The 113,734-nt window shown below is 63.3% G+C and carries 114 protein-coding genes and 2 pseudogenes (1 of these 116 running past the window's edge); 90 read left to right on the top strand and 26 right to left on the bottom strand.

Annotated elements, in window-relative coordinates; genetic code table 11:
- Positions 1-321: 321 nt before the first annotated feature.
- The 18 genes from WDS16_RS03290 to WDS16_RS03205 all read left to right on the top strand — a co-directional run bounded on the left by WDS16_RS03290 (position 322) and on the right by WDS16_RS03205 (position 14,769).
- Positions 322-666, top strand: coding sequence for a hypothetical protein (locus WDS16_RS03290; RefSeq protein ID WP_338890468.1), 345 nt, complete (start codon positions 322-324; stop codon positions 664-666).
- A 141-nt stretch (positions 667-807) separates the two neighbouring features.
- Positions 808-1,638, top strand: a complete 831-nt coding sequence (locus tag WDS16_RS03285) for an adenylate/guanylate cyclase domain-containing protein (protein WP_422395807.1) — start codon at positions 808-810, stop codon at positions 1,636-1,638.
- A 71-nt stretch (positions 1,639-1,709) separates the two neighbouring features.
- A complete protein-coding gene (locus tag WDS16_RS03280) occupies positions 1,710-2,240 on the top strand; it encodes a MarR family transcriptional regulator (RefSeq protein ID WP_338890466.1) in 531 nt (176 codons plus the stop codon).
- Positions 2,241-2,443: 203 nt separating this feature from the next.
- Positions 2,444-3,958: an aldehyde dehydrogenase gene (locus WDS16_RS03275; protein ID WP_338890465.1), complete on the top strand. Its 1,515-nt coding sequence runs from the start codon at positions 2,444-2,446 to the stop codon at positions 3,956-3,958.
- 33 nt (positions 3,959-3,991) lie between these two features.
- A complete protein-coding gene (locus tag WDS16_RS03270) occupies positions 3,992-4,354 on the top strand; it encodes a RidA family protein (RefSeq protein ID WP_338890463.1) in 363 nt (120 codons plus the stop codon).
- Positions 4,355-4,387: 33 nt separating this feature from the next.
- Positions 4,388-4,906 (top strand): cupin domain-containing protein, encoded by a 519-nt coding sequence (locus WDS16_RS03265; protein ID WP_338890462.1) that lies wholly within the window; start codon positions 4,388-4,390, stop codon positions 4,904-4,906.
- Positions 4,907-4,950: 44 nt separating this feature from the next.
- Positions 4,951-5,901 (top strand): PDR/VanB family oxidoreductase, encoded by a 951-nt coding sequence (locus tag WDS16_RS03260; RefSeq protein ID WP_338890460.1) that lies wholly within the window; start codon positions 4,951-4,953, stop codon positions 5,899-5,901.
- An 11-nt stretch (positions 5,902-5,912) separates the two neighbouring features.
- On the top strand, positions 5,913-6,917 hold the full coding sequence (locus tag WDS16_RS03255) for a VOC family protein (RefSeq protein WP_338890458.1): 1,005 nt from the start codon (positions 5,913-5,915) through the stop codon (positions 6,915-6,917).
- A gap of 11 nt (positions 6,918-6,928) precedes the next feature.
- Positions 6,929-7,729, top strand: a complete 801-nt coding sequence (locus WDS16_RS03250; RefSeq protein ID WP_338890456.1) for an alpha/beta hydrolase — start codon at positions 6,929-6,931, stop codon at positions 7,727-7,729.
- Positions 7,726-8,460: an SDR family oxidoreductase gene (locus WDS16_RS03245; protein WP_338890455.1), complete on the top strand. Its 735-nt coding sequence runs from the start codon at positions 7,726-7,728 to the stop codon at positions 8,458-8,460. The genes WDS16_RS03250 and WDS16_RS03245 overlap by 4 nt, the downstream gene beginning before the upstream one ends.
- Before the next feature lie 12 nt (positions 8,461-8,472).
- Positions 8,473-9,255 (top strand): SDR family oxidoreductase, encoded by a 783-nt coding sequence (locus WDS16_RS03240; protein WP_338890453.1) that lies wholly within the window; start codon positions 8,473-8,475, stop codon positions 9,253-9,255.
- 28 nt (positions 9,256-9,283) lie between these two features.
- A complete protein-coding gene (locus WDS16_RS03235) occupies positions 9,284-10,951 on the top strand; it encodes a thiamine pyrophosphate-binding protein (protein WP_338890451.1) in 1,668 nt (555 codons plus the stop codon).
- The gene (locus WDS16_RS03230; RefSeq protein ID WP_338890449.1) at positions 10,948-11,409 is read left to right on the top strand and encodes an alpha/beta hydrolase; all 462 of its coding nucleotides are present in this window, start codon (positions 10,948-10,950) and stop codon (positions 11,407-11,409) included. The genes WDS16_RS03235 and WDS16_RS03230 overlap by 4 nt, the downstream gene beginning before the upstream one ends.
- Positions 11,406-11,639: a recombinase-like helix-turn-helix domain-containing protein gene (locus WDS16_RS03225; RefSeq protein WP_338890447.1), complete on the top strand. Its 234-nt coding sequence runs from the start codon at positions 11,406-11,408 to the stop codon at positions 11,637-11,639. Before WDS16_RS03230 ends, WDS16_RS03225 begins: the two co-directional genes overlap by 4 nt.
- A gap of 1 nt (position 11,640) precedes the next feature.
- Complete coding sequence (locus WDS16_RS03220; protein WP_338890445.1) at positions 11,641-12,723, top strand: Rieske 2Fe-2S domain-containing protein; 1,083 nt, start codon at positions 11,641-11,643, stop codon at positions 12,721-12,723.
- Complete coding sequence (locus tag WDS16_RS03215; RefSeq protein ID WP_338890443.1) at positions 12,720-13,052, top strand: hypothetical protein; 333 nt, start codon at positions 12,720-12,722, stop codon at positions 13,050-13,052. Before WDS16_RS03220 ends, WDS16_RS03215 begins: the two co-directional genes overlap by 4 nt.
- On the top strand, positions 13,049-13,462 hold the full coding sequence (locus WDS16_RS03210; RefSeq protein WP_338890441.1) for a RidA family protein: 414 nt from the start codon (positions 13,049-13,051) through the stop codon (positions 13,460-13,462). Before WDS16_RS03215 ends, WDS16_RS03210 begins: the two co-directional genes overlap by 4 nt.
- 41 nt (positions 13,463-13,503) lie before the next feature.
- The gene (locus tag WDS16_RS03205; protein ID WP_338890439.1) at positions 13,504-14,769 is read left to right on the top strand and encodes an MFS transporter; all 1,266 of its coding nucleotides are present in this window, start codon (positions 13,504-13,506) and stop codon (positions 14,767-14,769) included.
- Between the two features lie 255 nt (positions 14,770-15,024).
- Here WDS16_RS03205 and WDS16_RS03200 read toward each other — a convergent pair whose 3' ends face one another.
- The gene (locus WDS16_RS03200; protein ID WP_338890437.1) at positions 15,025-16,185 is read right to left on the bottom strand and encodes a hypothetical protein; all 1,161 of its coding nucleotides are present in this window, start codon (positions 16,183-16,185) and stop codon (positions 15,025-15,027) included.
- Complete coding sequence (locus WDS16_RS03195) at positions 16,185-17,126, bottom strand: metal-dependent hydrolase (RefSeq protein WP_338890436.1); 942 nt, start codon at positions 17,124-17,126, stop codon at positions 16,185-16,187. Before WDS16_RS03195 ends, WDS16_RS03200 begins: the two co-directional genes overlap by 1 nt.
- 238 nt (positions 17,127-17,364) lie before the next feature.
- Between WDS16_RS03195 and WDS16_RS03190 the strand changes: the two genes are divergently transcribed.
- Positions 17,365-17,988: a TetR/AcrR family transcriptional regulator gene (locus tag WDS16_RS03190; protein ID WP_338890435.1), complete on the top strand. Its 624-nt coding sequence runs from the start codon at positions 17,365-17,367 to the stop codon at positions 17,986-17,988.
- 242 nt (positions 17,989-18,230) lie between these two features.
- Here WDS16_RS03190 and WDS16_RS03185 read toward each other — a convergent pair whose 3' ends face one another.
- Both WDS16_RS03185 and WDS16_RS03180 read right to left on the bottom strand, forming a co-directional pair.
- Positions 18,231-20,468, bottom strand: coding sequence for an NADP-dependent isocitrate dehydrogenase (locus WDS16_RS03185; RefSeq protein WP_338890434.1), 2,238 nt, complete (start codon positions 20,466-20,468; stop codon positions 18,231-18,233).
- 208 nt (positions 20,469-20,676) lie between these two features.
- Positions 20,677-22,119 carry a serine hydrolase domain-containing protein gene (locus tag WDS16_RS03180; RefSeq protein ID WP_338890433.1) on the bottom strand — a complete coding sequence of 481 codons (1,443 nt, stop codon included), beginning with the start codon at positions 22,117-22,119 and terminating at the stop codon, positions 20,677-20,679.
- Between the two features lie 138 nt (positions 22,120-22,257).
- Between WDS16_RS03180 and WDS16_RS03175 the strand changes: the two genes are divergently transcribed.
- The 4 genes from WDS16_RS03175 to WDS16_RS03160 all read left to right on the top strand — a co-directional run bounded on the left by WDS16_RS03175 (position 22,258) and on the right by WDS16_RS03160 (position 25,470).
- Positions 22,258-23,307, top strand: a complete 1,050-nt coding sequence (locus WDS16_RS03175; protein WP_338890432.1) for a sensor histidine kinase — start codon at positions 22,258-22,260, stop codon at positions 23,305-23,307.
- Positions 23,301-23,939: a response regulator transcription factor gene (locus WDS16_RS03170; RefSeq protein WP_338890430.1), complete on the top strand. Its 639-nt coding sequence runs from the start codon at positions 23,301-23,303 to the stop codon at positions 23,937-23,939. Before WDS16_RS03175 ends, WDS16_RS03170 begins: the two co-directional genes overlap by 7 nt.
- 49 nt (positions 23,940-23,988) lie before the next feature.
- A complete protein-coding gene (locus WDS16_RS03165) occupies positions 23,989-24,666 on the top strand; it encodes a hypothetical protein (protein ID WP_338890428.1) in 678 nt (225 codons plus the stop codon).
- Positions 24,667-24,753: 87 nt separating this feature from the next.
- Complete coding sequence (locus tag WDS16_RS03160) at positions 24,754-25,470, top strand: tellurium resistance protein (RefSeq protein ID WP_338890426.1); 717 nt, start codon at positions 24,754-24,756, stop codon at positions 25,468-25,470.
- Positions 25,471-25,480: 10 nt separating this feature from the next.
- Here the strand turns inward: WDS16_RS03160 and WDS16_RS03155 are convergent, their stop codons facing one another.
- The gene (locus tag WDS16_RS03155) at positions 25,481-26,014 is read right to left on the bottom strand and encodes a DUF2231 domain-containing protein (protein ID WP_338890424.1); all 534 of its coding nucleotides are present in this window, start codon (positions 26,012-26,014) and stop codon (positions 25,481-25,483) included.
- Between the two features lie 84 nt (positions 26,015-26,098).
- Between WDS16_RS03155 and WDS16_RS03150 the strand changes: the two genes are divergently transcribed.
- Positions 26,099-28,366: an excinuclease ABC subunit UvrA gene (locus WDS16_RS03150; RefSeq protein ID WP_338890422.1), complete on the top strand. Its 2,268-nt coding sequence runs from the start codon at positions 26,099-26,101 to the stop codon at positions 28,364-28,366.
- A 9-nt stretch (positions 28,367-28,375) separates the two neighbouring features.
- Here WDS16_RS03150 and WDS16_RS03145 read toward each other — a convergent pair whose 3' ends face one another.
- Positions 28,376-29,239: a hypothetical protein gene (locus WDS16_RS03145; RefSeq protein WP_338890420.1), complete on the bottom strand. Its 864-nt coding sequence runs from the start codon at positions 29,237-29,239 to the stop codon at positions 28,376-28,378.
- A gap of 114 nt (positions 29,240-29,353) precedes the next feature.
- On the opposite strand from WDS16_RS03145, the gene WDS16_RS03140 reads away from it, so the two are divergent.
- Together WDS16_RS03140 and WDS16_RS03135 are read left to right on the top strand one after the other, a co-directional pair.
- Positions 29,354-30,232 carry an SCO6745 family protein gene (locus tag WDS16_RS03140; RefSeq protein WP_338890418.1) on the top strand — a complete coding sequence of 293 codons (879 nt, stop codon included), beginning with the start codon at positions 29,354-29,356 and terminating at the stop codon, positions 30,230-30,232.
- A gap of 39 nt (positions 30,233-30,271) precedes the next feature.
- A complete protein-coding gene (locus WDS16_RS03135; RefSeq protein WP_338890416.1) occupies positions 30,272-30,580 on the top strand; it encodes an antibiotic biosynthesis monooxygenase in 309 nt (102 codons plus the stop codon).
- 35 nt (positions 30,581-30,615) lie between these two features.
- Here the strand turns inward: WDS16_RS03135 and WDS16_RS03130 are convergent, their stop codons facing one another.
- Positions 30,616-31,680, bottom strand: coding sequence for an IS630 family transposase (locus WDS16_RS03130; RefSeq protein ID WP_338885902.1), 1,065 nt, complete (start codon positions 31,678-31,680; stop codon positions 30,616-30,618).
- A 233-nt stretch (positions 31,681-31,913) separates the two neighbouring features.
- On the opposite strand from WDS16_RS03130, the gene WDS16_RS03125 reads away from it, so the two are divergent.
- The 6 genes from WDS16_RS03125 (at position 31,914) to WDS16_RS03100 (ending at position 37,825) form a co-directional block, all read left to right on the top strand.
- A complete protein-coding gene (locus WDS16_RS03125; protein ID WP_338890414.1) occupies positions 31,914-32,957 on the top strand; it encodes an ABC transporter substrate-binding protein in 1,044 nt (347 codons plus the stop codon).
- Positions 32,954-33,775, top strand: coding sequence for an ABC transporter ATP-binding protein (locus WDS16_RS03120; protein ID WP_338890411.1), 822 nt, complete (start codon positions 32,954-32,956; stop codon positions 33,773-33,775). Before WDS16_RS03125 ends, WDS16_RS03120 begins: the two co-directional genes overlap by 4 nt.
- Positions 33,768-34,592 carry an ABC transporter permease gene (locus WDS16_RS03115; protein WP_338890409.1) on the top strand — a complete coding sequence of 275 codons (825 nt, stop codon included), beginning with the start codon at positions 33,768-33,770 and terminating at the stop codon, positions 34,590-34,592. Before WDS16_RS03120 ends, WDS16_RS03115 begins: the two co-directional genes overlap by 8 nt.
- Before the next feature lie 8 nt (positions 34,593-34,600).
- Entirely contained in the window at positions 34,601-35,929 is a 1,329-nt protein-coding gene (locus WDS16_RS03110) for an LLM class flavin-dependent oxidoreductase (RefSeq protein WP_338890407.1), read from the top strand.
- 2 nt (positions 35,930-35,931) lie between these two features.
- Positions 35,932-36,852, top strand: a complete 921-nt coding sequence (locus WDS16_RS03105) for a TauD/TfdA family dioxygenase (protein WP_338890405.1) — start codon at positions 35,932-35,934, stop codon at positions 36,850-36,852.
- Positions 36,853-36,958: 106 nt separating this feature from the next.
- Positions 36,959-37,825 (top strand): alpha/beta hydrolase, encoded by an 867-nt coding sequence (locus WDS16_RS03100; protein ID WP_338890403.1) that lies wholly within the window; start codon positions 36,959-36,961, stop codon positions 37,823-37,825.
- Here WDS16_RS03100 and WDS16_RS03095 read toward each other — a convergent pair.
- Positions 37,818-39,170 (bottom strand): cytochrome P450, encoded by a 1,353-nt coding sequence (locus WDS16_RS03095; protein WP_338890401.1) that lies wholly within the window; start codon positions 39,168-39,170, stop codon positions 37,818-37,820. The two genes, WDS16_RS03100 and WDS16_RS03095, sit on opposite strands and share 8 nt — an antisense overlap.
- A gap of 84 nt (positions 39,171-39,254) precedes the next feature.
- On the opposite strand from WDS16_RS03095, the gene WDS16_RS03090 reads away from it, so the two are divergent.
- From WDS16_RS03090 to WDS16_RS03080, 3 genes and pseudogenes are all read left to right on the top strand, one after another.
- Positions 39,255-39,872, top strand: coding sequence for a TetR/AcrR family transcriptional regulator (locus WDS16_RS03090; RefSeq protein WP_338890400.1), 618 nt, complete (start codon positions 39,255-39,257; stop codon positions 39,870-39,872).
- 11 nt (positions 39,873-39,883) lie between these two features.
- Positions 39,884-40,021 (top strand): annotated as a pseudogene (locus WDS16_RS03085) (DUF2256 domain-containing protein); the annotation flags it as partial.
- Between the two features lie 15 nt (positions 40,022-40,036).
- Positions 40,037-40,288, top strand: coding sequence for a DUF3253 domain-containing protein (locus WDS16_RS03080; RefSeq protein ID WP_338893235.1), 252 nt, complete (start codon positions 40,037-40,039; stop codon positions 40,286-40,288).
- Between the two features lie 25 nt (positions 40,289-40,313).
- On the opposite strand, the gene WDS16_RS03075 is transcribed toward WDS16_RS03080, so the two are convergent.
- Complete coding sequence (locus WDS16_RS03075; protein ID WP_338890398.1) at positions 40,314-41,921, bottom strand: MFS transporter; 1,608 nt, start codon at positions 41,919-41,921, stop codon at positions 40,314-40,316.
- A gap of 253 nt (positions 41,922-42,174) precedes the next feature.
- Here WDS16_RS03075 and WDS16_RS03070 point away from each other — a divergent pair, with 253 nt between their 5' ends.
- Positions 42,175-43,266 carry an IS110 family transposase gene (locus WDS16_RS03070; RefSeq protein ID WP_338887872.1) on the top strand — a complete coding sequence of 364 codons (1,092 nt, stop codon included), beginning with the start codon at positions 42,175-42,177 and terminating at the stop codon, positions 43,264-43,266.
- 375 nt (positions 43,267-43,641) lie between these two features.
- Here the strand turns inward: WDS16_RS03070 and WDS16_RS03065 are convergent, their stop codons facing one another.
- Complete coding sequence (locus tag WDS16_RS03065) at positions 43,642-44,589, bottom strand: sugar-binding transcriptional regulator (RefSeq protein ID WP_338890396.1); 948 nt, start codon at positions 44,587-44,589, stop codon at positions 43,642-43,644.
- A gap of 129 nt (positions 44,590-44,718) precedes the next feature.
- Between WDS16_RS03065 and WDS16_RS03060 the strand changes: the two genes are divergently transcribed.
- The 10 genes from WDS16_RS03060 (at position 44,719) to WDS16_RS03015 (ending at position 54,834) form a co-directional block, all read left to right on the top strand.
- On the top strand, positions 44,719-45,360 hold the full coding sequence (locus WDS16_RS03060; protein WP_338890394.1) for an SIS domain-containing protein: 642 nt from the start codon (positions 44,719-44,721) through the stop codon (positions 45,358-45,360).
- Entirely contained in the window at positions 45,357-46,841 is a 1,485-nt protein-coding gene (gene xylB / locus WDS16_RS03055; RefSeq protein ID WP_338890393.1) for a xylulokinase, read from the top strand. The genes WDS16_RS03060 and xylB overlap by 4 nt, the downstream gene beginning before the upstream one ends.
- Positions 46,838-47,476 (top strand): hypothetical protein, encoded by a 639-nt coding sequence (locus tag WDS16_RS03050; RefSeq protein WP_338890391.1) that lies wholly within the window; start codon positions 46,838-46,840, stop codon positions 47,474-47,476. The genes xylB and WDS16_RS03050 overlap by 4 nt, the downstream gene beginning before the upstream one ends.
- On the top strand, positions 47,473-48,507 hold the full coding sequence (locus WDS16_RS03045; protein ID WP_338890389.1) for an NAD(P)-dependent alcohol dehydrogenase: 1,035 nt from the start codon (positions 47,473-47,475) through the stop codon (positions 48,505-48,507). Before WDS16_RS03050 ends, WDS16_RS03045 begins: the two co-directional genes overlap by 4 nt.
- Entirely contained in the window at positions 48,504-49,268 is a 765-nt protein-coding gene (locus WDS16_RS03040; RefSeq protein WP_338890387.1) for a glucose 1-dehydrogenase, read from the top strand. The genes WDS16_RS03045 and WDS16_RS03040 overlap by 4 nt, the downstream gene beginning before the upstream one ends.
- Positions 49,262-50,311 carry a zinc-dependent alcohol dehydrogenase gene (locus tag WDS16_RS03035; protein WP_338890385.1) on the top strand — a complete coding sequence of 350 codons (1,050 nt, stop codon included), beginning with the start codon at positions 49,262-49,264 and terminating at the stop codon, positions 50,309-50,311. Before WDS16_RS03040 ends, WDS16_RS03035 begins: the two co-directional genes overlap by 7 nt.
- Positions 50,308-51,876 (top strand): sugar ABC transporter ATP-binding protein, encoded by a 1,569-nt coding sequence (locus WDS16_RS03030; RefSeq protein WP_338890381.1) that lies wholly within the window; start codon positions 50,308-50,310, stop codon positions 51,874-51,876. Before WDS16_RS03035 ends, WDS16_RS03030 begins: the two co-directional genes overlap by 4 nt.
- On the top strand, positions 51,873-52,892 hold the full coding sequence (locus WDS16_RS03025; RefSeq protein ID WP_338890379.1) for an ABC transporter permease: 1,020 nt from the start codon (positions 51,873-51,875) through the stop codon (positions 52,890-52,892). Before WDS16_RS03030 ends, WDS16_RS03025 begins: the two co-directional genes overlap by 4 nt.
- A 51-nt stretch (positions 52,893-52,943) precedes the next feature.
- A complete protein-coding gene (locus tag WDS16_RS03020; RefSeq protein WP_338890377.1) occupies positions 52,944-53,984 on the top strand; it encodes a substrate-binding domain-containing protein in 1,041 nt (346 codons plus the stop codon).
- A 91-nt stretch (positions 53,985-54,075) separates the two neighbouring features.
- Positions 54,076-54,834 (top strand): GolD/DthD family dehydrogenase, encoded by a 759-nt coding sequence (locus tag WDS16_RS03015; protein WP_338890375.1) that lies wholly within the window; start codon positions 54,076-54,078, stop codon positions 54,832-54,834.
- A gap of 129 nt (positions 54,835-54,963) precedes the next feature.
- Here WDS16_RS03015 and WDS16_RS03010 read toward each other — a convergent pair whose 3' ends face one another.
- Positions 54,964-56,214 carry a DUF4185 domain-containing protein gene (locus WDS16_RS03010; RefSeq protein ID WP_338890373.1) on the bottom strand — a complete coding sequence of 417 codons (1,251 nt, stop codon included), beginning with the start codon at positions 56,212-56,214 and terminating at the stop codon, positions 54,964-54,966.
- Between the two features lie 247 nt (positions 56,215-56,461).
- On the opposite strand from WDS16_RS03010, the gene WDS16_RS03005 reads away from it, so the two are divergent.
- The gene (locus WDS16_RS03005; RefSeq protein WP_338890372.1) at positions 56,462-57,838 is read left to right on the top strand and encodes an NAD-dependent succinate-semialdehyde dehydrogenase; all 1,377 of its coding nucleotides are present in this window, start codon (positions 56,462-56,464) and stop codon (positions 57,836-57,838) included.
- A 68-nt stretch (positions 57,839-57,906) separates the two neighbouring features.
- Here the strand turns inward: WDS16_RS03005 and WDS16_RS03000 are convergent, their stop codons facing one another.
- A complete protein-coding gene (locus WDS16_RS03000) occupies positions 57,907-59,184 on the bottom strand; it encodes an Nramp family divalent metal transporter (protein WP_338890371.1) in 1,278 nt (425 codons plus the stop codon).
- A gap of 121 nt (positions 59,185-59,305) precedes the next feature.
- Between WDS16_RS03000 and WDS16_RS02995 the strand changes: the two genes are divergently transcribed.
- The 8 genes from WDS16_RS02995 (at position 59,306) to WDS16_RS02960 (ending at position 69,383) form a co-directional block, all read left to right on the top strand.
- Complete coding sequence (locus WDS16_RS02995) at positions 59,306-59,944, top strand: hypothetical protein (RefSeq protein ID WP_338890369.1); 639 nt, start codon at positions 59,306-59,308, stop codon at positions 59,942-59,944.
- A gap of 25 nt (positions 59,945-59,969) precedes the next feature.
- Positions 59,970-60,824 (top strand): helical backbone metal receptor, encoded by an 855-nt coding sequence (locus tag WDS16_RS02990; protein ID WP_338890367.1) that lies wholly within the window; start codon positions 59,970-59,972, stop codon positions 60,822-60,824.
- Between the two features lie 101 nt (positions 60,825-60,925).
- Positions 60,926-62,083, top strand: coding sequence for an acyl-CoA dehydrogenase family protein (locus WDS16_RS02985; RefSeq protein WP_338890365.1), 1,158 nt, complete (start codon positions 60,926-60,928; stop codon positions 62,081-62,083).
- Between the two features lie 37 nt (positions 62,084-62,120).
- On the top strand, positions 62,121-63,329 hold the full coding sequence (locus WDS16_RS02980; protein ID WP_338890363.1) for an acetyl-CoA C-acetyltransferase: 1,209 nt from the start codon (positions 62,121-62,123) through the stop codon (positions 63,327-63,329).
- Positions 63,330-63,364: 35 nt separating this feature from the next.
- Positions 63,365-65,542, top strand: coding sequence for a 3-hydroxyacyl-CoA dehydrogenase NAD-binding domain-containing protein (locus WDS16_RS02975; RefSeq protein ID WP_338890361.1), 2,178 nt, complete (start codon positions 63,365-63,367; stop codon positions 65,540-65,542).
- A 29-nt stretch (positions 65,543-65,571) separates the two neighbouring features.
- Positions 65,572-66,210 carry a helix-turn-helix domain-containing protein gene (locus WDS16_RS02970; protein WP_338890359.1) on the top strand — a complete coding sequence of 213 codons (639 nt, stop codon included), beginning with the start codon at positions 65,572-65,574 and terminating at the stop codon, positions 66,208-66,210.
- A gap of 135 nt (positions 66,211-66,345) precedes the next feature.
- Positions 66,346-67,893, top strand: coding sequence for a long-chain-fatty-acid--CoA ligase (locus WDS16_RS02965; protein ID WP_338890357.1), 1,548 nt, complete (start codon positions 66,346-66,348; stop codon positions 67,891-67,893).
- Entirely contained in the window at positions 67,890-69,383 is a 1,494-nt protein-coding gene (locus WDS16_RS02960) for an aldehyde dehydrogenase family protein (RefSeq protein ID WP_338890355.1), read from the top strand. Before WDS16_RS02965 ends, WDS16_RS02960 begins: the two co-directional genes overlap by 4 nt.
- 7 nt (positions 69,384-69,390) lie before the next feature.
- Here the strand turns inward: WDS16_RS02960 and WDS16_RS02955 are convergent, their stop codons facing one another.
- The 3 genes from WDS16_RS02955 to WDS16_RS02945 form a co-directional block, all read right to left on the bottom strand.
- Positions 69,391-70,278: a siderophore-interacting protein gene (locus tag WDS16_RS02955; RefSeq protein ID WP_338890354.1), complete on the bottom strand. Its 888-nt coding sequence runs from the start codon at positions 70,276-70,278 to the stop codon at positions 69,391-69,393.
- Positions 70,279-70,288: 10 nt separating this feature from the next.
- Positions 70,289-71,308 carry an ABC transporter substrate-binding protein gene (locus WDS16_RS02950; protein ID WP_338890353.1) on the bottom strand — a complete coding sequence of 340 codons (1,020 nt, stop codon included), beginning with the start codon at positions 71,306-71,308 and terminating at the stop codon, positions 70,289-70,291.
- A gap of 97 nt (positions 71,309-71,405) precedes the next feature.
- Entirely contained in the window at positions 71,406-71,978 is a 573-nt protein-coding gene (locus WDS16_RS02945; protein ID WP_338890352.1) for a helix-turn-helix domain-containing protein, read from the bottom strand.
- Positions 71,979-72,086: 108 nt separating this feature from the next.
- Between WDS16_RS02945 and WDS16_RS02940 the strand changes: the two genes are divergently transcribed.
- The 4 genes from WDS16_RS02940 to WDS16_RS02925 are packed head-to-tail and all read left to right on the top strand — an operon-like array spanning position 72,087 to position 76,507.
- Entirely contained in the window at positions 72,087-73,001 is a 915-nt protein-coding gene (locus WDS16_RS02940) for a metal-dependent hydrolase (protein WP_338890350.1), read from the top strand.
- Entirely contained in the window at positions 72,998-74,095 is a 1,098-nt protein-coding gene (locus tag WDS16_RS02935) for a PDR/VanB family oxidoreductase (RefSeq protein ID WP_338890348.1), read from the top strand. Before WDS16_RS02940 ends, WDS16_RS02935 begins: the two co-directional genes overlap by 4 nt.
- Before the next feature lie 49 nt (positions 74,096-74,144).
- Complete coding sequence (locus tag WDS16_RS02930; RefSeq protein ID WP_338890346.1) at positions 74,145-75,683, top strand: NAD(P)/FAD-dependent oxidoreductase; 1,539 nt, start codon at positions 74,145-74,147, stop codon at positions 75,681-75,683.
- Positions 75,680-76,507, top strand: a complete 828-nt coding sequence (locus tag WDS16_RS02925) for an SDR family NAD(P)-dependent oxidoreductase (protein WP_338890344.1) — start codon at positions 75,680-75,682, stop codon at positions 76,505-76,507. Before WDS16_RS02930 ends, WDS16_RS02925 begins: the two co-directional genes overlap by 4 nt.
- Before the next feature lie 19 nt (positions 76,508-76,526).
- On the opposite strand, the gene WDS16_RS02920 is transcribed toward WDS16_RS02925, so the two are convergent.
- Positions 76,527-77,174, bottom strand: coding sequence for a TetR/AcrR family transcriptional regulator (locus tag WDS16_RS02920; protein WP_338890342.1), 648 nt, complete (start codon positions 77,172-77,174; stop codon positions 76,527-76,529).
- 168 nt (positions 77,175-77,342) lie between these two features.
- Between WDS16_RS02920 and WDS16_RS02915 the strand changes: the two genes are divergently transcribed.
- From WDS16_RS02915 to WDS16_RS02890, 6 genes are read left to right on the top strand one after another with little or no spacing between them, the layout of a single operon-like run.
- The gene (locus tag WDS16_RS02915) at positions 77,343-78,446 is read left to right on the top strand and encodes a VOC family protein (RefSeq protein ID WP_338893234.1); all 1,104 of its coding nucleotides are present in this window, start codon (positions 77,343-77,345) and stop codon (positions 78,444-78,446) included.
- On the top strand, positions 78,443-79,378 hold the full coding sequence (locus WDS16_RS02910; protein ID WP_338890340.1) for a fumarylacetoacetate hydrolase family protein: 936 nt from the start codon (positions 78,443-78,445) through the stop codon (positions 79,376-79,378). The genes WDS16_RS02915 and WDS16_RS02910 overlap by 4 nt, the downstream gene beginning before the upstream one ends.
- Complete coding sequence (locus tag WDS16_RS02905; RefSeq protein ID WP_338890338.1) at positions 79,375-81,030, top strand: bifunctional 3-(3-hydroxy-phenyl)propionate/3-hydroxycinnamic acid hydroxylase; 1,656 nt, start codon at positions 79,375-79,377, stop codon at positions 81,028-81,030. The genes WDS16_RS02910 and WDS16_RS02905 overlap by 4 nt, the downstream gene beginning before the upstream one ends.
- The gene (locus WDS16_RS02900; RefSeq protein ID WP_338890337.1) at positions 81,027-81,842 is read left to right on the top strand and encodes an SDR family oxidoreductase; all 816 of its coding nucleotides are present in this window, start codon (positions 81,027-81,029) and stop codon (positions 81,840-81,842) included. The genes WDS16_RS02905 and WDS16_RS02900 overlap by 4 nt, the downstream gene beginning before the upstream one ends.
- A 48-nt stretch (positions 81,843-81,890) precedes the next feature.
- On the top strand, positions 81,891-82,814 hold the full coding sequence (locus WDS16_RS02895) for a metal-dependent hydrolase (protein ID WP_338890336.1): 924 nt from the start codon (positions 81,891-81,893) through the stop codon (positions 82,812-82,814).
- Positions 82,814-83,953, top strand: coding sequence for a PDR/VanB family oxidoreductase (locus tag WDS16_RS02890; RefSeq protein ID WP_422395806.1), 1,140 nt, complete (start codon positions 82,814-82,816; stop codon positions 83,951-83,953). The genes WDS16_RS02895 and WDS16_RS02890 overlap by 1 nt, the downstream gene beginning before the upstream one ends.
- 27 nt (positions 83,954-83,980) lie before the next feature.
- On the opposite strand, the gene WDS16_RS02885 is transcribed toward WDS16_RS02890, so the two are convergent.
- Positions 83,981-85,078, bottom strand: a complete 1,098-nt coding sequence (locus WDS16_RS02885) for a galactokinase (protein WP_422395805.1) — start codon at positions 85,076-85,078, stop codon at positions 83,981-83,983.
- Positions 85,079-85,181: 103 nt separating this feature from the next.
- Positions 85,182-85,529, bottom strand: a complete 348-nt coding sequence (locus tag WDS16_RS02880; RefSeq protein ID WP_338890237.1) for a hypothetical protein — start codon at positions 85,527-85,529, stop codon at positions 85,182-85,184.
- Positions 85,530-85,629: 100 nt separating this feature from the next.
- Here WDS16_RS02880 and WDS16_RS02875 point away from each other — a divergent pair, with 100 nt between their 5' ends.
- Positions 85,630-86,772: an IS630 family transposase gene (locus tag WDS16_RS02875; RefSeq protein WP_338890234.1), complete on the top strand. Its 1,143-nt coding sequence runs from the start codon at positions 85,630-85,632 to the stop codon at positions 86,770-86,772.
- A gap of 44 nt (positions 86,773-86,816) precedes the next feature.
- On the opposite strand, the gene WDS16_RS02870 is transcribed toward WDS16_RS02875, so the two are convergent.
- On the bottom strand, positions 86,817-87,164 hold the full coding sequence (locus tag WDS16_RS02870; RefSeq protein ID WP_338890235.1) for a hypothetical protein: 348 nt from the start codon (positions 87,162-87,164) through the stop codon (positions 86,817-86,819).
- A 100-nt stretch (positions 87,165-87,264) separates the two neighbouring features.
- Between WDS16_RS02870 and WDS16_RS02865 the strand changes: the two genes are divergently transcribed.
- Positions 87,265-88,407 carry an IS630 family transposase gene (locus tag WDS16_RS02865; RefSeq protein ID WP_338890234.1) on the top strand — a complete coding sequence of 381 codons (1,143 nt, stop codon included), beginning with the start codon at positions 87,265-87,267 and terminating at the stop codon, positions 88,405-88,407.
- Here the strand turns inward: WDS16_RS02865 and galT are convergent.
- Both galT and WDS16_RS02855 read right to left on the bottom strand, forming a co-directional pair.
- Positions 88,390-89,430: a galactose-1-phosphate uridylyltransferase gene (galT, locus tag WDS16_RS02860; RefSeq protein ID WP_338890331.1), complete on the bottom strand. Its 1,041-nt coding sequence runs from the start codon at positions 89,428-89,430 to the stop codon at positions 88,390-88,392. The two genes, WDS16_RS02865 and galT, sit on opposite strands and share 18 nt — an antisense overlap.
- A complete protein-coding gene (locus WDS16_RS02855; protein WP_338890330.1) occupies positions 89,427-90,209 on the bottom strand; it encodes a DeoR/GlpR family DNA-binding transcription regulator in 783 nt (260 codons plus the stop codon). Before WDS16_RS02855 ends, galT begins: the two co-directional genes overlap by 4 nt.
- A gap of 168 nt (positions 90,210-90,377) precedes the next feature.
- Between WDS16_RS02855 and WDS16_RS02850 the strand changes: the two genes are divergently transcribed.
- Entirely contained in the window at positions 90,378-92,084 is a 1,707-nt protein-coding gene (locus tag WDS16_RS02850) for a sodium:solute symporter family protein (RefSeq protein WP_338890329.1), read from the top strand.
- Between the two features lie 13 nt (positions 92,085-92,097).
- Entirely contained in the window at positions 92,098-92,406 is a 309-nt protein-coding gene (locus tag WDS16_RS02845; RefSeq protein WP_338890327.1) for a hypothetical protein, read from the top strand.
- An 8-nt stretch (positions 92,407-92,414) separates the two neighbouring features.
- On the opposite strand, the gene WDS16_RS02840 is transcribed toward WDS16_RS02845, so the two are convergent.
- From WDS16_RS02840 to WDS16_RS02825, 4 genes are all read right to left on the bottom strand, one after another.
- Positions 92,415-93,482 (bottom strand): hypothetical protein, encoded by a 1,068-nt coding sequence (locus WDS16_RS02840; RefSeq protein WP_338890325.1) that lies wholly within the window; start codon positions 93,480-93,482, stop codon positions 92,415-92,417.
- Positions 93,482-93,766 carry a hypothetical protein gene (locus WDS16_RS02835; RefSeq protein ID WP_338890324.1) on the bottom strand — a complete coding sequence of 95 codons (285 nt, stop codon included), beginning with the start codon at positions 93,764-93,766 and terminating at the stop codon, positions 93,482-93,484. The genes WDS16_RS02840 and WDS16_RS02835 overlap by 1 nt, the downstream gene beginning before the upstream one ends.
- An 86-nt stretch (positions 93,767-93,852) precedes the next feature.
- A complete protein-coding gene (locus WDS16_RS02830) occupies positions 93,853-94,551 on the bottom strand; it encodes an IclR family transcriptional regulator (RefSeq protein ID WP_338890323.1) in 699 nt (232 codons plus the stop codon).
- A gap of 101 nt (positions 94,552-94,652) precedes the next feature.
- Positions 94,653-96,152: an APC family permease gene (locus WDS16_RS02825; RefSeq protein ID WP_338890321.1), complete on the bottom strand. Its 1,500-nt coding sequence runs from the start codon at positions 96,150-96,152 to the stop codon at positions 94,653-94,655.
- Positions 96,153-96,475: 323 nt separating this feature from the next.
- Here WDS16_RS02825 and WDS16_RS02820 point away from each other — a divergent pair, with 323 nt between their 5' ends.
- The 20 genes and pseudogenes from WDS16_RS02820 (at position 96,476) to WDS16_RS02725 (ending at position 113,145) form a co-directional block, all read left to right on the top strand.
- Positions 96,476-97,057 (top strand): MauE/DoxX family redox-associated membrane protein, encoded by a 582-nt coding sequence (locus tag WDS16_RS02820; protein WP_338890319.1) that lies wholly within the window; start codon positions 96,476-96,478, stop codon positions 97,055-97,057.
- Positions 97,058-97,087: 30 nt separating this feature from the next.
- Positions 97,088-97,699: a redoxin domain-containing protein gene (locus tag WDS16_RS02815; protein WP_338890317.1), complete on the top strand. Its 612-nt coding sequence runs from the start codon at positions 97,088-97,090 to the stop codon at positions 97,697-97,699.
- A gap of 34 nt (positions 97,700-97,733) precedes the next feature.
- Positions 97,734-98,423 (top strand): methylamine dehydrogenase light chain, encoded by a 690-nt coding sequence (locus tag WDS16_RS02810; RefSeq protein WP_338890315.1) that lies wholly within the window; start codon positions 97,734-97,736, stop codon positions 98,421-98,423.
- A complete protein-coding gene (locus WDS16_RS02805; RefSeq protein WP_338890314.1) occupies positions 98,420-99,733 on the top strand; it encodes a hypothetical protein in 1,314 nt (437 codons plus the stop codon). Before WDS16_RS02810 ends, WDS16_RS02805 begins: the two co-directional genes overlap by 4 nt.
- A gap of 20 nt (positions 99,734-99,753) precedes the next feature.
- On the top strand, positions 99,754-101,319 hold the full coding sequence (locus WDS16_RS02800; protein ID WP_338893233.1) for a multicopper oxidase family protein: 1,566 nt from the start codon (positions 99,754-99,756) through the stop codon (positions 101,317-101,319).
- A 10-nt stretch (positions 101,320-101,329) separates the two neighbouring features.
- Complete coding sequence (locus WDS16_RS02795; protein ID WP_338890313.1) at positions 101,330-101,668, top strand: plastocyanin/azurin family copper-binding protein; 339 nt, start codon at positions 101,330-101,332, stop codon at positions 101,666-101,668.
- On the top strand, positions 101,665-101,973 hold the full coding sequence (locus tag WDS16_RS02790) for a biphenyl 2,3-dioxygenase (protein WP_338890311.1): 309 nt from the start codon (positions 101,665-101,667) through the stop codon (positions 101,971-101,973). The genes WDS16_RS02795 and WDS16_RS02790 overlap by 4 nt, the downstream gene beginning before the upstream one ends.
- Before the next feature lie 28 nt (positions 101,974-102,001).
- Positions 102,002-102,838: a methylamine utilization protein gene (locus WDS16_RS02785; protein ID WP_338890310.1), complete on the top strand. Its 837-nt coding sequence runs from the start codon at positions 102,002-102,004 to the stop codon at positions 102,836-102,838.
- Positions 102,839-102,976: 138 nt separating this feature from the next.
- Positions 102,977-103,156: pseudogene (locus tag WDS16_RS02780) on the top strand (BatC protein); the annotation flags it as partial.
- The gene (locus tag WDS16_RS02775) at positions 103,156-104,445 is read left to right on the top strand and encodes a cupin domain-containing protein (RefSeq protein ID WP_422395749.1); all 1,290 of its coding nucleotides are present in this window, start codon (positions 103,156-103,158) and stop codon (positions 104,443-104,445) included. The pseudogene WDS16_RS02780 and the gene WDS16_RS02775, both read left to right, overlap by 1 nt.
- A 101-nt stretch (positions 104,446-104,546) precedes the next feature.
- On the top strand, positions 104,547-104,963 hold the full coding sequence (locus WDS16_RS02770) for a VOC family protein (protein ID WP_338893231.1): 417 nt from the start codon (positions 104,547-104,549) through the stop codon (positions 104,961-104,963).
- Between the two features lie 177 nt (positions 104,964-105,140).
- Entirely contained in the window at positions 105,141-106,202 is a 1,062-nt protein-coding gene (locus WDS16_RS02765; protein WP_422395804.1) for a YbfB/YjiJ family MFS transporter, read from the top strand.
- Between the two features lie 135 nt (positions 106,203-106,337).
- Positions 106,338-107,327 carry a tripartite tricarboxylate transporter substrate binding protein gene (locus WDS16_RS02760; protein WP_338890308.1) on the top strand — a complete coding sequence of 330 codons (990 nt, stop codon included), beginning with the start codon at positions 106,338-106,340 and terminating at the stop codon, positions 107,325-107,327.
- Complete coding sequence (locus WDS16_RS02755; RefSeq protein WP_338890307.1) at positions 107,324-107,833, top strand: tripartite tricarboxylate transporter TctB family protein; 510 nt, start codon at positions 107,324-107,326, stop codon at positions 107,831-107,833. The genes WDS16_RS02760 and WDS16_RS02755 overlap by 4 nt, the downstream gene beginning before the upstream one ends.
- Entirely contained in the window at positions 107,794-109,335 is a 1,542-nt protein-coding gene (locus tag WDS16_RS02750; RefSeq protein ID WP_338890306.1) for a tripartite tricarboxylate transporter permease, read from the top strand. Before WDS16_RS02755 ends, WDS16_RS02750 begins: the two co-directional genes overlap by 40 nt.
- On the top strand, positions 109,328-110,239 hold the full coding sequence (locus WDS16_RS02745) for a sugar kinase (RefSeq protein ID WP_338890304.1): 912 nt from the start codon (positions 109,328-109,330) through the stop codon (positions 110,237-110,239). Before WDS16_RS02750 ends, WDS16_RS02745 begins: the two co-directional genes overlap by 8 nt.
- A gap of 33 nt (positions 110,240-110,272) precedes the next feature.
- Positions 110,273-111,016 (top strand): IclR family transcriptional regulator, encoded by a 744-nt coding sequence (locus tag WDS16_RS02740; protein ID WP_338890302.1) that lies wholly within the window; start codon positions 110,273-110,275, stop codon positions 111,014-111,016.
- On the top strand, positions 111,004-111,615 hold the full coding sequence (locus WDS16_RS02735; protein WP_338890301.1) for a bifunctional 4-hydroxy-2-oxoglutarate aldolase/2-dehydro-3-deoxy-phosphogluconate aldolase: 612 nt from the start codon (positions 111,004-111,006) through the stop codon (positions 111,613-111,615). Before WDS16_RS02740 ends, WDS16_RS02735 begins: the two co-directional genes overlap by 13 nt.
- A gap of 13 nt (positions 111,616-111,628) precedes the next feature.
- Positions 111,629-112,681 carry an L-glyceraldehyde 3-phosphate reductase gene (gene mgrA, locus WDS16_RS02730; RefSeq protein ID WP_338890300.1) on the top strand — a complete coding sequence of 351 codons (1,053 nt, stop codon included), beginning with the start codon at positions 111,629-111,631 and terminating at the stop codon, positions 112,679-112,681.
- On the top strand, positions 112,678-113,145 hold the full coding sequence (locus WDS16_RS02725) for a heme-binding protein (RefSeq protein WP_338890299.1): 468 nt from the start codon (positions 112,678-112,680) through the stop codon (positions 113,143-113,145). Before mgrA ends, WDS16_RS02725 begins: the two co-directional genes overlap by 4 nt.
- Before the next feature lie 18 nt (positions 113,146-113,163).
- On the opposite strand, the gene WDS16_RS02720 is transcribed toward WDS16_RS02725, so the two are convergent.
- Positions 113,164-113,451, bottom strand: coding sequence for a hypothetical protein (locus tag WDS16_RS02720; protein WP_338890298.1), 288 nt, complete (start codon positions 113,449-113,451; stop codon positions 113,164-113,166).
- 116 nt (positions 113,452-113,567) lie between these two features.
- Between WDS16_RS02720 and WDS16_RS02715 the strand changes: the two genes are divergently transcribed.
- Positions 113,568-113,734: the beginning of a hypothetical protein gene (locus tag WDS16_RS02715; protein ID WP_338890296.1), read on the top strand. It continues 235 nt past the right edge of the window; the window shows 167 of its 402 coding nt (coding positions 1-167); the start codon lies at positions 113,568-113,570; the stop codon falls past the right edge of the window.

Raw genomic sequence — 113,734 nt, 5'->3', positions numbered from 1 at the left:
GTCGAACATCCTGCGTTGCACTAGATACCGGACAATGTATCCGAGATGAGATCAACGGATCTATCGGTCACGATTTCGTAGCCGGACGACTATCGGACCGCCGATCTTGTTGTTATTGCGTAGAATCCAGCGCATGCTCGTTTCGAGGCCAACGCCTGAGACGTCGACCAACGGCGTTGCCATGAGCCAGTATCCGACCACGATCGGACCATGAACGAAACAACTGGAGAGCTGCGTCTGTGAGCCGGCCCCACACAAATCCTGCTCGAATCAAGGGCACTCACACCTCGGTCGCTTCAGAGCTACAGGAGGGATCCAGCAATGTCGAGCATTACCGTGCGCCAACTAGTGGCGCGACTATTGGTGGCCGGATCGCTGGCCGTGTTGCCGGTCGGACTCGTCACCGTTCCTGCCGCCGCCGACCCGATCACGCCGGCGGCGCAGAGGGGACACCACGACTGCGATCGCAGTGGTCCGTGGCAGTGGCAACAGAACCGCGGGCAGTGGCAGTGGGGCAATTGCGACACCAGAAGTGGCCACTGGGTGTGGGTATGGGACGACCATCGCCACCACGGAGACTGGCAGTGGTACCACCACTGGTCCCGCAGCGCTCCACCACCGCCACCACGTACACCGTTCGGGGTTCCGTTCTTCGGGAGCTCGTAAGAAACGTGCAGACGCGTTCGGATTTGTCAGGTGCGCAGCTGATTGCTAGCAATTCGGCGCGCACCTGGCTATTCGGCGCGCAGCTGTAACCCTGGGGCGCGAACCGACCCAGATTCCTCGCGTCCCGCCGCTCGGACGATGATGAACGCCGTGACCCTGTGGATAATTGCAGCCGGAGTCGAGCTTGCCGCGATCATCGCGCTCGGCGTTCTACTTGTCGTCTCCCGCAGGCAGCTGACGGGAACGCGGCGCGAACTCGAACGCGTCCTTGCCGACAAAGGCCGCCGTCGTCGACGACGCGGGGTCGCCCCGTTCGCGATCAGAACTGCCTTTCAGACGGCGGATTCACTGATCAACAAAGGGATCGGCGCAACCGTCCGAAACTCCGTCGAAGATCTTGCGGGCTGGGCGAAGGTCGAGCGCCCCGACCTCGCCAGAATGACGGCTGACGGAGATATCGTCGTCGTGTTCTCCGACATCGAGGGATCCACCGCGCGCAACGAGGAGTTGGGCGACCGCGGCTGGATGAAGCTGCTCGAACGGCACAACAGGCTGATCACCAAGCAGGTCGAAATCCATAGCGGCCACGTCGTCAAGAATCAGGGCGACGGTTTCATGATCGCGTTCTCCGACGCCGGCCAAGCAATCCGGTGCGGCATCCGAGTGCAGGAGGCTCTGAGTGAGAACCCGGATCGGTGGAACCAGATTCGCGTGCGCATGGGCGTTCACGTGGGCAGCTCGGTGCGCCGAGGCGACGACCTCTTCGGGCTGAACGTAGCTATGGCAGCGCGGGTGGCAGGGCAGGCCGAAGGTGGCGAGATCCTGGTCAGCGAACCGGTTCGCGACGCCCTCGGCGAGGCATACGACATATCGCTGGGCACTCCGCGCGAAGTTGCGCTCAAAGGAATGAGCGGCAGCCACCAGCTGTATCCAGTCGAGCTGGCAACGACACAAGCTATCCAACCAGGATGACATCGCGACGCGCCGGCCGGCGCCGTCCCACCGTCGACCACAACGCGATCGCTCCCAGGTAGCTTGAGCGCATGGATGGAGTCGATGTCATCGTGTCGCACTGGGCTGTTGCGCGCCCCGAGCTCGATGTGTCGGGTCTGAAAGTCTTCGGCCGACTACATCGCAGCTTCCTGGTCTACAAGAATCGAATTGCCGAGACTTTCGACAAGTACGACATCACAGACTCCGGCTTCGACGTTCTTGCCTGCCTGCGGCGTGCAGTACCCGACCATCGGTTGACTGCGGGCGAACTCGCCGAGCAAACGTTGGTCACGACAGGCGGCCTGTCTCTGAGAGTCAAGCGGCTGGAGGAGTCAGGGCTGGTGACGCGCTCCAAGGACGCCGTCGATGCCCGCGTCGTCTATGTCGAGTTGACGCCGAAGGGCTCAGCGTTGGTCGACGCGATCGCCGACGAGCACTTCCCGAAATTGACAGCGATGCTCGGCGACATGACCGAGAGTGACATCTCCACCCTCGCGTCCCTTCTCACCCATCTGGAGCACTCGGCGCGCAGCGTCGACGGGCCCAGTCCCCTGGAAACAGCGACCGACGCGTCCGCCTGACCAGAATATTTTTTTCACGCGAAGTGACAGCCGCCACAGGTGCTGTGACCTGCATCTCTTCTGTTTCCGACTCGTAAATCTGACGTAAACGCTGCTCCGGGCGCCCCTCCCTGCATTGACGTCTTAGCGCTAAGGGATTACAAATGTCTTAGCGCAAAGATAGTTTGCAGATTCGAACACAGCCTCAGTCGAACGGACACACGATGACACTCGCAGCTCATTTCGTCTCACCGACGTCGCTCACCGCCGATCTGGTCGACAGCATCTACGTCGGCGGCCGTTGGGTTCTCGGAACCGGCGATGAAATCGAGACAGTCGACCCCGCCACCAGCACCGTGTTCGCCACCCTCCACAGCGCAGGCGTCGAGGATGTCGATACCGCCGTCCAAGGCGGCATCGATGCCGCACACCGAAGCGGCTGGGCAACGATGCTCCATCACGAGCGCGCCGCCGTTCTTCACCGCATCGGCAACTCGATCGAATACAACGCCGACCGGATAGCAGCGCTCCAGACGCTCGACACCGGGAAGACACTCACCGAGACGCGGGCACTTGCACTCAGTGCTGCCAACACATTTCGCTACATGGCCGCCGCACTGGAAACGATGGACGGAGTCCTGACCACACCTCGCGGCCCGTGGATGACGATGTCCACGCACGAACCGATGGGAGTCATCGGCGCCATCACTCCCTGGAACTCCCCCATCGCTTCCGACGCTCAAAAGATCGCTCCTGCATTGGCAGCCGGAAACGCAGTCGTCGCCAAACCGCCCGTGTGGGCCCCGTGGGTGACACTGCTTCTCGCCCGCCTGTGCGACGAGGCAGGCCTCCCAGCCGGCTTGTTGTCCGTCATTCCCGGCCCGGGCCGAACCGTCGGAGAAGCGTTGGTACGTCACCCCGACGTCGCGAAGGTCACCTTCACCGGCGGCACCAGCACCGGCCGCCACCTCGCACACGTCGCCGCGGACAAGCTGATGCCGATCACGCTGGAACTCGGAGGGAAATCGCCGACGATCGTCTTCGACGACGCCGACGTCGAACGCGCGCTGCAAGGTGTCTTGTACGGCATCTTCTCCTCGAGCGGTCAGAGTTGCATCGCCGGATCGCGTATCTTCGTTCAGCGCAGCCTGTTCGAGCACTTCACGAACGAATTGGTCGCGCGCGCCGGACGCCTCCGTCTCGGCCCGGGAACCGACCCGAGCACCGATGTCGCACCCATGATCACACTCGCACATCGTGATTCGGTAGCGCGAATGGTGGACAACGCCGTGCTGGCCGGTGCACGAACGCTCTGCGGTGGCGCGGTTCCGGTCGAGGGACGGCTTGCCGACGGCGCCTACTACCCGCCTACCGTGTTGACAGACGTCACCAACACCGATGCGATCTGTCAGGAGGAGATCTTCGGCCCGGTCGCCGTCATCATGCCGTTCGACGACGAACTCGACCTCGTCGAGCAGGCCAACGACACCGCCTACGGTCTCGCCTGCGGCATCTGGAGCCAGGACTACCGACGTGCACTGCGCATCGCCAAGGCGATCGACGCCGGAACAGTCTGGGTCAACACCTACAAGCAATTCTCGATTTCCACACCCTTCACCGGCCTACGCGACAGCGGGCTCGGTACCGAGAAGGGTCGCGACGCAGTTCGCCACTACTCCAACCAGAAAAGCATCTACCTCGATACCTCCGAATCCCCGATCGCCTGGGGTCGGAACTGACGATCGATCGGCACCAAGAATGGAAAGGCAACCATGACAGAGACACTCACCAACCAGACCGCGCACCCCTACAGCCCCGCCTACACGGTGGCCGGGTTCGGATTCGTCTCGGGCGCACTGTCGGTGGATTCCCAGGGTATAGCAGTCGACGGGGTCGAACCCGCTCTCGACGCTGCCGTGGCCCGCATGACCGAGCGTCTCGCGACGATCGACATGACGCTGGCAGACGTCGTCAAGACCACCTACTTCGTCACCGACGTCGCCACACGTGATGCCGCAAATCGTCACTACCAAGTCATCTTCGAAGAACCGCGCCCGGCGCGATCGTTCGTCGAAGTGGCCGCACTCCCCTACGGCGCAACCATCGAAATCGAAGCCATCGCCTACCGCGCCTGACGCTCCACAACCACCACCCGAAAGGACAAGATCATGACTGCTCCAGAGAAGACCACGACCGGACTCGAGAACCTGATCGACTCGTGCATCGCCAGCGCAGAAACACGCTACGAGGACTGGGACACACTCGGTTTTCAGGCAGCGAAAGGTGGCGACCGCTTCAAGCGCGCCCAGATTCGATACATCGGTTCGGGCGCTACCGGCAACCACGACGGTGACTCACGCTCGCTCCCCTCCGAGCACTTCACCTTCTCCAACATGCGGTTGCCCGCTGGTGCCGTCGGCCCCGAACACACTCACCACGACGTCGAAGAGGTCTTCTACGTCCTCGAAGGCGAACTGGAAGTTGCCGTCCACGACGTAGAGGACGGCACCAAGAAAGCCGTCAGGCGCCTTGGCTACCGCGACCTGATCCGCGTCCCGGCCGGCGTTCCCCGCAGCCTGGCCAACGTCGGCGAGACCGATGCGCTGTTCTGTGTCGTCATCGGCGCACCGAAGCCCCAGCTGCCCACTTACCCACCGAGCTCGGAGATGTACGGCGTCACGCGCTGACCCACCTCGGTCACCTGCGACGACCTACACGGAAGGAACGTCCGATGCACGACAACACCGCGATTCTGCTGCGCGTTCAGCAGAAGAACTACGAGGCCGACGGCGTCACCAGTATCACTCTGGTGGACCCGACCGGCGCTCCGCTACCGACGTGGGAACCCGGCGCCCACGTCGCTCTCCACCTGCCTGGCGGCCTGGTTCGCGAATACTCGTTGTGCTCGGATCCGTCGGACCGGACAAAGTGGACCGTCGCTGTTCTCCGCGCCGAAAAGTCACGCGGCGGCAGCATTCTGGTTCATGACGCCCTGTCCGTGGGGGCGGAGATCGAGGTGGCAGGGCCTCGAAACGCGTTCGCCCTCGACGAGGACGCAATCGAACATGTCCTCGTCGCGGGCGGCGTCGGTATCACACCGATCGTGGCCATGATGCGCCGTCTCGATCACACCGGCCGAAACTGGAAGATGTTGTACGCCGGACGCTCTCGTGCATCGATGGCGTTCGTCGACGAGATATCTCGAGCGGCCAATGCCGTCGTCCACGCCGATGACGAGCAGGGTGGGCTGCCCGACCTCGCCGCCCTGCTCGGCGACCTGACTGCCGGCTCCGTCGTCTACTGCTGCGGCCCGGCGCCTCTGCTCGACGCGGTGGCCGCCGCAATGCCGCCCGAGGTGGTGTTGCGCACCGAACGATTCTCCGCACCGGAGGTGATCGCGCCCGAAGGCGGTGACACAGCGTTCGACCTTGTGCTCGAACGCAGCGGTCGCCGCGTACCGGTGGCCCCGGACCAGTCGGTCCTCGACGCACTGTTGGACGCGGGACTCGACGTGCCGAGTTCGTGCACGGAGGGCATCTGCGGAACGTGCGAAATCGGGGTCGTGAAGGGCGATGTGGACCATCGCGATTTCCTGCTCGGCGAATCCGAACACGCAGCGAACAAGACCATGTTTCCGTGCGTATCCCGTTGTCGCTCGGCCGAACTAGTTCTCGACCTCTAAGGAATCAGATCATGCGAGTGCCCACCCACCGCCAACCGGTGCTCACCGATCGACCCGTCTGCACACTTCGCAGCCTTCGATCGGCCGCTCTGACCGTGCCCGACCCTCGCGCATCGCGCGACTTCTACCACGAGGTCTGGGGCCTGACGACCGTCGAAGAAGACGGCGACCGCTTCTGGCTGCGAGCCACAGGCACCGATCACCACGTTCTCGACCTGCAGCGAGGCGACTCGAATGCGTTGGCAAGGATCAGTTTTGCGGTAGGGACTCCCCGGGAAGTCGACGACGCCGCGCGTGCTCTGCACCGCATCGGAGTCCCCGTCCTACGTGAGCCAGGGATGCTCGATCACGCCGGTGGCGGCTACGGCCTGCGCCTGGTAGATCCAGAGGGGCGCATCGTCGAACTCTCCGCCGATTCTCATGCAGTCCCGGCCCAGGATCCCACTGGTCGGCGTGCTATCCCGCGCAAGATCGCGCACATCGTTCTCAACACCGTGGACATCGAACGAACCGCCGCGTTCTACACCCAGGTCCTCGGCATGCGGATTTCGGACTGGTCGGAGCGCCAGATGACGTTTCTGAGGTGCAATTCCGACCACCACGTCATCGCACTGAACCAAGCGCCCTGGACCTCGATCAACCACATCGCCTACGAAATGCCGTCCATCGATCACTTCATGCGCGGCATCGGCAGCCTACGTTCGCACGGCATCGCGCCACAGTGGGGCCCTGGCCGTCACGGACCGGGTGACAACACGTTCTCCTACTTCACCGACCCGGCCGGGCTCGTCTGCGAATACACCTCCGAGGTCGAACAGGTGGACGAGGACGCCTGGCTCTGCCGGACGTGGCGTCGTACGCCCGAACTGTCGGACCAGTGGGGCACCGCAGGACCACCGACCGCGAACGTCCGCTCCGCCATGGCAGGTGTTCCCGACCTCGGCGCGCGAGCGATGTTCGAGTCGGACCACGGAGACTTCTTCATTCCTGTACCCGAACTGGTGGATGCATCGTGATGGACACGTCGATGGCACGCTCTACGTTCGTCGGCGAGCTGCACCTCTACGAGTACCGTCCCGTCGAGGCGGATCCGTCCACGCCGACCGTCCTGCTTCTGCATGGAATCGGTGGCTCCGCGCGCTCGTGCACGCCTCTGGCAGAACAGTTGGCCGAGCTCGGTATTCACGCCCTGTGCCTCGACGCCAGCGGCTACGGCGAGTCCTCCGATCCCACGAGCACGTCCCACGACTTCGTCGCCGACGTAATCCAGGTCGCCGATGCCTTCTCCCCCGAGGCACCGATCACACTGCTCGGTACCTCGTGGGGCGGGGTAATCGCCCTCGCCACCGCTCTCTCTCACCCGGACAGAGTGGCCGGGCTCGTCCTGGCCGACAGCACCCGAGGGAGCGGCACGTCACCGGAGAAGTCCGCCGGAATGAGAGAGCGCGCCCAAGAGATGGCCACACGCGGTGCGGCCGCCATCGCAGCCGAACGTGCGCCCCGGCTCGTTGCGCCCGGCGCCGAACCTGCGGTCGTCGAGTCGGTTCGTACCTCGATGGCGTCTGTGCGACGTGCAGGATTCGGCGCAGCTGCGAAGTTCATGGAGTCGACCGATCATGGGCCTCGACTGTCCGACATCGCCTGCCCGACGCTTGTTCTCGTCGGCGAATCCGACGAGATCACCGGAGTGGCGGAATCTCGCCTGCTCGCCGAGCGCATACCCGACGCGCGATTTCACGAGATCGCGGGCGCCGGCCACGTGGCGATACAAGAGCAGCCAGCAGTCGTGGCCGCACTCGTCGGAGACTTCGTGGAGGGCCTGTCATGACCGGCACCGTCGTCGTCACCGGCGCCGGTCGCGGACTCGGGCGCTCCATCGCGGAACGACTGTGCAGCGAGGGCAATCGGGTGATCATCGCCGAGCGCAACTCCGACACCGGCCACGCCGCAGCAGCATCCCTGCGTGACAACGGGTACGACGCCGAAGCTGTGGTCACCGACATCGGCGACACCGACTCTGTTCGCGCTCTCGCCGCGAAGGTGCAATCGGAGCGGCTCATCGGCCTCGTCAACAACGCGGCCATCGCCGACGGCGTCGGCGGCAAGACGTTCTTCGAACTCGAAGAAGCCGAATTCGACCGAGTCACATCCGTCAATATTCGCGGCACCTGGGCGATGACGAAGTACCTGTGGCCCGCCATAGCGGAGTCGAAGGGGTCCATCGTCAACATCGCCTCGGACGTCGCGATGTACGGGTCCCCGCGACTCGTCCACTACGTCAGTTCCAAAGCCGCGGTCATCGGCATGACACGATCGATGGCCAGAGATGCCGGACCGCACGGTGTACGAGTCAATGCCGTTGCGCCAGGCCTGATTCGCGTCGAAGCAACAGAATCGGTGCCCGACGCGCGATACCGAACCTACACCGACGGTAGGGCGCTCGACCGTGAACAGACGCCCGAGGACGTAGCCGGAGTCGTGCGGTTCCTGCTATCGGAGGACGCCGCGTTCGTCACCGGCCAGACCATCGTCGTCGACGGCGGCTTCATCTTTCGCTGAGGAGAACACCGAATGGACCTGCATTTGCACGGACGTCGAATACTGATCACGGGCGCCAGCTCGGGCATCGGTCTCGCCACGGCGACAATGCTCGCCGGCGAGGGCGCACGGCTGGCTCTGTGCGCTCGCGACGAGCCGCGCTTGCGAGCGGCAACAGCGCATTTGGCGAAGATCACCGACGTGGTCACTGCGTCGTGCGACGTCACCCACAAGCCCTCGGTCGAGCGCTTCGTCTCCGATGCCGTCGACCGTCTCGGCGGCCTCGATTCAGTGGTGTGCAACGCCGGGCGCTCGCTGATGAGCACGCTAGACGAGACGTCCGACGACGAGATCCGTGCCGAGTTCGACCTCAAAATCTTCGGCGCACTCAATGTCGTGCGCGCCACGAGAAAGGCGCTGTCATCGTCCGATTCGGGTTCGATCGTGATCGTCAACGCGATACTCTCACGCCAACCCGAGTCGCGTCTGGCGATCACCGCTGCCGCACGAGCCGGCCTGCTCAACCTCTCCCGGTCTCTGGCAAGCGACCTTGCTGCAGAACATATTCGAGTGAACTCGGTACTGCTGGGACTGATCGACACCGGGCAGTGGCAACGGCGCTACGGCGACAGTGACACCGAGCTCGACTTCGAGGAGTGGAGTGCCGACATCGCCGCCGATCGAGGAATCAGCCTCGGCCGATTCGGTACAGCAGAGGAATTGGCCTTCCCCATCACCACGATGCTGTCTCCACTCAGCAGCTACATCACCGGCGCATCACTCGACGTCGGCGGCGGCGTCCACCGCTATGTCTGAACGTCCCTTCCGAGCTCAGGAGCAACCTATGGAACACCCACCACGCGCACGCCAAACTGGCGGTGACGTACTGGTCGAGGCCATGAAACGCCACGGCATCACCACTGCGTTCGGCGTCATCAGCATCCACAACCTACCGCTCGTCGAGGCCGTCGACCGTGACCTCGATTTCGTCGAGATGCGACACGAAGCTGCAGCTGTCAATGCTGCCGACGCCTACGCCCGCACGACCGGACGCATCGGCGTTGCCTTGACCAGCACCGGCACCGGCGCGGGGAACGCTGCCGGTTCGATGGTCGAGGCCCTGACCGCCGGCAGCCGAGTACTGCACATCACCGGTCAGATCGACAGCGAATTTCTGACCCCGGACCGACCGTCACCGAGCCGCGGCGTCATCCACGAATTCCCCAAGCAACCGCAACTCCTCGACGCCATCTCGGTGCACAGCGCTACCATCGCCGACGTCAAAGACGTTGCCGTAGAGCTCGAAACTGCGATTCACCGGATCTGCACTGCTCCGAACGGTCCAGCCAGCGTCGAATGGCCCTCCGATCTGCAGTATATTGCGTCGCCGGATAATCAGCGCCCGTTCGCGATTGCCGACACCGCCGTTGCTTCGCCGGATCCCGATGCGCTCGCCCGTGCTGCGACGTTGATCCGTGACGCGAAGAGACCGCTGTTCTGGCTCGGTGGCGGCGCGGCCGGTGCAGGTGCACAACTGGCCGAATTGGCACACAAGCTCGGTGCCGGGATCATCACCAGCAATTCGGGTCGGGGCATAGTTCCCGAAACCGACCCGCTCGTCGTCGGTAACTTCGCGACCACACCGCAGGCACGGGCTCTGCTCGCCGACAGTGATCTCCTCATCGCGATCGGAACTCACTTCCGTTCGAACGAAACGGCGTCCTACAGTCTGCGGCTGCCGGACCGCATGATTCAGATCGATATCGAGCCATCGACGATCGGGCGCGTCTTTCCGGCCGAGGTCGGCATCGTCGGCGATGCCCGCACCATTGTGTCCGCGCTCTCAGGCCAGGTCCTCGAACAAGCAGGCTGGGCCGACCGTGTCAGGGAGGTGCGCGAGCTGGTGCGCTCGGATCTCACCGAGTACATCGGTGGCTACGCAGACATCTGCGCCGCGATGCGCGCCATCCTGCCTGATCGTTCGCCCATCGTTCGCGACGTCACGATCCCGTCGAGCCAGTGGGGAAATCGACTGCTCCCCATCCTCGAACGTGAGACCAACATCTTTCCGCTGGGTGGCGGTATCGGACAGGGCCTCGCGATGGGGATCGGTGCAGCCCACGGGCGAACCGACGTACCCACCTTGATATTCGTCGGCGACGGCGGGCTTGCCGTTCACCTGGGCGAGCTGGCCTCACTGGCGGGGTCGAACGCACACGCCATCGTCGTCGTGTTCAACGACGGAGGCTACGGTGTTCTTCGGAACATGCAGGAGAAGAACGGCTTTCGCCGCGCTGGAGTCGATCTGCACACCCCGCGTTTCGATCTGCTCTCGGCGTCGATGGACCTGCCGTATCACCTGATTCAGCGGGCGGACGCGTTCGCCGACGCCCTCGCCGAGGCAGTCGAACGCACAGGGCCGAGCGTCATCGAGGTGGACGTCGCCTCGATCGAGCCGACACCCGGCGCTTTCGTTCCACCGGTACACATCCCACAGGAGACAAGCCGATGACCACGATCGCAGGCATTCGGTGGTGGGACGACGACGCGCAGATGGCGGTCGCCGCATCGATTCCGACACACGTGTTCGCCTCGAATACCGACTCGGCTGCGGCGATCGAACTCGCCGCACGGAACCCCGAGACGGTGTTGAGCTTGATCCTTGCCGATCCGATCCTCGACGTCGACACACACACGGATCTACTTGCCCAGGTGACTGTTCCGACGTTGGTCGTCGCGTCTGCACTCGATACGACCACCGATCTGACCGTCGCGCAACGCCTCGCCGGGGGTATCGACAACGCGGTGTTCGTCGTCATCGATGGCTGCACCCATCCGGTCCACACCGGCAACCGAGAATCGTTCCACGAGTGGACGTCATCCTTCGTCACCATCGCCGAGGGATTGGCACTGCGCTCGGGAACTGCACTGACCCCGCCCACTCCACTCGTCGAAGGAGCATTCGGATGACAACTCGTACAGCCCACGAGCCATATCTGGAAACACACCAAACTCATCCCGGCCCGATCACGCCCTACGAGCGCAAGCTCGCCGGGTCGCTCACCGAAATCTACTCCGGCGGAGTGGACACCCTGGACGGCGTCGTCGCAGGACTCAACACTCTCGGACTGCACGGTCCGGACGGCGGCCCATGGACCACCGAGAACTTTCGCGCCGAGATGCGCAGATTGGGGAATTGAGATGACCACTACCGAAACTCGCCCTACGACTCGCCGATCCGGCCCGACCTACGCGGTGGGCACCCGCCGCCACCTCGATGCCGAGGACATCGCTGCCACCGGCATTCGAGACCGCTGGTACCCGATCTTGCCGTCGCATATGGTCGAAGCCGGTGCCATGGTGCCTGTTCGACGCCTGGACGTCGACTGGGTGCTCTTCCGGGATGCGCAGGGCACCGTCCGCATGCTCGAAGATCGGTGCCCACACCGCAGTGCACCGCTGTCAGTCGGCCAACACCTGGGTGACCGAATTGCATGCATGTACCACGGCGTTCAGGTCGACGGTGATGGAACCGTCGTCTCGGTGCCCGGCATGCCCGGTTGCGCGCTGGAAGGTCGTCGCGCAACGGTGTCCCTGCAAGTGGTCGAAGCCGCCGACACGATCTTCGCGTTCGTTCCGCTGACGAACGACTCGGTACCGACACCGTTCGTGCTGCCGGACCGCCTGGCCGACCCCGAGGTCTCGTGGTTCCCCAACTTCGCCGAGTGGGCCGGCCCTTGGCGGTTCTACATGGACAACGTCCTCGACCCGATGCACGGCGCTTTCCTGCACCGCGACTCGCATTCGATGTTCGGCGGCGACGTCTCGGCGCGCTTCCGCATCCGGGAAACCGATCGGGGCTTCTTCTTCGAGAAAACCGATCAGCGCGGCGTCAACTTCGACTGGGTCGAGTTCGTGCGTGGATCCATGGACTTCGTCGACCTGGAGATTCCGTACGGCCCCGGAGCGGGCCCCGGAGGCGTCTTCGGAATCGTCGGCATGAGCACGCCGATCGGCCGAGACCATTCGGCGATCTTCCACTGGAGAACCCGACGCGTCAGCGACTGGCAGCGTGAATCGTGGCGGTTCCTCTATCGCACTGTCCTCGAAGCGAAGCACTGGCAGGTGCTGGAGCAGGACCGTGCAGTGCTCGAGGTCCTGGCATCCGACGCGGACCGTGAGGAGCACCTCTATCAGCACGATCTGGGCGTATCGCGCATCCGACGGCTGTACCGGGCCGACGCACTCGCTCAAGCCGAACAGCTCGCCGGTGCCAACGCATGAGTGCCGACACCATGATGTTGACGATCTTCCTCCGACACGACCAGAGCCAGAATCTCGAGCAGCTTCAAGGTCGTCTCGACGACGCCGACTGGTGGCGCGAATTCCCACCCGAGGGGTGTGAGGTCGTGTCCTGGGTGGTGGCGATGGGCGTCGGGCAGATCGTCACCCTTCGGCTACCGGCGCATCGGTTGGCGTCGGTCAACGTCGAACTGGAACGTCGAGCGTGGGGCACGTTCACCACCGACTTCTATCCCACCTACGACTTCGTTCCTGTGCGCGAACGTCTCGCCGAGGAGTCCGACGTTCGTCGCGGTGTTCTCACGCCATGACGAAAGTTGCGCATCCCGACGTCCCCGAGCCTCCCCTGCCCGGGATGTTCAGCAACGCCCGCGTCGTCGGAAACCAGTTCTTCCTCTCCGGCATGCACGCCGGTACACCGTCCGGACCGGTCGGTGGCTCCGACACCTATCAACAGACCGTCGAGACATTTCGTCGTATACGCTCGCTCGCCCACGCGTGCGGCGCCGACGTCGACGACATCGTGGCGCTCCGCATCTACGTCAAGGCAATCGCAGACAAGGCGGCGATCGGTCGAGCACGCGCCCAAGTATTCACCGGAGACTTTCCCTGCTCGACGCTCATCGAGGTGTCGGCACTCGTCGAGCCCGGACTCACCGTCGAGATCGAGGCACACGGCTTCATTCCCAACGCTCGAACAACGGGCGCTTCCCCAGTCTGATTCGGCGCATCCCGCTGCCGACACAACCTCCAGGACGCATAATGAGCGGACCGACCATGACAAGTAATGACACCTCCGAGATCACACGGCCCAACTGGCCAGTGCTGACACTGGCTTTCATCGCCGTTGTGCTCGACGGCTACGACACCATCGCGCTGGGACTCTCGGTTCCATCGCTCGCCCGAGACTGGGATGTGTCGGCGTCGCACTTCACTCCTGCCCTGGCATTAACGAGTCTCGGGGTCGCGATCGGTTACATCGCGGTCGGTCGGCTCGTTGCCCGGTTCGGATGTCGCAACGTCGTCCTGGTCGCCGTCGGGGTGTTCACCATCGGCTCGTTGCTGACAGCATGGGCCGGTTCCATCGTCGAACTCACAGCACTTCGCTTCGTCACCGGCCTCGGACTGGGTGCAGTCATGCCCGCTGCGGTCGCACAGGCTACTGCTCTGAACCCCGCGAGGTTCCGCCAGTCCATCGCAGTATTCGTCACCATGGGCATTTCTCTCGGCGCCCTGATCGCAGGCGTTGCCGGCAGCCAGTTGGTGAGCAACTTCGGATGGCCGTCCGTGTTCATCGTCGGTGCAGTCGCCTCGGCAGTGTTGTTCCCGTTCCTCTGGTTCGGGCTTCCCGACGAGCGCGCGGTGATCGGCAGCGTTCCCGTCGCCGACGCCAAGCGCAGCGCATCGGTCGCCCGGTTGTTCGATTCCGAGGTGCGCACCCGAACACTTCTCCTGTGGGCCTTCGCGTTCCTCGTGTTCTCCGTCTTCTACATCTTCTCCTCGTGGCTACCGACACTGCTGATCAGCTACGGCTTCAGCACCGGTCTCGCGCCACTCGGCTCCGCTGCACTCGGAGTCGGAAGCATCATCGGTGCAGGCATCCTCATCGTCGGCGTACTCAAGTTCAAGATGACGTCCGTACTGACCGGCACCACGGCGGCCGCCATAGTTTTCCTCGTGATCTCGGCGTTCCTCGGGCCGGACAAGGCGCTGCTGCTTTTGGTCTTCGGTGGCGTCGGCCTAGGTTTGCAGGCAGGCATGATCGGCCAAGCCGCTGTAGCGGTATCGATCTACCCTCAGCGCACCGCTGCAACCGGCGTCGGCTGGGCATCGTCGATGGGTCGCCTCGGCTCCGTCGTCGGACCGATCGTCGGCGGCGCACTCATCGGCCTCGGGACCGCGACCAGCACCATCGTGCTGCTCGCCTGCATCCCTGTATTCGCCGCTCTGATCGTCGTGGTGATCCTCGGCCGAGTTCGTACCCCAGCCCTTTCCGAGCAGGACGTCGCGTCGCACGCTCGGGCGTGAGGTTTTGGTTCCCCATCGCTTGAATGGTTCATTCATACGATCAGATTGCGTGGATGAACCATCCAAGCGATCGGGACTCGCACCCACAACCGCTTGAAAGGTCCGTTCATACGATTGGGGCGGATGGATGGACCTTTCAAGCGATCAGGCCGGCGAGGCAAAGCCCCAGACGGTCGCTCGAAACCCGCCCATCACCGGATTCACTCGCTGTCGCTACGACCGTTACGTCGACCTCATCCCAGATGGGCCACCTGGTCACGCGTCGATATGAGGCTGGCTTGCGCTGTCCGGTTCGGCCCGCCGGCCAGTTGAGCTTGCCCGAGGAATCGTGAATACTGCTGCGACACAAGCGATTGCCATGAAGAAACATGCGAGCGTGTACCAGAGGTTGCCGATCGGATCGCCGTTGTCGGTGACGCCGTCGACGGCGGAGAAGTAGTCCGGCAGCGCACTCGCCCACAGGATGGCCATCGTGCCCAGGTAGACCAGGCTGTAGACACGGACGAACCCGTTGGAATACACCGGCTCGCCCGATTCGCCAACCCGTAGTGCCCTCCATCGGCGGATGAGGATTGGGATCGCCACGAGCGCCAGAACAACGAGCTCGGCTAGGTAGAGGACACCACGGACAGTGTCGCTTCCCATACCGAAGACGGTCGCCGGAATCGGCAGGACGAAGGTGCCGACGGATGCCAGCAGGCCGATCACCACTGTGCGCCAAACCAATTCGAGACCGGTGAAACGTCGCCCCTGGTCGACCTGACGGCCGACGAAGAACTGGACACACAAGGCCAGCGACATCGGCCATAGGGCGGCGAACACCACGACACTCGGTATCGGGACAGCGTCGAACATCGGTTGGTTCATCGGGTTGTCGGTCGACCATTCCCACCACCGCAACTGGGGGCCAAGGTGATCGAAAATCTCGTAGAAGGCGTGGTGGACGAATCCGACACACACGGCACCGAGAATCACGCCACACTTGCGGAATACGCCGAGCATCCGGACGATCTCGAAGGCCATCGTCGCCATCAGTGGATAGATCGCGACGATGTACAGCGGGAGTCGCCCCCACATGAATTCGACGGTGAACAGATTGTGCGCGAACATCGTGTCGACGTGCGCTTCGATCCCGAACGCCGCCGGGAAGTACAGCGGCGGCTCGATGATGAACAGGTAGGCCGTCGCGCCGAACCACACAACCACGTTGGTGGGGTCACCGTGGCGACGGAGGCGCACGATCGCGTACACGAGCGCGAGGACCGACCCGAGCACGATCAAGAGCTCGAGCACCGGCAGGGTCCAGTTCTCCAACCCGAACGGGCTGCGAAGCTCGAACAGTCCGCCGGCTTCGCCGCAGGAGAAACCTAGCGCCGTCGAGAGCTGATCGAAGGTAGGTGTGCAGGAATCCGGCATCAGATGGTCCCCAGCCCAACCGATCGATCGGAACGGGTAGCGGTGTACCAGCGCGTGCAGTCGTAGCCCTCGTCATAACGCTTGAACCACTCGTCGGCGAACACCGGTAGCTTTTCGTGCTCGGGTTTGTGCCGGGGCATCTGACTCCGGACGGCACCCGAGAGGGCAGCCAACTGTTCACTGAGAGGCAGGCCGTCGAACGCTCGCGGCATCGTCCCTTTGCTCAGATACGGCGCGAAGAATGTGAAGAGCTTCTGCTTTCCCCGATGGGAAGCGAACATCGACAGTGAATCGACCTTGCGGTCCTTGAGCGGCACATGCTGGTTGAATCCCGCACAAGCGATCCGAATCACCTTCATCACGTGGGCGAAAATCGACGGCGCCATCCGCATTCGATAGATCTCGCTACCCACGAGCGCGTCGAAGATGATGAGCGCAGAACTGCGATGCTCGACTTCCTCTACGAAATGCCAGAGGAACAGCGATGCGACACGGTCGTCACCCGGCGCGAACAACGTAGCTTCGTTGTCCAACATCAGCTTGAACACTGGGGTGAACGTCGCCTCGAGGTCCGCCGTATAGGCAAGTCGATAGTTCAACGGGGTCGCCTCGGTGAGGAGGTCGTACTCACCGAGCACCGCATCGAGGGTGTTCTGAAGCCCGGGATACTGCTTGATCAGTGCCTTCACGTGCTGCCGATGAGCGGTCGAGTGATGCCCCTCCTGACGCATGAAGGCCATGGCTTCTTCCACGATCCGAGGATCCTTCATCGTCGACTTTGACTGGATAATCGCCTTCACGATCATCTTCTCGAAACCGATCGCCAGGAAAGAGACCGCGTTCGACATGCTCGACCACGCCGGGTTCTGCGGGTTCCACAGGAATGGGACGTCCTCGTCCTCGAATCCGAAGTCCATCTTCCGGGGCTGAAGATCAGTCATGCGCGACACCTCATCCTTGCTGGCGTAGGGGCGAAGGTCTCAGAGGGTGGCGAGATGAGACCGCAACAAGAGACAAACATACATGATGGCGTCGCTATGTATGTTAATTTGGAGTCTTCCGCTGGCTGAGCTGAGGCGCCGAAAGGAGCTGTGCCACAGCGGCACCTTCATTCGCGATAGTCTCGGACCTCGAGCGACAAACACCAGGGCCCACCAGGAGAAACGAGGACGAACCGAAGTGGCACGTAGGCGCGGTTGGGGTGGGACACCTCCTGAGAGCGACGAAGAAGCCGCGCGGCGGATCGTTGCTACTGCGGTCGAGCTCATCAGCAGCACGGATGGCGAGGTCACCATCGCCGACGTCGCGAACTCTCTCGGTGTCATCCGGCAAACTGTCTACCGATACTTCCCTACCGCCGAGGGACTTTTTCGTGCCGCGGCTATCGCCTCCGTCGGCGCGTTCCTCGATCGCCTCACCGATCACGTGCATGGCATCGAAGATCCGGCCGAAGCCGTCATCGAAGCCGTCATCTACACACTCGGCGACGTTCCCAGAACTCCCCAACTGGCCATCATGCTTTCGGGCGCACACTCACACGCCGAGGGCGTCGCCTCGGACGAAGCCATTATTTTCGGCATGACCATGATCAGGCGCTTCGACGTCGACTGGGAATACCACGGCTACGACGAGCAAGGCCTGCACGGACTCGTCGAACATCAACTGCGAATAATGCAGTCGTTCTTCATCTCCCCGGGAAACCCGCCCCGCAACGAGCACGACCTTCGACGCTACTTGCAACGCTGGCTGGGGCCGGTCGTCGCTCCACGGCACACTGCGACACATCCAATTCCCCACGCCTAACCCTCGAGGTCTAGAGGATGATTCCCGGTGTCGAAGCTTGATAATCCGCGAACAGCTCTTTGTAGATCGCACCGACTCGGGCTCGAAGGCCACGTCGACCCACTGGATGGACCATCCAGGCGATCAGGACTCGCCCCGGCGACCGCTCGAAAGGTCCATCCATACGATTGGAACGTATGAATGGACCTTTCAAGCGATCAGGCGCATACCGCTCAAGGCCGGCGATCAAGGCCGGCTAACAGCTACTTCTGCGCAGCGGCAAGCGCGTCGTTGAACGTCTTGGACGGACGCATGACGGCTGCGGTGGCCTCGGGGTCAGGGAAGTAGTACCCACCGATTTCGACGGGTCCGCCCTGGACCTCGCTGAGCTCCTTGACGATGGTGTCTTCGTTGTCGGACAACGTCTTTGCCAGCTCGGTGAAGTGCTGGGCGAGCTCCGGGTCCTCGGTCTGCGCGGCGAGCTCCTGCGCCCAGTAGAGCGCAAGGTAGAACTGGCTTCCGCGGTTGTCGAGTTCGCCGGTCGAACGTGACGGCCCCTTGCTGTTCTCGAGCAGCTTGCCGGTCGCGGCGTCGAGTGCCTTCGCGAGCAGAGCCGTCTTGGTGCTGCCGGTTTTGCGACCGAGATCTTCGAGACTCACTGCGAGAGCGAGGTATTCACCGAGCGAATCCCACCGAAGGTGGTTCTCCTCGATGAGCTGCTTGACATGCTTGGGTGCAGAACCGCCTGCACCCGTCTCGTACAGGCCGCCGCCTGCCATGAGTGGCACGATCGAGAGCATCTTCGCGCTGGTGCCCAGTTCGAGGATCGGGAACAGGTCGGTGAGGTAGTCACGAAGAATGTTGCCGGTTGCGGAGATGGTGTCGAGGCCGCGGACCAGACGCTCCATCGTGTACCGAATTGCGCGTACCTGCGACATGATCTGGATGTCGAGGCCCTCGGTGTCGTGATCCTTCAGGTACGTGCGCACCTTGCCGATCAGTTCGTTCTCGTGCGGGCGGTACGGATCGAGCCAGAAGACGACCGGCATTCCCGACTCGCGTGCGCGTCGCACAGCCAGTGCGACCCAGTCCTGAATCGGCGCATCCTTGACGATGCACAGACGCCAGATGTCGCCCTCTTCGACGGTCTGCGTCAGCAGAACCTCGCCGGTCGCGATATCGGTGATGTTGGCGATGCCCGCCTTCGGCACCTCGAAGGTCTTGTCGTGCGAGCCGTACTCCTCTGCCTTCTGAGCCATGAGACCGACGTTGGGGACGGTGCCCATCGTCGTCGGATCGAACTGGCCGTTGGTCTTGCAGAAGTTCACCATCTCCTGGTAGATCCGGGAGAAGGTCGACTCGGGGTTGACGGCCTTGGTGTCCTTGGGACGACCGTCGGCACCCCACATCTTGCCGCCGGCGCGAATCATGGCAGGCATGGATGCATCGACGATGACGTCGCTGGGCGAATGGAAGTTCGAGATGCCGCGTGCGGAGTCGACCATCGCCAGCTCCGGGCGAGTCTCATGGCACTTGTGCAGGTCTTCGATGATCTCGTCGCGCTTGGACGCCGGAAGCGCCTCGATCTTGCTGTACAGATCCGACAGGCCGTTGTTGACGTTTACGCCCAGCTCTTCGAAAAGCTCGTTGTGCTTGGCGAACGCGTCCTTGTAGAACACGCGCACAGCATGGCCGAACACGATCGGGTGCGACACCCGCATCATCGTCGCCTTGACGTGTAGGGAGAGCATGACGCCGGTCTCATAGGCGTCCTGCATCTCTGCCTCGTAGAAATCGAGGAGCGCCTTCTTGCTCATGAACATCGAGTCGATGACGTCACCGTCGGTAAGCGACACCTTCTCCTTGAGAACGATCGGCTCGCCGTCGGCGGGCAGCAGTTCCATCTTGATCTCACGGTCACCGTTGACGACCGTCGACTTCTCGCCGTGGTAGAAATCGCCTTCGCGCATGTGCGCGACGTGAGTGCGGGACGCCATCGACCATTCGGTCATGCTGTGCGGGTGCTTGCGGGCGAATTCCTTGACGGCCTTCGGCGCGCGGCGATCCGAATTCCCCTCGCGCAGTACAGGGTTGACCGCACTGCCCAGACACTTGGTGTAACGGTCGCGGATTTCGCGCTCTTCGTCGGTCTTGGGGTTGCCGGGGAAGTCGGGGATCGCGTAGCCCTTGTCCTGCAGCTCCTTGACGGCAGCGAGCAACTGCGGCACCGAGGCACTGATGTTCGGGAGCTTGATGATGTTGGTTTCGGGGAGCTGCGTCAGACGGCCGAGTTCGGCCAAGTTGTCCGTGACGCGCTGGTCTTCGGTGAGGTAGTCGGGGAATTCTGCAAGTATCCGGTTGGCAACTGAGATGTCACTGGACTCGACGTTGATATCGGCCGCATCGGCAAACGCGCGGATAACCGGAAGAAACGCGTGCGTCGCGAGCATCGGCGCTTCGTCGGTCAATGTGTAGATGATGGTTGGCTGCTTGTCTGTCATATTCGCCTTTGCCTCAGTTTCAACGTCGTCTTTTGGATACGTTCACGTCCAACTTTAATCTTCCGACGCCGCGCTGTGCGGGGCAGTGGCATATCACTCCATTCGGAGCCCGAAGTTACTGACGGGTAGGGCTTTCATGCCTCGGCGAGATCGAGGTTGTGCCTGTATTTCGACGACATTCGCGACGTAACTTCGATGTCGGCGGGGGTCAGTGCCGTCGGGACTTCCCGTAGCCCACGACCTGGCTCACGACGAGAAGAGTTGCGGTAAGGCAGACCGCACCGAGCAGAACCCAGAACATCACGGCGACGTCCGGAGCCCAGAGCGCCATCACCGTCGGTGTGGCCCCGACGAGCATCGGCACGCCGACGTACACACCGATCACTGTTACCCCTGCGCCGACTACGACGATCAGCACACGGATGGCCGCGCCGGCGAACGAGCTCTCTTTCGTGCGTCCGGTCAGCACGCGGTACACCGACAAGACGATCCAACCGATCAGCAGCGCGAGAGCACCGAGCAGAACACCGAGCACGATCGGTGCCATCGATCCAGGCAGATCGGAGGTCGATCCGTCGACGACGAGGGTCGTCACATTCCGCCCGACGGCAGCGATTCGCTCGGCTTCGATCTCACCGTATCTGTTGGCTGCCAACACCATTGCCACGTTCTCCCCCGGTACGAACGCTACGTAGGCGTAGTAACCGGGCACAGCACCCGAATGCCACCAGACGTCCTGTCCGCCGATGCTCTCGTGGAACAGCCCGTTCCCATACGTCGTTCCGTGGCCCGTATCCACCTCGGCCATGGAGCTTTCGCCGTTCTGCAGCTCGGCCAGCCGCCAGGCCGCATAGCGCCCCAAGTCAGAGATCGAACCGGCGAGGTAGCCGTAGCCGAGCCCCGCGGCGTCGACGCCGACATCGATCGATCTCGCCGAGCCGAAGAACGGCACATGCCCGGGCGGGACGCTTCGCTCGAAGTCCTCAGGATCTGTGATCGTGGTGGTGGCGCCGGCGGGTTCGAGCACCTCCCGCTCGAGAGCGTCGGCGAAGGACCCGTCCGTGGCCATCTCGACCACGGCCTGCAGAAGCAGGTAGTTCAGGCTGGAGTAGCGAAACGTGCCGCGGGCAGCGACGCCGTCGGGCTCGTACATCGTGGCCACCGCGTCGGCCGCCGATTCCCGACGTGTCCAGTCGTCGGTGCCGGTGATGTCGTGCGGAAGTCCGCTGGTGTGGAAAATCAGATCGCCGACGGTGACCGCTGGGTCGACAAGGATCTGCCGGGCCTGCGGGACGACATCGACGACGCGTGCGTTCTCGTCGACGAAGCCGTCGCGTTCGAGTCCCCGGACGGTGGCCGCCGTGAGCTGCTTGGACACCGACCCCCACACGAACGGGGTGGCGTCGTCGACGGGTGCACCACGTCCGTCGACACCGGTCGACGCCTGCGCCACGACACCGTCGGAGTCGACGATCTGCACCGTCATTCCCGGCGCGCCGATCTCCGACGCCCACCCGTCGACGGCCTCCTGCAGGACAGCAGGCTGAGTGTCCGCGAGTGCCCGGACGGTCCCCGAGCCGAGGGCCACGATTGCTCCGACGGTCACCAGAACGCACAGCATCGCCAGCACTCGCCGTGCGCCCGTGGGCATCGCGTCCGCTCCCCTCTCGTGTAAAGCTCTGTCGGCAGATATCTTTCGCACGGTATCCAGCTCCGGCTCGGACAGTCGATAGGCTCGCTACCAAGGTGCACCGTGCGCTACGACAGAAGTAGTAGGAGGAGGGCGGACGTGAGCGTCGATTCCGATCGCCTCGTCCACTCCGCTGTCACCGCGTACCGCGGGCTACTGATCGGCTCGACGGTTCTCTCCGACGAGGAGGTCGCAGGCCAACTCGCTCGGCAGGCCGAGAGTGTCGTGCGCGCTGTCGTTCGAGCGTTGTCGTCGACCGACGAGGACGAATCGGTCCCCGACATGAGCGAGCAGCTCGGTAGCGAGCGCGCACGGTCTCGCATTCACCCGACGCAGTCACTCCGCGCTGCGTCGCTGATGTTCGAGGCACTGTTCCCGGTTCTCGCCGACGCGTTCCAGGCGTCGGGATCACCGGTGTCCGTGGTCGAGCTGGGGACTGCACTCGAACGCGAAATCCAGCAGCGTGTGGCAGTCGGCGCGCTACCGTACGTCGACTATCTCCTGACCAGGCTTCTGTCCTCGCATCACGACGAGCGCAGCCGCATTGCCCGTGATCTGCACGATCGCATCGCTCACGGAATGGGTGTCTCGCTCCAACAACTCGATCTGTTCGAGCATTACAGAACTCGCGACCAGGGCCGGGCCGAGGAACATCTGGCCGCGGCACGCACGTCGATCGTGGCCAGCGTCGACATGACCCGTCAGTTGTCGGCGGACTTGTGGGTCACCATGCCCGACGACACCTTGAGCGGCGCGCTTGCCGCGTACCTCGACTCGACAGCTCCCACGGACACTCGTACCAGCCTGGTCATGCTCGGCGAGCAGCCGCACCTGCCCGACGAGGTGGCAGCGGAACTGTATCTGCTCATCCGAGAGGCGGTGCGCAACGCATTGATTCATGCGCGCCCCACTGCGATCGACATCGAACTCATCGCCGAAGCCGACCTGTTCCGTGCACTGATCAGGGACAACGGCGGCGGATTCGACGTCGACGCGGTCACCTCGGCCAAAACCGTCGGAGGACTCGCCTCTATCCGCGAACGAGCGGAGATGCTGGGTGGACGGGCATCGATCACCTCGATCGCCGGCGCCGGGACAACCGTCGAAGTGCAGTATCCAACGGCCACCGTCGCGGGTCAGCGGTGGTGACGCCCAGCGGCCAGCCGTTCCGTGTCGTCATTGCCGACGACCACACGTTGTTTCGTGACGGGCTGGCAGCATTGATCGAATCGGATCCGGCATTCGTCGTCGTCGCTCACTGTCCCGATGGCATCAGCGCGATCGAGGTTGTCACTGCACAGGTTCCGGATGTCGCGGTGCTCGACATCGAAATGCCTGGCCCCGGAGCACATGCGGTGGTGAGCGCGATCCGCGCGCAGGCACCGTCCGTGGCCGTGGTGATTCTGTCGATGCACCAGAATCCACGCACCATGCGAGATCTGCTCGACGCGGGCGCATCGGCGTTCCTGTCGAAAACCGTTGCGCGCGATCAATTGATCGCCGGGCTCTACTCGGTGCTGCGCAGTCCCGACGACGTACTTCTGTCGTCGTCACGCGAGTCCGTCATCGCAGCGTTGAAGCCCTCGCCGCATCCGCTGTCGCCGCGGGAAGTCGAGATCGTCAAACTCGTCGCCGAGGCCAGAACGAACGGACAAATCGGCAGTGAGCTCGGCATCACCGAGTCGACAGTCAAGCGGCACCTGACGAATGTCTTCGCCAAGTTGGGCGCCGTGTCCCGAGTCGACTGCATCCGCAAGGCATCGGCCCGCGGCATCCTCTGAAGAGCTTTGGGCCGGTAACGATCCCCCGACCGAAAACGAACCTGAGGGTATGCCAAACAACGTAGTCCGTCTTGTGCTCGCGACCGCCGCATCCGTCGGCCTCCTGTCGGTAGCCGCGATCCCAGCCCATGCGGCTCCCCTCCCCGTGGACACCTTGGTCGCTGTCGAGCAAGCATTGCAGCCTGCCGCGATGCCGATCGGATCCAAGACAGCCGAATCCGCACTGATCGCGGTGCGCAAGATCGCCGAAGGCGGACCGCGATACAACTACTTCCCCCGGTCGGTGCGGCTGACCGAGGGCACCACGCAGCCGTTCCTGTACGACACGGCGGCAGCGGACTGCCTGCCCAGCGGCTTCGAACCGGACGACTACTCCGTCGGGATCGGCCAGGCAATCGCGGGCCCTGCCGTCGACGAGAGTCTTCCGGTCCCGGTCATCCCACCCGGAACGGTCAACGTTTTCTTCAGCGCGATGAACACGGCCATGTCCTCGCCTCTTCAAGCGGACAACCTAGAGGTCGCCTGGGTCAATCTGAACACCATGCAGTCGGGGCGCGCTCCGATGTTCCAGGAGCGGCCGGCGGACTACATCGTCACCCTGTCCAACACCATTGCAACCGGCAGCGGCACCATCGTTTTCGTCGTGTTCGGTAGCGTTCTCGACAACACGAGCAACGGTCTGCCGCCGTGCGAGTTCGCACCGGTGGTCGGCGTCGTACGGGCCTGACCCATCGCCGAACGCATTCTGCTCGTGATCACGCTCGGCTAGGGTGAAGCACGCAAACCGGACTTTCTGACGATAAGGCTCTTGAAGATGGCAATCGACTACACCCGCAAGCCTTCGACCCCCGCCGCCGCGACTCCTGCTGCCCCGACTCCTGCATCGTCGGGGGTAAGCCTGAGCAAGGTGACGCTGTCGAAGGCTGCCCCGTCGATCAGCCTCACCAAGTCCGGAGAATCCCAGGGTTCGATGCGCGTCAACCTGAACTGGTCGACTGGAGCAGCGGCACCTGCGCCGAAGAAGAAGGGATTCCTGGCGAAGTTGGCAGCGGCGTCGTACGGGTCGGGCGGCGTCGATCTCGACCTCGGCTGCCTCTACGAACTCGCCGACGGTTCCAAAGGCGTCATCCAGGCCCTCGGCAACAGCTTCGGTGCGATCGACCGCGCTCCGTTCATCGCGCTGGACGGCGACGACCGCTCCGGCACCGTCACGGGCGGCGAGAACATGCACATCAACCTCGCCCGACCCGACATGTTCAAGCGCATCCTCATTTTCGCGATGATCTACGACGGTGCACCCAACTGGGCCGCTGTCGATGGCGTCGTCACCCTGTTCCCCACGTCGGGACCACAGGTGGAGGTCAAGCTGGACTCGGCCAGCAACTCTGCGCGAATTTGCGCAATTGCGTTGCTGGAGAGCGGAAAGCAGGGCGTCACCGTCACTCGTCAGGTCGAGTACATCCAGGGCAGCCAGTCCGATCTGGACAAGAAGTACGGCTGGGGTATGAAGTGGGCGGCGGGGCGCAAGTAGCGACTTTTCGCTACTCCGCTCGGTGCGCGCCGACGGAGGACTGATCCTCGGTGACGCTGTATGCGAGGTGCCCGCCGATGACGCCGCCGAGACCGGCAGCGCCCAGACCGGCTATCGCTAGGCCCTTCGCCACTGCGTCGGTGCGCGTCCGTCGGCGCAGAAAGGACCCCAGGAACAGGAAGAGTCCAGCAGCGTTCGTCGCTGCGTGAATCAGCCCGACTCGACGTGCCCGCGGGCCGCGCGTCGACCAATCGGCCCATCCGGTTGCGAGTGTGGGCGGCGCCGATGCGAGACCGAGGCCGATGAGGCGCCGTGCGGCTGTGGGCTCGGATCCTGCCAGGTCGAGCACGACCGCGCTGGTCCATGCACCTACCGTGACGTTCACCAGCGCCGGGTGGATCGGATGCCCCACGAACGATCCGCGTAGTACTCCGCCGATCGCACTACCGTCGAGAGCGGGTTTGATAATCCGGTGGACGGCGTCGCTTTCCTTGTCCAGGAACGACGCGGATTCGAGACTGTTCATCACACCGGGGAGGCTCATGCCGTTGCGGATACCCGACGGCGGCGGAACCAACCAGGACGGTATTGGCGGGCACCCTCGTACACCGTACGGTAGCCTGTCGGGATGACCTCGCCGGAAGCTCTGAATACGATCGTCGTCCGAGGCGCACGAGAGAACAATCTGCACGACATCGACCTGAACCTTCCGAAACGGACACTCATCGTCTTCGCCGGTGTCTCCGGATCCGGCAAGTCTTCCCTGGTATTCGACACGATCGCGGCCGAAGCTCAACGCCAGATCAACTCGACGTTCACGGCGTTCGCGCAGACGTTCCTCCCGTCCTACGGTCGCCCTGACGCGGACCTCATCGCCAATCTGTCTGCGGTGATCATCGTCGACCAGAAGCGTCTGTTCGGTGGGCCGCGTTCGACCGTCGGCACCATCACCGACATCGGCGACTGGCTACGGATGCTGTGGTCTCGTGGGGTCAAGCCGTCGATCGGCTATGCCAACGCCTTCTCGTTCAACGACCCGGCAGGTATGTGCCCTGAGTGCGACGGACTCGGTGAGGCGAAGATCGTCGACATCGACGAGCTGGTCGACGAGTCGAAATCGCTGCGCGAGGGCCCCTTCAAGCATCCGGACTTCGAACCCGGCAAGTGGCCCTACCGCGTGTTCGCCGACTCCGGACTGTTCGACCTGGACGTCCCCATCGAGCAGTACTCGGCCCGCGAGCGACACATCTTCTTCGACGCGAAACCCGGCGAGATCGAGGTGGTCAACGCCGAGGCGATCATGAAGAGCTACGAGGGCATCATCTCGCGCTTCCGGCGCAGCTACCTCTCCAAGGACGCAGACGCACTGAAAGGCAAAGCCAAAGTCGCCTTCGACCGGATCGTCACCCGCGGAACCTGCCAGTCGTGCGGCGGCACTCGCTACAACGAGACGATTCGGAACGCCACTCTCGAGGGGCTTTCGCTGCCCGACGCCTTCGCCATGCAGGTCTCCGATCTCGCCGACCGTATCGAAGGATGGACACTGAAGGACCTGGACACGTTCAGCGCCGAAATTGTGCTGCAGCTCCGCAGACTCGTCGACCTCGGTCTCGGCTACCTCAGCCTGGACCGCGCAACCTCCTCGCTGTCCGGTGGTGAATCGCAGCGCATCAAGATGGTTCGCCATCTCGGCGCGACGCTCAACGACATGCTCTACGTGTTCGACGAACCCACGACCGGACTGCACCCTCGCGATGTGCATCGACTGAACGATATGTTGCTTGCGTTGCGAGACAAAGGAAACACGGTACTCGTCGTCGAGCATGATCCAGAGGTGATGGCGATCGCCGACCGCGTCGTCGAAATAGGTCCGGGCGCAGGAAAAGCCGGGGGCACCGTCGTGTTCGAGGGCACATACGAGCAGCTACGAAATGCGGACACCAGAACCGGCAAGGCCCTTCGACGCGACGGTGCTGCACTGCGAACGCCGCGTACACCCACGGATTTTCTGCACATCACCGGCGCCGACACTCACAATCTGCACAACGTCAGCGCGGACATACCGCTCGGTGTTCTGACGGCAGTCACCGGAGTCGCGGGCTCGGGCAAGTCCAGCCTGATCCACGGCCATCTACGTTCCGTGGCCCCGGATGCGGTGATCATCGATCAGGCCCCCATCCGCGGGTCTCGCCGCTCCTCCCCTGCGACCTACTCCGGTTTGCTGGATCCGATCCGCGCGTACTTCGCCAAGAGAACCGGTCAACCCGCGTCGTTGTTCTCGCCCAACTCCGACGGCGCATGCCCGGATTGCCAGGGCAGCGGCATCATCTTCACCGATCTGGGATTCACCGAGCCAGTATCGAGCACGTGTGAAACGTGCCAGGGCAGACGTTTTCGGCCGGGCGCCATGAGGCATACCGTCGACGACATCAGCATTGCGGACGTGTTCGAGATGTCTGTCGAGGACGCGCAGGGCTTCTTCGAAGTCAAGAAGATCCGTGACATCCTGCATCGCTGCTCGGACGTCGGACTCGGTTATCTTTCTCTGGGACAGAACCTTTCGTCATTGTCCGGTGGTGAACGGCAGCGACTGAAACTCGCCACCGAACTCATCGGTTCGTCGTCCATTCTGGTTCTCGACGAGCCGACCACCGGTTTGCACCCGTCGGATGTCTCGAACCTCATTGCCCTCTTGTCCGGCATGGTCGCCGAAGGCCGCAGCGTGATCGTGATCGAGCACAACCTCGATGTCGTCGCGGCGGCAGACTGGGTCATCGACCTCGGCCCCGACGGCGGCCTGGGCGGCGGCGAAGTTGTGTTCACGGGAACGGTCGAGAACTTGATACATGCCGATACGCACACGGGAACTTACCTGGCCAAGAGCCTGGGAGGCTGACACCGGCCGTCACAGCCTCAGCGGAGCGTCACGCGACAAACGCAGCCTCTCGCGCACGGGTGGGCTTTCGAGCAGGAGACGAGCGTCTGTGTCCGCCAATGCTGCACGTGCCCAGCGATTTTCCCTGCACCACATCACCAGCGTCATCAACGAATTTGGATCGACCGCCAGTTCGTGTGCACGGACAACAATGGAATTGTGGGTGTCGTCGCGCTGCAGAGTGCGCTTCGGAACGAGGTGGGCGGACCGTATTCGAATGATCGGGTTCCGGACGACGTACATGTTCACCCGCACGTAGGAGGTTTCGGCCTTCACACCATCTATGTCCTCCCAACGCAGAAAGTCCCCCGTGCGCTCCGGTCCGCGGAGGCCGAACCGCAGCGAACTCCGCAGAATCCCATCCACGTGTAGCGAAACCTGAGTGCGCGGCAGCAGCAGAACCGTGACTGCGCTCGCACACGCAAGGAGCCCTGAGAAAAGCCCGAACCCATCACCGGAAGCGAAGAAAAACAACGCTAGTGCCAGCAGGCCCGCGACCAGGAACCCTCGCGATCTTCGGCGCACCAGCACGCCTGGACCAAGCTGGGCGTCGTCGATCGGCACCACCGATTTCGGTACACGAGAGCGTGACAGTCCGGCCAGGGTCAGTCCCACCGACACACCCCCGGTCAGGAACAGAACGAGTGCGATTCGCTGCGCCAACTCGCCCCAGGAATGGTCGACGATCACTTCGGGAATTGTCACAACAGCCAACACGAGCGCAACTCCCGACGTGGCAGCCGCGACCAACCAAAACAGGTTCAAGGGCCTTGGCCAGTGTGGATGCCATTCGGGTCGATAGAGCAGCTCGTTCGTGGAATCGTCGTTCTTCATCCATCCTCCGTCGTCGGCCACAGGCGGCACTTGATCTGTTGGACGCGACCGGCGGTCGAACGGTTCCATCGACCTCCACCGTGGGCGGCGATCGGACGGGTAGGTTCGACAGCCATGAGCCTGGAGACGTTGCCCGCCATTGCCCGCGCTGCCTACACGACGTTCGAGCCGTTTCACATCACGGCGTACTTCAATCCGCAGCTGAAGTCGGCAGGCAAAGACACCGGCCTCGACGGTCACGCCTGGTACTTCGGATCCCGGGCCGCCCCTCTCGGTGAGACGTCGGCGAGCGTCGTGGCAGCTGCGTTCTACAACTTCAACCCCGAGTTGATCGAGAGGGTCTGGCCGTCGGCAGTCGCCGCAGGGCTCGACACGATCACCGCACGACGATGGGAGTTGCTCGACTCCGTCCTGGCCGATGCGCTGGGACCGTTGACGACCGATCCCCAGCTCGTCAAAATCGGCAACCGTTTACGAGGCCTCGGTGACACCGCCGTCTTCGCCGGCCGCACGTTGTCCGCAGCGTGGCATTCGTCCGAACGTCCCGACGCTCCGCACCTTGCTCTGTGGCACTCCATCGCTGTCATCAGGGAGTGGCGCGGCGACGGCCACCTAGCAGCCCTCGTCGACGCACAGTTGGATCCGACGGAGGCCGTCGTGTTCCACGAAGCCGTTCATCCGGATCCGAAAGCTCGGCGCGTACTCGGCAAACGCATCACTCAGCTGACGCGGCAGTGGTCGGACGATGAATGGGATGCAGCCGCGCGGCGTCTGGCGTCGCGTGGACTGCTGACCACCACCGAGGCAGGCGAAACCCTCACCGAGCAGGGCGTCGAACTCGACGCGCACATCGAGCAGCGCACCGATGTTCTCGCGTCGTCCATCTGGCGGGGCATCGACGACGCCGAGGAACTGATCTCCAGCGTGCGGCCCTACGTGAAAGCCGTCATCGACGCCGGAATTCTGCCGGGGACCAAGAAGCGAACCGACTGAATCACCGCTCGCCAGGGGGTTGTGCCACATACTGTGCCGATGATCCTGGAACACGCGCTTCTGAACGTCCTACCCACGCGCACCAAGGAGTTCGAAGCTGCATTCGCTCAGGCCTCGTCGATCATCTCGGAGATGCCCGGTTTCGTGAGCCTGCGATTGTCCCGAGGGATCGAGAGTCCCGATGTCTACCTACTGCTCGTCGAGTGGGAGAGGCTCGAGGACCACACCGAGGGCTTCCGCCGGTCGAACGAGTACCAGCAGTGGAAGAAGCTGCTGCATCACTTCTACGCCCCGTTCCCGGTCGTAGAACATTTCGCGACGCCCGTAGTCGAGACGCCAGAGGCATAACTCTGTAGACGCTCACGGAATTGCCAGCCGCGCACCTAGTGGCTCGTGTTTGAAGTCGTTTTACGGGTCGCTTTCTTGAGGATTTCCTCCGGGGTTTTGGTCCAGACGAATGGTGTGGCGCGGGTGTTCCAGCCGTTGATGAACGCACGGATTTTCGATGTCAGATCGGTGACGGAGGTGAAGACGCCGCGGCCGAGTGCTTGACGTTGGATGACCCCGAACCACACTTCGACGAGATTGAGCCACGACGCTGATGTCGGAGTGAAATGGACTGCGATGCGGGGGTTCTCGGCTAGCCAGGCTTTGACTTCGGGGGTCTTGTGGGTGGCGTAATTGTCGGCGATCAGGTGCAGCTCCTGGCTGGGGTAGGCCCGTGCGACCTGTTTGAGGAACGCCAGGTATTCGGTACTGCGGTGGCGCGGTTTGCAGGAGGCGGTGACCTTGCCGGTGGCGATATCGAGTGCTGCGAACAGTGTTGTGGTGCCATGTCGTTTGTAGTCGTGGGTGTGCCTCTCGACCGAACCGGGCTGCATCGGGAGCATCGGTTGGGTGCGGTCGAGGGCCTGGATCTGGGACTTTTCGTCCAGTGACAATACGATCGCGTTCTCGGGTGGATCGAGGTACAGACCGACGACATCGTGGACCTTGGCGACGAGCTCCGGGTCGGTGGAATATTTGAACGTCTCCGCCCGCCACGGCTGCACACCGTACTCACGCCAAGCGTTGGCTACAGCGTAGAAACTTATCCCGAGATGGTCGGCTAGCAACCTCGAACTCCAATGTGTGACACCGAGTTTCTTCGGTGGCGGCATCAACGTCGCTGTCACGATCGCCGAGTGATCGAGCGTCCGCGGCCGGCCCGATCGATGCAGGTCCGACAGGCCGTCGATGCCTCGTTCGCCGTACCGTCCACGCCAGGTGATCACCGTCGGACGCGAAACGCCGCACCTGCGTGCGATCTCCGAATTCGACACCCCATCGGCGGCGAGCAACACGATCCTCGCCCGCAACGCCAACCCTGCAGGCGCGGTCGGTGCCCGCAAGATCGCTTCGAGCTTGTCCCTGTCGCCGTCGATCAACCCGAGAGGTGCGATTCGCATCCCTCATTTTCGCATCCCGACACTGTCAAACCAATTCAAACACGCGACACTAGTTGCTAGCAATTCCGTGAGCGTCTGGCAATTCCGCGCGCGCCTACGACCGCGCCGTCGTACCTCCATGAAATCACCGTGATTCCAACCGTGTTCACCCGGTTCGTTCGGCCGTACGTTCATCGGAACGCCGCTACAGCGGCAATGCCCGTCCCGATGCACGCACCGGAGGAACACACCCGATGTATCCGAAACCACTTCACCGCAAGGTCGTCGCGCTGATTGCTGCCCTGGTGGCAGGCTCGGCGGTGATCACGGGATGCTCGGGTTCGTCCGACGCCGAGAAGACCGCCGACGGAAAGACCGTATTTCGCTACCAAGGTTCAGCGAGTCAAGTGACATTCCCCGAACTGGCCGACAATCTCGGCTACTTCGACAAGGTGTCGCTGAACTGGGTGGGTGACACCACCAGCGGCCCGCAGGACATCCAATCCGCTGCCACTGGCGACACCGAATTCGGCGGCGCATTCAACGGTGCCATCGTCAAACTGGCTGCCGCACAATCGCCTATCCAGTCGGTCATCTCGTACTACGGCGCCGACAAGGAGACCTTCAACGGCTTCTACGTACTCGAGGACAGCCCCATCCGAACCGCGAGGGACCTCATCGGCAAGAAAGTTGCGATGAACACCCTCGGCGCCCACGCAGAGTTCATCGTTCGGGAGTGGCTCGCCCAGCAGGGTCTGACGAAGGACGAAATTGCGCAGGTCGAGCTGACCGTCGTGCCACCGGTGAACACCGAACAGGCTCTGCGACAAGGCCAGATCGATGTCGGCACACTCGGATCGGTGTTCCGCCAGACTGCCACCGAACGCGGCGGCCTTCGTGAACTCTTCACCGACGAGTCGCTCTACGGGACGTTCTCCTACGGCACCTACGTCCTCAGAAAGGACTTCATCGAGCAGAACCGCGACGCTGTGCAGGACTTCGTACAGGGTGTCGCCCGCGCGATCCACTGGACGCAGACCGTCCCCCGTGCAGACGTGATCGCCAAGTACAAGGACATCATCGCCGGTCGCGGTCGCAACGAGAACCCTGATCTCGTCGACTACTGGAAAAGCTCGTCCGTCGCGCCCGGTGGCGTCATCGCGGACGAGGAATTCGGAATCTGGATCGACTGGCTTCAACGCAACGAGGGACTCGACGAGTCGATCACACCGTCGGACATCTACACCAACGAATTCAATCCGTACGCGAACGGCCAAGCGCAGCTGGAGTCGAAATGAGCACCAACACAGCAAAACTGGTATTGGACGGCGTCACCAAGCAGTTCGCGACCCGCAGTGACAGCGACCCGTTCACCGCAGTGGACGACATCAGCCTCGAGGTCGCCAGCGGGGAGTTCCTCGTACTCGTCGGGCCGAGCGGTTGCGGCAAGTCCACCCTGCTCGATCTACTCGGCGGCCTCACCGAACCGACCTCGGGCCGCATCCTGCTCGACGGCACTCCGATCACAGGTCCTGGCCTCGACCGCGGGATCGTCTTCCAGCAGTACGCCTTGCTTCCGTGGCGTACGGCCAGGCACAACATCGAGTTCGAGCTGGAAGCAAAAGGTCTACCGAAGAAGGAGCGCCGCGAGGTCGCACAGCGGTATCTCGAACTTGTCGGGCTCGACAGCTTCGCCGAGCACTACCCACACGAACTGTCGGGCGGCATGAAGCAACGCGTCGCAATTGCGCGCAGCCTCGCATTCGACCCCGAGGTCCTGCTGATGGACGAACCGTTCGCCGCTCTCGACGCCCAGACCAGAGAATCTCTGCAGGACGAGCTGCTCCGAATCTGGAAGGCAACGGGTAAGACCATCGTCTTCATCACGCACGGCATCGACGAAGCAATCTACCTGGGGCAACGCGTTGCAGTACTGACCTCGCGTCCTGGACGGATCAAGACCGTCGTCGACGTCGCCATCGACCGCAGCGTCGCCGACGTTCGGTCCAGCGCCCAGTTCCGATCGCTGCGTCACCACGTGTGGACGCTGCTGCATGGCGAAGTGGAACGCGCGCGATCGACCGAACTCGAATCGGCAGGAGCATCTCATGGTTGACCTACTCGCACGACCCACGGGCACAGCGCTCGCCACGCCATCTCGCGGCCGTCGCGGCCTGTCCTCGAGCTGGACCGTCGTCAAACCGCTGATCGCGATCGCGGTATTCCTCGGAATCTGGGAGCTCGCTCCTCGCTTCGGCCTGGTCGACGCCGTCTTCCTTCCCCCGTTCTCGGTGGTCAGCGAGGCCTTCGTCGAGCTGATCCTGAACGGGCAGCTGTGGGAGCACCTGTCTGCCAGCCTGACTCGTGCACTGACTGGCTTTTCGATCGCCATCGCGATCGCGGTCCCACTGGGTGTCGCGATCGCCTGGTACAAGCCGGTCGCCGAGTTCCTCGGACCCATCCTCGAATTGTTCCGCAACACAGCAGCACTCGCACTACTCCCGGTCTTCATCCTCATCCTGGGCATCGGGGAGACATCGAAGATCGCACTCGTGTTGTATGCCAGCTCTTTTCCGATCCTCCTCAACACGATCTCCGGCGTTCGCACCGTCGACTCGTTGCTGGTCAAGTCCGCCCGATCACTGGGACTACCACCGCTGAGATTGTTCCAGAAAGTGATCCTGCCCGCCGCGGTCCCGACGATATTCACGGGCATCCGCATGGCTGCGGCGTCGTCGATTCTCGTGTTGATCGCCGCGGAAATGGTCGGCGCCAAAGCAGGACTGGGCTACTTGATCACCGCATCTCAGCTGAACTTCCAGATACCGAACATGTACGCGGGCATCATCGCGATCTCCCTCGTGGGTCTCGCATTCAACGGTGTCATCGTTGCCGTCGAACGCCGATTCTCCCGCTGGCGCCAGAACACCTAGGAGCAGACATGACACGAAAGCAATTGCACCTCAATGCATTCCTGATGGGCGTCGGCCATCACGAAGCCGCGTGGCGGCACCCACGCACCGACGCCACTCGGGTGCTCGACGTCGCCCACTTCCAAGATCTCGCGAGACTCGCCGAGCGCGGCAAGCTCGACTCGGTGTTCTTCGCGGACAATCTCGCTACCGGCCCGAGGGTGCGCAACAACGCACCGGCGATCTTCGAGCCCATCACGCTGCTGACCGCAATGGCCGCAGTCACCAGCCGCGTCGGCCTGATCGCGACGGCATCCACCGGATACAACGAACCGTTCAACCTTGCCCGCAAGTTCACCTCGCTCGATCACATCAGCGGTGGCCGAGCCGGCTGGAACATCGTCACGTCGGGCGGTGTGGACGAGGCCGCGAACTTCGGCTACGACGAGGTGCCCGATCACGCCGGACGCTACGACCGCGCCGCCGAGTTCGTCGACGTCGCCACTGCGTTGTGGTCCAGCTGGGACGAGAACGCCCTTGTGCTCGACGAGGAGTCCGGCATCTTCGCCGACAGCGACAAGGTCAACACCATCGACCATCGGGGCCCTCGATTCTCGGTACGCGGGCCACTCAATTCACCGCGCTCGGTGCAGGGACGCCCGCTTCTGGTGCAGGCTGGGTCATCGGCGAGCGGCAAGGACTTCGCCGCCCAGTACGCCGAGGCCGTCTTCACCGCGCAGCGCACCCTGACCGAAGGCCAGGACTTCTACCGAGACCTGAAGTCACGCCTGAGGCGTTTCGGTAGGGCTCCCGACGACCTGAAGGTCCTGCCCGGGATCGTGCCGTACCTGGCGGACACCGAGGCGGACGCAGTGGGTCTCGAGGCCGAGTTCACCGACCTCATCTCGCCGGAGTACTCACTGCGGCAGCTGTCGTGGATGCTCGGAACCGATCTCAGCGGGCACTCCCTCGATTCCCCACTGCCCCCGCTGCCCCCGATCGAACAGATCCGCGGCAACAAGAGCCGCTACCAGTTGGTGAAGAACCTGGCCGAGACCGAGGAACTGACTGTGCGGCAGCTGATCGGACTGCTCGGCGGAGGACGCGGTCACCGGACGTTCGCCGGAACCCCCGAACAACTTGCCGACGAGCTCGAGCTGTGGTTCGACGGCGGTGCGGCCGACGGTTTCAACATCATGCCCCCGTACCTTCCCGGCGGACTCGACATCTTCGTCGACCAGGTCGTCCCGATTCTCCAGCAGCGCGGACTCTTTCGCACTGAATACACCGGAACCACCCTGCGCGGCCACTACGGACTGCCCGCGCTTCCGTCACGAACCACCTCACTGAAAGGCTGACCATGTCGACATCCTTTGCACCCACACAGCAGGCCGAGGTGGTCAAACTCGGCCAGCACATCGGCGCGCGCATCGACGGCGTCACGCTCGGTGGCGATCTCGCCTCCACCACCGTCGACCTCATCCGTGCTGCGCTCGCCGAACACAAGGTCATCTTCTTCCGCGGTCAGCACCACCTCGACGAAGACGGGCAGTACGCGTTCGCAGAACAGCTCGGCACCCCGACCACGCCGCACCCCACCGTCACCTCTCGCGGGGTGAAGACGCTCGCCATCGACTCCGAATACGGTAAGGCGAACAGCTGGCATTCGGACGTCACCTTCGTCGACCGCATCCCCAAGGCATCCATTCTGCGTGCCGTCGCACTGCCCGAATACGGCGGGACCACAGTGTGGGCGTCGTCGACGGCAGCGTACAACGCGCTGCCGGACTCACTGAAGGCCTTGACCGAGAGCCTGCGGGCCGTGCACACCAACGTCTACGACTATGCCGCGACGGCGGCCGAGAAGATCGCCGACGAAAAGACGACAGAGTACCGCGCGGAGTTCCAATCGACGTACTTCGAGACGGAGCATCCTGTCGTTCGAATCCACCCGGTGACCGGCGAGAAGACACTTGTACTCGGCCACTTCGTCAAGGGTTTCGTCGGTCTGTCGTCGAAGGAATCGCAGACCGTCTTCAACCTACTTCAGGAACGAGTGACCAAGCTGGAGAACACTACTCGGTGGTCGTGGCAGCTCGGCGACGTCGCCATCTGGGACAACCGTGCGACCCAGCACTATGCCGTCGCCGACTACGACGAGCAGTACCGCCGTCTCGAGCGCATCACCCTTGCAGGCGACATCCCGGTCGGCGTCGACGGAACCTCGAGCCGATCGATCGCGGGCGACGCCTCGTCGTACTCGGTCATCGACGAGAACTAGCGGGCGCGCGGAGTCGAATACGACGATCTGCGAACGGACAACAAGGCCGAAGCGATATGTTCCTTCTCAGCGCCCCCGCCCTCAGCGCCCGCCGAAGGAGACCTTCATGACCGCCGCAGCATCGTCGTACATCTCGAAGCAGGACCAGCTCGATATCTCGACCTACACCTGGGCCACCTCGGTCGAGCCCGCCCGCGGCGTCGTACAGATCGCGCACGGGCTCGCCGAGCACGGCCGCCGGTACGCACGGTTCGCCGCGGCCTTGAACGACGCCGGGTTCCATGTCGTCGCGTCCGACCATCGCGGGCACGGCGTGTCGATCGCCGAGACAGCTGGAGACTTCGGGTCGGTCGGCTTCGCCGCATTGTGGGCGGACATCGAGCAACTCGGTGAAGCACTGCTGAACGACTATCCGGACCTCCCACTGTTCCTCTTCGCGCACTCGATGGGATCGTTTGCTGCGCAACATGTCCTGATCGAACGCTCCGACCTGTATACGGGGGTCGTCCTGTCGGGATCCACTACACTCGATGTCCTCGCAGCCGGAATGGTCGACGCCCCGGCCGGCGACCTGAGCGTCTTCAACAGCGCATTCGAGCATCGCACGGGATACGAGTGGCTCTCACGCGACGAAGCCGAGGTCGACGCCTACGTCGCCGACGAGCTGTGCGGTTTCGACTTGCCCGAGACCACCGTCCCCGCACTTTTCACCGAGGCGAACAAGCTCGCAGACCCGCACGAGCTCGGTGAAATTCGCTCCGATCTCCCACTCTTGATCGCCTCGGGATCCGACGATCCACTGGCCGGTGGCGGGCAGCTGATCGAACAGTTGGCGTCCCGCTACCGTGAAGCCGGCATGAGCGATGTGACCGTCAAGATCTACCAGGGCGCGCGACACGAAATCGTGAACGAGACAAACCGCGACGAGGTCACGGCCGATATCGTCGGGTGGCTGATCGACCGACTCATCTAAGTCGCAGGTCCACCGGTTGTCCGTCTTCCGGGAACGGCAGTGAGGTGAAGTTCAGCGGCGCAACGTAATCGGTGTCCACAGCCCAGTCGTAGCGCAGTAGCAGGTGGTGCATGATCGTCTTGATTTCGGCGCCGGCGAAGAACATGCCGATGCACTTGTGCACTCCACCGCCGAACGGCTCCCACGCGTAGCGATGCACTTTGTCCTCGCATCGGTCGGTGTCGAACCGGCCAGGATCGAACACCTCGGGGTTCGGCCAGTACTGCGCCATATGGTGGGTGAAGTGTGGCGCGACCGACGCGTACGTCCCTGCGGGGACGTATTTGCCCTGAACCTCGGTGTCTTTCACCGCCCGCCGAGCGACGACGGGAGTCGGTGAGACCAACCTGAGGCACTCTTTCATGACCAGGTCGAGTGAGTGCAGTTCGTCGAGCTGCGTCAGCGTCGGTGAATCGGTACCCAGTGCCGTCGACTCCGCCCGACACTTGCGCTGCCACTCAGGATGCTGTCCGAGGTACTGCATCATCGTCGAGAGTGTGATGGTCGAGGTGTCGTGGGCTGCCATCAGCAGGAAGATCATATGGTCGACCACTTCGTCGTCCGTGAAGCGCTGGCCTGTATCGGATTCGATGTGGCACAACACCGAGAAGAGGTCGTCGGTCTCGTTCGCACGCCGGGCCGGGAGGTACCGCCGGAAGAAGGCGTCGAGAACCTTCCGGCCGTCGAGTCCACGCTTCCACCGCGTGCCCGGCAACCGGTACCGGACGATAGACGTCGCCGCCTGCACGCACGCGACGAAACTGGCGTTGATCTCCGCTATTTCAGCCTCGGTGCTGCCCTCGGCCCCACCCATGAAGATGCTTGTCGCGATGTCGAGAGTGAGGGATTTCAAAGCGGGGTACACCAGGAAACCGTCGGCTGCGGACCACGCATCCAGTCCCGCGCTGACGACGGGATTGAGGGATTCGACGGACTTGGTGAGGCGGTCACGTGTGAAGGCCTGCTGCATGATTCGGCGGTGACGAAGGTGCTCCTCGGAATCCAGCAGCATGAGCCCACCGTGGAAGAACGGGCCGATCAGCAACGACCATCCGTCACTGTTGACGAATGCCTTGTCCTTGTTCTGTAGAACCTGCTGGCATGCATCCGGTCCGAGGACGGTGATCCAGCGCTGCCCTGCCATGGTCAACCACGACACCTCGCCGTACTTCTCCCACCGCCGTCCGAACAGCGCCAAGGGGTCCTTGATGTACTCGAGGGTGTGCCCGACAACAGGAAGTCCCCCGTCGCCGGAGACTGCTTCGAGGCGCGAATCTGCAGGTGGAGCGGCAAGAATCCGAGACATGTTCAACCTCCGTCAATCTGACAGGAAGCCATGTCAGATAACTGTAGTGTGCGTCACAGCGAGAGCATCTGTCAACATCTATCCATGACTCCGACGACACGCCGTTATGCGGGCATGAGCGCAGACGACCGCGCAACCGAGCGTCGGACGCGCTTGCTCGAAGCCGGTCTCGAAGTCTTCGGCACCGCCGGCGCAGCGGGCGCGACGATGACCGCGATCTGCGCGCAGGCAAAGCTCACCGAACGCTACTTCTACCAGAACTTCAGCAGCAGAGACGATCTCCTCCGGCACGTCGTCGATGCCATTGCCGAGGAAATTCGAGCCGCGGCCCTGACCGCACTGCACACTCCAGCTGACACCGTAGAAGGTCAGGTGCGCAACGCCATCGCGGCCTTCGTCACCGTCCTGACCGAGGATCGACGCAAGGGACGAGTCGCGATGATCGAATCCGCTGCCGTCGACTCACTCCGCGCACATCGACGCGAATCGATGCGGGACTTCGCCAAATTCGTCGCTGATCAGGCCCGCGACCTGTACGGCGAGCGAGCCTGGCCGGAGCCGCAGTCACAAATCAACGGCATGCTGTTCATCGGAGGCCTCGCCGAACTCGTCGTCGCCTGGCTCGACGACGAGATCGATGTGACGCCGGCGCAAATCGTCGACGCTGCGACCCACCACTTCGTCTCCACCACCCATCGCTGACGAAAGCTACAGTGGTTTCGGTGGCCCACGCACACCGAACCAAGCAGTCGACGCCGCCGGACAAGACGTGTGCATCCTGCGGTCGGCGCATCGAGTGGCGCAAGAAGTGGGAGAAGAACTGGGATGACATCAAATATTGCAGCGATGCCTGCCGTCGACACAAGGTGACCGCATCGGACCGCGAGCTCGAAGCGAAGATTCGCGAGCTGCTCGATGCCCGCTCTCGTGACTCGACGATCTGCCCGTCGGACGTTGCGCGTGCGATGTCCGAGACCGAGTGGCGCGAACTGATGGAACCCGTGCGGCGCGCGGCCCGCCGTTTGGTCGACGCCGGCGAAGTGGAGATCACCCAGAAGGGTACCGTCGTCGACCCGTCGACAGCCAAGGGCCCCATCAGGATTCGCTGGACACGCTGACGAAGCGTATTTCATTGCCGTGAAACTACGGGCCCTCGGGCACCTGAGCGGTAGGTGCCTGCCGCGGAATATTGCCCGTGAAGAACAAGGCTGCCAGCCCCAGCAGAGCTGCCAGCGCCAGCGCAACTCGGAGCGCCTCGAGCCGAGCGTCCGCATTGAGGTCCACTATCTCCTGAGTGGCCGAGTCCGGCACGGACGTCTCGTTCAGTGCAGCCTTCAGCTGGCTGTCGGACAAGAACGGAACACCGCTGGCGAGCTCGGTGGTGGCCTGCTCCCTCACTGCGGCCGGAACATCGGGGTTCGACTGGATGCCCGCAACGATCGTCGCGCTCAGGGTTGCGATGAGTACCGACCCAATCAACGCAGTTCCCAGCGATGCACCGAGATTGGTGGCGGTGTTCTGTAGCCCGCCGACCTCTGCACTTTGGGAATCCGGGACGGCCGATACCGTCACCGCGCCGAGCTGCGAGGCCAGGGCCCCGAGCCCCAGACCCATCAGAAGCATCGGTATCGCCACGATGCCGGCATCGGCACCCGGATCGAGACCCGCGACCAACACCAGGATGCCGATGATCATCGACGCCAAACCCCACCGCACAACTCGACGAGGGTTCGCGTGAGGCCACAGCTTCGGAATGCCCGCGGCTGCGACGAGCAACGCAATCGACAGCGGGATGAGTCGTATGCCGGTCTGAAGGGCGCTCAGTTCCAGAACGACCGACAGGAACAGCGGCACGGTGAAGAACACGCCCGCCTGGACTGTGAACTGCGCAAAGAACATGGTGAGCCCACCGGTCAATTGACGGTTGCGAAGCAGCCGCGGATCGATCAACGGTTCTCCGCCGGACTCGGCAAGATGCGTCTGCCATCTCATGAATACATACAAGAGCATCGTTCCGGCCAACAGCAACCAGATCACCGGTGACAAGCCCGCGATCTCGGAGCCTCCCGGTTTCGGCCGAATCCATCCCCACTCACCCGATCTGAGCACGCCGAACACGATCAGACCCAGGCTGGCAACCGAGAGCGCGGAGCCGACCAGATCAAGCCGAACTCGTGCAGGTGGAACGTCCTTGATACGACGCAACACCAACAAGATCACAACGACGAGAACGACCTCACCGACGAAAACGTAACGCCACGAGGCGAACGTGGTCACCGCTCCCCCGATCAACGGCCCCGCCGCTACCGCCATCGCGCCCGCTGCAGCGACCAGACCGTATGCTGCTGCTCGCCTTTCAGGAGGGAAGTTCGCCGCAACCAACGCAACGATGGCAGGCATGATCAGTGCCGCACCCATGCCTTCCAGTAGCGACCACCCGATGAACAGCACCGGAAGATTCGGTGCCAGCGCGGTGATGAGCGACCCGAGGCCGTAGATGACGAGACCGAGGGCAAATGCTCGGCGCCGTCCCATGATGGTGCCGATCTTGCCCCCGGTGATCATGAGCGTCGCCATCACCAGCGTGTAGAGCGTGATCGCCGTCTGGATCCCGGTAATTGTCGTGTCCAAGTCGGCTGCAACCTGAGCCATCGACACGTTCATGACCGAACTGTCCAGCGTCATCAAGAACTGACTCGACGCCAGCACTGTCAGCACGAGCCCCGAACCTGTTTTCGTTGCAGCAGTCACGAATTCACCCGCTTGGCAGCTGTTGTCCCACGACTATGCAGCTGGTCGGTCGATTCCGAATCACCCGTCCCGGATGAGATGCCATCGTGCAGGATTTTCGGCTGGCGGCTCCGCCGCCAGACGGTATGAGGGTGCCCCGGAGATTTCATCAGCTTCGGGGGATGCGGGCCGGGGCCCCTCTCACCCATGTTCGTGGGTTACCGAGTAGGAATTTGGCCCTGCTCGGTCTATCCAACAGTGGTGGGAGGCCCCGGTGATTACTGAGCGTACGAGTGTTGGTCTCGATGTGCACGCACGTTCGGTCGCGGCAGCAGCGATCGACGGCGTGAGCGGCGAAATTTTCAGATCCACGTTGACCCCGGATTACGAACACATCCGATCCTGGATAGCCTCGTTACCCGGCCCGACTGCGGTCGCGTACGAAGCAGGCCCGACCGGGTTCGGGCTCTACAGGGCGCTGACGGAAGCGGGCATCCGCTGCGAAGTCGCAGCGCCGTCGAAATTGCAGCGACCTGCAGGTGACCGCATCAAAACCGACGCCCGCGACGCACTGCACCTGGCGAAACTTCTGCGTCTGGACGAGATCACCTCGATCTCGATCCCGACCGTCGAACAGGAAGCGGCGCGTGATCTCGTGCGTGCCCGCGAGGACTGCCGAGGTGACCTGATGCGCTCGCGGCACCGGTTGTCCAAACTACTTCTGCGTCATGGCATCGTCTACTGCGCTGGCAACGCCTGGACCCAGGGCCACGACCGATGGCTGCGGGGGGACGCGCGCCGAGCATTGACTATGCCCGCGACGCGATTGGCATTCGACGCCGACTACGACCACGTACTGACCATGACCGCGCGCCGTGACAGGTTGGATGCAGCAATCGAGGCGATGGCCGCCGACAGCGAATTCACACCCATCGTGCATCGACTCGGATGCTTACGCGGGGTGGCGACGCTGACCGGATTCTCCTTGGCAGTGGAAATCGGAGACTGGAACCGCTTCACTGGCAACACAATTGGATCGTTCGTCGGACTGGTACCGAGTGAACACTCCTCTGGCGGATCGCGGGCGCAGGGGTCGATCACCAAGACCGGCAACACACACATACGCAGGTTGCTCATCGAGTCCGCCTGGCAACACCGCCCGCACTACACGCTCGGCGCCACCATGACCAAACGGTGGGACCTGGCCCCGGCCGCAGCACGAGCTCGCGGCAATGCCGGCAACCATCGCCTGCACAATCGGTGGGTCCGATTCACCGAACGCCGCAAACGGCCCGTAGTAGCCAACGTCGCCATCGCACGAGAGATGGCCGGCTGGTGCTGGTCACTGGCAGTGATGGACTGCTGAGACCCTCCTGAACCCGCTTCGCCGGCCAGAGACACCGGTGGTGACAGCGCGTGGATCGACCCGCGACGCCCCTGTGAGCAGACCTGCACGGTCGACGCTCGATGCCAGATACGCGGATACGATCCTGCCGAACACCCGTCCTGCGGTACCCAACCCGCGTATATCAGTCTGACCGCGCGTCGAGATACGACACGCTCACCACCACAGACTCACCGACGAAGCGCAGAGACGCCGTCGGGGTCGCTCCCCGGCGGCGTCTCACCCTGCCCTCTTGACAAAGTTGTTCCCATATCAGTGGCGCGGTTAAGTGCACCCTGGTGCACTCAACCGTGCCACTGACGCGGAGCGTCACGCCGTTGCGAACGACGCGGAGCGTCAGCGCACCAAACTCGCCGCCGTGTTCGCGTCGATGATCAACGACGACACCAAGCCGGACTTCAGCACCGCCAGGACCGCATCCCGCTTCGACTCCCCCGCCGCGATGGCGATGACGTGGTCGATGCTCCGAAGAGACTCCTCCGACACGCCCATTCGCCGATCATCGAGCCCGTGGATTCGTCGCCCGTCGCGGTCGAGCATCAAGGCACACGATTCGGCCACCACTCCGTGATCCGCCCACTGCCGCGCTTCGCCCGGAGCGAGCAGGTCGTACACCTGAGACAGCCCGGGCTTCCACGCACCGATGGAGACAACAGCTTTCGTCACCGACCGGTGATGACTCAACGTCTCCTGGATACCTCGACTGCTACGCAACGCCGCGCAGGTCTGCGCGTCGGATACGACCAGCGGCGCATACATCGACCATGCACGACCACCCCCGAGGGCGGTGATACGGCGGACCAACTCGGCCGAATTCGACCCGATCTCACCCGCCATGCCGGTGAGCTGCACTACGTCGCACGCAGCGATGGAATCGAGGTGAGTTGTCATACGCGCCAGGGTTCGTCCGCAGTCCACCCCGAGCACATCCGATGGGGTGACGATCTCGGTCAGAAGATCGGCCGTCACTCGTCCGACGGCATCCCACAGTTCGCCTTCGCCACCAGTGATGGTGCGCACCGCAAATGCCATCCGAAGATCGAAGGTGTCCTTGAGCGCGCGCGACAACTCGATATCGATCGATTCCGGTGCATGCACGGTGATTTCGACCATGCCCGACGACACCGCGTCCTCGAGCATGCGCGCAACCTTGAACCGCGACAAGCCGAATTCGTCGGCGATCTGCACCCTGGTCCGCCCGTCGACGTAGTACCTGCGTGCGATCAACCCCCGCTGGATCAACTCCTCGGGACCGACTCTGCGACCGTCTTGCTCTTGGGGCATCCCCTCAACCTTCCTCGATCCAACCTGAACATCATTACACAGCGCTCACATGAGCGGGGCCATTGACAAACGAGCGCAGACTTATGCATGATCCGTGTCACTAGTCATGTGAGCAGTGAGGCACAACATATGAGCAAGCTCGACGACGCCGATCTACGGCGTCTAGCGCGTACCGTCCTGGTGCGCGAAGCAGCGGGCCTGGAATCGCTGGTGGACGTGGTGGAACCGAGCGTCGTACGCATCGCCCGCGCTGCAGTGAGCACCACGGGCAAAGTCATCACCACGGGTTCCGGCACCTCGGGCATCATGGCCGAACGACTCGCACACTTGTTGTCGGTCTGTGGAACGCCGGCGCTCTACCTCCCGTCGATGGACGCCCTGCACGGCGGGATGGGAGCCGTCGGAACAGATGATCTGGTCCTGGCGATCTCCAAGACCGGCCGCTCTGTTGAATCGACTCAATTGGTCAGCGGCCTGGTCGGGCGGGGTATCCGCGTCGTCGCAGTCACCGAGGCCGCCGACTCGCCGTTTGCGTCCGCTGCCACCGACATCGTCGAACTACCCACGACAGCGCCCGATGCCGACCCCGGCGACATGATCGCGTTGACCAGCACCCTGGCCGTCGGCGCGTGGGGCGATGCTGTCGGCGTCGTCGCCATGGCGCTGACCGGACACACGATGCGCGACGTCGTCGACCTGCACCCAGCCGGCGGCGTCGGCGCCCGCGACGACGTACGCACCGGCGACAACGCACCGGTGGTAGCACTGTGACGCGCCGAGTGGTCGTCGGAATCGACTCTTCGACCCAGTCCTGCAAGGCGGAAGTCCGCGACGCGGAGTCCGGAGAACTGGTGGCGTCGGGATCCGCCCCGCACACACCGGCGTTCCCACCATGCAGTGAGCAGGAACCCACCTCGTGGTGGGACGCACTCGTTCTCGCAGTCCGAGCTGCTCTCGACACAGCCGGCGAGAGCGAGGTCGCCGCCATCGGCGTCGCCGCACAGTGCCACGGCCTCGTCCTCCTCGGCGTCGACGACGAACCCCTCCGGCCGGCAAAGCTGTGGAACGACACCACCGGCGCCGAGCAGTTGGCGAAACTGGTGGAGACCATCGGCGGCCCTGCGTGGGTACGACGCATCGGATCGCTGCCCACCGCAGCCTTCACCATCGCGAAGCTCGCCTGGGTTGCCGAGCACGAACCGTCGGTGCTCGACGCCACTCGACGCACCCTTCTCCCGCACGACTACCTGACCTTCCGGCTTACCGGCCGGGCTGTCACCGACCGCTCCGACGCATCGGGCACGGGATATTTCGACGCGCAGACCTCCACGTGGCTGCCGGACATCCTCGACGTCGCCGCCGGTGCGCGTGACTGGCTCCCGATGTTGCCGACGGTTCTCGCCGGCGCCGAGCCTGCCGGATTCGTCACCGAGACCGCCGCATCCGAACTCGGTATCACCGGACCGGTCCTCGTCGCAGCCGGCGCCGGAGACCAGCATGCCGCCTACCTCGGTCTCGGCCTGACCGACGGTGACCAGTACGTCGGACTCGGCACCTCGGGCGTCGTGGCCACCTCCACGCGCACGCCGATATTCGACGAAGGCGGAATCGTCAACGGCGTCGCCGACACCACCGGCGGTTATCTACCACTCATCTGCACGCTGAATGCGGCACGAGTCGGCGATACCGCGGCGCGCATCCTCGGTACCGACCACGCCGGACTCGCCGAGCTGGCCCTCGCCGCCGGACCGACCGTCGGCCCGACCCTGGTGCCCTTCCTCGACGGTGAGCGCACCCCCAACCGCCCCTACGCGCGGGGAATGCTCACCGATCTCACTTCTGCCACCACCCGGCACGAGATGGCCCGGGCGTTCCTCGAAGGCCCTCTACTATCTCTACTGTCCGGGCGAGATGCCATCCGCTCGTTCGGCATTCGATGCGAGGGACCGATCACCGTCGTCGGCGGCGGCGCACGCTCGCGCGCAACTCTGCAGCTGCTCGCAGATCTCTCTGGTGACACCGTCACGGTGCCGGACACAGACGAGGCGACGGCACGGGGAGCCTGCGTCCAGGCCGCAGCCGTCGCAGCCGAACTCGATGTCGACGCGATGGTCGCGCTCTCGCATCGATGGGCTCCGCAGGCCAGGACGACTGTCCTTCCCCGGCAGACCGGACGCGACATCGACACCGTCCGTCGGAACTGGGCGCGGGCCGCCGCCGTCGACGTACTGGATCGACCGGTGACACAGTGAGTCTCGCCCTGGCCCCGTGGCACGTCGACCACGTAGCTCATCTCGCGGGAAGCATCTACGCGGCAGCTCCTGGGCGACGGGTCGACGCCGCCCGTGCACTGGTCGACGCCGGAATCGCCGTGCACGTCGATGTGATGGTCCCGAACGAAGGACCTCCCCGAGGGATAGACGTCGCTGAACTCGACGACATCGCAGCGCAGGTTCCGCCCGACATGCTCGGAATCCACCTGATCGGCAGCGCATCCGGTGTTCGAAGGCTCCTGCCGAGCATCCCCGAGTGCGCGGATCTGTATCTGCCGATCGGAATTCGAGACCGTCGGGTGGCCACGCGCCTCTGGGCCGCCGTCTGGGACGAATTCGACGACTCAGCACCTGCCGAAGCCGATCTCGACGGGTACGACGGCGTTCTCGTCATGCTGCTCGAACCGGGTACATCCGGCGCTGCAGATCTGTCACGTCTGGCGCTCGTCGAGACGTTCTCTCGTCGAACCGCCGTCACCGTCGACGGCGGGGTCACACCCGAGTCGATAGATCGATGCCGCTCCGCCGGTGCCACCACGCTTGTCGTAGGACGCGCGATACTTGCCAACTACTCACCGCTGTCCAATTATTCACTGCTGGAAGGACAATCATGACATCGACACCTCCCGCATCCTCGATGCGCGCGAGCGTGATGACCGGCGTGCGCACCCTCGAAATCGAGGATCGCCCCGTTCCCACACCAGCGGCGTACGAGGTGCTGATCGAGGTCGCCGCCGTCGGGGTCTGCGGGTCCGACGTGCACTACTACCGCGAGGGTCGCATCGGTGACTTCGTCGTCGACGAACCGATGATTCTTGGACATGAACTGTCCGGCAGAATCGCCGCAGTCGGTGCCGGCGTCGACCCGGGCCGGATCGGCCAGCGCGTAGCCGTCGAGCCGCAGCACCCCTGCCGTCGCTGCACGCAGTGCATGGCCGGGCGGTACAACCTCTGCCCTGACATGAAGTTCTACGCGACGCCTCCCGTGGACGGTGCGTTCTGCCGATACGTCACCATCGATGCCGACTTCGCCCACCCGATACCGGATTCGATGTCCGACGAGGCCGCCGCACTCCTCGAACCTCTGTCGGTCGCGGTGACGACGATGCGCAAGGCCAACATCGCCCCTGGATCGTCCATCCTGATCGCGGGAGCCGGACCGATCGGCATCATCACGGCTCAGGCCGCACGTGCATTCGGCGCGGCCCGCATCGTGGTGTCGGACCCGGTCGAATCCCGACGCGAACGCGCGTTGACGTTCGGTGCCACCGAGGTCATCGATCCCATGACCGTCGACGTCGCTGCGCTCGATCCACAGGTCGATGCATTCGTCGACGCCAGCGGAGCTGTGCCTGCCGTCCAGAGCGGCATTCTTGCCGTCGGGCCTGCCGGACGCGTGGTGCTGGTCGGTATGGGCGCGGACAACTACCCGCTTCCGATCAGCCACATCCAGAACTTGGAGATCACCGTGACCGGCGTGTTCCGGTACACCGATACCTGGCCTGCTGCAATCCATCTCGTGTCCTCCGGCCTGGTCGATCTCGATCGGCTCGTCACCGGCCGCTACGACCTCGAGCATGTCGCCGACGCGCTCGACAGTGACACCGACCCTGCCAGCCTCAAGTCGATAGTGGTGCCCACATGAGCAAGAATCCATTCGATCTGACCGGACGTACCGCGATCGTCACCGGCGGCAACCAAGGTCTCGGCCGCGCATTCGCGTTCGGACTCGCCGAAGCCGGGGCGCGCGTCGCCATCGCCGGACGCAGCGCCGAGCGCAACGAGAAAGTCGTCGCCGAAGCAGCCTCCGAGGGACACGAATTCACCGCGATCACCGCCGACATCACCAGCCGCGCCGACATCGACCGGATGACCGCCGAGGCCATCGACGCGCTCGGCCACGTCGACATCCTCGTAAACAACGCGGGCACTTGCTATCACAACGATTCCTGGGACGTCACCGAGAACGAGTGGGACAGCGTATTCGACCTGAACGTCAAAGCGTTGTGGGAGTGCAGCATTGCCGTCGGCGCTCACATGCACGAGCGCGGCAGCGGTTCGATCGTCAACATCGGATCGATGTCCGGCATCATCGTCAATCGTCCGCAGATGCAGCCTGCCTACAACGCGTCGAAGGCCGCCGTGCATCACCTCACCAAATCCTTGGCAGCCGAGTGGGGCCCGCTCGGAATCCGCGTCAACGCGGTCGCGCCCGGTTACTGCAAGACCGAGATGGCACCGGTCGATCGCCCCGATCTCAAGCGCTACTGGATCGACGACGCACCTATGCAGCGGTACGCGTTGCCGGAAGAGATCGCACCCAGCGTGGTCTTCCTCGCCAGTGATGCAGCAAGTTTCATCACGGGATCCGTTCTCGTCGCGGACGGGGGTTACACCGCATGGTGAGCACCGAGACGGTTCGGCGCATCCTCGTCGAAGGCATCGACGGTGTCAGCGTCGAGACTGTGCCGACGCCGGTGCCCGGTCCAGGTGAGGTGCGTGTGCGGAGCACCATCGTCGGCATCTGCGGCTCCGACATCCACGCCGCGCACGGTCGCCACCCGTTCATCGACCTTCCGTTCCGTCCGGGCCACGAAGTGGTCGGCGTCGTCGATGCCGTCGGCGAGGGCGCAGATTCCGGCCTTGTCGGCACCCGCGTTGTCGTCGAACCCAACCTGGCGTGCGGGCACTGCACCCAGTGCTTCGCCGGTCGGTACAACATCTGCGCCGAACTCGCTGTGTTCGGCTGTCAGACCCCGGGCGGCCTCACCGACGCCTTCACCATTGCCGAGGACCGAGTTGTGCCCCTGTCCGACGATCTCGACGACCGTCACGCAGCGCTGATCGAACCACTCGCGACGCCGGTCCACGCCGTCCGCCGCGCAGACGCACTCATCGGCGGGCTGGAGGGGAAGCGGGTAGCCGTGTTGGGCGCAGGTCCGATCGGTCTCTTCGTACTGCTCGCCGCCCGCCGAGCCGGTGCCATCGTCGTCGTCGCCGATCTGCTCGAGTCCAAGCGTGCCCGGGCCGAGCGGCTCGGGGCCGTCGGCAGTGTCGATCCCCTTGCCGCCGATGCGGTGACGGCTGCGCACCACACGCTCGGCGGGCCGGCCGACGTCGTCATCGACTGCGTCTCACGTGAGTCCTCGATCGCGCAGGCAATAGATCTCGTCGACAAGGGCGGTGCCGTGCTGGTCGTCGGCGTCGCAGCAGGGGACACGCCCGTGCCGCTCGAGAAGATCCAGGACCGCGAGATCATCCTCGCCGGCGCTCTGATGTACGTCCGCGAAGACATCCAGGAGGCGATCGACATGCTCAGCGACGGTTCGATTCCGGTCGACGAGTTCGTGACAGCGGAGTTCCCACTCGAACGCTCCGCGGAGGCATTTGCCGCATCCGCCGATCCGGAGCACGTGAAAGTACTGATCACCGTGGGGGATCGAGCATGACCGCCTTGCTCGAGTGCCAGGACCTGACCAAGAGCTTCGGTGGGGTGCCGGTACTGAAGGGGATATCCCTCGACCTCGAACCGGGCACAGTCACAGCGCTCGCCGGAGAGAACGGCGCAGGCAAGTCCACGCTCATGAAGATCGCCACCGGCCAGCTCCGCGCCGATACCGGAACGGTCATGATCGGCGAACACCAACTCTCGTCGGGCGACTCGCGGGATGCCGTCCGGCACGGGGTCGCGATCGTCCCCCAGGAACTTGCATCGATCGACGATATGACCGTCTACGAGAACATGTTCGTCGGACGCGAGAAGCGCCGCGGCATCTTCTTGGATCGTCGCGCGATGATCAAGGAGGCAGCGGAGGCACTGAGCGTCTTCGACGTCACCATCTCCCCCACCGCACGCATGGGCAGTCTGCCTGTCGGACTGAGGCAGATCATCGAGATCGTCAAGGCTGCACGCACGGGTGCTCAGGTGGTCATGCTCGACGAACCGACGTCGGCCATCTCCGAGCGCGAGGTCGAAGGCCTCTACCGGGTGATGCGGCAGCTGCGCGATCGCGGTGTCGCGATGGTCTACACCACCCACAAGATGGCAGAGATCCGCGCGATCGCCGACCGCGTCGTCGTACTGCGTGACGGCAAACTGATCACCGACGAGAAGCTCACCGACATCACCGACGACGACATCGTCACCGCCATGATCGGCCGCGAACTCGACAATCTCTTCCCGACTGTCGGCAAGGACATCGGAGATGTGGTCCTGGAAGTCCAGAACCTTCATGTCGCAGGCGCGTCGGCGCCGATAGACCTGACAGTCAGGCGCGGCGAAATCGTCGGCCTCGCAGGCCTTGTCGGAGCTGGACGCACCGAGCTGCTCGAAGCCCTGTTCGGCATGCGCACGGTGACGTCGGGAACGGTCAAGGTCGACGGCAGGACCGTACCCAAGGGCAAACCCGCCGCTGCGATCACCGCGGGGATGGCTATGGTGCCCGAGGACCGCAAGGTCAACGGCGTCGTGCTGTCGATGAGTGTGCTGGACAACGGATCGCTTCCGAGGCTGTCGAAGTTCAGCATCGCCGGATGGCTGCGCAACAAAGCCAGGGCGACCGAGGTGACCAGCGCAATGGACTCCGTTCGGCTGCGAAGCCGAGGAATGAGCCAGAGCGTCGGAACCCTGTCCGGTGGAAATCAGCAGAAGGTTGTGCTCGCTCGCTGGCTCACCGGCACGGTCGACGTGCTTCTTCTCGACGAGCCGACGCGCGGCGTCGATGTCGGAGCACGCTCCGAGATCTACCGGATCATCACCGAATTCGCCAGCCGCGGAATGGCTGTTGTGATGGCCTCGTCGGACATGCCGGAAATCGTCGGTCTGTCGCACCGAGCGTTCGTCATGCGCGAGGGAGCCTTCGTCGGCGAACTCGACCGCGAGGCGCTCGATCATCCCGAAGTTCAGGACTCGGTGTTCCGCCTCGCGACCGCCCTCGACACGCGAAGCGAGCAGTCATCGTCCACAACCCCCACGACCGAGAAGCGGTCGTCACTCGAGGAGGCACCACAGTGACAGCACCCGTCGCTGATCCGGACGAGAAGACGTCCGTCTCGGCCACTACCGGAGAGCCGGTACGCCGGTTCTCCAGCGCCTGGGCGGGAGCCCTGGCATTGCGCTATTCGATGGTCATCGTGATGCTCCTGGTGATCGCGTACTTCTCCTACCGCAGTGCGCGTTTCGGCACCGTGGACAACTTGCAGACGATTCTCGTCGCTGCGGCCCCGTTTGCGCTCATCGCTCTCGGCCAGACCCTCGTCATCCTCACCGGCGGCATCGACCTCTCGGTCGGTAGCGTCATCGCAGTCTCGGCAATGGCATCGGCTGCAGTGGCGAAAGCGAACCCCGGTCAGATCTGGATGACGGTGCTCATCGCCATGGCCGTCGGACTCGCGGCAGGGTGCATCAACGGATTTCTGGTATCTCGCATCAATGTGCCACCTTTCATCGCAACTCTCGGTATGCTCACAGCCGGTTCAGGTTTCGCGTATGTGATCGGCGGCGGCGCTCCGATCAACGGCCTTCCGGCAGAGTTCGGCCAGATCGCCAACACCAAGATTTTCGGCCTTCAGATTCCGGTTCTCGTGATGATCATCGGCATCGTCGTGCTGGCCGTGGTGATGAAGCGAACCGCGTACGGCATGCGGGTCTACGCCGTGGGCGGCAATCGAACCGCAGCCGAGATCGCCGGAATCAACGCCAAGAACGTGCTGTTCAGTGTCTACGCTCTGTCCGGTCTGCTCGCAGGCCTGTCCGGGGTCATGCTGGCATCACGTGTCATCTCAGGCCCTCCCAATCTGGGCCAGGGATACGAACTCGACGCCATCGCCGCAGTCGTCATCGGCGGCGCAAGCCTGATGGGCGGGCGCGGCACCATCTGGGGTACTGCACTCGGCCTGTTCATGATTCAAACGCTCAACAACGGTCTGGACCTCCTCGTCGTTCCCGCCTACTGGCAGGACGTCATCAAAGGAGTTCTGATCGTCGCCGCAGTCTCGGTCGACGTCTGGTCGTCCAAACGAAGAGTCTGATCGCCCCGAAAAGACCTACCCAGAACCCACCCCACCGATCCGGAGATGACAATGAAGTTTGCTTCCAAGATGCTGACCGTGGCGGCCGCAGGCCTGCTCACCGTCGGTGTCACCGCTTGCGGCGCAGGCGATACCAGCGCACAGGACGGCAAGACGCGCATCGGCGTCACCGTGTACGACATGAGCTCGTTCATCACCGCAGGCAAAGAAGGCATGGAGACCTACGCTGCGGCGAACAACATCGAACTGCTGTGGAACTCCGCCGGAAACGACGTGTCGGTCCAGGCCGGCCAGGTCGACTCTCTCATCAACCAGGGTGTCGATGCGATCATCGTCGTTCCTGCACAGGCTGATTCGCTCGCACCACAGGTACAGTCCGCGAAGGACAAGGGCATTCCCGTCATCGCTGTGAACGCGGCGCTCGAGACCGACCAGATTTCAGGGAACGTTCAGCCCGACGACGTCGCGGCAGGCGCGCAGGAAATGCAGATGATGGCGGACCGCCTCGGCGGTCGCGGCAACATCGTCATCCTGCAGGGCCCGCTCGGCGGATCAGGCGAAATCAACCGCGGCGCAGGCATCGACCAGGTACTTGCGAACTACCCGGACATCAAGGTCCTCGCCAAGGACACCGCCAACTGGAAGCGTGACGAAGCGGTCAACAAGGCCAAGAACTGGCTCTCCAGCTTCGGCGATCAGATCGACGGCGTCGTCGCGCAGAACGACGACATGGGCCTCGGCGCACTGCAGGCACTGAAGGAAGCCGGGCGCACCGACGTCCCGATCGTCGGCATCGACGGTATCGAGGACGGCCTGAACGCGGTCAAGAGCGGTGAGTTCATCGGCACGTCGCTGCAGAACGGAACCGTCGAACTCTCCGCCGGCCTCGCAGTGGCCAACAAGATCGCCAAGGGTGAAGAGGTCGACACCGATCCTGTCTACGTGATGCCCGCGATCACGTCCGAGAACGTCGATGTCGCCATCGAGCACGTCGTGACCAACCGTCAGGAATTCCTCGACGGACTCGTCGACCTGACGGCGGCGAACCTCGAAACGGGCGACATCGCCAACGAGGGAATCCCCGGACAGTAGTTACCGCAACCGCACACACTTCGGGGCGGAACGGTGCCCACCTCGGCCCGTTCCGCCCCGAACTCCATTCACCACCGGAAAGGCCACTTCAATGACCGCAGTACCTCCGCCCGTAGATCTGTCGTTCGACGGATTGGTTGCCGTTGTCTCCGGTGGTGCATCGGGTATCGGCGCGGCGATCGGCGCGGCCTACGTCGCGCAGGGCGCCGAGGTGGTGCTCGTCGATCGTGACGGCGACGCGGCTGCGTCGGTCGCCGCAGACATCGGTGCGCGAAGCGTGGCGTGCGACGTCGCGAACCGCACGTCCGTCTCGCGGGCGGTCAGCTCGGTGATCGAGGACCTGGGCAGAGTGGACGTCCTGGTCAACTCTGCCGGGGTCGCTCGACTCGGCCCGGCGGAAGACCTGTCGGACGAGTTCTGGAACCTGACGATGGACGTCAACCTGACCGGCACGTTTCTGATGTGCCAGGAATTCGGCCGCACGATGCTCGCCCGAGGGTCCGGCCGAATCATCAACATCGCATCGCAAGCGGCCACCGTCGCCATCTCCGAACATGCCGCATACTGCGCGTCGAAGTTCGGCGTACTCGGCCTGACCAAGGTCCTGGCCGCCGAATGGGCGGGCAGAGGCGTCACCGTCAACACCATCTCCCCCACCGTTGTCATGACGCCACTCGGCCGCGAAGCGTGGTCCAACCCGAAGGGCGATGCGCTGCGCGCTCGTATCCCGGTCGGCCGGTTCGCCGAGACCGATGATGTCACCAATGTTGCTGTGTTCCTTGCATCTTCGGGCGCATCGATGATCAACGGTGCCGATGTTCTCGTAGACGGCGGATACACGATCCTCTAGTGCACCGTCACAGGGTCAGGGGACCACCCGGGATCCACGCCCGGTAACGACGCCGTCCACGAGTATTCATGTCTCCCCCCTCCGAAGCCGAATGTTGTCACCGACACATCGACTGTCCGGTTCGTCGTGTTACGACTTCAGGAGATCGAGATTGGTCTTCAACAGGAGCACGTTGTAGTCCGACCACCGCGAGGCCGTGAAGTACAGTTCGTTGCCACTGGTGACCGGATGAATGTACGGCGCGTAGATCCCGCCGCCGGTCTGCCTGGCGTCGAGCAGTGTCTTCGGCGCACTCCACGGACCTTCCGGGTGTTCGGCAGTCCGTGCCAGGATCGTGCGGTCGATCTCGTTGCCGTACAACATGACATACCGTCCGAGGTAGTCGTTCCATGCGACCGATAGCTCGCTGACGGGTTCCTTGACGGTCGACACCGAATCGGCCACGTTTTTCGACCACGGATCCGCCGGATCCTGCGTCGAGTACTCGTACTTCGTCAGATCTAGGATGTTTTCGGGCTCGACGCGGGCGACGAATGCAGCACCGAATCGACCGTTCGGGGTGCCGAATTGGTAGATGAACCCGTCCTGGCCTTCGACATAGGCGTTCATCTGATATTTGCCGTTGCTCTCCTCGACCTGAGGCAGCGTCGGAATGGTGACACCGGCGTTGACGCGGATCGTTCCCGGTTGCGTCGCCCACGTTTGGCCGTTGTCCGTCGACGTTGCGATGGCCGAGAAGTTCGTGACCCACCGACCGGGTGCGCCCCATTCTCGGACCGACATGTAGTTCATGTACTGCGTTGTGCCGATCGCGATCGCGGCCGTGGGAATGACTGTGTCCTCGACACCTGCGATGCCGAGGCTAGGGATCACCTCACTTGCGAATCCTGCCGGCTGGACGACCGCACCGGAGGTCGAATCCCCCGGCACCCCGTCGGCGACGGTGATGCCGTCCGCTAGGTTCGAGTCGTCGGACCGCATCAACACGTTGCTACGCCACTGCGCTCCGGACACCGAGCAGTTGCCGAACGTGTCACCGAAGGCCATCAGTGTCTGCCCGGCGCCGTTGTCCCAACTGATCCCGAGATCGGTGCCGGAAATCCCGAAGCGGTCGTACGTGCTGTTGGGACTCAGTGGGCCGGTCACCCACGCGACCGAGGTGGCATTGCCGGAAATCGCGGGCAGTGGGCCTTGCGGTCCACGAGGGTTCTTCTCCGGTCCGCCCGCGCTGCCTGAAGATCCGAACAGCGGTGACGATCCAGGTCCACCGATCCCCCCACACGGTTCCGCACTCGCGGTGGGTGACGTCAGCACGGTCAGCCCGCTGGCCACCAAGGTGAGAGCAGCGCCAGCCGCAATCTGTCGAGTCCGTGCGCGCATGAACGCTCCCCATCGATCCGTGTGACTCAAGTTACTGTTGAGACTGATGTGGTGAGTGTTGCGTAAAACTACGCCATCCGCAACAAATCGGACGTGTCGGTACTTGACAAATCACGATGTTCGAGAATGACACCAGTGGCATTCGGCTGGCCCGGACAGCGCGCCCGACTACCTACGTGACCAGCATGATCACGCCCTATTTGCCCGATTCGGAACATTCAGGCCCCGCCGACCCGTTGAAACAAGTATGACGACCTACAAGACTGTCAATCCCGCCAACGGCACGACCGTCAAGGAGTTCGACACGCTGGACGCACAAGGTGTCGAACGTGCACTTGCTTCGACGCACGCCGGCTACCAAACCTGGCGCATCACGTCGCCGCAACATCGCGCCGAGACGTTACGCAAGGTTGCCGATATCTACACCGAACGCGCCGACGAGCTCGCCCGAAGCATTTCGCTGGAGATGGGAAAGCCGCTCGCGGAGGCACGGGGTGAGGTGAAGCTGTCCTCGGCTATTTACAGGTACTACGCCGACCACGGACCGGCACTGCTCGAAGAGGAGCATCTCGACGTACCCGGCGCCGCGGAATCGGTGGTACAACGCAAACCCATCGGCGCGCTGATCGGCGTCATGCCGTGGAACTTCCCGTACTACCAGGTAGCGCGCTTCGCAGCGCCGAACCTGATGCTGGGCAACACGATTCTGCTCAAGCACGCTCCCAACTGCCCACAATCGGCGTTGCTCATGGAGGAGATCTTTCATCAGGCAGCGTTGCCCGAGGACGCGTACGTCAACATTTTCGCCACGAACGAACAGATCGCAGACATGATCGCCGATCCGCGAGTGCAGGGCGTGTCCCTGACCGGCAGCGAGCGAGCAGGCACCAGCGTCGCAGAAACAGCGGGGCGCAACCTCAAGAAGGTCGTTCTCGAGCTGGGCGGGTCCGATGTATTCATCGTTCTCGACACCGACGACATCGACGCGACCGTAAAGTCGGCAACTCGTGCACGGCTGTCCAACGCGGGACAAGCCTGCAACGCAGCCAAGCGAATTCTCGTGACTGAACCGTACTACGACGAGTTCGTCGCCAAACTGACCGAATCGTTCGCAGCCACCGTCACCGGCGACCCGCTCGACGAGAAAACCACACTCGGTCCCCTGTCCTCGCAGACTGCGGCCGACAACCTCATCGAGCAGATCGACGACGCCGTCTCCAAGGGCGCGACACTGCACACCGGCGGAAAGAAGATCGACGGTCCTGGCGCTTTCGTCGAAGCGACACTGCTGACCGGCGTAACCCCGGACATGCGGGCCTACAGTGAGGAACTGTTCGGACCGGCCGGCGTCGTCTACAAGGTGAAGGACGCCGACGAGGCCATCGCATTGGCCAACGACTCCGCCTACGGTCTCAGCGGATCGGTGTGGAGCACCGACCTCGACAACGCGAGAACCGTCGCCGAACAACTCGATGTCGGCATGGCATTCGTCAACGAACACGGCACCACACTCCCCGGTCTTCCGTTCGGTGGCGTCAAGCGTTCGGGCGTCGGCCGCGAACTCGGCCCATGGGGAATGGACGAGTTCGTCAACAAGAAGCTCGTTCGAGTGTCGAAGAAGTAGTTCGCGCACGCGAAGAGGCCGGGTCGGTGATCCGACCCGGCCTCTCGTCGTCCGAAACGCCCTTCTCGTCAGAAGACGTACTTCGTCAGAACCTCCCACACCTGATCCACTGCGAGCCAGGCGAACAAGAACGCACAAATCCCGAGGGTGAGGTTGGTGAACCACCCGTTGCGCCACTCGGGGAGAACTCGGTCCGAATTGAGCAGACGCAGCAGCGTCACCGCCAGGAACGGCATGAAGATCGCCCCGAGCACTCCGTACGCGAGGACCAACCCGATCGGCTGATCGAGCCACAGCAGAGCCATGGACGGGAACGTCAACCAGGCGACGTACCAGCGGAAGTACTTGCCACCCACCCTGGTATCGGCATGCCCCTGCTCGAGTCCCTTCGCATTGCCGACGAAGTCCGCGAACATCAGACTGACGCCGTTCCAGACACCGATCAACGACGAGAACGACGCGGCCCAGAACCCGATCAGAAAGACGTGCCCGAACAACGTGCCGTAGCGGTCCTTCAGGACATCGGCGAGCTGGATCAAACCTTGGTCGCCCGTGCTGATTGCGATCTGCGCCGAGTACAAGAGCTCTGCTCCGACGATCAGCATCGCCAACACGAAAATGCCGGAAATGACGTACGCCATCGCGTTGTCGATACGCATGACCCTCATGAATTTCGGTGTGATCCAACCTTTTTCTCGAAGCCAGTAGCCATAGGCGGCGAGCGTGATGGTTCCGCCGACGCCTCCGGCAAGGCCGAGAACGTAGACGATCGAACCGTCCGGGATGGTCGGCACGATGCCCTTCACGATCGCCGGAACATTGGGAACAGCGACCACCGCAGCGCCGATCACCGTCACGAACATGATGCCGACGAACACTGTGATGATCTTTTCGAACAGACCGTAGCTGCCGAACCAGATCAACAAGAATCCGATCACGCCCGACGCGATCGCAACGACCTTGAGGTCCAACGACGGAAACAGAGCGACGATCGGCAGCGCGCTCGACGACATCGCCGCAGCGCCGTAGACAAATCCCCAGATCACGATGTAGGGAGCGAAATACACCGTGGTCCATTTACCGAGCGAGCGCCAACCCTGGAAGATGGTGTTGCCCGACGCCAACGTGTAGCGGCCCGCGCCCTCGACCAGAACCACTTTCATGATGACGCCGACTATGATTACCCATAGCAGGGCGTAGCCGTAACGAGAACCGGCGACCAGCGTAGCGACGAGGTCGGCAGCACCGATACCTGTTGCAGCCACGACCAATCCGGGCCCGACCACCTTCCATCTGGGTGGAGCCGAGGATTCGGATACCGATTCTCCGGGGCCGCTGTCGGTCATCGAAGTCTCCTAGCGCTGTCCGTTTTGCGTGATCCAACTCACTCTAGACGGGCACCCAACCGACCCTCCGCCGTTCGCCCTGATTTTCAATGCCCGCAGAGAGGGAGTTAGATCGACAGGTATGGCGGCAACCGAGAACCTCACCTTTCCGACCGAGCGAGCCGAGCGCACGACGTTGCTCGACGGTTCGACGTCCGAACACCGCCGACGGTTCTGGCTGCTGTCCGACCATCTCGCATACGCGGACATCCGCAACATCGTGGCCGACTACATCAACACGACGATCTCGGATCCCGCGAACACTGTGCGTCACGGGTGGACGGTCGGAGCCCTGACGCGCGAGTCCCCGCACGAACGCACACTTCTGACGCTCGTGTGCGGCGATCTGGAAACGCTGGTCGTCACCGAGTTCACCAATGACGACGACGATTCGATCGAGCTCGAAATGACGGTGAATACCGATCTCCCCGAGGGTTATTCGGACGAGCAACTCACCATCTCGACCGAGCTGGTCACCGCCGCACGTGGAACGTACTCCGCGCACGATGTGTGGACCTGGCGGATCGACATCGGTGCGTTGCTGACCGATGAAGCAGAAGTGTCCTTCGGGATCGACGACGAGCTGTTCGACGATCTGTGCTATTCCCTCAACTCGCGGCTGATGACCGAAAGTAAGCCTGCCGCAGCCGATCACAACGACGACCTCACGGCCGATCTTCTTGCCGAAGCCTACCGGCAACTGCTGGACACCGACGCCTGACCACGAACAACGAGGAGTCCACGACGTGCGACCGACCGAAATCCTGACATCCGTGGCGGTGCTCGTCGCCCTCACCGCATCGGGATGCAGCACGCCGGAGTCGAATACCGACACCACCACCGTCGCCGAGCGCCCCGACTCGATCGTCTCGCTGAGTCCATCCGCAACGGAGACACTTTTCGCTGTGGGTGCCGGTGATCAGGTGGTAGCCGTCGACAGCCAGTCCGACTACCCGGCGAATGCGCCTCGTACCGAACTGTCCGCATACACACCGAGCCTCGAGGCGATCGTCGAATACGAGCCCGATCTGGTCATCGCATCCGACGACATCGGCGGACTGGTCGCCGCGCTCGGCGCTGCCGATGTTCCGGTACTGCTCCTCCCCGCGGCGACGAGCATCGACGACGCCTACTCCCAGATCGAGCAAGTGGCCGACGCGGTCGGTCACCCCGACGAGGGTGACGTGTTGGTGGACGAGATGCGCTCGCGTGTGGACACGGCCGTCGCCGGCGTCCCGGCGCGAGATGCGACGTACTTCCACGAACTCGATTCGATGCTCTACACCGTGTCGAGCGACAGCTTCATCGGCCAGGTCTACGGGCTGTTCGGCCTGACGAGCATCGCCGACGGCGCGGGTAGCGACTATCCCCAGATGTCCGACGAGGGAGTCGTCGCGGCCGACCCCGACTTCGTCTTTCTTGCCGACTCCCAGTGTTGCGGAGTGACGGTCGAGTCGGTGTCCGTCCGTCCCGGATGGGCAACCACCACCGCAGTGCGCGAGGGCCAGGTCTTCGCGGTCGACGAGGACATGTCGAGTCGATGGGGTCCTCGCATAGCCGATCAGGTCGAATCGGTCGCTGCGATTCTCGGGCAGAACTAGAGCCGTCCAGGTCCGTTGTTGACATCCGTGGATACGCGAGGCATGGTTTATTGGCACAGCGCCAATAAACGACAGGGCGCTTCGAGCCCCAAGGACCCGCCATGACTGCACTCGCAGACCGCACCACTGCCGAACTCGCCACCGAGCTCGCTGACGTGCGACAACTCGCTCGAGGATTCTTCGAGAAAGAGGTCGCGCCGCACCGTGAGGAGTTCGCAGCAGCCGGACGACCAAGCCGCGAGGTCTACCGCAGCGCGGGCAGCCTCGGACTGCTCGGCATGTCGGTACCGGAGCAGTACGGCGGCGGCGGCGGAGACTTCCGACACGAGGCTGTGCTGTTCGAAGAGCAGGTCCGCTCCGGCGACTCGTCCATGCAGCTGGGAGTACACAGCGGCATCGTTCCGCATTACATCCTGGCCTACGCCTCCGAGGAGAAGAAGCAGCAGTGGCTGCCGAAGCTGTGCTCGGGCGAGTGGATCGGTGCAATCGCGATGACCGAGCCGGGGACCGGTTCGGACTTGCAGGGCATCACCACCCGAGCGGTGCGCGACGGCGACGATTACGTCGTGACCGGCGGAAAGACGTTCATCTCCAACGGAGCTCACTGCGATCTGATCATCATCGCCGCAAAGACCGACCCGTCCGCGGGAGCCCGAGGACTGTCACTGCTCGTCGCCGAGGTCTCCGACGACACCGAAGGATTCCACCGGGGACGCGTACTGCACAAGATCGGCCAGAAGGGTCAGGACACCGCCGAACTCACCTTCGACGGACTCCGCATCCCCGCGGGCAACATTCTGGGTGAAGAGGGTCGCGGCTTTACTCAGTTGATGCAGCAACTCCCCCAGGAACGCCTGATCTGCGGCATCGCCGCGGCCGCCATGATCGAGGCCGCCGTGCAGCAGACAGTCGAATACACCAAGTCTCGCAACGCGTTCGGAAAGACCCTGTTCGATCTGCAGAACACGAAGTTCGAACTCGCCGAATGCGCGACCATCGGCCGTGTCGTACGCACCTTCGTCGACGACGCCGTCGCCAAGCACATAGCATCCGAACTCGACGTCACGACCGCCGCGATGGTCAAGTACTGGACCACGGACCGGCAGTTCGAGGTGGTCGACCGTTGCCTGCAGCTCTTCGGTGGGTACGGCTACATGGAGGAATACCCCATCGCCCGCATGTTCGTCGACGGTCGTATCGCACGCATCTATGCCGGTGCCAACGAAGTCATGAAAGACCTGATCTCTCGCTCCCTGTAGAACTAGGCAATTTCTGTAGCCCCAGAAAGGCACCACCATGGAGGCGTTCCTCTACGACGCAGTTCGCAGCCCGCGCGGCCGCGGCAAGAGCTCCGGCTCACTGCACACCATCAAACCGGTCGATCTGGCCGCGAGCACGTTGTCCACGTTGCTCTCTCGCAACTCCCAACTCGACCCGGCACTGATCGACGACATTGTGCTCGGCGTCGTCACCCCGGTCGGTGACCAAGGGTGCGATATCGCCCGAACTGTTGCCATGGTCGCCGGCCTGCCGGACAGCGTGGCCGGCGTCCAATTGAACCGGTTCTGTGGATCGGGCCTCGAAGCCGTCAACACTGCCGCACAACGTGTTCGGTCCGGTTGGGACGGATTGATCGTCGCGGGCGGTGTCGAGTCGATGTCGCGCGTGCCGTTGGGCGCCGACAGTGGTGCGTGGCCGTGCGACCCCGTCACCAACTACAACAGCTACTTCGTCCCCCAGGGCGTCAGCGCCGATCTCATCGCGACGATCGAGGGGTTCGATCGCGACGACGTCGACGCCTTCGCGGTACGCAGCCAGCAGCGTGCGGCGCATGCCTGGTCGATGGGCCACTTCGAGAAGTCGGTCATCCCCGTGTTCGACGCGAACGGCCGACTGATGCTCGATCACGACGAGATCATGCGACCGGAGACCACAAGAACAGATCTCGCAGGGCTGAAGCCGTCGTTCGCCCAGATGGGTGCGCTCGCCGGGTTCGACGCCGTCGCCATGCAGAAGTACACCGAGGTCGAGCGCATCGATCACGTCCACCACGCCGGAAACTCGTCGGGAATCGTCGACGGCACCGCGATGGTTCTGATCGGTTCCGAGGAAGCCGGACGTGCAGGCGGATTGACCCCGCGCGGACGTGTCGTAGCCGGAGTCGTTGCCGGATCGGATCCGACGCTCATGCTCACCGGCCCGGTTCCCGCCACCCACAAGGCGCTGGCGGCAGCCGGTCTCACCCTCGATGACATCGCTTTGTTCGAGGTCAACGAGGCATTCGCCTCCGTGGTCCTGAACTACGCGAAGAAGCTTGACCTGGGCCACGACCGCATCAACGTCAACGGTGGCGCGATCGCGATGGGCCACCCGCTGGGCGCCACGGGAGCGATGCTCACCGGAATGGCCCTCGACGAACTCGAGCGCCGCGGCGAGCGCTACGCACTGATCACGCTGTGCATCGGTGCCGGAATGGGCGTCGCCACCATCATCGAGCGCCTGTGAACACCCCGCGAGATACCACCGACCGAGGAACCGAGATGAACACGACATCCACTGCTCTGCGGACATCCACGATCACCGGCGAGGTCGGCCCCGACCGCGTACTCGTGCTGACGATCGACGACCCGACGCAGTCCACCAACACCATGAACACCGCGTTCGGCGAATCGCTCGAGCAGACAGTGGACTGGCTCGAGGCCAATCTCGATGCGTACGACGGTGTCATCGTCACCTCCGGGAAGGACACCTTCTTCTCCGGTGGCGACCTCGAGTTGCTGCGCGATGCCGGCCCCGCCGACCATGCGGCGATCGCCGACGCCCTCGACTTCACCAAGGACAAGTTTCGCCGGCTCGAGAAGCTGGGCAAGCCGGTCGTGGCTGCGCTCGGCGGCACTGCCCTCGGCGGAGGCTTCGAGATCGCACTGGCCTGCCATCACCGAATCGCTCTGAGCAAAGGCAACTCTCGTTTCGGACTTCCCGAGGTCACTCTCGGGCTTCTGCCCGGGGCCGGTGGAGTCACCAGGACGGTCCGCATGTTCGGCATCGTCAAAGCGCTGACTCAGGTGGTGGGCCAGGGCCAGCGGTATCGGCCGGCACAGGCGCTCGAAATCGGGCTCGTCGACGAGGTCGTCGACACACACGAGCAGATGATGGCAAACGCTCGCGCCTGGATCGTTGCCAATCCCGAGGCCGCAGCGCCCTGGGACAAGAAGGGATTCAAGATTCCCGGCGGGACGGCGGCTTCACCCGCGGTGGCCGCACAATTGCCTGCCTTCGCGGCAACGGTGCGCAAGCAGGTCAAGGGCGCACCGATGCCCGCACCGATCGCCGTGGTCGCAGCGGCGGTCGAGGGATCGGTGCTGGACTTCGAGTCGGCTTCGCTCGTGGAGACCCGGCACTGCACCTCGCTCGCTTGCGGGGCCGTCTCGGGCAATCTCATCCAGTCGATGTTCTTCGATCTCGGATCCATCAACAAGGGAGGCTCTCGTCCGACGGCCGAGCCGCACCGGGTGCCCGAGAAGGTGCTGGTGATCGGTGCCGGGATGATGGGTGCCGCCATCGCCTACGTCGTAGCCTCGGCGAAAGTTCCGGTGGTGTTGCGCGATGTCTCGATCGAATCCGCCGAGCGCGGGAAGGATTACTCACGTTCGATTCTCGGCAAGGCCGTCGCGAAGGGACGCAAGACCCAGGCCGACGCCGATGCGGTGCTCGCGCTCATCACGCCCAGTTCCGACGCGGCCGACGCCGAGGGCTGCGATCTCGTTGTCGAGGCCGTGTTCGAGGATCCCGCCGTCAAGCAGGGTGCTTTCGAGGCGGTCGACAAGTACCTGACCGCTGACGCACTGCTGTGCTCGAACACCTCGACGCTACCCATTACCGAACTGTCGAAGGGTCTCTCGCGCACCTCGGACTTCATCGGCACGCACTTCTTCTCGCCCGTGGACAAGATGCCGTTGGTCGAAATCGTTGTGGGAGAACATACCAGCGACTCTGCCCTGGCCCGCGCGTTCGACTTCGTTCGTCTGATCGGCAAGACGCCGATCGTCGTCGGAGACTCGCACGGCTTCTTCACCACCCGCGTCATCGGCAGATTCATGGACGAGGCGATCTCGTTGGTCGCCGAGGGAGTGCACCCGGCCACCGTCGAGCAGGCTGCGCTCCAGGCCGGCTATCCGTCGGGTGCGCTGGCACTGATGGACGAGATTTCGTTGACTCTCTCGCGGCACATCCGCGAGGGCATGGCCGAGGCTGCCCGTGTCGACGGTCGACCATGGATCGTCTCGAACTCCTACGCGCTGGTCGACCGCCTGGTCGACGAGTTCGATCGCCCCGGCCGCAAGGCAGGACGTGGCTTCTACGAGTACGCCGAGGACGGCACCAAGGCCGGGCTATGGCCGGGCCTGGTCGAGCACTGTCACCGTCCCGATCACGGAATTCCGTTCGAGGACATGATGGATCGCATGCTGATCGCACAGTCACTCGACTCGATCGCGTGCCTGGACGAAGGTGTCCTGCGCACGGTCGCCGACGCGAACATCGGTTCCATCCTCGGCATCGGCTATCCCGCGTGGACCGGTGGCGTGCTGCAGTTCGTCAATCAGTTCGACGGCGGCCTGCAGGGATTCGTGCACCGGGCAGACGAACTTCGAGCACGCTACGGCGATCGGTTCGTCGTGCCGGAGTCGCTGCGGCAACGAACCGAACGGTACCTCTGACGCATCGTAAGAGTCGGTTCGATGCAATCATGAGAACCATGCCGGCTGCCAGTACACCCAAGTGGAATCGACTCGAACCGGACGAGCGACGGACGCAGATATTGGCCAGCGCCGTTCGCTTGTTCGGTGACAAACCGTATGCCGAAGTCTCGATGTCCGACGTGGCAGCCTCCGCCGGCGTGGCACGCGGACTCATCCACCACTACATCGGCAGCAAGCGCGATCTGTACATCGAGAGCGTTCGTTTCCTGGTCACTGTGCCGCCGATCGAGGACGTCCACCTGCCCACGGGTTCGCTCGAGGAGCGGGCCCGCGGCAGCGTGCACTGGCTGGTGAACGTCATCGAGACGCACGGCACTGCGTGGGTGTCGATGGCGAGCGGGTCGGGCGTCGACGAGCAAATAGCGCAAATACTCGACGAGGCCGACGACCTGGCCGCCGAACGTGTACTCGACGCAACGGCATTCGACGGCAGAAACAGTGACCGTCGAATCGCGACCTCCGCGGTGCGTGCGTTCGGTGGAATGGTCAAGGCGGCGGGCCGCGAATGGTTGGTGCGCGGCACCCTCACGCGCGAACAGGTCGAAACTCTGCTGACCGACGTCCTCGTGACCGTCCTGTCGACCGCACAGTCCATGACCTCTGCCGACGATGCAGAGCGCTCGTAGCGCAGCCTTTCGAAGATCCAGCGGCACTCCCACGGCGGCCGACCGTCCACACTATTGACACTGTGCCAATAAGGTGGAACTGTGACCCTATTCACCCGGGCACCCTCGCCCCCTCTCGCACAAGGGACCAAAGCCATGTATCTCACTCAAGGCCTCCACCGCTCCGCGGCGACCACTCCGAACCGGGCCGCAACGGTGTTCGGTGACCGCGTCCGCACCTTCACCGAGCAGATCGACCGAGTCGCAAGGTTGGCCGCCGGACTTCGTTCCATCGGAGTCGACGCCGGCGATCGAGTGGCGATGCTGGCCTTCAACAGCGACAGGTATTCCGAATACCTGCTGGCGGTGCCGTGGGCAAATGCCGTCCTCAACCCCGTCAACATCCGATGGTCCCCGGTCGAGGTCGCGTACGCACTCAATGATTCGGACACCAAGGTCCTGCTGGTCGACGACACCTTCGGTGCCATGGTTCCGGCCCTGAGCCCAGCGTGTCCCTCCCTTCAGACCATCGTCTACTGCGGAGACGGAGCCACCCCCGAGGGCATGGTCTCCTACGAAGAGCTGGTCGCATCGCACGATCCCATTCCCGACGCGCGCCGCAGCGGTGACGCCCTGGCCGGGCTCTTCTACACCGGTGGCACCACCGGTTTCCCCAAGGGCGTCATGCTCTCGCACGCGAACCTGGTCACCTCGGGCCTGGGAACAGTGGCGACCGGACAGCTGCTCGACGACGAATCGGTCCTGCTGCATGCCGCCCCGATGTTCCACCTCGCCGATCTGGCCGCGTGGGTGGGTCAGGTCATGCTCGGTGGAACCCACGTCATGGTTCCGTTCTTCGAGCCGACCGCCGTCCTCGGCGCGATCGCGAAGCACTCGATCACCGATGTGCTCCTGGTACCGACGATGATTCAGCTTCTCGTCGACCACCCCACGCTGAGCGAGTTCGACACCTCGTCGCTGAGCCGAGTGCTGTACGGAGGCTCCCCGATCTCTGCAGGCGTCCTCGAGCGCACCCTCGCTCGACTTCCCCAGGCTCGCCTCACTCAGGCCTACGGCATGACCGAACTCGCTCCGGTTGCGTCCCTGCTGTGGCCGGAACACCATGTGGGAGAACGCATCGGATCGGCAGGACGCGCGGCCCCACACTCCGAGATCCAGATTGTCGGACCCGACAACGAGCAGTTGGCTACCGGCTCGGTCGGCGAGATCTGCGTCCGCGGTGGACACGTGATGCTGGGCTACTGGAACAAGCCGGAAGAAACGGCGGCTGCCATTCGTGACGGGTGGATGCACACCGGCGACGTCGGCTACCTCGACTCCGACGGATTCCTGTTCGTCGTCGATCGCCTCAAAGACATGATCATCACCGGCGGCGAGAACGTCTACAGCGCCGAAGTGGAAAGCGCACTGAGCCTGCATCCCGACGTATTGGCCTGTGCTGTGATCGGTGTGCCCGACGGCGAGTGGGGCGAACGCGTCCACGCCTGTGTCGTTCTGGCAGAGGGCTCCTCGCCGACGGTCGACGAACTCCGCGAGCACACCCGCAGCTACGTTGCCGGATACAAGACCCCCCGCACCATCGAGTTCGTCACCGCCCTGCCCATGAGCGGGGCAGGCAAGATCCTCAAGCGCGAACTGCGGGATGCGCACGTAGCGAAGGACGCGCTCGGAGCGTCCCTGTGACAACTCAGGTGTCGGCGCACCTCGATACTTTCGACTCGGTCTCCCCCATCGACGACGGGTTCGTCGCCTCGTTCGCCGTCGATGCGGCGCAGACCGTGGCGCGGGTAGTGGATGATGCGCGGAACGCTCAAAGCACGTGGTCGTCGCTGACGCCTCGCTCGCGCGCCCAACACCTCAGGGCGTGGCGACACGAAATCTGGAGTCGCCGGGACGAATTCATCGACCTGATCCACCGTGAGAACGGCAAACCCGCCGAGGATGCACTGCTCGAGGTCGTCCTGACCCTCGAACATATCGCGTGGGCGGAAAAACAGGCACCAAGATTGCTCCGTTCACGCAGGGTCAACCCCGGTCTACTACTGGCGAACTACTCCGCACGCGTGGACAAGGTCGCGCTCGGAGTCGTCGGCGTCATTGGTCCGTGGAACTATCCGATGTACGCACCGAACAGTGCGATCTCGGCGGCGCTGGCCGCAGGAAACTGCGTCGTGTTCAAGCCGAGCGAATACACACCCGCCATCGGTGCCAGATATGTTCAGGCCTTCCACGACGCCAATCCGAGCCTGCCGACCGGCGTCCTGTCGCTGGTGACCGGATACGGTGACACGGGTGCTGCGCTGTGCCGCGCGGGGGTCGACAAGATCGCCTTCACCGGCTCGACCAGAACCGGCTCGAAAATCATGGCGACGTGCGCCGAGACGCTCACCCCGGTGATCGTGGAATGCGGCGGCAAGGACCCGGTGATCGTCGCTGCGGACGCAGACATCGCAGCAGCAGCCGAGGCGGTGGCCTGGGGCGCATTCACCAACGGCGGCCAGACATGCGTCGGAGTCGAGCGGGTATACGTCGAGCGCAGCGTCGCAGCACAATTCACCGGCGCACTCGTCCAACACGCACGTGCCGTCCAGACCGGTAGCGACGCGTCGGCGACGTATGGACCGATGACGATGCCCAGCCAGATCGACATCGTCCGACGCCATCTCGCCGACGCCGAGGCAGCCGGTGGCAGAGCCCTGATCGGCGGACGGTCCTCGATCGGCGAACGATTCGTCGGACCCACCGTGTTGGTGGACACTCCCGAGAGCTGCTCGGCCGTTCGCGAGGAAACGTTCGGCCCCACGGTCACCGTCCGTGAGGTCGACAGCATCGACGAGGCCATCGAGCTGAGCAACGATCATCGGTATGCCCTCGGCGCATCGGTGTTCTCCCGCAAGCACGGCAAAGAAATTGCGGCGCAATTGGTGTGCGGTCAGGTCACCGTCAACTCGGTGATCGCGTTCGCAGGAATGGGATCGGTTCCGATGGGTGGTGTCGGTGCCAGCGGCTTCGGCCGGGTACACGGCGACGAAGGATTCGCCGAGTTCTGCCGCACCCACAGCCGCGTCACCAAGCTGTTCGACATCCCGGGATTCGAGCTGGTGACGCTGCATCGTCGACGGTGGGTAATGCCGCTCATCGACCGACTGCTGGGGCTGCGTCACCGCCGCTGATCGAGTTCTACAGACCTGCGCGTTCGAGAATCTCGTCCCAGTGGATCTCGGCTTCGGCCTCACCCATGCCGGTGGCCGCGATTCGCTGGTAGTCGTCGATCAGTGAATCGGCAACGCGCTCGTAGCGTTCGAGCCACGCCTCTTTGTCGTCACGCCAGTAGCCGACGATGGCCAATCGATCTGCGGGAATGCCGACTTCACCGCGCAAGTACTTGCGTACAGCTCTGCCTGCCGAGGCCTCCCCACCGAACCAGACGTAGCCATTGCCCGTCGGTATCTCGTACGCGCGAACGGCATCGGGGAGTTCCGAGGGGGCACGTCCGTTCCCGGCAACCCTCCAATCGACTGTGATCGACGCATCCGATCGAACATCGAGCACGTCTTCGGCGTGGGCGACCTCGGCAATCGCATGTGCTCGCAGGCCCGCAGGCAGTTGCTCGAGGGCGCGGCACAGTGCAGGTAGCCCAGGCAGATCGGCGACGAACAGCATCCAGTCCGTGTTCTCCTGAGGCTGATACCACGACCGCATTCCCCACATTCCCAGCGCCAGACCGGGTTGGGCCGAGCGGGCCCAATCAGCAGCGACGCCGCCCACGTGATCGACGAAATCGATGACGATCCGATTGCCGTCCCAGCGCCGGACAGTGTAGTTGCGGCATTCCCTGACCACACCGTCGTGATGAGCGAGAATTCCGTTGCGACGGGTCATCTCGGACGGCGCGCTCTCTCCGTCTGCGGGGAAGTAGAGGTGCACGATCTCGTCGGGTGCCCCACTCGACTCGAATCCGTGCGCATCGGAAGCATCGAATACGACTCGAATCAGCGACGGAGACAGCCGAATCGATTCCAGCACTCGTGCAGTGAGGTATGCACCTTCATCACGCTGACGGGCCACGACGATGCCGTCAGCTCTGTTCGGCGGGCTCGATGAACATCGTTTCGATGTCGTCCATGATTTTGCCCAACCCGATCGGGTCCGAGGAGTTCCATACGCTCGCCGAGACCCAGTGCACTCGGTTCTGCTGCACCGCAGGCAGGGTCGACCAGAGCGGTGCGGTGGTGATCGTGTCCTGCTCCGCGTCGGCCCCCTCGTCGGTGTACACGAACAGGGTGTCGGCGGACGCGAGAAGGCTCAGTGTTTCGTCTGTGATGTCGATGCGAAACAGACTTGGGTCCTGCTGACCGGGAGGCTGGGCCATCCCCAACCCGCGGAAAGCAACGCTCTCGCCTGTGCCGACACGAATGGAATACTCACCCCGCTCGCTCAGGCGGACCGCCGAGACGGGCTTGTCGGCGAGTCCTGCATCAGAGACACGCTGTTTCAATTCCGCCATTCGATCCGTGAGGGACTGCATCGAGTCCGCCGCCTCGTTCTGCTTCCCGAGTACCTCGCCCACGGCGGCAACACCGTTGGACACATCGTCGATCGAGACTCCGTCGTTGTAGGCGTACCCGTAGGTCGGAACACCACTCGCGGCAATCTTGTCGTACGTTTCCTTGTTCCAGGCCTCATCTCCTTCGTCGTCATAGCCGGCGACAACGATGACCAGATCGGGCTCCTGAGCCAGAATCGCCTCCACGTTGGGAACGAATCCGCCTGCCTCCCCAGCTATGTTGACGATGTCATCCGTGCGCTCATCCAGGTGTGCGGGGAGCGCGAGCGGGTTGAACGATGCTGCCACGGGTTGGACATCGAGCGACAACATCAGCGCCAGGGAAATCGGGTCCGCTGCCACGACACGCACCGGCTCGGCCGGAACTTCGACCGAACCGAAGTAGTCGTCGACCGTTTTCGTGCTCGCGTGCAGTTCCGAGTCCGAACTTGCGCTCGAGCATCCTGAAAGTACCAACGCAGACGCCATCACACCGGCTATCGCATACGTCGTGGCCCGCCTTGGCACGTCGAACGGTAGTGACATGCTCATGTGGATCAGTGACCTCCAAGATCGACGTGCAAGTGGGAAACGGGCCTGCCACGATGGAAGGCGAGCCAACCCTACCCTAACTGCTGCGATTCGAGGACTAGGCGTTCAGAGTCAGCATCGGAACCACGTTCCGACGTGCGAAGACGACAAGCTCCTCGTAGGTATCCAGGGGCGCTGCAGCCGACGGCGTCAGGAGAATCGAATGAACCAGCCGTACAACAATTTCCGGCGCTTCGGGCATGACGAAATCTTCGGTGCCTGATTCTCCGCGCGAAATGGCCGTTGCAGCACGTATCGCCGGCGCCAGCAGTCCCGCTGCGTTGGTCGTCAGCTGCTCCAGCACTACTGGGCTTTCCGAGTCGAACATCTTCAGCAGAACCGGATTGGTGCGGACGGAGTCGATGGTCGTCGCAAAGCCATGGACGATGCGCTCGGCCGGGGAGGAGTGCTCCGACGCAACCGCGGCCAGTGACGCGAACAATCTGGCCGATTCTCGCCCCATGACGGCCTGCACCAGCTCGTCTTTCGAGCCGATCCGGCGATAAACGGTCACGCGATTGACCTTGGCCCGCTTCGCGACGTCGCCGATGGTCGTCCGCGCAATGCCGACCTCGCCGAACAGCTCGAACGCGGCGTCCAGAATGGGCCCATCGTCTCCGTCTGGATGCATTGCCCGATCCTAACGGCCATTCCTGCTTCCACACGCGAATGCAACATTGCAACATTAACTGTTGCTATGTAGCATCTGAACAACAGCACATCGAAGGATGGAGTTCGAATGTCCAGGAACAAGGCGGTCGACTCGAACGACCGATACATCGACGAGTCCTACGCGATCGTCGCGCGGCCCGTGAAGTTCGATTGGTCGAACGTTCCCCTTCAATACATCCCAGGCAACTGGTACGCCACCCACTTCTGGAACGTGATGCACCTCGTTCTACCCGAGGGCGAGCGCGCGATGGCAGATGTTTTCGCCCGTGCTCTCCCCTTCATCGACGACCGCAGATTGCACGAGGAGGTAGTCGGGTTCGTCGGCCAGGAAGCGACCCACGCGTCCTCGCACGAGAGCTTCCGCGAATACCTCGTCGCACACGGTGTGGACATCGAACCGATCCTGCGGCGAATCCGATTCGCGGTGGGAGTGGTGTTCGGCGACCACGGCCTGACCGGGCGCCCAGGCAAGGCGTGGCTGAACGAACGGCTCGGAATTTATGCAGCAGCAGAGCATTTCACTGCGGTGGTCGGTGAGTGGTTGCTCGACAACACCGAATTCGATCGACTCGGCGTCGATCCGACGATGCTGGACCTACTGCGTTGGCACGGTGCCGAGGAACTAGAGCACCGCAATGTCGCATTCGACGCCTTCCAGTACGTGGACGGCGGCGGCTTCCGACGGGCACGGACAGCCGTCGTGGCCAGCGCCGGGTTGGCCGTGCTGTGGTTCACCACCGCTGCCTACCTGTACAAGAACTCGGTCGCGACGCCCCGCATCGGGAAGCGCCGATTCCGTATGCCATGGCCTGTTGCCTTTGCCCGGGCATCACACAAGAACCTCATACCGGGGCTGTCTTTTCTCTTCGTTCAGCTCTCCCTCTACATCCGCCCCGGCTTTCACCCGTCCAATATGGGCGATATCGACAAGGCCGTGCAGTACCTAGCCAAGTCTCCAGCGGCTCTGGCGGCGCAGCAATGACCGCGACTCGCAGTCACCTGGGCGATGTCACGGTGGCCGCACCCGGCATCGGACTCCGCGCCATCGGCGCGGCATCGAAGATCTACGCCAAGCTCGTCGCGGACTCGTCGATCGTGACCGCCCTGTCCCCGGCGCGGCCACGGCGATACGTCGGCTACGAATTCGACGCGGTCATCGACGAGATCGTCGACGAAGCAGAGGACGTCCGTTCACTGCTGTTGCGCCGCGCCGACGGTGCGCCGCTTCCGTCGTGGATGCCCGGTGCCCACATCGACATCACCACCCCCTCGGGGGCAGTGCGCCAGTACTCGCTCACCGGACACCCAACCAGCAGTCGCCGCTACCGCATCAGTGTTCGCAAGGTGATTGGCGGCAGTGCATCGACCGAGATCCACAACCTGCAGCCAGGTGATGTTCTTCGAGTCCGTGGACCGCGCAACGCATTTCCGATGGCCGACGCCGAGCACTACCTCTTCGTTGCCGCGGGAATCGGAATCACGCCCATCCGTGCGATGGTAGAACGCGCTGTGCAGGACGGCGCGAAATGGACGCTGTATTACCACGGTCGATCCAAGCCGAGTCTGCCTTTCGTCAAGGAACTGCAGCAGCTGGCCCTGACGTCCGGAGGACATCTAGTTGTCCGGACCGACGATGTGGACGGCTTCCCGTCTCCCTCCGACATCGTGGATCTCGCCGAGGGCGAGACGGCGATGTACGTCTGCGGGCCGGTGGCTCTGTCGTCGAAGTTGCGCGACGAAGCGCGACGTACCAGCGCCGTCCGGGAATTCCACGCCGAACTGTTCGCTCCTGCACCGGTCGTCGACGGCAAGCCTTTCACGCTCCAACTGAATCGTTCGGGCCGAACGATCGGAGTCGGGGCGCAGGAAACGGCACTCGATGCACTTCGACGAGTCAATCCGGATCAGCCGTACTCGTGCAGGCAAGGCTTCTGCGGAGCGTGCGTCGTGGGGCTCGTGGCCGGTCGAGTCGACCACCGCGATCGCGTTCTCGGCGTCGCCGAGAGGGAGGAATCGCTCACCCTCTGCGTCTTGCGCGGTGCCACCGACAACGAAATCCTCGTCCTCGATCTCTAGCGTCCTCGATCTCTAGCGTCCCCGATCTGTAAAAGAAGGAGTCACCCTCATGACTGCAGCAACTTCGGACACCGAGACGGTGCCACTGATCGATGTCGCGATCATCGGAGCGGGTTTCGGCGGTCTCGGTGCAGCGATCCGCCTGCAGCAGGAAGGGCGCCCGGACTTCCTGGTCTTCGAGCGTGGGGACGCAGTCGGCGGGACGTGGCACGTGAACACCTACCCAGGTGCACAGTGCGACATTCCGTCCGCCCTGTATTCGTTCTCCTTCGCCCCCAATCCCGACTGGACTCGCCTCTATCCCCTGCAGCCGGAGATCGAGAGCTACCTCAACGCCTGCACGGACAAGTTCGAGATCCGAGACCGAATCCGATTCGGTCACGAAGTCCTCGACGCTTCCTGGAACGAAACGGAGGCGCGATGGCTCGTCACAACATCCGGGGGGACATGGTCAGCTCGGGTGTTGGTCGGCGCGCTCGGACCGTTCAGCGAACCTGCCCGCCCGAATATCGATGGCCTCGAATCGTTCTCGGGCACTGTCTTTCACTCCGCCGAGTGGGACCACGAATTCTCCGCGAAGGACCGCCGCATAGCCGTCATCGGAACCGGGGCCTCAGCAGTGCAGTTCGTACCGCGCATCGCTCCCGAAGCCGCGCATCTGACTGTGTTCCAACGGACTCCGACGTGGATCCTGCCTCACCCTGACCGTCCGATATCGGAATCCGGTCGTCAGGTGCAACGCACATTCCCGGTGACGCAGAGGGCGCTGCGCCGCGTCTTCGACTTGTTCCAGGAAGCGTTGGTACCCGGTCTCATCAACCATCGGGCACTCCTGGCTCCCCTTGCTGCGCTCGGACGGGCACACCTTCGACGTCAGATCAAAGATCCGGTACTTCGAGAGAAGCTCACTCCGCAGTATGCGTTCGGGTGCAAACGGCCGACGTTCTCCAACAAGTTCTATCCCGCGCTCGCTCGTGACAACGTCAGTGTGGAGACGACGGCCATCACCGAAGTCCGGCCGGACGGAATCGTCACCGCGGATGGGCGGATGCACGAGGTCGACACGATCGTGCTGGGGACCGGATTCACCATCGCCAAGCACTCCGGCTTTCGGCGCATCCGTGGCCGCAACGGAAAGTCGCTGACCGACGCGTGGCCCGGCGGCGAGATGTCTTCCTACCGCGGAACAACCGTGCAGGGCTTCCCGAATTTCTTCATGCTCCTCGGGCCCAATTCGGTGGTCTACACCTCTCAGGTCGTCACCATCGAGGCACAGGTGAACTACATACTCGAGGCGCTTCGAGTCATGGACGACAAGTCCATTGTCGCACTCGAAGTCAGCAGCACAGCGCAGGCCGAATTCGCCGCGTACACCGATGCCCGGCTCGCGGGATCGGTGTGGAACTCAGGCGGATGCAGCAGCTACTACCTCAGTCCCTCAGGTCGCAACGTCACCTACTGGCCAGGATCGGTGCGTAATTTCACCCGGCGGATGTCCGTGATCGAGCTCGACCACTACGGTTACCGCACTCGATCGGCGACACCCGTCGCCGAAGTCGAGCCTGCAATATCGGAGGCCTCCGCATGACACGTCAGCTCGCATTGACAGGTGCAGTTGCTCTCGTAACCGGCGGGGCTCGCGGTATCGGCGCTGCCACCGTGCAGAAGCTACTTGCCGCGGGTGCATCCGTCGCGGTGGTCGACCGTGACATTCCAGCGGATGCGATCAAGTGCGAACGCGTCCTATTGCTCGCAGCCGATGTCACCGACTCGGACGCGATGGTGGCGTGTGTCGCTCGAACAGTGGAGAAGTTCGGCGCCCTCGATATCGTCATCGCCAATGCGGGAATCACACCGCCTCCGGCAACGATCCGGACTGTGGACAAAAGTACGTTCGACGCCGTGATGGCCGTGAACTTCGGCGGAGTCCTGAACATCGTGCGCGCAAGCGCAGACGAAGTAGTCACCCGCGGCGGGCACATCGCGCTCGTATCATCCTGCGCTGCATTCACTCCCGGCATGGGAGGCGCGCCGTACATGGTCAGCAAGGCTGCCGTGGAACAACTGGGACGCGCGCTGAGCATCGAATTCGCCGCAGTCGGAGCATCGGCAGGACTCGCGTACTTCGGTGTCGTCGATACCGATCTGGCACGGGGAACGCTCGACGACGACCCGGTTGGCCGTCGGATCGGCGAATTGCTGCCGTGGCCGCTGAATCGGCGGCTGCCTGCGGACCGAGCAGCCGAGCTCTTGGTACGCAGTGTCAGAACTCGTCGCGCACGGACGATTGCTCCTGCCGTCTGGGCCCCGTACTTCTGGCTGCGCGGAATCCTCAACCCAGTTCTGGAGTGGAAACTGGCCCGCGACCGCACCGTCACCGCACTCATCCGTGATCTGGAGAGCGCGCGCTGAGCCCTTCGGCTCGCACTTACTACTTCTCGCCCACCGTGGGAACCTCGCTCATGGACGGTATAGGGCGGCTGCACAATTCGCGGGCGTCGGCAGCGGAGACACCGAGGGCAAGAAGAACGCTGAACGTCATGCGGTCCACCGCCTCGTGGTCGTCACGGGACGGTTGCGCGAGCAGAAGCTGCCCGAGTCCGAGGAGCGCACCGGCCACCAACGACAAGGCCAATTCCGGGTCGGGGACGACGAAATAACCTGCGGCGGTTGCCGCATGTATGTCGCGAGCCGCTCGAGGTCCGAGACCGTGCTCCGAGGTGATCAACGCCGGGCCGGAGTGAATGAGCACTCGACTCAGCTCCGGCTGCATCCTGAACAATCTGCCGGTAATCCGAAAAGACCTCGTGAACGCCTCCGCGGGATCCGCCGAACCTGCGGACAACGAGTCGAGATAGTCGCCCAACAACTCCAGCGCGCCGTCCACCGCAGCCTGGAACAGTTGCTCCTTGCTGTCGAAGTGATTGTAGAAAGAACCCATTCCGACGTCGGCAGCCTGGGTGATCTCCAATACCGGCACATTCAACTCGCCCCGGGCAATGAACCCCTGCGCGGAGGACACCAGAGCAGCTCGGGTACGCGCTTTACGACGTTCGAGCCGGTTCGGGGTTTCGGTCATGTCTTCCCTGCTTCTCTGTGAGCTCTCATGCATCGTGGATTGGCCCGACTGATCCTCACCGCTGACGATTCTATCAATTCACTTGACTGAGGAAGTGCTCATAGGTGACGATAGTGTCACCTGCAAGGAGGATCAGTGCACGAACACGGCGTGGATGGCCACAAGAACATGCATGTGGACCAGGGCGGCCTTACTGGGGAGCACCCAGGAAGGGTTGCGGACCCGATCATCAAGGTTCACGACATCGCCTGGCTGGAGTTCACCAAGCCTGACCTGGTCAAGGCGGAAGCCTTTGCGCTGGCATTCGGCTTTTCGGTGACGTTGCGCACCCCCGAGGAGATCCACCTTCGTGGGACGCAGGCCGGAGGGCCGGCAGTCATCATCCGTCGTGGCAAGCGGACACGATTCGTGGGCACGGCGTTCGCAGCGGCTGCAGACGCAGATGTAATGAAGCTCGCCGACGCCACCGGGCATCGCGTACACCGCCTTCCCGACGCGCTGGGTGGCATCGCAGTGACGCTCACCGACCCGAGCGGCCAACCTGTCCAGGTGGTGTCGGGGTACGACGTGCACGCTGCTCTCCCCGGTCAACGGACACACATATACAACTTCGGTGTGCCACGCCATCGGGTGAACGCAACTCAACGTCCGCCGCACGAGCCCGCCCTCATTCAACGCCTCGGACATGTCGTCCTCCAACGAACCGACTACCTCGAAAACCTGGATTGGTACCTCCGTCACCTGGGTTTGATCGTCAGCGACTTTCTCTACTACGCCGGTCAACGCGAGCGAGGACCGGTGATGAGCTTCATCCGGTGCGACCGTGGCAACACCCCTACAGACCACCACACCCTTGCCATGACGCTTGGCCCGTCGAACCGGTACGTGCACTCCGCCTATCAAGTCTCGGATCTCGATGCCATCGCCGCGGGCGGCGAGCACTTGACCGAACGTGGGTACCGCCATTCGTGGGGAATCGGCAGGCACATCCAAGGCAGCCAGATCTTCGACTACTGGCGCGATCCAGACGGCTTCCTGGTGGAACATTTCAGCGACGGTGACATGTTCGACAGCTCCCTGGAGCCTGGATGGGCTCCGATGACCGCGTCGGGACTGGCCCAGTGGGGCCCGCCCGCGTCCAGGGACTTCCTCGGAGTTGCACCGAGCCGGGCATCTCTTCATGAACTTCGGTCCATTCTCTCTTCTCTGCGCAAAGACAACGAATTCGACGCCGAACGCCTTCGCGGCCTGATGAAAGTGGCAGCTTCATGAGCATCTCCGTTCTACGTACCGCCGACGCATGGTGGGTGAACACTCCAACAGGGGCGGCACGCATCGACACCGACGCCACCACCACCGCCGAGCTGCTGGCCGACCGGTCGGCGATCGAGTCGGCTCGCACGAGCACCGACACCGTCGCAGTAGAAACACTCGACGTACTCTCACCGGTGACCGCCCCGTGCCGGGTCATAGCGCAGATGACCAATTTCGTTTCGCACGTCAAGGATTCCGGCATGAATCCCGCAACTGTTCCGCTGACCTTCTTCCGAAAGACCTCCGGATCCATCAGCGGACCGACCGATGACATCGTCAAGCCCCCGCATGTGCAGCTTCTCGACTACGAAATCGAGATCGGCCTGGTGTTCGGCAAGACTGTGCCGGTGGGAACACGGATCAATGCCAACAACATCGCCGAATACGTTGCCGGGCTGGTCATCACCAACGATGTCTCCGCGCGCGACGTTCAGCTGCCCAAGACACAGTTCTACGAGGGCAAGTCCTACCCAACGTTCACCCCGGTCGGTCCGCTCCTGGTACTCCTGGAAGAGGGCGACTTCGATCGTTTCGACGACCTCGAGTTGACTCTGAGAGTCAATGGCGCTGTAAGACAGAACAGTACGGTTTCGGACATGATCTACCGGCCGGTCGAGACACTGCAAGCTCTGAGCGGATTCCAGCGTCTCGATGCCGGTGATCTCCTCCTGACGGGAACACCAGGAGGAACGGCGTTGAAGGCTCCGGCCAAGCCGATCGAACTGCTCGGGTCGCTCGTCCCTCCGGCGGTGAAGTGGAAGGTCTTCTTCAAGAAGCAGGCATCCAACCCGAACTACCTGCACGACGGTGATGTCCTCGAACTGACCTGTGCCACACCCGATGGCACCCTCGATCTGGGGGTTCAACGGACGGCGGTCACCTACCGATGAGACGCACCGAATCCGGTGCGCCCACAGGTAGGCCGGACATGCGCGATGGCGATCACTTCCCGGTGGTGATCGTCGGGTCCGGACCTACCGGCATGACCGCAGCACTGCTACTGGGGTCCTACGGAATATCCTGTCTCGTATTGGACCGATGGGACGACGTCTACCCGCAGCCGCGGGCCGTCCATCTCGACGACGAGGTCTATCGAATTCTCGCGGACCTCGGACTCGCCGAAGAGTTCGCTGACATCTCCCGCCCCGGACGCGGCCTGCGGTTGTGCGACAAACAAATTCGTACATATGTCGAATTCGAACGCGACCCGGACATTCGGCCGAATGGATTCCCACAGGCGAATATGTTCGATCAACCGGATCTCGAAATCCTCATGCGATCGCACCTACCGCGCTTCGATACCGTGCAGGCGCGCGGTGGATGCGAAATCATCAGCGTGCAGAACCAGAACGACAGCGTCAAGGTACTGTTCACCGATACGGCAGACCAGGCACGTCATTGGGTGACAGCCGATTACGTACTCGGATGCGACGGGGCCAACAGCGTAGTTCGCAGTTCCATCGGTTCGAAGATGACGGACCTCGGGTTCGCGCAGCGCTGGCTGGTCATCGACATCTCGACCGACGCCGACCTCCAGCAGTGGGAGGGCGTACATCAGGTGTGCGACGGCGAACGAGCTGCCACCTACATGCGCATCGGTGACTCCAGGTATCGATGGGAGTTCCGCCTACATGACAACGAAGATGTCGACACCTTCACCGACCTCGACGCAATTCGACCGCTGATCGCCCCGTGGCTCGGTGAGGTTTCCCTGGACGATCTGAAGTTGATTCGCTGCGCCGAGTACACGTTTCGGGCACAAGTTGTCGATCGCTGGCGTGACCGCAGGGTGTTTCTGCTCGGTGACGCCGCACATCTGACCCCGCCGTTCATCGGTCAGGGCATGGGGGCCGGGTTACGCGATGCGCGGAATCTGATCTGGAAGCTTGCCGGCGTCCTCGGCGGTTCCTTGCCCGAGACCGCCCTCGACACCTACCAGACCGAGCGTAAAGCGCATGCGAGCGCGATGATCAAACTGGCCGTGCAGATCGGGTGGGCAATGACCGGAGGTAGCCGGGCGACCAGCGCCGTCCGAAAGAACATTGCACCCCTGCTCGGCTACGTACCGGTCATCGGCACGAAAGCAACCGACAGCACCACCCCCAGACTTCCTCGATCGGCATATGTCCTGCGTTCGCCGGTGTCTGTGACGGGCCTTCCCGGTACTCTGTGCCCGAACAGTGTGTTGGACAACGGCGGCCGACTCGACTCCGCAGCCCCAGGACAGTTCTTGTTCGTCACCTCGACGCCGCTGACGGTCGGTCAACGCCGAGAGCTCACGCGCCGGGGTGCTGCGCCCATCGAAGTTCCCGCGTCATCGGAACTCGGCGTGTGGTTGCGACGCGGCCACGCCATCGCAGCCATCGTCCGCCCGGACCGGACCGTGATGGCGTCGGGACGCTCTGTTCCCGCACTGCACACCAAGGTGCCCACTACTTTCTACCAGCACGCGAACCCACCACCCGCCGAGCTCACGAGAGATGTCGACTCGCCGCCCGCAGCCACCAACAGGACCAGAACCAGAACCAAGAGGCACGCATGACAACCGCCATCGTCACCGGAGCAACCTCGGGCATCGGACGTGCCGTCGCAGAGCTGCTGCGCTCACAGCAATTCCACGTCATCGGTACCAGTAGGGATGCATCCTCGATCTCCGACCCGGTGCCGGGAGTCGAGTACCGCGACCTCGATCTGACGGACTCGGCGTCCATTCGAAGGTTCGCCGACGGTCTGCGCGATGTCGACATCGACGTCCTGGTCAACAACGCCGGCGAGAGCCAGTGCGGCCCGCTCGAAGAGCTACCTATTAATGCCGTGAACCGGCTGTTCCAGCTCAACGTCTTCGGCGCGATCGAACTCATCCAATGCGTCCTGCCTGGAATGCGAGAGCGTCGCCGCGGCACGATCGTCAACGTCGGTTCGATGCTGGCGAGCTTCCCGCTCGCGTACCGCTCGTCCTATGCCGCAACCAAAGCCGCGCTCAACGGATTCTCGACGGCAGCGCGTTACGAGCTCAAGCCGTTCGGCGTCGACATCACTACTGTCGAGCCAGGATCGATCGACACGGGGCTCTCCGCGCGACGCACAAAGTACTGCGGGCCGCATTCGCCATATCATCGCGACTTCAGCACCGTGATCGAGAAGCTCGACGCCGAAGAGGCACAGGGGATCTCGGCGAAGGCGGTCGCGAAGACCGTACTCCAGGCCATCGAAGACGAACATACCCGCCCGCTTTACGCAGTGGGAAGCAATGCGCCGCTGGTGTTCTTGGCGCGGCGGGTGTTACCGCGCACGATGATGGAAAAGCTCACTGCCAAAGCGTACGGACTACCGAGCCGAAGTCACGGCGGCTGAGAAGGATCGCAGTTCTTCGCACTACCGATCCCGGGGGGGACGATCACTATGACAAGAGAATTCGACGAGCACTCGGAGCCTGCGGGCGGGTCGGCTTCTGGTCGTGCGCCGGGCGATCGGGTTGTGTTGCAGGCCCGGAACGTCTCGTTCGATTGGGCGTCGTTGCCCCTGCATTACCTCGATCGTGATCCGTTGGCGACACATTTGATCAACGTGATGCATCTGCTCCTCCCTGAAGGCGAGGAGTGGTTCGTGCGCACGTTCAAAGAGGCGTTGCCGTTGATCCACGACGAACAACTTCGTGACGACGTGATCGGATTCATCGGGCAAGAAGCAGTCCATGCCGATGCACACACTCAGGTTCTCGACTCGTTGACCGGGCATGGTATCGACGTCGCTCCCTACGTTGAGCAGATGCAGTTCCTGTTCGGGCGGGCTCTGGGCAACCGTGAGGGTCACAGCCGTAACTCTCTGATCGAGCGGGTTGCGTTGATCGCCGCGGTGGAACATCTGACGGCGTTCCTCGGTGATTGGGTTCTCAACGCCCACGCACTCGACGAGGTCGAGTTCGATCCCACGATGCTCGATCTGCTGCGTTGGCACGGCGCCGAGGAAGTCGAACACCGATCCGTTGCGTTCGAGGTGATGCAGTACTTCGATGTCCGCCCGGCCCGGCGACTACGCACTTATCTCGCGATCGCCCCGACTCTGGTGTGGTTCTGGACCCGCGGGGTGCGGTTTCTGATGGAGCAGGACCCCACATTGGCGCATCTACCGCGTCGTAGGCGCCGTCCGACTCTGCGCGCGTACCGCGATGTCGCACGTCGGGGACTGTTCCCGTCGCCGTCCATGATCATGTCCGCGTCACTGCGGTACTTCAAATCCGGTTACCACCCTGCGCAGGAAGGCAGCACCGAACAAGCCGTCCAATACTTGGCGTCGTCGCCGGCCGCGCGCGCTGCCGCCCGATGATGGACCTGCGGCGTAAGTGGGCGCTTCTGACCGAGACCGTCGAGACCTTTAGGCAGGGTCGGACGATCCCACCCGATCTCTACGGTAGGGCGATACCCGATCAGACCGTCTCCTTGGTCACCGACACATTGGACAAATGGTTCGCCCTCCTCGACCACAGCACTACCCACACCGACAGCAACAGCAGTGGGAATGCAGCGATGCCAGTTGCGCAGACCCTGGCCTTGACCGTGGCCCGGCGGGTCGTCCTTTGTGTCGACGAGCAGGTCGTGCAGTTGACGTTCACATCCCCGGACGGCACCGACCTACCGGCGTGGGTACCGGGAATGCACATCGATCTGCATCTCCCATCCGGGCGGCGACGACAGTACTCACTGTGCGGTGACCCGGCCGACCGCACCAGCTACACCGTCGCCGTACGCCTGATCCCCGACGGCGGCGGTGGATCGCAGGAGATGCATCGACTCGACATCGGCACCGAAATTCTCGTACGCGGACCCCGCAACGGATTCCCGTTCGTCGCCCGCGGACAGGCACTGTTCATCGCCGGCGGTATCGGTATCACCGCAATCCTGCCGATGGTGCGCGCCGCCCAACGCGCTGGAATGGACTGGCAACTGCTCTACTGCGGGCGCAACCGCGAATCGATGCCGTTCCTCGACGAGATCGAAGCCTGGAACAGCCCCCACGTCCGAATCCGAACCGACGACGTCGACGGACACCCCACCCCCGCAGACCTCCTCGCCCAGGTCACCGGCGGCGCGGTGTACTGCTGCGGACCACCACCGATGATCTCCGCAGTACGCACCACCGTCGACGCCACCGACGCCACCCACCTGTACTTCGAACGGTTCTCCCCACCCCCCGTCACCGGCGGCGTCGAATTCGAAATCCAACTCATCGACACCGGCGACATCATCACCGTCGCACCCGACCAAACCGCCCTGCACGCCATCCGCAAAATCCGACCCGACATCGCCTACTCCTGCCAACAAGGATTCTGCGGAACCTGCCGCACCCGCGTCCTCGCCGGCACCCCCGAACACCGAGACACCCGACTGACCCCCGAAGAACAACACACCGACATGCTCATCTGCGTCTCCCGCGCCACCGGCGGCCGAATCGTACTGGACCTCTAGCAACCGATAGTCGTTCGTCCTCGGAGACTACGGATCCGTGCATACCTGCGCGCCCGCAGCCGCTCGGGCGACGAATACTGTCGGCGCGGGGAACCCGGCGTCAGCAATGTCCTCGGTGACGGACGCGGACATGGCCTCGACGTGAGCCGCCGGTACCAACGAGATCACGCAACCGCCGAAGCCACCGCCGGTCATCCTGGCGCCGAGGGCGCCGTGGGAAAGCAAAGAGTCCACGATGAGGTCGATGTGGGGGGTGGTGATCTCGAAGTCGTCGCGCATCGACACGTGTGACTGTGCCATCAGCGCGCCGAGCCGTCGAAAGTCGCCGTCTGCCATCGCTTGTGCACTGTCGAGGACACGCTGGTTCTCGGTCAGGATGTGTCGGACGCGGCGACGATCGACCTCGTTCTCGATGCGGTCGAGTATGTTCTGTCCCTGGACCCGGCGGAGCGAGTCGACACCCAAGGTTCGGGAAGCCCGGTTGCACGACTCTCGACGGGAGGCGTACTCCCCCGTCGAGTGTTGGTGCGCAGCATTGGAATTGACAACGAGGAGTACCAATCCGTGTGCAGACAGATCGAACTCGACCGGCCGCACCGAAGTGCTGTCGAAATCGATCAGAAGCGCTCGATCCGGCTCGCCGTTCAGTGATGCCAGCTGATCCATCAGACCGGTGGGCGCCCCGACGAAGTCGTTCTCTCCTCGCTGAGCGATGCGGGCGACGGTCGACCGGTCCATGGTGGTAGCGGTGGCAGCATTCATCGCCAGCAGCACCGCACATTCGAGGGCGGCCGACGAGGACAGGCCTGCGCCGATGGGTACGTCGCTGCTGACCTCCATCGTCCCACCGACCACGTCGTGTCCGGCCGCCGACAACGCCCAGATCACCCCGGCCGGGTACGCGGCCCAGCCTTCCACATCTCCAGGCCGAGCGGACAAGGCGAACGAAGATCCGTCGCCTTCCTCCTTGCTACGCAGGAAAATTCGATCCGTTCCGTCCGGTTCGAAGCGAACCGTTGTTCGTTCCGCCAGCGCGATCGGCATAGCAAAGCCGAGGTTGTAATCGGTGTGTTCGCCGATCAGGTTGATTCGACCCGGCGCCTGTGCGACAACGGTGTTCACAATGCCTTCAATCGGTCGGCCATCTGTTCCGGCGTCACGTCGGTGACGAATGCGTCCATTGCCGACTCGGACCCAGCCAAGTACTTGAGCTTAGTGGTGCGAGCCGTTAATTCGTCGGGGGTAGTTGCCAGGCGGTCGGGACGGCGAGGTAGAGCCCGCATGCGGTGTCGAGTGCATCTTCGGGGCTGCCGGTGAAGTCGCCGGTAGGCAGCATCGAATCTTCGTACTTGCCGTTGGACGCGAGGTGGATCGCGAAGCCCCATCTGCTGGCTGAGCCGTTGTATCGCAGCCGCATCAGGCCCAGTACCGACTCGTCAGGTAGGACACCGTCGACATAGGCGAACGCTCCACGAAACCGGACATCGACCCGCGCGAGTTGCGGCCACCTCGTACGGGCGTGGCCGCTGAGCTTGAGGCGCAACGAGCTTTTCGTCGATTCCGGTGGTGTCGGCACACATCCGATCGTGCCCGACCCTTGTGGACCACCCAACATTTCGCGGATCGTCGGCGTGCCGCGGCCCGAAACAGGTGTGACTCGAGTGTCCTCTCGAGGCATGAGTGACAAAGCCGCTCGACCCTCGGCCCGCCCCATCATCCTGTCCACCGCCGACCGTCAGGTTCTCGAACGCCGGGTGCGGTCTGGGTCGACACCGCAGAAGATGGTGCTGCGGTCTCTGATCGTGCTCCTCGCCGCCGACGAACACACCAACTCTGCCATCGCCAGCGAACTCGACATCCATATCGACACGGTCCGCAAGTGGCGCACCCGGTTCCACCGCCACGGCATCGACGCCCTCGCCGACGCGCCACGGTCGGGCCGGCCACCGATCTACAACGCCACCGACATCGCCGCCGTGAAAGCGTGGGCGTGCCAGATCCCGGCCCATCACGACATCCCGATCGCCCGGTGGTCCACCCCCGAACTCGCCGCCCAGCTTGCTCGCGACGGCATGACCGTCTCGGTCTCGACGGTGCGCCGATGGCTCGCCGAGGATGCGCTCAAACCGTGGCAGTACCGTTCCTGGATCGCTGTCCGCGACCCGAACTTCGAGGTGAAAGCATCTGTCGTTCTCGACTTGTACGCGCGCCGCTACGCCGGACAAGCATTGGGCAGCAACGACTTCGTGATCTCGGCCGATGAAAAGCCGTCGATCCAAGCCCGCGACCGATGCCACCCCACCACCGCCGCCGCCCCAGGCCGCCCGATGCGGGTCAGTCACGATTACCACCGTCGTGGCGCGCTCACCTACCTCGCCGCCTACGACGTCCACGCTGCGCAGGTCTTCGGACGCTGCGAGGCCAGTACCGGCATCACCGAGTTCACCGCACTCGTCGATCAGGTCATGACGCGCGAACCGTACGCCTCCGCCGACCGGGTTTTCTGGGTCGTCGACAACGGATCCTCGCACCGCGGACAAGCATCGATCGACCGCCTCACCGACCGGTACCCGAACGCGGTCATGGTGCACACCCCAGTACATGCATCGTGGCTCAACCAAGTCGAGATCTACTTCTCCATTGTCCAACGGAAAGTACTCACACCCAACGACTTCCCCGATCTCGCTGCCGTCGAGAACAGGTTGCACGCATTCGCCGAACGGTACAACCGCACCGCGGAACCGTTCGCATGGAGATACACCCGCCGCGAACTGAACCGACAACTCGAACAAATCGACGAATCAGCCGCTGCGGCGTGACCCCCGACGAACTAACGGCTCAGACCACTTAGTGGTGCGAGCCGTTAATTCGTCGGGGGTAGTTGCCAGGCGGTCGGGTCGGCGAGGTAGAGCCCGCATGCGGTGTCGAGTGCATCTTCGGGGCTGCCGGTGAAGTCGCCGGTAGGCAGCATCGAATCTTCGTACTTGCCGTTGGACGCGAGGTGGATCGCGAAGCCCCATCTGCTGGCTGAGCCGTTGTATCGCAGCCGCATCAGGCCCAGTACCGACTCGTCAGGTAGGACACCGTCGACATAGGCGAACGCTCCACGAAACCGGACATCGACCCGCGCGAGTTGCGGCCACCTCGTACGGGCGTGGCCGCTGAGCTTGAGGCGCAACGAGCTTTTCGTCGATTCCGGTGGTGTCGGCACACATCCGATCGTGCCCGACCCTTGTGGACCACCCAACATTTCGCGGATCGTCGGCGTGCCGCGGCCCGAAACAGGTGTGACTCGAGTGTCCTCTCGAGGCATGAGTGACAAAGCCGCTCGACCCTCGGCCCGCCCCATCATCCTGTCCACCGCCGACCGTCAGGTTCTCGAACGCCGGGTGCGGTCTGGGTCGACACCGCAGAAGATGGTGCTGCGGTCTCTGATCGTGCTCCTCGCCGCCGACGAACACACCAACTCTGCCATCGCCAGCGAACTCGACATCCATATCGACACGGTCCGCAAGTGGCGCACCCGGTTCCACCGCCACGGCATCGACGCCCTCGCCGACGCGCCACGGTCGGGCCGGCCACCGATCTACAACGCCACCGACATCGCCGCCGTGAAAGCGTGGGCGTGCCAGATCCCGGCCCATCACGACATCCCGATCGCCCGGTGGTCCACCCCCGAACTCGCCGCCCAGCTTGCTCGCGACGGCATGACCGTCTCGGTCTCGACGGTGCGCCGATGGCTCGCCGAGGATGCGCTCAAACCGTGGCAGTACCGTTCCTGGATCGCTGTCCGCGACCCGAACTTCGAGGTGAAAGCATCTGTCGTTCTCGACTTGTACGCGCGCCGCTACGCCGGACAAGCATTGGGCAGCAACGACTTCGTGATCTCGGCCGATGAAAAGCCGTCGATCCAAGCCCGCGACCGATGCCACCCCACCACCGCCGCCGCCCCAGGCCGCCCGATGCGGGTCAGTCACGATTACCACCGTCGTGGCGCGCTCACCTACCTCGCCGCCTACGACGTCCACGCTGCGCAGGTCTTCGGACGCTGCGAGGCCAGTACCGGCATCACCGAGTTCACCGCACTCGTCGATCAGGTCATGACGCGCGAACCGTACGCCTCCGCCGACCGGGTTTTCTGGGTCGTCGACAACGGATCCTCGCACCGCGGACAAGCATCGATCGACCGCCTCACCGACCGGTACCCGAACGCGGTCATGGTGCACACCCCAGTACATGCATCGTGGCTCAACCAAGTCGAGATCTACTTCTCCATTGTCCAACGGAAAGTACTCACACCCAACGACTTCCCCGATCTCGCTGCCGTCGAGAACAGGTTGCACGCATTCGCCGAACGGTACAACCGCACCGCGGAACCGTTCGCATGGAGATACACCCGCCGCGAACTGAACCGACAACTCGAACAAATCGACGAATCAGCCGCTGCGGCGTGACCCCCGACGAACTAACGGCTCAGACCACTTAGTCTCCGACCGTCGTACGGACATGAGTTCGATGTGGAAGTACCCGTCCGCCTGCACGCCTTCGGATCTGAATTGATGGAGCGCCGAGATGTAAGGCAACGGGGCAGCATACATTCGATCGAATCGGCCGAGCACGTCGAGATACACAGCCGTCAGAGCATCCAGCTCGACGTCGGTGAGTTCGGTCAGGTTGTGCACGTGCCGATTCGGATAGATGTGAACCTCGACAGGCCAGCGCGCCGCGAACGGCACGAACGCTGTGAAGTACTCGTCGGCGATCAGAATGCGTCGACCATCGTCGACCTCAGTCGCGAGAATATCCGCGAAGAGGTTCGAGGAGTGAGATTCGGCGAACTCGCGAGCCTGGCGGAGCATGGACGTGGTGCGCGGCGTCAGATACGGGTAGCCGTAGATCTGACCGTGTGGGTGCGACAACGTCACCCCGATCTCTTCGCCGCGGTTCTCGAAACAGAAGACCTGTTCCACCCCGTCCATCGCCATCAGCGCCTCCGTGCGCGCCCGCCATGCGTCGACCACCAACCGTGCGTGAGCCTGCGTCAGATCCGCGAACGACGCGGTGTGGTCACTCGAGAAGCAGATGACCTCGCACCTACCGATTCCCGGCGCTTGCCGCGCGTCCGCGTGCAGGGAGGACGCGCCGTCACCGGCGTGCGACAAACTGGGAAAACGGTTTTCGAACACGACGACGTCGTAGTCGGCCGCGGGAACTTCGCTGCGATCTCCTGCTGGTGACGGGCACAACGGACACTGATCGGCGGGGGGTTTGTAGGTGCGGTCCTGCCGCAGAGCCGCGATCGCAACCCAATCGCCGGTCTGGCGGTCGCGCCGGACCACCGATTGCGTACTCGACGATCGTGCCGCGAGCGGCCGCACATCGGAGACAGGGTGAGCGATATTGCCAGGCAACGAATAGAAGAGAATCTCGCGCCCGTCGGCCAGGGCACTGCGAACAGGCGGTGGGGTCGTGGTCATTGCTTCTCCGTCTCGGCTACGAGAATGTGCTGTACGTGCGGTGCGAGCGCCGATCGATCGGATGCGCCGAGGCCGTCGTCGACCACGAGTGTGTCGATGTCGACCATTCGCCCGAACACGTTGGTGCCCACTTCGCGGAACTTGGTGCTGTCCGCGAGGACGAACAGTCGACGACTCGTTGCGATGAGCGCTCTATTCGTCTCCGCCTCAGCGATGTTCGGGGATGTCAGACCGGATTCGATGTCGAAGCCATGAACTCCGAGAAAGACCGCGTCGACACGAAAGGAATTGAGCGCGGCGTTGGCGATCGGACCGACGAGCGCATCGGACGGCGTTCGCGAACCGCCGGTCAGGTACACCACCGGGTTCGGTTCGTCGGGGTGGCCCGTCAATTCCTGGAAGATCGAAATGGAATTGGTGACGACGGTGAGCGACGACCGGCCGTGGAGCAGTCGCGCGAGTTCCAGAGTGGTCGTCCCGGCGCTGATCGCAACGGTCATCCCGTCCTCGACACTGCCCAATGCAGCGTGACCGATAGCCACCTTCTCGGCATGCTGCCGACCGGCCTTCGCCGTCGACGGTAGTTCGACGCCTCGGTTGCTGCGCGCGATGGCACCGCCATGAACCTTGCGCAGAACTTCGCGGTCGTCGAGGACGTCCAAATCTCGCCGGATTGTCATTTCGGAGACGCCGAGCAACTCGGCGAGGTCGACGACTTTCACTGCACCGTCAGTGCGGAGTGCGGCGGTGATCCGTGCATGTCGCTCGGCTGCCAGCATGGGCACCTACCTCTGATTCGGGGCACGACGGCCTTGATCGATCGAACATTACCAAACAGATCTGAGCGATTTCGGGGGATCGGATGTACGCAATTGTTTGAACCTGTTACTTTGTGTTCACATCGCTCACATCAGTGAGACAGCTCACTCACTCAGGGAGGTTGACGCGTGACGTCGACTCTTGCGGCAGAAGGCGCGCTTTCGTTCAACACGAACGCGCTGGACTACGTACTCATTGCCGTATATTTCGTGTTCGTTCTCGGGATCGGATACGTGGCCCGTCGACAGTTGTCGACGAGCCTCGACTTCTTCCTCTCCGGCCGTCGGTTGCCCGCGTGGGTCACCGGCATCGCGTTCGTCTCCGCCAATCTCGGCGCCGTCGAGATCATGGGCATGTCGGCCAACGGCGCCCAGCTCGGCCTCGCGACGATGCACTACTACTGGATCGGCGCCATCCCGGCGATGCTGTTCCTCGGCGTCGTGATGATGCCGTTCTACTACGGCTCGAAGGTTCGAAGCGTTCCCGAGTTCATGCGCAAACGATTCGACGCGAAAGCGCATCTCGTCAACGCCGTCAGCTTCGCGGTCGCCCAGATCCTCATCGCAGGCGTCAACCTGTTCCTACTGGCGACAGTGGTGAAAGTACTTCTGGGCTGGTCGCTTTGGGTGTCGTTGATCGTCGCGGCTGCAATCGTCCTGACGTACACCGTCCTCGGCGGACTCTCGGCAGCGATCTACAACGAAGTACTGCAGTTCTTCGTCATCCTCGCCGCCCTGGTCCCGCTGACCGTCATCGGACTGATCAAGATAGGCGGCTGGTCCGGACTCAAGGAGAAGGTCGTCCCCACCGTCACCGACGGGACCGTGACCGCATCGACAAGCGAACAGCTTGCGTCCTGGCCAGGCCAGGCACTGAGCGGTTTCGACTCCCCCATCCTGTCGGTTGTCGGAATCGTGTTCGGCCTCGGCTTCGTACTCTCGTTCGGCTACTGGACGACGAACTTCGTCGAGGTCCAGCGCGCAATGGCCTCTAGTTCGATGTCGGCAGCCCGGCGCGCGCCGATCATCGGCGCGATCCCGAAGATGTTGGTGCCCTTCGTCGTCGTGGTTCCCGGCATGATCGCTGCTGCAGCCATCGGCGACATGATCAACCTCAAGGAAAACGGTACCGGCGACATCACGTACAACGACGCGATGCTGTTGATGATGCGCGACATTCTGCCCAACGGATTGCTGGGTGTGGCGATCGCAGGATTGATGGCCGCGTTCATGGCCGGCATGGCGGCGAACATTTCCGCGTTCAACACCGTGTTCAGCTACGACCTTTGGCAGCAGTACATCGTCAAGGACCGCGAGGACGGGTACTACATCACCGTCGGACGCGTGGCGACGGTCGTCGCAACGATCATGGCCATCTTCACAGCGCTCATCGCCTCGGGCTACTCCAACTTGATGGACTACCTGCAGACGTTGTTCGGTTTCTTCAACGCTCCGCTGTTCGCGACGTTCATTCTCGGTATGTTCTGGAAGCGTATGACGCCCGCGGCGGGTTGGATCGGCCTCGTGTCCGGAACCTCGGCAGCAGTATTCGTGTTCGTGTTGTCGGAAATCGGAGTGATCAACCTTCCCGGACAGGGCATGCCGTTCGTCGCAGCCTCAGCGGCCTTCGTCGTGGACATCGCCGTGAGCGTCGGCGTCAGCATGGTGACGCAGCCGAAACCGGTGAAGGAACTCGTCGGCTTCGTCTACTCGGAGACGCCTCGGGAGATGTTCACCGACCCCGAGGACGCCACCAACCCGTGGTATCGACGCCCGGTTCCGTTGGCGGGCTTCGCATTGGGCCTCGTCGTCATTCTCAACATAATCTTCCACTGATAGGGATCCGGACATGACAACTCCTGAGAAGAACACACCAGGGCTCGTCGCCCGACTCTTCGATATCCGATCGGTCATCGGAATATTGCTCGGCATCTACGGCATCCTGCTGACGCTGGCGGGTCTGTTTCCCTCGGCCTTCGGAAACGAGACACACTCCTCGCCGTCGAACAACGTCGTCGATATGAGCGTCGGAACCATCGCCAACCTATGGGTCGGACTCGTCATGCTGGCCATCGCACTCATCTTCGGAGGGTGGGCGCTCGCGCGGCCCGCCGTCGTGGGGGAAGCGACGACCGCGTCGGATACGAACGAGGTCTGAGGCGCGGATCAGAAGACGGCACGCCATGCCCCAGCCGTCAGGTCCGAGATTGCTTTGCCGGTGTCCTGGACAGCCTCGACTCCGTCGAACAACGTGTCTCCGACACTCTCGTATCCTTCTTCGAAAACGCCGTCGACCATGCCCGAAGCAGCAATGCCGACCACTGCGCCCAGCCCCGCCCCGACCGCTGTACCGACGGGGCCTCCGATCAACGTGCCCACGGCCGCACCCGTCGCCGCGGACGCACCGATTCCGACGACACCCGATGCGACTGCCTGATCCGCCGGTACACCCGAGTAGATGTCGTATCCCATTTCCAGCGCACCGATCAGTCCGCCGAGTCTCGCTCCGGTCACTTTCACCCGGTCGGGGAGCGCCTCTGCGGTCTTCGCCACGTCGTCCGAACCATGTATCAGTTCGCGGCCCAGATCCCAGTCCTGGTACACCGAACTGGCGGGAGTGCCGGGCCCGGCATTCCTGGCCCGTTCGACAAGTTCCATTCCACGAGCGGCCATGTCATCGGCTCGCGCAGTAAGCGAACTGGCGTACACCTTGGTTGCACCGGCAATCGTCCCACTGACGATCATGCTCGAGCCGACGAAGAACCATCTTGTGAGGAGCCCGTCTGCGACGTCTTTCAGCTCCTGGACGTATCGACGCTCGTGTTCGCGAGCAACGCCGACCGCATCCTCGGCCGCTCGGTAGGCAGGTTGTAGGTCGTCGAGGATCGGCGAGGCGATGGAATCCCTCATCACGAGCAAACCGGCTCCGGCAGCGGCGTCCCTCGCCGCCGACATCGTGGCATGAGCCGCAGCCAGCGCCTCGGCGGCGCCGGACAACAGAGACGCGAACCCGTTGACAGCCTCGACGAAATCATCGACTTGCGTTGCTGCGGAGGATGTTTTCGAGACGAACAGTTCACTGGCGGGCCCGTCCCACCCTGCGTCTGCAGAGTTTCTTCCTGCATACAAGGAGTCCGCGGTGGCCTGCAGACGAGGCGCCACCGCATGCGCTACCCAATTCGCCACGCCGTGAACCGAATCCGGTGTGCCATCGATACGCGTGTCGATGCCCATCAGTCGACCCACTGCTCGAGCACGAGTTGATCTGCAGTCTCGAGATCCGCACGACTGTATGCCGAGTTGATCTCGTGCACAGCACTTCCCGCCGCGGAGAGTCCGTCCACGAGGTGTCCGGCGTTGGCCAACAATCGAGAAATGATGGCCAGCAAGGGACCGGTACCGATGCCGGCGTCGGGCTCGCGCGGAAGCCGATCGCCCACTGTCTCGAGATGGGAGGCTGCTGCGCTCAGGCTGTCCGCGACGTCGCTGAGCGCTTCGTGGTCCACGTGAATGCTCATCGGACAACACCTGTTGGGGAGGAACTGTCTCGCTTCATACTCGGTTGGACGCAGCGAATCGTGGATCGGTTCCCGCCTGGGACGCGTCAGACCAATCCGCACAACTCGTCTGCGCCAGCCCTGAGGAAGCCCACCAGACGATCGTTGTTCGGTGACAGTCGACCGGCAATCCCCTGGACACACAGACCGCCGACGACCTCCGAGCCGGCTCCACGAACGGGGACAGCAAGGGCTGCCCGTCCGACACGCGATTCTTCGTTCTCGAACGACAACTCGGTCGCGAGAACGCGCGCGAGTTCCGCGTGCAATGCCAACCCATCGACGAGCGTATGTGCCGTCATCGAGCGAAGTTCGAGGTCGTCGAGGCATCGGGGCCGATACGCCAACAACAGCTTGCCGACGGCATGAGCGTGCGGATTTCGTGTGATCGTCGACGCGGACACCACTTCGTGGTCCGGATCGATGTCGATAGCGCGTAACGCTCCCCCTCGAAACGACATCAGGTACAGACCGTGCCGTGTCTCGGCACGCATGGCATCGAGAACCTGCGCTACCGTTCGAACGGGTTCGGTATCGGTAGCCGCGTACGCGAGCTCGGACGTTCGACGCCCCAGAGCGAAACCCGATAGATCGGGAGTCCGCGCCAAGAAGCCGTCGGCGACCAGGTAGTTCAGCATGCGATACGCAGTCGCCGGCGGCACCTGCGTGTGCGCAGCAATCTGCTTGGCAGTCACACCCGCACCGAGGTAGGCAACCGCCTCCAGCATCGCCAATGCCTTCTGCACAGCCTTCGGCTGCTGTCCTCCGAACCCCCGCCCAGATCCACCCCGTGTCCCATCCCGCCCAGATCCACCCGACCGCGCATCGGGTCGCTCGGTCTCCACCGCTACCGCCTGCGGGGACTCGGAGTGAGAACGGGCTTTCCATCGTCGTCGATGCTCAGTGACGACGACCCGGGAAGAAGGTCCGCGGTCTCGACGCTGTCGAAAATGCCAATGGCGTCGATACTTCGGGGTCGAAATCTTCGTAGTATCGCGAACCACAGAGTCCCCGAAGCCCCCAGCGCCACGCACCACCCGAGATATATCCAGGTACCCGAACGGCCGGTGTCGACCACCGTCAACGCCAGCAGACCGGCGCCCGCCATCGCCGCAAGTAGGCCACACGACTTGGTGAACAGCGTGTGTTCACCGATGCGATCGAGAAACTTCAACGCCGCAACAGATACCATCGTGTAGCCGAGAATCAACGCGATCTCGACGACGACGTCGTAGTTTCCCGGTGCGTGATCCGGGTCGTGCCACAGGGATCCGATCAGCGACACACCGACGAAAAGGCACACTGCCGCATACGGTGTCCGAAACCGAGGATGCACTCGCTCGAAGACTCCTGGAATCACCCGTTCGAGACTCATCGAGAACAACAGACGTGAACCGGCCTGGGCGAAACCGAGAGTCGAGGCGATCCACGACGAGCACACTCCGATGTTCACTGCCAGCACGAGAACCGTGCTCGCTCCCGACTGAGTCCCGCCGAAGTATGCGTCGATCAGTACTCCCGCGTGACCGCTCATGCCCGCCCATCCAGCGAAGACATAGAGACCGCCGATCAGCAGCGGTGTAACCAGAATGGTGGACGTCACAGTGCGAAGCGGCTTTCGGGCTTCCGGGCCGAAGAACGCAGCACTTTCGAACCCCGCCAGGCTCAACACCGTCTGCATCGCCAGGAACAGTACGAAGCCGACCGGCGCGGACTCGGACGACGCAATCACGTCGGTCGAAACAGGAGACTGCAGCATGAGAATCGAGATGAGAGCCACCGTGCATACCTCGATGACCAGGATCGTGCGCGCGGCGAATCGCACACCGCGAACGGCAACGAGCGCGACCGCCGCGGCGACGACCACGCACCCGACGATCGACGCGCCCGGGAAAAGCGAAACACCTGCCTCTTCGCCGAGCTTCGCCAGGTTGGCACCCGAGTTCGACAGCACGGAGATCGATACGCCGACATAGCCCAACAGCAGCGCGGCGCCCGCAGTGAGGGTCGCCCGTTTGCCCAGTCCGTGGGCGACGAAACTGTACAGAGACCCCGAGGCCGCCAGTCGGCGCGTGAATTGACGTATGCACAGTGCAACGAGAGTCATCACCAGTGTCGCCCCGATGATCGCAGTCATCCCACCCGCGCCCCCGCTCGGCGAGGACATCCACAGTGCGATGAACACCATGCACGTCGCGGGGGCCATCGTCGACATGGACTGGCCGACGAGGTCGAAGGGCGTCAGTTGCTTCCGGCCGAGTGCGCTGACGGGCGAACGCACGAGATCGGTCGGCCTCTCGGTGAGAGCGGCCTGACGGAGAGCTGCGCTGAGGGCGCTGGTGTTCATCTGCATCCTGGTGGCGACGTGGTCCGGTGTTCGATTGAATGTACGACCACCGGGTTGCACCCATGTTTCGTCTGTGACGGCCGTAGCTGTTTCAAGTGAGAATCGGTTTCCAAAATGCGATCCCGGGGCCTTTACGACTGTGCCCTAGGCCACTCGGACGGTCTTCACATGCTCCCTACCAGCGCAGATATCGAGTCGTCCGTTCCATACCGGCCCTCTGAGCACGTAACGCAGCAGAAGCACTCATGACGCATCGCGGTTCCATGCTTGGCCAGACCGCTCGAACACCTCGGGAGGTCCAGGAATGGAAGGTGAGGCAGACGATGCTCTGGGCAGCTCTTTCGAGTCTTGTCGGTGCGGTGCTGTTGGTGGCCGGAGTGCCGAAGGTACGCGACCGCGAACGCATGATCCGCGTCGTACGCGGATACAAGATGCTTCCCGACGGTGCGGCCGTGGTCGTCGGATCAGTCCTTCCGTGGATCGAGATCGTTCTCGGGATCGCCCTCATCACCGGAACAGCTCCGAGCATCTCGGGATCGCTCGCTGCAGCGTTGTTCGGCGTCTTCTTTCTCGGCCTGTCCGTCAACCTGATTCGTGGGCGTCGAAAACTCGACTGCGGGTGCTTCGCCTTCGGTGGGGGCGCCGACGAGATCGAGCACATCGGGTGGTGGCACTCCGCCCGCGCGTCGGCATTCGCACTGGCGAGCGCCGCGACGATGCTCTCGCCGGACATGACAGCCCTCGACCGCGTGGCGGGCGCCGGGATCGGCATGTTCGCGGTAACCGTGGTGTGCGTCGGACTCTACGTTCGTTCGTTCATGTCCTTCGGCCGACGCCCGATCGACGACTACCTGACCAACGCCGCCATCGAGATGCGTGCTGTCTCGTCCATCAGCCGCTACTGACACCGATATCTCCCGAAAGGTTCACTCGTCATGACCGTCTTTCTCACGACCATGGTCGTTCTCCTGGCAGCAGCCGTCGTCGGACTTCTTCTGATGATCCTGGGACTTGCACGCGAAATCGGGCGTGTACAAGTACGTCTCGGGCCCCTCGGCGCACGCATGATGGACACCGGACCGAAGATCGAACAGGTCGGACCGACGTTCCATGGCCTCACCGACCACCTCGGACGTACCGTCAGCGTCGCAGGCCATCGCGAACGCCCGCAGCTTCTACTGTTCACTGCCCCAGGGTGTTCGACGTGCAAGTCCTTGCTACCCGGCATGAAGTCGATGGCCAAGGGCGAGAGCGATGTCGACATCGTCATGATCTCCGACGGCACTCCGGAAGAACACACCGAATTCCTTGCAGGCGCGGGCATCGGCGGTGAAATGAGCTACGTGGACGGACGTGACGTCGGAATCGCCTACCAGGTCGGCACGACTCCGTTCGGAGTGATGCTCGACGAGCACGGGAAGATCAAGGCCAAGGGGTTGTGCAACCACATGGCACAGGTCGAAAGCCTTCTCAACGCGTTGGAATCAGGCACTCCCTCGCTCCAGCATCTCCACACCCAGGCGACCAAGAATCGCGTCGTCGCATAGTTTTTCGACCCCCCTTTTCAAGAACGGAGAGCACATGGACCATCACGACCACGACCACGCCGGTTCCACCGAACAGCGCTACCCAGTCGACGAGAACACTGTCGCCGAACAGGCAGAATGGATGGCCGGCCGAGGAGGGAGCTTCGCAAGCCGATCGGGACGCAAACTGTCCGAGCGTGTTTCGCGCCGGTCGATGATCTCGCGAATCGGACGCTGGACCCTCGGCGCATCGGGAGTGGCGATTGTCAGTTCACTACCCGTATCGCGCGCCTACGCGCAGGAAACCCCGTCTTCCCCGACACCCGAACCTCAGGTTCCCGAGTACGACGGCAGCAACCCCGCCGAGTGCGACTACTGGCGTTGGTGCTCGATGGACGGCACCTCCTGCGCTGCATGCGAAGGCGGCGGCCTCACCACGTGCGCACCGGGTTCCAAGCCCGGCGCCGAGTTCTGGGTCGGTTGTTGCACCAATCCTGCCGATGGCAAGACCTACCTCATCGCCTACTACGACTGCTGCGGTGCACCCAGCTGCTCCAACGCCTTCTGCGGCGAGCCTGACATGCAAGCGTCGATGTACAACCCGGTGAGCGGAAGCTACGACCAGGAGATCATCTGGTGCGTCTCGGACGAGTCCCAGGCATATACGTGCACCATGGCGCCGATCGTCGGCGCGGACTGCCAGGCTCGACCTGCGGCACGCCCGAAGGTAGGTGCCGGCTCGTGACACGACACCGTCGCAGGGCAGCGATCGCCGTCGCCCCACTGGCCGCGCTTCTGGCCGTCACCTCGTGCAGCTCGTCGAGTGACGACGCCGAGGATTCTGCGTCGTCCACCGAAGTAACGTATCCGAGCGTCGAATTCACGGCTCCTGGTGAAGGAATCGGCCTCGGCGAAGAGGATCAGGAGATCACCGGCGAGATTCCCGAGCCGCTGCACGTCGGCGAGATCACCCCGATCGGTGCCGACCAGATCCTCGGGATCGAAGGTGGTTTCGGCAAACTCGAAATGACCGTCAACGCGCTCGATCCCGCAACCGGCGAAGTCACGACACGCATCACCGTCGGGCCCGGAATCTGGGATCCCGTCGTCCACGGTTTCGTCGGCGAAACCGCAAGCGATCCTGCGATCGTCGCCGCCGAGGTGTGGCGCCCACGAGGCTCACGTGGGGCAGCGGACTTCGTTGTCAGCACATACTCGGGCAACTTGCTCGAACCCAAGGAAGCCGTGCTGCCCGACGTCGCACGAGTGCACTCTCGTGAAGGCTCGAACGCCGTGACATCCGACGGCAAGTACTTCGTCAGCTGGGACGACGGACTCTACGGAATTCGTGTCGTCGACCTCGAGGCAGGCAAGGAATCCGGCGCGATACGAATAGTCGGATGTGGACCGTTCACCTGGTTGGTGGGCTATGATCTGTACAGCGTCTGCGAGGACACCCGAGAACTGCTGCACGTCACCATCGGTGAGGATGGAGTTCCAACCGAGGTCGGACGCGAGAAGGTACTGCCGGAAGATTTCGTCAGCGCCCGCAAGACCACGTTCGCCGAGGAGGCCAAGAAGGCTCTTCTCGTCAGTGAAAACGGCGACGTGTTCGTGTTCGACTTCTCGGTCGGTCTCCCCACCGAGACGGTGGCACCGATCGGCAATGCAGGGGACCCGTCGGGCCGCTTCTCGGAGAATGTCATCAACGCCGACGCGACCCGACTCGCAGTCACCTACACGGACACCATCGTCCACCCCGACTCCGCGCGCGGCGGCTCGGTGGCCAAGATCGTCGTGTTCGACGCCGCGAATCTCGCACCGATTCGTACCTTGACGCTCGCGGATATCGGCATCGAGAGCTTCTCGTCGATGGCATACAGCGTCGACGGCACGACGTTCTACGTACTCGGCGACGGAGCCGAGGTGGACGGTGAATCACCGCAGAAGCTGGTCGGATTCGACGCCGCGACCGGTGCTCAGGTGAGCTCGGTGGACATCGCCGGTGCGGTCAATCCGATCACCGGTCTGATCACGCCCGAGGTGATGGAGTGACTCGACCGGACCCCCGGTTGATGCTCGGCCGACGCCGTTTCCTGTCTCTTGCGACAGCAGGCGTCGGCCTGGCAGGAATCGGCGCCCTCGGTGTGACCGGATGCAGTACCTCCACAGGTGCTGCATCCGGTTCCGCCGGCAAGCTCGACTACGTCAAGGCCACCGATCCCGAGGTAGCCGCAGCCGAAGCTGCGCGCGCTTCGTCCGGCCGAACGGCCGATTATGCGCTCGCGGCGGGATTCGCTGCTGTCGACCTGGGTGGTCGACTCGTGAACACCTGGACCTACGGGACCGGGGCCGTGGCGCCGGAACTGAGGCTCTCGGCCGGAGACACGTTGCGCGCGTCGGTGACCAACGCACTGGCGAGTGACACCAGCATCCACTGGCACGGCATTCGCATCCGCAACGACATGGACGGCGTACCTCCGGTGACCCAGGAGGCAATCGCTCCGGGTGCCGCGTTCGAGTACTCGTTCGTCGCGTCGGACCCTGGAACCTACTGGTATCACTCGCATTCCGGGCTTCAAGCCGATCGCGGCCTGTTCGGGGCCCTGATCGTCGAGGATCCGAGCGACTCGACCGACGCCGACGCCGACGCGGTCATCGTGCTCGACGATTGGGTCGACGGTCTGGGAACAACCCCCGACGCCGTGATGGCGGCACTCAATCCCGACCTACACGGCGGAGGACATGCAGGACACGGCGGCGCTGGAGCACCGGTGCCAGTGGGGGCCGACGAAGCGACCGTGGCTGCGTCTCTGACGTCGGCCGGGCACGGTGACTCGGACGTTCTCGGCGGAATGACGCAGCACATTGCGTATCCGCTGCATCTGATCAACGGTCGGCCACCGAACGACCCGGCTGTCGTGGAGGCCGCCCCCGGCTCTCGTCTGCGCCTTCGAATCGTCAATGCCGGAGCGGAGACTCCGTACCGATTCGCAATCGCCGGCCACCGACTGACCATCGTCGCAGTCGACGGTTACGACGTCGAACCCGTCGACACCGATGCCGTTCTCATCGGGATGGCCCAGCGCTATGACGTTCTCGTGACGGTGGTGTCGGGAGCGTGGCCGATGGTCGCTGCGGTGGAAGGTCGCCCCGGGTACGCCTCGACCGTCCTGCGAAGCACGGACGCCGCTCCCCTGCGCGATCCCGACGTCGGTGGTTCGATCCCCGAACTCGATCGCGAGCTGGTTCTCGAGAGCTCTCTGCGGCCTGCCGAGAAGACGAAGCTCGATACCAGGACACCCGACCGCGATTACTCGGTCGACCTCCTTCAGGCCGGCGACCGATACGTGTGGGCGATGGCCGGTGCAGACGCAGGCAAGCTCGTCGTGAAGCAGGGTGAACGCGTCCGGATCACGATGAACAACACGTCCACGATGTGGCATCCGATGCACACTCACGGCCACACGTTCGCGGTACCCGAGTACGGCGGACTGCGTCGCGACACCGTCAACGTCCTACCCGGGACGTCGTTGGCGATCGAATTCGACGCGGACAATCCCGGTGAGTGGATGTTCCACTGCCACAACGCCTATCACTTCGAAGCCGGAATGACGGCCAACTTGATGTACGTCCGATGAGAGGTAACCCATGAGAAAGATCCTGATTCTGGCACTCGCACTGGCGTCGCTGTTCGGTTTCGCCGCGTGCAGCAGCGACTCCGGCAGCGACATGCCTACTGTCACCGTCCGCGTCGAGAACATGAGCTACAGCCCGGCGTCGGTGACCATCCAGAAGGGCCAGACCGTCGAGTGGATCTTCGACGACAACGGTCTTCCGCACGACGTCGTCGAATCCAGCGACGAAACGTTCAAGAGTGAGCTGCTGACCGAGGGCAGCTACTCCTACACCTTCGAGGAGGCAGGCACATTCGACTATCACTGCACTCCGCACCCGATGATGCTCGGCACGGTCGTCGTCGAGGAGTGAGAACTGCCCTTCTGGCGTCGGTGCTACTGCTTGCAACCGGGTGCGCGTCCGAACCCGATGTCGACGCGACAGTGCACATCAGCAACGTCCGTTTCGATCCTCAGGAGGTCAGTATTCCTCTCGGGGGCACCGTCGAATGGCAGTTCGACGACGAAGGTCTCCTCCACGAGGTGCACGCGGACGGCGTGTTCGACAGTGGTGTCAACGGAGACAGCACGTTTCGATTCACGTTCGACACGCCTGGTGACGTGGAGTACCACTGCTCGATTCACCCGTACATGTCCGGAACGATCCACGTCTCCTGACGTGGACGCCACACCGAGGAGGTATTAGATGACTACAATGATCGATCACACTGCGCTCCAACAGGATATGCCACAGATCCGGCCGACACTTCGGAGTTCGATCGGGCTCGGGACGCGGTCGAGCCTGATCGCCGGTGCCGCTGGGATCGGGGCGATCGCAGCACTGGCCTTCGCACCGACCGCCGCATCCGGGCTCACGGGAGCCGTCGTCGCCGCGGGAACCGTCACCGCGCTGGCGGCCAACTGGTCGACGTGCGGGATGTCCGTGGCGGGCGTCGTCGTGGCACCCAAGCAACCGGATCGCGCGGGATCGTCGACGCCGCTCCGTCGACTCGGGTGGCACGCACTCGGCTCCCTCGCCACTGGGTCGGTGACAGGTGCTGCACTCGGCGCGCTCGGTGGCGTCGTACTCGGCGCAGTCCCCGTTGCGGTACTGCTCGGTGTGTGGGCGGTACTCGCGTTGGCCTACGGCCTGCACGAGCTCGGGCTGGTGACCATGCCGACGCCGATGCGGCGTCAGCAGTTGCCTCGCCACCTACGACGGAGCATGGAGCCGTGGAAGGTCTCGGCGCTGTTCGGTGCCATCATCGGACCTGGCTTCCTCATCTACATCCGCTCGAGCGCGTATTACCTGATGGCGCTCGGTGTGGCCGCCGCGGGCTCGCCCGCATTGGGTGCTGCTCTGTTCGTCACCGTATCGCTCGGACGCTGCATGCCCAGCGTCCTCGCCATCGTCCACACCCGCCGCGGCGGGTCGATGCCGGGATTCCTGTCGCTGATGTGCGTCGTCGACCGTCGTGTCCAGGCGCTGACAGGAGCGGTATTGATCGGGCTCGCAGTGTTCGCGGGTATCGCCGCGTTCTGAAGGTGACCCCATACCGGTGCACCAGTAGAACCAGACCCCCGGAAAACTCGTTGTTTGAAAGCTCGCCGAATCGTCAATCCACGGCGTGAGGGTGGCAGCCCCACTCTTACCGCCAACACGTCGACCGAAAGGCATTCGATGAGCATCAACGACGACGACATCACCACGAGTGGATCCAGCGGCGAAGGCCCAGCTGACGGCGGCTCGAACCCCAACGGCCACGACGGCGGAGCCGACGGCCCTGCCGGACCCGGCGAAGGCCCAGCCGACGGCGGCTCGAACCCCAACGGCCACGACGGCGGTGCGGACGGCACGGCTTGAGCGCCTATCGCCCTGACCAGCGCGGACCGGGAAACCGGTCCGCGCTCGGTCGTCTGATCTCCGTCGACGAGCGTGCCTTCGTCGACGACTACTGGGGCCGAAAGCCGCTACTGTCTCGGGCGCGCGACCTTCCTGGCTCGTTCGAGGACCTGATGTCCTCCGCCTCGGTCGACGAACTGGTTTCGCACCGCGGAGTCCGAACACCGTTCGCTCGGATGGCGAAAGACGGTTCCCTACTCGACAAGTCGGAGTTCACGTCCTCGGGCGGTTTCGGCGCCGAGATGGCCGACCAGTTGGACTCGGCAGCCGTGCTGTCGGCATTTGCCGGTGGCCACACACTCGTCCTTCAGGGTCTGCACCGCCTGTGGCCCCCGCTGATCGACTTCGTTCGTGACCTCGTCGATGACATCGGCCATCCTGCACAGGTCAACGCCTACATCACGCCTGCCTCCTCCACCGGTTTTGCGCCGCACTACGACGTTCACGACGTGTTCGTGCTGCAGATCGGCGGAGCGAAGCGATGGGTCCTGCACCCACCGGTGCATACTCACCCGCTGTCGAACCAGCCCTGGTCGGACCGGCGGGACGCAGTCGAGAACCGTGCGCGCGAGTTGCCTCTAGTCGACACTGTGCTGGAGCCCGGCGACGCGCTGTATCTCCCCCGTGGTTGGATACATTCAGCAGAGGCCCTGGGCGAGACAACAATTCACCTCACCATCGGAGTCGCGTCGTTCAATCACTACGACGTCGCCAACCAGTTGTTCGGCGTGCTGCAAGACGACCCACAGCTTCGGGAACCGTTGCCCGCAGGGCTCGATCTGACCGATTCCGACGCGGTACTGCCGTACGTGGATCACGTACTCGACGACATCGCGGCCACTCTCGACGACATCCGAGCATCCCCGGAGGCCCGCCGCCAGATCGCCCGCCGACTGGGCCGTCGACTCGCTGACATCACCCGTCCGGAACCGGTGAGTCCGCTGCGCACGATCTCGTTCATGACCTCCCTCGATTCGCACAGCACTGTCGTCTGGAGACAAGGGTTGATTGCGCGGATCAGCAGCGATGAGTCCCGGGTCCACCTCGACTTCCGAAGCAAGACCGTGTCTCTCCCGATCGAGGCCCTTGATGCGGTCACGCAATTGCATTCTGGAAAGCCCTGCAGAACAGGCGATCTGGTTGGCCTGGACCAGAACAGTGCCGTCGTCCTCGTTCGCCGACTCCTTCGAGAAGGTGTCCTGGTTCCTTCACCGACCGGTGCGGCTTCGTCGACGGTGAGCGAATAAGCCACGTTCGGCAGCAGTTGTTCGCACACGGTGGCAATCCGGCGTGGGGCCGTAGCCGACGCTCTACGATGATCGTCGTACCCGTCGACGAGGAGATGACCATGCCCACCCGACTCAATCCATACCTCAACTTTCGCGGCAACGCTCGGGAAGCGATGGAGTTCTACCAGACCGTCTTCGGCGGTGAACTCCTCCTCAACACGTTCGCCGAATTCGGTGCGAGCGAGGATCCGGCCGAGAAGGACCAGATCATGCACGGCCAGCTCGAGTCCCCAACCGGCTTGACACTTATGGGCGCAGACACTCCGGCCAGTATGAACCTGAACGTGGGCGACAACATTTCGGTCTCGCTGAGCGGCGAGGACGAAGCCGAACTCACCGAATACTGGAACAAGCTCGCCGACGGCGCACAGAACACCATGGGCCTGAACACAGCGCCGTGGGGTGACACGTTCGGAATGCTGACCGACAAGTTCGGAATCAACTGGCTGGTGAACATTTCCAGCGCAAGCGCATGACGTACGCCTGCATGAGGTGACACCCCAGAGCGGGGATCTCACGCGTGATGTCGGGGGCCACGCACCTACTGACGAGGTGGGCGTGGCGCTCGATTCCGCGCAGGTATCGTTAGCTGCGTGAACGAACTCGACGGTCGGCGCGTATCCATCGCGGCAGCTGCGGGGCTCGCCGCGGCCATGGGCGTCGGTCGCTTCGTCTTCACCCCGATTCTGCCCATCATGGTCGAGTCAGCGGGTGTGACGCCGAGCAGCGGTGCGGTCATCGCAACCGCGAACTACGCCGGTTACCTCCTGGGAGCGGTGGCCCTCTCGATCCGCCCCGGACTCAACAGCACATCCATGTTCAGGTCGTGGGCTGCGATTCTCGTCGCCAGCGAGGTCGCAATGGCGTTTGTGGACAATACTTTTGCATTCTCGCTGCTGCGATTGATTGCCGGATTGGCAAGTGCCGTCGTGTTCCTCGCCTGCGCGAGTACGGTTGCCAAGCAGGTTGGCTCGTCCCCCGGCATCACGTTCGGCGGGGTCGGCGCAGGGATCGCCGCCTCGGGAGTTCTCACACTCGCTGCGGCACCGCACCTTTCATGGCAGGCGTTGTGGATTGCGTCCGCACTACTGACGGCAGTGCTGATCGCACCGGCCTTGACTCTGCGCATACACGCAGAATCTCACTTTTCCGATCAGGACGCCGGACCGTCCACTCGGCAGCGACTGATCTGGCGCGTCTTGCTGACCGCGTATTTCCTCGAGGGTCTCGGCTACATCATCGTCGGCACCTTCCTGGTGGCCGCAGTCGGTGGGCATGGCAATTCGTCGGTCGGGCCGGCAGTGTGGATCGTCGTCGGACTGTCGGCAGTTCCCGCGACTGTGCTGTGGCAGGCCATCGCTCGTCGAATCATGATGCGACGAGCACTCGTTGCAGCCTTCGCGCTGCAGACCATCTCTGCGCTGTTGCCTGCGCTCTCCGATAGTTCCGGGGTCGCCGTGGTTTCGGCCGTACTCTTCGGCGGCACATTCATGGGCATCACCATGCTCACGCTGACCACCGCCGCCGCACTGCCGCTCGGACGAACGGCAGCAACTTTGACTGCGGTCTACGGCGTCGGGCAGGTTCTGGGACCACTTGTGGTGGCGCCTGCACTCGGCGACTCCTACACGGTCGCCTTCGTCGTCGCGACGGTCGTCCTGACGCTGGGAACCGTCGGAGCCTTTGCCGCCGCGCGTCTGCACGCGCCGAGGTAGCAGCCCAGGATTCTCATTCGTTGATCTGCATCACAGTAAAGATTTGCTATGCCTCGGGTCACACATGAGTTACTGTATGTGCACAGAGAGCAACACTGTTGCACACAGTGCAACACATTCACTCGGAGGCACCCTTTGAGCACTTCAACAACTCGTCCGATGCGCGTACTCGTCAGCGGCGGAGCAGCAGCAGCGATCCTGATCGGATCGGTCACCGGATGTGCGGATCGATCCGGAGGCGGCTCCTCGGAGGAGGACTTCCCCAGCGGGAACATCACCCTGCTCACCCCGACGGCGGCCGGCGGAGCGACCGATCTGACGGCTCGCACCCTGGGCAAACAGATGGAAGCCGACCTCGGCGTCAGTGTCATCGTCGAGAATCGCCCCGGCGGTGCAGGGTCGATCGGCATGCAGTACCTCGCCGACCAGAGCGCGGACGGCTACACCATCGGCGTCCTGCCGGTCGAGGTCAGCTTGCTCGGCCACCAGGGATACTCGATCGACCCTGCGGCGTACGACTTCCTGGGCCAGGTCAACTCTCAACCCGGCACCATCGCAGTCCCGGCGAACAGCCCGTACCGAACACTCGACGACCTCATTGCCGCTGCCAAGGCCGACCCAGGCTCGATCACCGTCTCCAACGCGGGTCCTGGATCCATCTGGGAGGCAGGCGCAGTCGAACTCGGACGAGTAGCGGACGTCCAATTCACCGGGGTACCTTTCGACGGTGGCGCGCCCGCGGTCACCGCCGCGGTCGGGTCGCAGGTCGACGCCGTGGTAGCCGGAATCGGTGAAACCGCACCCGCGCACTCCGACGGTCGCCTACGCGTCCTTGCCGTGTTCACCGAGGAGTCGGCACCTGCCTTACCCGGCGTTCCCACGGCAACCGAACTCGGCCACGACGTCGTGATCGGCAGCTGGGCCGTCATCGCCGCACCAACCGGACTTCCGGACGCCGTGGCCACGCGCCTCGAAGAGTCCATCGAATCCGCCTCCGCCACCGATGAATACATCGATCTCATCGAATCCGGCGGCAATCTTCCCCTGTATCGTTCTGCTGACGAGACCACCACGTTCGTCGGAACCGAATCGGTTCGATTCGAACAGTTGGCGGCCCAGGAATGACCACCCAGGACATCGGAGTGAGCACCGACGACCTGCCCGCAAACGCTCAGCCGAGCGGGAGACGCCCGAACAGCAGGGTGTACGAGGTCGGGATCGGGCTCGCCGTGGTGCTTCTCGGCGCTGCGGTCTACGTCATGACGAATCGAATCGACGTTGCCCGTGAGGGGCAGTCCTTCGGTCCCCGGTGGTGGCCGACGGCTCTGGCGGTATCGATGGTCGTGATCGGGATGATTCTGATCGTGCAGGCAGTGATCAGTCGCATCGTCTCGGACGAACCGCCCATCACGAAATCCGGGACGTTCGCACTCGCAGCAACGTTGGCTCTCATCGCGGTGTACGGAATTGCGTGGCAGTACTTCGACTTCCGCGTCGTGACGGTGGTGTTGTTGGCCGGGCTCACTGCGATATCCGGAGGCCGTGGCATCAAGGCGCTCGCCGTGTTCCCAGTGATCACCACGGTGATCCTGTGGGCGATATTCGGTCTGCTCTTGCAGGTACCGCTGTGAACGCGGTTACCGAAGGGTTGAGCGCGCTCCTCGACCCCAGCATCGGCGTCTGCTTGCTCGTCGGTGTTCTGCTCGGCACACTCGTCGGCGCCGTTCCCGGCATCACCGCGGCAATGGCGGTTGCACTTGCTGCGGGTTTCACCCTGACGCTGGAGCCGCTCCAAGGTCTGTCCGTTCTCCTGTCGATCTACGTCGCAGCACAATTCGGCGATCGTGTTCCGTCCATCCTGATCAATACGCCCGGCACCCCGGCCTCGATCGCAACCACGTTCGACGGCTTCCCGATGGCGAAACAGGGCAGAGCCGGAATCGCGCTCACCAGTTCCGCGCTGGTGTCGGCAGTCGGATCCGTCGTCGGAATCTGCATTCTCATCTTCGCCGCTCAACCCATCGCGAGCATCGCGCTTCGGTTCGGGCCCGCCGAGATGTTCGCACTCGTCGTCTTCGGAATGACCATGATGATCGGCGTATCCGGTGGTCGTGTCGTCAAAGGTCTGTTCGCGGGTATTCTCGGGTTGCTCCTGGGTACTGTCGGCCGAGACCCGATCACCGGCGACGGTCGATTCACGTTCGGCCTGAACGAGCTCAGTTCCGGTATCCCGTTCATTGCCGCGATCGTGGGGCTGTTCGGAATCGCCGAGGTGTTCAACCAGATGATCAGCCGCCACCCGACCATCGTCCCTGCGCCGATAACACAGCTCGGAAAGTGGTGGCCGAACCGGGCGGAACGGCGTGAACTGGTCAAGCCGGCACTCATCGGATCCGGAGTGGGCGCGGTGGTCGGTGTCGTACCTGCCGCCGGTGGCGACATTGCCGGTATCGTCTCGTGGGACCAGGCTCGACGTGCATCGAAGACTCCCGAGAAGTTCGGGAAGGGTTCACTCGAAGGTCTCGCCGCTGCGGATACGGCCAGCACCGCAACCATGGGCGGGTCACTCACCACAACACTCGCGCTGGGTGTGCCGGGCGATGCCGTCATGGCTGTGATGATCGGTTCGATGGTCATCTGGGGCCTCCAGCCAGGGCCCGCGTTGTTCGTCGATTCGCCGGACCTCGTCTACAGCCTTGCCGCCATCATGTTGCTTGCAACCTTCGCCGCGCTCGCTCTCGCCCTGGTGCGTATGCGCGGTGTGATCAAACTTCTCGATCTACCCCAGAAGTACTTGTGGGCGGTCATCATCACCTTCTGCATGGTCGGAACGTACGCGGTCCAGAACAGTGCATTCGACGTCGGATTGATGCTTGTATTCGGACTTCTTGGATTGGCACTGCGGCGCAACGGATTTCCAGCAGGACCCCTCGTCCTCGGTCTCATCCTCGGACCGCTTGCCGAGAGCAACATCCGTCGCGCATTCCTGATCGACGGCGCCGCCAGCATCTACACCAGCGGCATCGCCGTTGCGCTCCTGGTGCTCAGTGCACTCGCGGTACTCGGACCGTACATCCGCACGGGTCTGAAGAAGGGTTCGCGGCGAGGAGCCGGGGAGCGAGCCGATGCCTGAGATCCTGTGCATCGGCGAGACCATGACGCTCGTCGCGCCCGTCGATGCGACACCGTTGGCATCAGCCGATCTGTTCACCCTGCACATGGGAGGCGCCGAGTCCACTGTTGCGCTGTATCTCGCAGAACAGGGACACAGCGTCGCCTGGGCCAGCAGCGTGGGGAACGACCCGCTCGGAAAACGCATCGTCGACGAAATCGCGGCACACGGCGTCGACACCAGCCACGTCACGATTCTCGACTCCGCCCCCACTGGGGTCTACTTCAAGGATCCCGACGATGGCGCAACGACGGTTCACTACTACCGGCGCGGGTCCGCTGCCTCGCTCATGTCTCCGGCAACGCTCGACGGGTTGCCGCTGCGCGAGGTGTCCATCGTGCATGTTTCCGGAATCAACGCAGGTTTGTCCGACTCCTGCGCGGCGATGATGACTGCGTTGTTCGACCTCTGCGAGGGATCACCGACGCGAATATCCTTCGACGTCAACTACCGACGAGGTGTGTGGGAAGTCGAACGCGCGTCGCCGATACTGCTCGACCTCGCTCGGCGAGCCGACATCACGTTCGTCGGGCGCGACGAAGCTGCCGCGCTGTGGGGTACCACCGACGCACACTCGATCGCGGCGCTGATCGGGACCGAACATCGCCGGGCAGGCACGTTGGTGGTCAAGGACGGCGACGTCGGCGCCACCGAGTTCACCTCGTCCGGAACAGTGTTCGTTGCGGCGCACACGGTCGATGTGGTCGAAGTCGTCGGTGCCGGCGACGCGTTCGCCGCGGGATACCTATCGGGGTTGTCGAGCGGCAAGGATGCCCACGGACGCCTGTCGATGGGGCACGATCTAGCAGCACGGGCGTTGTCGAGCACCAACGACTTCGTCCCAGCCGCCGGCCTCGACGCATGATCGAGCCGACCCCACTTCCGAAGGAGCATTCGAGTGTCGCAGAGCGTGGAACGCGCCGTCGAGATCTTGGAGTTCGTCGCCCTGGCGCCGAGGACTCAGAGCGAAGTCGCCGCTCACCTCGATGTTCACCGGTCTACGGCTCTGCGTGTGCTGCAGACGCTGACCGACTACGGCTTGACGCGAAAGCGTGAGGACGGGAAATACAGTGTGGGGTACCGGCTCGCCGGGCTCGCCAACGCGGCACGGGAACAGTTCGACTTCGCCAACGTGGCCCGTCCCTACCTCGTCCGCCTGGGTGAACAATGCTCGCACACTATTCACCTGGCAGCGCTCGAGGGACGGCGAATCATCTACGTCGACAAGATCGAACAGCCGGGAATGATCAAACTGTTCTCCCAGATCGGCGCATCGGTCTGTCTGCACACTGCGGGTGTCAGCAAGGCGATTCTCGCCTTCCAGACCCAGGATGTCGTCGACTCCGTCATGGCTGCTGCTGATTTCGAGAAGCACACGTCGACGACGATCACTTCGCGCAGTCGCTTCGATGCCGAACTAGCCGTCGTCGCCGAACGTGGTTGGTCCGTCGACGATGCAGAGTACGAGGACTACGTCAACTGCATCGCCATGCCTGTGCGCGACGCCAGCAATCGCGTCGTCGCCGCTGTGTCTGTCACTTCTCTCAAGGGTCGCGCCGACCTCGCGGCCCTCGAATCACTACTGCCCGATCTACGTGCAGTAACCGACAACGTTTCGAAGGAGCTCGGATGGAGACCATGAACGCGTGGTTCGACGAGGCATTCACTTCGGTACCGGTGATGGCGATTTTGCGCGGATTCTCCCCCGCCCGAACCGTCGAACTCGCCCACCGTGGGTGGGACGCAGGCATCACCTGTATCGAAGTACCCATTCAAACTCCGGCCGCTGTTGCGGCTTTGGTCGCCGTAGCCGAAGCCGCAACGGATCGCGGCATGACAGTTGGCGCCGGAACGGTCGTGACAACGGAACTCGTTGCCATTGCCCATGCATCGGGTGCATCGTTCACCGTTGCACCCGGCTTCGATCCTGTTGTCGCACAGGCGAGTGTGGACGCGGGGATGCCACATCTACCCGGCGTCGCCACCGGAACCGATGTTCAGAATGCGGCCGCGTTCGGACTGGGCTGGGTGAAGGCCTTCCCCGCATCGGTGCTCGGCGCAGCCTGGTTCGCGGCGATGAAGGGCCCGTTCCCCGAGCTGCGATTCGTCGCGACCGGTGGCATGAACGCCCGCAATGCGCCCGATTATCTCGGAGCAGGCGCTGATGTCGTCGCTGTCGGATCGGCGCTCGAAGACGATTCCCAGATCGAACTGCTCACCGACCTTTTCGTATCTCGATAGGAGCCTCACCCGCATGCATTCTCATCTCACCGACACCTACACCCCGGCCCCGACTCGGTACGACACGATGGAGTATCGGCCCGTCGGCAACTCCGGCCTTCTACTTCCCGGCGTCTCACTCGGAATGTGGCACAACTTCGGCGACGACACCCCCATCCAGAACCAGCGTGAGATCATCCGCGCTGCATTCGATCTCGGCATCACCCATTTCGATCTGGCCAACGGCTACGGCCCTCCGTTGGGCTCGGCCGAGAAGAACGTCGGGCGTGTCCTCGCCGAAGACTTCGCGAATCTCCGCGACGAGATCGTGGTCTCGACCAAAGCGGGCTACGATTTCTTCCCCGGCCCATACGGACGCGGAGGCGGGGCGAAGTACATGCTCGGAAGCCTCGATCACTCACTCACCAGTACACGACTCGACTACGTCGACATCTTCTACAGCCATCGATACGATCCGAATACCCCGCTCGAAGAAACCGCACGCGCACTCGACTCGGCGGTCCGCTCCGGAAAGGCACGCTACGCCGGGATCTCGTCGTATTCCGCCGCCCGTACCCTCGAAATCGCACGGCTCATGCGGGAACTCGGAACTCCGCTGGCAATCCACCAACCGTCGTACTCGTTGCTCAATCGGTGGGTCGAAGACGGCGAGCCGTCCTTACTGCGCACCTTGGCCGACGAGGGCATCGGCTGCATTGCGTTCTCGGCACTCGCTCAAGGTCTGCTGACCACGAAGTACTTGAACGGCATTCCCGAAGGGTCACGTGCAACTCAGGGAAAGACGCTGCGCGACGGCATGCTCTCGGAGAGAAACCTGCACAATGTCGCCGCACTGAACAAGATCGCCGAGCGTCGCGGACAACCGCTCGCTCAGATGGCGCTCGCCTGGGTTCTCCGGAAGCCACAGATCTCGTCGGTGCTCGTCGGTGCGTCGCGCCCGAGCCAGTTGGCAGACAGCGTGCTCGCCATGCAGAGCCCAGAATTCACGACGGACGAACTGGCTGAGATCGACGAGTTCGCCGTCGACGGAGAGCTGAACATCTGGCTCGCTTCCTCGACCGCATGAGCACCCCGGGTCTGGACGCGGTAACCGCCGACGAGCAGGCCGTCCGTCTCCGCAGGTTCGACTACGACGACGCCTGGGCCCTCGGATGCCGGATGCGCGAGGCCGCAGTGTTCCGGAGTTTGCCGCTGGTCATCGGTATCGTGCACGGCGATCAGCGTGCTTTCCATGCGGCGTTGCCCGGTTCGTATCCGGAGAACGACCACTGGCTGTCCCGAAAGTTGGGATCTGCCAGACGATACGGACGAAGCTCGATGGGTGTGCACGAGTTCTTCGTTGCCACGGGCCGTGACTTCGACACCCAGTCGCACCTTCCGACCGAGCAGTTCACCGCAGCCGGAGGGGTCGTGCCGATCGTCGTGACGGGCGTCGGGATAGTGGGATACGTCGGGGTCTCCGGGCTCCCGCATCGCGACGACCACGCCTTCGTCATGGAGCAATTGAGGTCGTTCGCCGCACTCGTCTGACGCCCTGGGTAAGACTGGTCATCGCTGAGCTACCCCGGCGTTGGGGGCCTGTACGACTCCGTTGTAGCCACCCACCTTGCGCCCGAACGACCACTCCCCGTCGTTTCCGCACACCAGCACACCGTTTCGATCGCCTGGATGGGCGTAGGTGACCGTCTCGTTGCCGTTGGAATCGGTGTTGACGATGGGGCATCCCCTACCCGGTCCGTTGACCGGATCGATCGGTTCGGCGTGCGCGAGCGATGCACCTGCGCCCGTCACGAAGGCTGCGGCTGCGAGTGTGGCGGTGATTCGGCGAATGTTCATGGGGTGATCTCCTTTGGTCTGCTCTGCTGGACAAGAACAACTTTCGTCGAACCCGGCCGTGTTCGATACCGACCCCAGGGGTGGACCTACCCCACCCCCTGCGGCACGATCGTCGTATGAAGTCGATTGCTCGCGTGCTACTCGGAGCGTTCCTCGTGTTCGCGGGCCTCAGCCACCTGTTCTGGGCTCGCTCGGAGTTTCAGGCTCAGGTACCTACGTGGCTGCCGCTCGATGCAGACTTCGTGGTCCTCGCCTCGGGCGTCATCGAGGTCCTTCTAGGTCT

This window comes from Rhodococcus sovatensis, assembly GCF_037327425.1.
In the GTDB taxonomy this organism is placed as follows: Bacteria; Actinomycetota; Actinomycetes; order Mycobacteriales; family Mycobacteriaceae; genus Rhodococcoides; species Rhodococcoides sovatense.
Note: the sequence above shows the minus strand (reverse complement) of the source record. Positions and strands in the feature narration are given on the sequence as shown.

Excerpts from the sequence above, each read along its gene's own strand:
- WDS16_RS03145 (WP_338890420.1), bottom strand. The coding sequence starts at position 29,239 with ATGAAGAACGACGATTCCACGAACGAGCTGCTCTATCGACCCGAATGG.
- WDS16_RS02895 (WP_338890336.1), top strand. The coding sequence starts at position 81,891 with ATGACAAGAGAATTCGACGAGCACTCGGAGCCTGCGGGCGGGTCGGCT.
- WDS16_RS03285 (WP_422395807.1), top strand. The coding sequence starts at position 808 with ATGAACGCCGTGACCCTGTGGATAATTGCAGCCGGAGTCGAGCTTGCC.
- WDS16_RS03155 (WP_338890424.1), bottom strand. The coding sequence starts at position 26,014 with ATGAGCCTCCCCGGTGTGATGAACAGTCTCGAATCCGCGTCGTTCCTG.
- WDS16_RS03195 (WP_338890436.1), bottom strand. The coding sequence starts at position 17,126 with ATGACTGATCTTCAGCCCCGGAAGATGGACTTCGGATTCGAGGACGAG.
- WDS16_RS02785 (WP_338890310.1), top strand. The coding sequence starts at position 102,002 with ATGACTACAATGATCGATCACACTGCGCTCCAACAGGATATGCCACAG.
- WDS16_RS03110 (WP_338890407.1), top strand. The coding sequence starts at position 34,601 with ATGACACGAAAGCAATTGCACCTCAATGCATTCCTGATGGGCGTCGGC.
- WDS16_RS03180 (WP_338890433.1), bottom strand. The coding sequence starts at position 22,119 with ATGCCCACGGGCGCACGGCGAGTGCTGGCGATGCTGTGCGTTCTGGTG.
- WDS16_RS03255 (WP_338890458.1), top strand. The coding sequence starts at position 5,913 with ATGCGAGTGCCCACCCACCGCCAACCGGTGCTCACCGATCGACCCGTC.
- WDS16_RS03040 (WP_338890387.1), top strand. The coding sequence starts at position 48,504 with ATGAGCAAGAATCCATTCGATCTGACCGGACGTACCGCGATCGTCACC.
- WDS16_RS03100 (WP_338890403.1), top strand. The coding sequence starts at position 36,959 with ATGACCGCCGCAGCATCGTCGTACATCTCGAAGCAGGACCAGCTCGAT.
- WDS16_RS03000 (WP_338890371.1), bottom strand. The coding sequence starts at position 59,184 with ATGACCGACAGCGGCCCCGGAGAATCGGTATCCGAATCCTCGGCTCCA.
- WDS16_RS02825 (WP_338890321.1), bottom strand. The coding sequence starts at position 96,152 with ATGAACACCAGCGCCCTCAGCGCAGCTCTCCGTCAGGCCGCTCTCACC.
- WDS16_RS02985 (WP_338890365.1), top strand. The coding sequence starts at position 60,926 with ATGACTGCACTCGCAGACCGCACCACTGCCGAACTCGCCACCGAGCTC.
- WDS16_RS03045 (WP_338890389.1), top strand. The coding sequence starts at position 47,473 with ATGACATCGACACCTCCCGCATCCTCGATGCGCGCGAGCGTGATGACC.
- WDS16_RS02720 (WP_338890298.1), bottom strand. The coding sequence starts at position 113,451 with ATGAACATTCGCCGAATCACCGCCACACTCGCAGCCGCAGCCTTCGTG.
- WDS16_RS03065 (WP_338890396.1), bottom strand. The coding sequence starts at position 44,589 with ATGCCCCAAGAGCAAGACGGTCGCAGAGTCGGTCCCGAGGAGTTGATC.
- WDS16_RS03005 (WP_338890372.1), top strand. The coding sequence starts at position 56,462 with ATGACGACCTACAAGACTGTCAATCCCGCCAACGGCACGACCGTCAAG.
- WDS16_RS03200 (WP_338890437.1), bottom strand. The coding sequence starts at position 16,185 with ATGCCGGATTCCTGCACACCTACCTTCGATCAGCTCTCGACGGCGCTA.
- WDS16_RS03210 (WP_338890441.1), top strand. The coding sequence starts at position 13,049 with ATGACGAAAGTTGCGCATCCCGACGTCCCCGAGCCTCCCCTGCCCGGG.
- WDS16_RS02900 (WP_338890337.1), top strand. The coding sequence starts at position 81,027 with ATGACAACCGCCATCGTCACCGGAGCAACCTCGGGCATCGGACGTGCC.
- WDS16_RS03245 (WP_338890455.1), top strand. The coding sequence starts at position 7,726 with ATGACCGGCACCGTCGTCGTCACCGGCGCCGGTCGCGGACTCGGGCGC.
- WDS16_RS02820 (WP_338890319.1), top strand. The coding sequence starts at position 96,476 with ATGCTCTGGGCAGCTCTTTCGAGTCTTGTCGGTGCGGTGCTGTTGGTG.
- WDS16_RS02995 (WP_338890369.1), top strand. The coding sequence starts at position 59,306 with ATGGCGGCAACCGAGAACCTCACCTTTCCGACCGAGCGAGCCGAGCGC.
- WDS16_RS03235 (WP_338890451.1), top strand. The coding sequence starts at position 9,284 with ATGGAACACCCACCACGCGCACGCCAAACTGGCGGTGACGTACTGGTC.
- WDS16_RS03130 (WP_338885902.1), bottom strand. The coding sequence starts at position 31,680 with ATGCGAATCGCACCTCTCGGGTTGATCGACGGCGACAGGGACAAGCTC.
- WDS16_RS03260 (WP_338890460.1), top strand. The coding sequence starts at position 4,951 with ATGCACGACAACACCGCGATTCTGCTGCGCGTTCAGCAGAAGAACTAC.
- WDS16_RS02910 (WP_338890340.1), top strand. The coding sequence starts at position 78,443 with ATGAGCATCTCCGTTCTACGTACCGCCGACGCATGGTGGGTGAACACT.
- WDS16_RS02930 (WP_338890346.1), top strand. The coding sequence starts at position 74,145 with ATGACTGCAGCAACTTCGGACACCGAGACGGTGCCACTGATCGATGTC.
- WDS16_RS03115 (WP_338890409.1), top strand. The coding sequence starts at position 33,768 with ATGGTTGACCTACTCGCACGACCCACGGGCACAGCGCTCGCCACGCCA.
- WDS16_RS03120 (WP_338890411.1), top strand. The coding sequence starts at position 32,954 with ATGAGCACCAACACAGCAAAACTGGTATTGGACGGCGTCACCAAGCAG.
- WDS16_RS03010 (WP_338890373.1), bottom strand. The coding sequence starts at position 56,214 with ATGCGCGCACGGACTCGACAGATTGCGGCTGGCGCTGCTCTCACCTTG.
- WDS16_RS03135 (WP_338890416.1), top strand. The coding sequence starts at position 30,272 with ATGATCCTGGAACACGCGCTTCTGAACGTCCTACCCACGCGCACCAAG.
- WDS16_RS02755 (WP_338890307.1), top strand. The coding sequence starts at position 107,324 with ATGACCACCCAGGACATCGGAGTGAGCACCGACGACCTGCCCGCAAAC.
- WDS16_RS02845 (WP_338890327.1), top strand. The coding sequence starts at position 92,098 with ATGACAACTCCTGAGAAGAACACACCAGGGCTCGTCGCCCGACTCTTC.
- WDS16_RS03270 (WP_338890463.1), top strand. The coding sequence starts at position 3,992 with ATGACAGAGACACTCACCAACCAGACCGCGCACCCCTACAGCCCCGCC.
- WDS16_RS02970 (WP_338890359.1), top strand. The coding sequence starts at position 65,572 with ATGAGAACCATGCCGGCTGCCAGTACACCCAAGTGGAATCGACTCGAA.
- WDS16_RS02975 (WP_338890361.1), top strand. The coding sequence starts at position 63,365 with ATGAACACGACATCCACTGCTCTGCGGACATCCACGATCACCGGCGAG.
- WDS16_RS02945 (WP_338890352.1), bottom strand. The coding sequence starts at position 71,978 with ATGCATCCAGACGGAGACGATGGGCCCATTCTGGACGCCGCGTTCGAG.
- WDS16_RS03215 (WP_338890443.1), top strand. The coding sequence starts at position 12,720 with ATGAGTGCCGACACCATGATGTTGACGATCTTCCTCCGACACGACCAG.
- WDS16_RS02925 (WP_338890344.1), top strand. The coding sequence starts at position 75,680 with ATGACACGTCAGCTCGCATTGACAGGTGCAGTTGCTCTCGTAACCGGC.
- WDS16_RS03280 (WP_338890466.1), top strand. The coding sequence starts at position 1,710 with ATGGATGGAGTCGATGTCATCGTGTCGCACTGGGCTGTTGCGCGCCCC.
- WDS16_RS03140 (WP_338890418.1), top strand. The coding sequence starts at position 29,354 with ATGAGCCTGGAGACGTTGCCCGCCATTGCCCGCGCTGCCTACACGACG.
- WDS16_RS03030 (WP_338890381.1), top strand. The coding sequence starts at position 50,308 with ATGACCGCCTTGCTCGAGTGCCAGGACCTGACCAAGAGCTTCGGTGGG.
- WDS16_RS02875 (WP_338890234.1), top strand. The coding sequence starts at position 85,630 with ATGAGTGACAAAGCCGCTCGACCCTCGGCCCGCCCCATCATCCTGTCC.
- WDS16_RS03020 (WP_338890377.1), top strand. The coding sequence starts at position 52,944 with ATGAAGTTTGCTTCCAAGATGCTGACCGTGGCGGCCGCAGGCCTGCTC.
- WDS16_RS02725 (WP_338890299.1), top strand. The coding sequence starts at position 112,678 with ATGAGCACCCCGGGTCTGGACGCGGTAACCGCCGACGAGCAGGCCGTC.
- WDS16_RS03105 (WP_338890405.1), top strand. The coding sequence starts at position 35,932 with ATGTCGACATCCTTTGCACCCACACAGCAGGCCGAGGTGGTCAAACTC.
- WDS16_RS02905 (WP_338890338.1), top strand. The coding sequence starts at position 79,375 with ATGAGACGCACCGAATCCGGTGCGCCCACAGGTAGGCCGGACATGCGC.
- WDS16_RS03275 (WP_338890465.1), top strand. The coding sequence starts at position 2,444 with ATGACACTCGCAGCTCATTTCGTCTCACCGACGTCGCTCACCGCCGAT.
- WDS16_RS03125 (WP_338890414.1), top strand. The coding sequence starts at position 31,914 with ATGTATCCGAAACCACTTCACCGCAAGGTCGTCGCGCTGATTGCTGCC.
- WDS16_RS03290 (WP_338890468.1), top strand. The coding sequence starts at position 322 with ATGTCGAGCATTACCGTGCGCCAACTAGTGGCGCGACTATTGGTGGCC.
- galT (WP_338890331.1), bottom strand. The coding sequence starts at position 89,430 with ATGACCACGACCCCACCGCCTGTTCGCAGTGCCCTGGCCGACGGGCGC.
- WDS16_RS03240 (WP_338890453.1), top strand. The coding sequence starts at position 8,473 with ATGGACCTGCATTTGCACGGACGTCGAATACTGATCACGGGCGCCAGC.
- mgrA (WP_338890300.1), top strand. The coding sequence starts at position 111,629 with ATGCATTCTCATCTCACCGACACCTACACCCCGGCCCCGACTCGGTAC.
- WDS16_RS02770 (WP_338893231.1), top strand. The coding sequence starts at position 104,547 with ATGCCCACCCGACTCAATCCATACCTCAACTTTCGCGGCAACGCTCGG.
- WDS16_RS02980 (WP_338890363.1), top strand. The coding sequence starts at position 62,121 with ATGGAGGCGTTCCTCTACGACGCAGTTCGCAGCCCGCGCGGCCGCGGC.
- WDS16_RS02795 (WP_338890313.1), top strand. The coding sequence starts at position 101,330 with ATGAGAAAGATCCTGATTCTGGCACTCGCACTGGCGTCGCTGTTCGGT.
- WDS16_RS03160 (WP_338890426.1), top strand. The coding sequence starts at position 24,754 with ATGGCAATCGACTACACCCGCAAGCCTTCGACCCCCGCCGCCGCGACT.
- WDS16_RS02935 (WP_338890348.1), top strand. The coding sequence starts at position 72,998 with ATGACCGCGACTCGCAGTCACCTGGGCGATGTCACGGTGGCCGCACCC.
- WDS16_RS03035 (WP_338890385.1), top strand. The coding sequence starts at position 49,262 with ATGGTGAGCACCGAGACGGTTCGGCGCATCCTCGTCGAAGGCATCGAC.
- WDS16_RS02965 (WP_338890357.1), top strand. The coding sequence starts at position 66,346 with ATGTATCTCACTCAAGGCCTCCACCGCTCCGCGGCGACCACTCCGAAC.
- WDS16_RS02815 (WP_338890317.1), top strand. The coding sequence starts at position 97,088 with ATGACCGTCTTTCTCACGACCATGGTCGTTCTCCTGGCAGCAGCCGTC.
- WDS16_RS03250 (WP_338890456.1), top strand. The coding sequence starts at position 6,929 with ATGGCACGCTCTACGTTCGTCGGCGAGCTGCACCTCTACGAGTACCGT.
- WDS16_RS02865 (WP_338890234.1), top strand. The coding sequence starts at position 87,265 with ATGAGTGACAAAGCCGCTCGACCCTCGGCCCGCCCCATCATCCTGTCC.
- WDS16_RS02855 (WP_338890330.1), bottom strand. The coding sequence starts at position 90,209 with ATGCTGGCAGCCGAGCGACATGCACGGATCACCGCCGCACTCCGCACT.
- WDS16_RS03015 (WP_338890375.1), top strand. The coding sequence starts at position 54,076 with ATGACCGCAGTACCTCCGCCCGTAGATCTGTCGTTCGACGGATTGGTT.
- WDS16_RS02915 (WP_338893234.1), top strand. The coding sequence starts at position 77,343 with ATGCATGTGGACCAGGGCGGCCTTACTGGGGAGCACCCAGGAAGGGTT.
- WDS16_RS02745 (WP_338890304.1), top strand. The coding sequence starts at position 109,328 with ATGCCTGAGATCCTGTGCATCGGCGAGACCATGACGCTCGTCGCGCCC.
- WDS16_RS03185 (WP_338890434.1), bottom strand. The coding sequence starts at position 20,468 with ATGACAGACAAGCAGCCAACCATCATCTACACATTGACCGACGAAGCG.
- WDS16_RS02765 (WP_422395804.1), top strand. The coding sequence starts at position 105,141 with ATGGGCGTCGGTCGCTTCGTCTTCACCCCGATTCTGCCCATCATGGTC.
- WDS16_RS03150 (WP_338890422.1), top strand. The coding sequence starts at position 26,099 with ATGACCTCGCCGGAAGCTCTGAATACGATCGTCGTCCGAGGCGCACGA.
- WDS16_RS02840 (WP_338890325.1), bottom strand. The coding sequence starts at position 93,482 with ATGGGCATCGACACGCGTATCGATGGCACACCGGATTCGGTTCACGGC.
- WDS16_RS03225 (WP_338890447.1), top strand. The coding sequence starts at position 11,406 with ATGACAACTCGTACAGCCCACGAGCCATATCTGGAAACACACCAAACT.
- WDS16_RS02890 (WP_422395806.1), top strand. The coding sequence starts at position 82,814 with ATGGACCTGCGGCGTAAGTGGGCGCTTCTGACCGAGACCGTCGAGACC.
- WDS16_RS03220 (WP_338890445.1), top strand. The coding sequence starts at position 11,641 with ATGACCACTACCGAAACTCGCCCTACGACTCGCCGATCCGGCCCGACC.
- WDS16_RS02735 (WP_338890301.1), top strand. The coding sequence starts at position 111,004 with ATGGAGACCATGAACGCGTGGTTCGACGAGGCATTCACTTCGGTACCG.
- WDS16_RS03165 (WP_338890428.1), top strand. The coding sequence starts at position 23,989 with ATGCCAAACAACGTAGTCCGTCTTGTGCTCGCGACCGCCGCATCCGTC.
- WDS16_RS02810 (WP_338890315.1), top strand. The coding sequence starts at position 97,734 with ATGGACCATCACGACCACGACCACGCCGGTTCCACCGAACAGCGCTAC.
- WDS16_RS02835 (WP_338890324.1), bottom strand. The coding sequence starts at position 93,766 with ATGAGCATTCACGTGGACCACGAAGCGCTCAGCGACGTCGCGGACAGC.
- WDS16_RS02940 (WP_338890350.1), top strand. The coding sequence starts at position 72,087 with ATGTCCAGGAACAAGGCGGTCGACTCGAACGACCGATACATCGACGAG.
- WDS16_RS03060 (WP_338890394.1), top strand. The coding sequence starts at position 44,719 with ATGAGCAAGCTCGACGACGCCGATCTACGGCGTCTAGCGCGTACCGTC.
- WDS16_RS03265 (WP_338890462.1), top strand. The coding sequence starts at position 4,388 with ATGACTGCTCCAGAGAAGACCACGACCGGACTCGAGAACCTGATCGAC.
- WDS16_RS02950 (WP_338890353.1), bottom strand. The coding sequence starts at position 71,308 with ATGAGCATGTCACTACCGTTCGACGTGCCAAGGCGGGCCACGACGTAT.
- WDS16_RS03090 (WP_338890400.1), top strand. The coding sequence starts at position 39,255 with ATGACTCCGACGACACGCCGTTATGCGGGCATGAGCGCAGACGACCGC.
- WDS16_RS03095 (WP_338890401.1), bottom strand. The coding sequence starts at position 39,170 with ATGTCTCGGATTCTTGCCGCTCCACCTGCAGATTCGCGCCTCGAAGCA.
- WDS16_RS03205 (WP_338890439.1), top strand. The coding sequence starts at position 13,504 with ATGAGCGGACCGACCATGACAAGTAATGACACCTCCGAGATCACACGG.
- WDS16_RS02800 (WP_338893233.1), top strand. The coding sequence starts at position 99,754 with ATGCTCGGCCGACGCCGTTTCCTGTCTCTTGCGACAGCAGGCGTCGGC.
- WDS16_RS02920 (WP_338890342.1), bottom strand. The coding sequence starts at position 77,174 with ATGACCGAAACCCCGAACCGGCTCGAACGTCGTAAAGCGCGTACCCGA.
- WDS16_RS03230 (WP_338890449.1), top strand. The coding sequence starts at position 10,948 with ATGACCACGATCGCAGGCATTCGGTGGTGGGACGACGACGCGCAGATG.